At 65.1% G+C, this 114,704-nt stretch carries 109 protein-coding genes, 1 tRNA gene and 1 riboswitch (1 of these 111 only partly in view); of the genes, 54 read left to right on the top strand and 56 right to left on the bottom strand.

Annotated elements, in window-relative coordinates:
• Positions 1-112: 112 nt before the first annotated feature.
• Together K414_RS0106870 and K414_RS26220 are read left to right on the top strand one after the other, a co-directional pair.
• On the top strand, positions 113-877 hold the full coding sequence (locus K414_RS0106870; RefSeq protein WP_027495280.1) for a pirin-like bicupin family protein: 765 nt from the start codon (positions 113-115) through the stop codon (positions 875-877).
• A gap of 111 nt (positions 878-988) precedes the next feature.
• Complete coding sequence (locus K414_RS26220) at positions 989-1,462, top strand: DUF4190 domain-containing protein (protein WP_228139326.1); 474 nt, start codon at positions 989-991, stop codon at positions 1,460-1,462.
• A 16-nt stretch (positions 1,463-1,478) separates the two neighbouring features.
• On the opposite strand, the gene K414_RS0106860 is transcribed toward K414_RS26220, so the two are convergent.
• From K414_RS0106860 to K414_RS0106850, 3 genes are read right to left on the bottom strand one after another with little or no spacing between them, the layout of a single operon-like run.
• Positions 1,479-3,062 carry an ABC transporter permease gene (locus K414_RS0106860; RefSeq protein WP_237606147.1) on the bottom strand — a complete coding sequence of 528 codons (1,584 nt, stop codon included), beginning with the start codon at positions 3,060-3,062 and terminating at the stop codon, positions 1,479-1,481.
• A complete protein-coding gene (locus K414_RS0106855; RefSeq protein ID WP_027495277.1) occupies positions 3,059-3,937 on the bottom strand; it encodes an ABC transporter ATP-binding protein in 879 nt (292 codons plus the stop codon). The genes K414_RS0106860 and K414_RS0106855 overlap by 4 nt, the downstream gene beginning before the upstream one ends.
• The gene (locus K414_RS0106850) at positions 3,934-4,548 is read right to left on the bottom strand and encodes a TetR family transcriptional regulator (protein ID WP_027495276.1); all 615 of its coding nucleotides are present in this window, start codon (positions 4,546-4,548) and stop codon (positions 3,934-3,936) included. The genes K414_RS0106855 and K414_RS0106850 overlap by 4 nt, the downstream gene beginning before the upstream one ends.
• Before the next feature lie 54 nt (positions 4,549-4,602).
• Between K414_RS0106850 and K414_RS0106845 the strand changes: the two genes are divergently transcribed.
• Positions 4,603-6,561 carry a M13 family metallopeptidase gene (locus K414_RS0106845; protein WP_027495275.1) on the top strand — a complete coding sequence of 653 codons (1,959 nt, stop codon included), beginning with the start codon at positions 4,603-4,605 and terminating at the stop codon, positions 6,559-6,561.
• Between the two features lie 73 nt (positions 6,562-6,634).
• Positions 6,635-7,945, top strand: coding sequence for a cytochrome P450 (locus K414_RS0106840; RefSeq protein WP_027495274.1), 1,311 nt, complete (start codon positions 6,635-6,637; stop codon positions 7,943-7,945).
• On the opposite strand, the gene ugpC is transcribed toward K414_RS0106840, so the two are convergent.
• The 5 genes from ugpC to K414_RS0106815 form a co-directional block, all read right to left on the bottom strand.
• Positions 7,923-9,005 (bottom strand): sn-glycerol-3-phosphate ABC transporter ATP-binding protein UgpC, encoded by a 1,083-nt coding sequence (gene ugpC / locus K414_RS0106835; RefSeq protein WP_027495273.1) that lies wholly within the window; start codon positions 9,003-9,005, stop codon positions 7,923-7,925. The two genes, K414_RS0106840 and ugpC, sit on opposite strands and share 23 nt — an antisense overlap.
• A complete protein-coding gene (locus K414_RS0106830) occupies positions 9,005-10,330 on the bottom strand; it encodes an ABC transporter substrate-binding protein (protein WP_027495272.1) in 1,326 nt (441 codons plus the stop codon). Before K414_RS0106830 ends, ugpC begins: the two co-directional genes overlap by 1 nt.
• A 28-nt stretch (positions 10,331-10,358) precedes the next feature.
• Complete coding sequence (locus tag K414_RS0106825; protein ID WP_027495271.1) at positions 10,359-11,249, bottom strand: carbohydrate ABC transporter permease; 891 nt, start codon at positions 11,247-11,249, stop codon at positions 10,359-10,361.
• Entirely contained in the window at positions 11,246-12,178 is a 933-nt protein-coding gene (locus K414_RS0106820) for a sugar ABC transporter permease (RefSeq protein ID WP_027495270.1), read from the bottom strand. The genes K414_RS0106825 and K414_RS0106820 overlap by 4 nt, the downstream gene beginning before the upstream one ends.
• Before the next feature lie 135 nt (positions 12,179-12,313).
• Positions 12,314-13,228, bottom strand: coding sequence for a L,D-transpeptidase (locus K414_RS0106815; protein ID WP_027495269.1), 915 nt, complete (start codon positions 13,226-13,228; stop codon positions 12,314-12,316).
• 278 nt (positions 13,229-13,506) lie between these two features.
• On the opposite strand from K414_RS0106815, the gene K414_RS0106810 reads away from it, so the two are divergent.
• From K414_RS0106810 to K414_RS0106795, 4 genes are read left to right on the top strand one after another with little or no spacing between them, the layout of a single operon-like run.
• Positions 13,507-14,226, top strand: coding sequence for a glycosyltransferase family 2 protein (locus K414_RS0106810; RefSeq protein ID WP_027495268.1), 720 nt, complete (start codon positions 13,507-13,509; stop codon positions 14,224-14,226).
• Positions 14,223-15,221 carry an acyl-CoA dehydrogenase family protein gene (locus tag K414_RS0106805; RefSeq protein WP_027495267.1) on the top strand — a complete coding sequence of 333 codons (999 nt, stop codon included), beginning with the start codon at positions 14,223-14,225 and terminating at the stop codon, positions 15,219-15,221. Before K414_RS0106810 ends, K414_RS0106805 begins: the two co-directional genes overlap by 4 nt.
• The gene (locus K414_RS0106800; protein ID WP_027495266.1) at positions 15,215-15,964 is read left to right on the top strand and encodes a PIG-L family deacetylase; all 750 of its coding nucleotides are present in this window, start codon (positions 15,215-15,217) and stop codon (positions 15,962-15,964) included. Before K414_RS0106805 ends, K414_RS0106800 begins: the two co-directional genes overlap by 7 nt.
• 13 nt (positions 15,965-15,977) lie before the next feature.
• On the top strand, positions 15,978-16,607 hold the full coding sequence (locus tag K414_RS0106795) for an SAM-dependent methyltransferase (protein WP_027495265.1): 630 nt from the start codon (positions 15,978-15,980) through the stop codon (positions 16,605-16,607).
• Between the two features lie 18 nt (positions 16,608-16,625).
• On the opposite strand, the gene K414_RS0106790 is transcribed toward K414_RS0106795, so the two are convergent.
• Both K414_RS0106790 and K414_RS0106785 read right to left on the bottom strand, forming a co-directional pair.
• Positions 16,626-17,366 (bottom strand): GAF and ANTAR domain-containing protein, encoded by a 741-nt coding sequence (locus K414_RS0106790; RefSeq protein WP_081701547.1) that lies wholly within the window; start codon positions 17,364-17,366, stop codon positions 16,626-16,628.
• 134 nt (positions 17,367-17,500) lie between these two features.
• Positions 17,501-18,523 (bottom strand): putative zinc-binding metallopeptidase, encoded by a 1,023-nt coding sequence (locus K414_RS0106785; protein ID WP_027495263.1) that lies wholly within the window; start codon positions 18,521-18,523, stop codon positions 17,501-17,503.
• Between the two features lie 212 nt (positions 18,524-18,735).
• On the opposite strand from K414_RS0106785, the gene nhaA reads away from it, so the two are divergent.
• Positions 18,736-20,592, top strand: coding sequence for a Na+/H+ antiporter NhaA (nhaA, locus tag K414_RS0106780; RefSeq protein WP_027495262.1), 1,857 nt, complete (start codon positions 18,736-18,738; stop codon positions 20,590-20,592).
• A 91-nt stretch (positions 20,593-20,683) separates the two neighbouring features.
• Here nhaA and K414_RS0106775 read toward each other — a convergent pair whose 3' ends face one another.
• Together K414_RS0106775 and K414_RS0106770 are read right to left on the bottom strand one after the other, a co-directional pair.
• Positions 20,684-21,769, bottom strand: a complete 1,086-nt coding sequence (locus tag K414_RS0106775; RefSeq protein WP_027495261.1) for a DNA polymerase domain-containing protein — start codon at positions 21,767-21,769, stop codon at positions 20,684-20,686.
• Positions 21,770-21,771: 2 nt separating this feature from the next.
• Positions 21,772-22,821, bottom strand: coding sequence for an ATP-dependent DNA ligase (locus K414_RS0106770; protein WP_027495260.1), 1,050 nt, complete (start codon positions 22,819-22,821; stop codon positions 21,772-21,774).
• Positions 22,822-22,925: 104 nt separating this feature from the next.
• On the opposite strand from K414_RS0106770, the gene K414_RS0106765 reads away from it, so the two are divergent.
• Together K414_RS0106765 and K414_RS0106760 are read left to right on the top strand one after the other, a co-directional pair.
• The gene (locus tag K414_RS0106765; RefSeq protein ID WP_027495259.1) at positions 22,926-23,531 is read left to right on the top strand and encodes a hypothetical protein; all 606 of its coding nucleotides are present in this window, start codon (positions 22,926-22,928) and stop codon (positions 23,529-23,531) included.
• Positions 23,528-24,982, top strand: coding sequence for an MFS transporter (locus tag K414_RS0106760; RefSeq protein ID WP_051364977.1), 1,455 nt, complete (start codon positions 23,528-23,530; stop codon positions 24,980-24,982). The genes K414_RS0106765 and K414_RS0106760 overlap by 4 nt, the downstream gene beginning before the upstream one ends.
• A 4-nt stretch (positions 24,983-24,986) precedes the next feature.
• Here K414_RS0106760 and K414_RS0106755 read toward each other — a convergent pair whose 3' ends face one another.
• From K414_RS0106755 to K414_RS26215, 6 genes are all read right to left on the bottom strand, one after another.
• Complete coding sequence (locus K414_RS0106755; RefSeq protein WP_027495257.1) at positions 24,987-25,865, bottom strand: universal stress protein; 879 nt, start codon at positions 25,863-25,865, stop codon at positions 24,987-24,989.
• 96 nt (positions 25,866-25,961) lie between these two features.
• Positions 25,962-26,327, bottom strand: coding sequence for a hypothetical protein (locus K414_RS0106750; protein ID WP_152530373.1), 366 nt, complete (start codon positions 26,325-26,327; stop codon positions 25,962-25,964).
• Positions 26,328-26,374: 47 nt separating this feature from the next.
• Positions 26,375-26,647, bottom strand: a complete 273-nt coding sequence (locus K414_RS0106745) for a hypothetical protein (protein ID WP_152530372.1) — start codon at positions 26,645-26,647, stop codon at positions 26,375-26,377.
• Between the two features lie 105 nt (positions 26,648-26,752).
• The gene (locus K414_RS0106740) at positions 26,753-27,220 is read right to left on the bottom strand and encodes a pyridoxamine 5'-phosphate oxidase family protein (RefSeq protein ID WP_027495254.1); all 468 of its coding nucleotides are present in this window, start codon (positions 27,218-27,220) and stop codon (positions 26,753-26,755) included.
• Complete coding sequence (locus K414_RS0106735) at positions 27,217-28,098, bottom strand: universal stress protein (protein WP_027495253.1); 882 nt, start codon at positions 28,096-28,098, stop codon at positions 27,217-27,219. Before K414_RS0106735 ends, K414_RS0106740 begins: the two co-directional genes overlap by 4 nt.
• The gene (locus tag K414_RS26215; RefSeq protein WP_051364975.1) at positions 28,095-29,096 is read right to left on the bottom strand and encodes a nitroreductase family protein; all 1,002 of its coding nucleotides are present in this window, start codon (positions 29,094-29,096) and stop codon (positions 28,095-28,097) included. The genes K414_RS0106735 and K414_RS26215 overlap by 4 nt, the downstream gene beginning before the upstream one ends.
• 220 nt (positions 29,097-29,316) lie before the next feature.
• Between K414_RS26215 and ilvD the strand changes: the two genes are divergently transcribed.
• Positions 29,317-31,029, top strand: coding sequence for a dihydroxy-acid dehydratase (gene ilvD, locus K414_RS0106725; RefSeq protein ID WP_027495252.1), 1,713 nt, complete (start codon positions 29,317-29,319; stop codon positions 31,027-31,029).
• A gap of 147 nt (positions 31,030-31,176) precedes the next feature.
• Here ilvD and K414_RS0106720 read toward each other — a convergent pair whose 3' ends face one another.
• Positions 31,177-33,135 carry an MFS transporter gene (locus tag K414_RS0106720; protein ID WP_237606146.1) on the bottom strand — a complete coding sequence of 653 codons (1,959 nt, stop codon included), beginning with the start codon at positions 33,133-33,135 and terminating at the stop codon, positions 31,177-31,179.
• Positions 33,136-33,333: 198 nt separating this feature from the next.
• On the opposite strand from K414_RS0106720, the gene K414_RS0106715 reads away from it, so the two are divergent.
• Positions 33,334-33,954: a TetR/AcrR family transcriptional regulator gene (locus tag K414_RS0106715; RefSeq protein ID WP_027495250.1), complete on the top strand. Its 621-nt coding sequence runs from the start codon at positions 33,334-33,336 to the stop codon at positions 33,952-33,954.
• 64 nt (positions 33,955-34,018) lie between these two features.
• Here K414_RS0106715 and K414_RS0106710 read toward each other — a convergent pair whose 3' ends face one another.
• Positions 34,019-34,675, bottom strand: coding sequence for a hypothetical protein (locus K414_RS0106710; RefSeq protein WP_027495249.1), 657 nt, complete (start codon positions 34,673-34,675; stop codon positions 34,019-34,021).
• Between the two features lie 66 nt (positions 34,676-34,741).
• On the bottom strand, positions 34,742-35,509 hold the full coding sequence (locus K414_RS0106705) for a DUF6319 family protein (RefSeq protein WP_027495248.1): 768 nt from the start codon (positions 35,507-35,509) through the stop codon (positions 34,742-34,744).
• A 326-nt stretch (positions 35,510-35,835) separates the two neighbouring features.
• On the opposite strand from K414_RS0106705, the gene K414_RS0106700 reads away from it, so the two are divergent.
• Genes K414_RS0106700 through K414_RS0106690 form a run of 3 tightly spaced genes read left to right on the top strand, consistent with a single transcriptional unit; the run spans position 35,836 to position 40,581 of the window.
• On the top strand, positions 35,836-38,133 hold the full coding sequence (locus K414_RS0106700; RefSeq protein WP_027495247.1) for a glycerol-3-phosphate 1-O-acyltransferase: 2,298 nt from the start codon (positions 35,836-35,838) through the stop codon (positions 38,131-38,133).
• Positions 38,130-39,557, top strand: coding sequence for an HAD-IB family hydrolase (locus K414_RS0106695; RefSeq protein WP_027495246.1), 1,428 nt, complete (start codon positions 38,130-38,132; stop codon positions 39,555-39,557). The genes K414_RS0106700 and K414_RS0106695 overlap by 4 nt, the downstream gene beginning before the upstream one ends.
• Positions 39,550-40,581 carry an adenylate/guanylate cyclase domain-containing protein gene (locus K414_RS0106690; RefSeq protein ID WP_027495245.1) on the top strand — a complete coding sequence of 344 codons (1,032 nt, stop codon included), beginning with the start codon at positions 39,550-39,552 and terminating at the stop codon, positions 40,579-40,581. The genes K414_RS0106695 and K414_RS0106690 overlap by 8 nt, the downstream gene beginning before the upstream one ends.
• On the opposite strand, the gene K414_RS0106685 is transcribed toward K414_RS0106690, so the two are convergent.
• From K414_RS0106685 to K414_RS0106650, 8 genes are read right to left on the bottom strand one after another with little or no spacing between them, the layout of a single operon-like run.
• Positions 40,563-41,624 (bottom strand): MSMEG_0565 family glycosyltransferase, encoded by a 1,062-nt coding sequence (locus K414_RS0106685; protein ID WP_027495244.1) that lies wholly within the window; start codon positions 41,622-41,624, stop codon positions 40,563-40,565. The two genes, K414_RS0106690 and K414_RS0106685, sit on opposite strands and share 19 nt — an antisense overlap.
• On the bottom strand, positions 41,621-42,472 hold the full coding sequence (locus tag K414_RS0106680; RefSeq protein ID WP_027495243.1) for a carbon-nitrogen hydrolase family protein: 852 nt from the start codon (positions 42,470-42,472) through the stop codon (positions 41,621-41,623). Before K414_RS0106680 ends, K414_RS0106685 begins: the two co-directional genes overlap by 4 nt.
• Before the next feature lie 7 nt (positions 42,473-42,479).
• Positions 42,480-43,790: an MSMEG_0569 family flavin-dependent oxidoreductase gene (locus K414_RS26210; RefSeq protein WP_051364973.1), complete on the bottom strand. Its 1,311-nt coding sequence runs from the start codon at positions 43,788-43,790 to the stop codon at positions 42,480-42,482.
• Positions 43,787-44,077, bottom strand: a complete 291-nt coding sequence (locus tag K414_RS0106670; RefSeq protein WP_027495242.1) for an MSMEG_0570 family nitrogen starvation response protein — start codon at positions 44,075-44,077, stop codon at positions 43,787-43,789. Before K414_RS0106670 ends, K414_RS26210 begins: the two co-directional genes overlap by 4 nt.
• A complete protein-coding gene (locus K414_RS0106665) occupies positions 44,070-44,951 on the bottom strand; it encodes a carbon-nitrogen hydrolase family protein (protein WP_027495241.1) in 882 nt (293 codons plus the stop codon). Before K414_RS0106665 ends, K414_RS0106670 begins: the two co-directional genes overlap by 8 nt.
• Complete coding sequence (locus tag K414_RS0106660) at positions 44,948-46,363, bottom strand: MSMEG_0567/sll0787 family protein (RefSeq protein ID WP_027495240.1); 1,416 nt, start codon at positions 46,361-46,363, stop codon at positions 44,948-44,950. Before K414_RS0106660 ends, K414_RS0106665 begins: the two co-directional genes overlap by 4 nt.
• A 1-nt stretch (position 46,364) precedes the next feature.
• Positions 46,365-47,420 (bottom strand): MSMEG_0568 family radical SAM protein, encoded by a 1,056-nt coding sequence (locus K414_RS0106655; RefSeq protein ID WP_027495239.1) that lies wholly within the window; start codon positions 47,418-47,420, stop codon positions 46,365-46,367.
• 9 nt (positions 47,421-47,429) lie between these two features.
• Positions 47,430-47,954, bottom strand: coding sequence for an MSMEG_0572/Sll0783 family nitrogen starvation response protein (locus K414_RS0106650; RefSeq protein WP_027495238.1), 525 nt, complete (start codon positions 47,952-47,954; stop codon positions 47,430-47,432).
• A gap of 232 nt (positions 47,955-48,186) precedes the next feature.
• On the opposite strand from K414_RS0106650, the gene K414_RS0106645 reads away from it, so the two are divergent.
• From K414_RS0106645 to K414_RS0106635, 3 genes are all read left to right on the top strand, one after another.
• Positions 48,187-48,582 (top strand): hypothetical protein, encoded by a 396-nt coding sequence (locus K414_RS0106645; RefSeq protein WP_230074147.1) that lies wholly within the window; start codon positions 48,187-48,189, stop codon positions 48,580-48,582.
• On the top strand, positions 48,575-48,979 hold the full coding sequence (locus K414_RS0106640; protein WP_027495236.1) for a hypothetical protein: 405 nt from the start codon (positions 48,575-48,577) through the stop codon (positions 48,977-48,979). Before K414_RS0106645 ends, K414_RS0106640 begins: the two co-directional genes overlap by 8 nt.
• 291 nt (positions 48,980-49,270) lie before the next feature.
• Positions 49,271-50,638, top strand: a complete 1,368-nt coding sequence (locus K414_RS0106635) for an HNH endonuclease signature motif containing protein (protein WP_051364972.1) — start codon at positions 49,271-49,273, stop codon at positions 50,636-50,638.
• A gap of 92 nt (positions 50,639-50,730) precedes the next feature.
• Here the strand turns inward: K414_RS0106635 and K414_RS0106630 are convergent, their stop codons facing one another.
• Entirely contained in the window at positions 50,731-51,159 is a 429-nt protein-coding gene (locus K414_RS0106630; RefSeq protein ID WP_027495234.1) for an SRPBCC family protein, read from the bottom strand.
• Positions 51,160-51,218: 59 nt separating this feature from the next.
• On the opposite strand from K414_RS0106630, the gene K414_RS0106625 reads away from it, so the two are divergent.
• From K414_RS0106625 to K414_RS0106615, 3 genes are all read left to right on the top strand, one after another.
• On the top strand, positions 51,219-53,525 hold the full coding sequence (locus K414_RS0106625; RefSeq protein WP_027495233.1) for an ATP-dependent DNA ligase: 2,307 nt from the start codon (positions 51,219-51,221) through the stop codon (positions 53,523-53,525).
• 232 nt (positions 53,526-53,757) lie between these two features.
• Positions 53,758-54,972 (top strand): lipase family protein, encoded by a 1,215-nt coding sequence (locus K414_RS0106620; protein WP_027495232.1) that lies wholly within the window; start codon positions 53,758-53,760, stop codon positions 54,970-54,972.
• Positions 54,973-55,055: 83 nt separating this feature from the next.
• On the top strand, positions 55,056-56,051 hold the full coding sequence (locus K414_RS0106615) for an ABC transporter substrate-binding protein (protein ID WP_027495231.1): 996 nt from the start codon (positions 55,056-55,058) through the stop codon (positions 56,049-56,051).
• 137 nt (positions 56,052-56,188) lie between these two features.
• Here the strand turns inward: K414_RS0106615 and K414_RS0106610 are convergent, their stop codons facing one another.
• From K414_RS0106610 to K414_RS0106595, 4 genes are all read right to left on the bottom strand, one after another.
• The gene (locus K414_RS0106610; RefSeq protein WP_027495230.1) at positions 56,189-58,063 is read right to left on the bottom strand and encodes an ABC transporter ATP-binding protein; all 1,875 of its coding nucleotides are present in this window, start codon (positions 58,061-58,063) and stop codon (positions 56,189-56,191) included.
• Positions 58,064-58,128: 65 nt separating this feature from the next.
• Positions 58,129-60,384: an endopeptidase La gene (gene lon, locus K414_RS0106605; protein ID WP_230074161.1), complete on the bottom strand. Its 2,256-nt coding sequence runs from the start codon at positions 60,382-60,384 to the stop codon at positions 58,129-58,131.
• Between the two features lie 168 nt (positions 60,385-60,552).
• Positions 60,553-61,254, bottom strand: a complete 702-nt coding sequence (locus K414_RS0106600; RefSeq protein ID WP_027495228.1) for a type 1 glutamine amidotransferase domain-containing protein — start codon at positions 61,252-61,254, stop codon at positions 60,553-60,555.
• Between the two features lie 103 nt (positions 61,255-61,357).
• Positions 61,358-62,119, bottom strand: a complete 762-nt coding sequence (locus K414_RS0106595) for a putative protein N(5)-glutamine methyltransferase (protein WP_027495227.1) — start codon at positions 62,117-62,119, stop codon at positions 61,358-61,360.
• Positions 62,120-62,200: 81 nt separating this feature from the next.
• Here K414_RS0106595 and K414_RS0106590 point away from each other — a divergent pair, with 81 nt between their 5' ends.
• Positions 62,201-62,584 (top strand): MmcQ/YjbR family DNA-binding protein, encoded by a 384-nt coding sequence (locus K414_RS0106590; RefSeq protein WP_027495226.1) that lies wholly within the window; start codon positions 62,201-62,203, stop codon positions 62,582-62,584.
• A 46-nt stretch (positions 62,585-62,630) separates the two neighbouring features.
• Positions 62,631-63,437, top strand: a complete 807-nt coding sequence (locus K414_RS0106585) for a pentapeptide repeat-containing protein (RefSeq protein WP_027495225.1) — start codon at positions 62,631-62,633, stop codon at positions 63,435-63,437.
• A gap of 4 nt (positions 63,438-63,441) precedes the next feature.
• On the opposite strand, the gene K414_RS28840 is transcribed toward K414_RS0106585, so the two are convergent.
• Entirely contained in the window at positions 63,442-63,591 is a 150-nt protein-coding gene (locus K414_RS28840; RefSeq protein WP_152530490.1) for a DNA-binding protein, read from the bottom strand.
• A gap of 83 nt (positions 63,592-63,674) precedes the next feature.
• Between K414_RS28840 and K414_RS0106575 the strand changes: the two genes are divergently transcribed.
• On the top strand, positions 63,675-64,562 hold the full coding sequence (locus K414_RS0106575; protein ID WP_027495223.1) for an oxidoreductase: 888 nt from the start codon (positions 63,675-63,677) through the stop codon (positions 64,560-64,562).
• On the opposite strand, the gene K414_RS0106570 is transcribed toward K414_RS0106575, so the two are convergent.
• Complete coding sequence (locus K414_RS0106570; RefSeq protein WP_027495222.1) at positions 64,550-65,083, bottom strand: TetR family transcriptional regulator; 534 nt, start codon at positions 65,081-65,083, stop codon at positions 64,550-64,552. The genes K414_RS0106575 and K414_RS0106570 overlap by 13 nt on opposite strands.
• 60 nt (positions 65,084-65,143) lie before the next feature.
• Here K414_RS0106570 and zapE point away from each other — a divergent pair, with 60 nt between their 5' ends.
• The 5 genes from zapE (at position 65,144) to K414_RS0106545 (ending at position 69,104) form a co-directional block, all read left to right on the top strand.
• Positions 65,144-66,100, top strand: coding sequence for a cell division protein ZapE (zapE, locus tag K414_RS26205; RefSeq protein WP_081701544.1), 957 nt, complete (start codon positions 65,144-65,146; stop codon positions 66,098-66,100).
• A 102-nt stretch (positions 66,101-66,202) separates the two neighbouring features.
• Positions 66,203-66,577, top strand: coding sequence for a hypothetical protein (locus K414_RS0106560; RefSeq protein WP_152530370.1), 375 nt, complete (start codon positions 66,203-66,205; stop codon positions 66,575-66,577).
• Between the two features lie 88 nt (positions 66,578-66,665).
• A complete protein-coding gene (locus K414_RS0106555) occupies positions 66,666-67,775 on the top strand; it encodes an LLM class flavin-dependent oxidoreductase (protein WP_027495220.1) in 1,110 nt (369 codons plus the stop codon).
• Entirely contained in the window at positions 67,765-68,220 is a 456-nt protein-coding gene (locus K414_RS0106550; protein ID WP_027495219.1) for a MarR family winged helix-turn-helix transcriptional regulator, read from the top strand. The genes K414_RS0106555 and K414_RS0106550 overlap by 11 nt, the downstream gene beginning before the upstream one ends.
• Positions 68,220-69,104, top strand: coding sequence for a pirin family protein (locus tag K414_RS0106545; protein ID WP_152530369.1), 885 nt, complete (start codon positions 68,220-68,222; stop codon positions 69,102-69,104). The genes K414_RS0106550 and K414_RS0106545 overlap by 1 nt, the downstream gene beginning before the upstream one ends.
• 26 nt (positions 69,105-69,130) lie before the next feature.
• Here the strand turns inward: K414_RS0106545 and K414_RS0106540 are convergent, their stop codons facing one another.
• From K414_RS0106540 to K414_RS0106525, 4 genes are all read right to left on the bottom strand, one after another.
• On the bottom strand, positions 69,131-69,676 hold the full coding sequence (locus tag K414_RS0106540; RefSeq protein ID WP_027495217.1) for a ribonuclease H: 546 nt from the start codon (positions 69,674-69,676) through the stop codon (positions 69,131-69,133).
• 113 nt (positions 69,677-69,789) lie between these two features.
• Positions 69,790-70,422, bottom strand: coding sequence for an MBL fold metallo-hydrolase (locus K414_RS0106535; RefSeq protein ID WP_027495216.1), 633 nt, complete (start codon positions 70,420-70,422; stop codon positions 69,790-69,792).
• Entirely contained in the window at positions 70,419-71,504 is a 1,086-nt protein-coding gene (locus K414_RS0106530; protein ID WP_027495215.1) for an S-(hydroxymethyl)mycothiol dehydrogenase, read from the bottom strand. The genes K414_RS0106535 and K414_RS0106530 overlap by 4 nt, the downstream gene beginning before the upstream one ends.
• Positions 71,505-71,541: 37 nt before the next feature.
• The gene (locus K414_RS0106525; protein WP_237606145.1) at positions 71,542-71,802 is read right to left on the bottom strand and encodes a DUF3263 domain-containing protein; all 261 of its coding nucleotides are present in this window, start codon (positions 71,800-71,802) and stop codon (positions 71,542-71,544) included.
• Positions 71,803-71,935: 133 nt separating this feature from the next.
• On the opposite strand from K414_RS0106525, the gene K414_RS0106520 reads away from it, so the two are divergent.
• The 3 genes from K414_RS0106520 to K414_RS0106510 all read left to right on the top strand — a co-directional run bounded on the left by K414_RS0106520 (position 71,936) and on the right by K414_RS0106510 (position 74,893).
• Positions 71,936-73,228 (top strand): LuxR C-terminal-related transcriptional regulator, encoded by a 1,293-nt coding sequence (locus K414_RS0106520; protein ID WP_037218954.1) that lies wholly within the window; start codon positions 71,936-71,938, stop codon positions 73,226-73,228.
• Positions 73,225-74,238 carry a DJ-1/PfpI family protein gene (locus K414_RS0106515; protein ID WP_272913800.1) on the top strand — a complete coding sequence of 338 codons (1,014 nt, stop codon included), beginning with the start codon at positions 73,225-73,227 and terminating at the stop codon, positions 74,236-74,238. The genes K414_RS0106520 and K414_RS0106515 overlap by 4 nt, the downstream gene beginning before the upstream one ends.
• 109 nt (positions 74,239-74,347) lie before the next feature.
• Complete coding sequence (locus K414_RS0106510; protein ID WP_027495211.1) at positions 74,348-74,893, top strand: hypothetical protein; 546 nt, start codon at positions 74,348-74,350, stop codon at positions 74,891-74,893.
• On the opposite strand, the gene K414_RS26200 is transcribed toward K414_RS0106510, so the two are convergent.
• The 3 genes from K414_RS26200 to K414_RS0106495 all read right to left on the bottom strand — a co-directional run bounded on the left by K414_RS26200 (position 74,839) and on the right by K414_RS0106495 (position 79,573).
• A complete protein-coding gene (locus K414_RS26200) occupies positions 74,839-75,714 on the bottom strand; it encodes a helix-turn-helix transcriptional regulator (RefSeq protein ID WP_051364970.1) in 876 nt (291 codons plus the stop codon). The two genes, K414_RS0106510 and K414_RS26200, sit on opposite strands and share 55 nt — an antisense overlap.
• An 81-nt stretch (positions 75,715-75,795) precedes the next feature.
• The gene (locus K414_RS0106500) at positions 75,796-77,019 is read right to left on the bottom strand and encodes an MFS transporter (RefSeq protein ID WP_230592068.1); all 1,224 of its coding nucleotides are present in this window, start codon (positions 77,017-77,019) and stop codon (positions 75,796-75,798) included.
• An 82-nt stretch (positions 77,020-77,101) separates the two neighbouring features.
• Positions 77,102-79,573, bottom strand: coding sequence for a LuxR C-terminal-related transcriptional regulator (locus tag K414_RS0106495; RefSeq protein ID WP_081701543.1), 2,472 nt, complete (start codon positions 79,571-79,573; stop codon positions 77,102-77,104).
• A gap of 180 nt (positions 79,574-79,753) precedes the next feature.
• Here K414_RS0106495 and K414_RS0106490 point away from each other — a divergent pair, with 180 nt between their 5' ends.
• The 5 genes from K414_RS0106490 to K414_RS0106470 all read left to right on the top strand — a co-directional run bounded on the left by K414_RS0106490 (position 79,754) and on the right by K414_RS0106470 (position 84,272).
• Positions 79,754-80,623: a DNA-3-methyladenine glycosylase gene (locus K414_RS0106490; protein WP_152530489.1), complete on the top strand. Its 870-nt coding sequence runs from the start codon at positions 79,754-79,756 to the stop codon at positions 80,621-80,623.
• Between the two features lie 50 nt (positions 80,624-80,673).
• A complete protein-coding gene (locus K414_RS0106485; protein ID WP_027495207.1) occupies positions 80,674-81,618 on the top strand; it encodes an aldo/keto reductase in 945 nt (314 codons plus the stop codon).
• Positions 81,619-81,786: 168 nt separating this feature from the next.
• The gene (locus K414_RS0106480; protein WP_228139385.1) at positions 81,787-82,950 is read left to right on the top strand and encodes a multidrug effflux MFS transporter; all 1,164 of its coding nucleotides are present in this window, start codon (positions 81,787-81,789) and stop codon (positions 82,948-82,950) included.
• 54 nt (positions 82,951-83,004) lie between these two features.
• Positions 83,005-83,529 carry a DUF309 domain-containing protein gene (locus tag K414_RS26195; protein ID WP_045841731.1) on the top strand — a complete coding sequence of 175 codons (525 nt, stop codon included), beginning with the start codon at positions 83,005-83,007 and terminating at the stop codon, positions 83,527-83,529.
• A 56-nt stretch (positions 83,530-83,585) separates the two neighbouring features.
• Complete coding sequence (locus tag K414_RS0106470) at positions 83,586-84,272, top strand: hypothetical protein (protein ID WP_152530368.1); 687 nt, start codon at positions 83,586-83,588, stop codon at positions 84,270-84,272.
• A gap of 12 nt (positions 84,273-84,284) precedes the next feature.
• Here the strand turns inward: K414_RS0106470 and K414_RS0106465 are convergent, their stop codons facing one another.
• Positions 84,285-85,049 carry a deoxyribonuclease IV gene (locus K414_RS0106465; RefSeq protein WP_027495204.1) on the bottom strand — a complete coding sequence of 255 codons (765 nt, stop codon included), beginning with the start codon at positions 85,047-85,049 and terminating at the stop codon, positions 84,285-84,287.
• 75 nt (positions 85,050-85,124) lie between these two features.
• On the opposite strand from K414_RS0106465, the gene K414_RS0106460 reads away from it, so the two are divergent.
• The 5 genes from K414_RS0106460 (at position 85,125) to K414_RS0106440 (ending at position 92,894) form a co-directional block, all read left to right on the top strand.
• Complete coding sequence (locus K414_RS0106460) at positions 85,125-85,859, top strand: ABC transporter ATP-binding protein (protein ID WP_027495203.1); 735 nt, start codon at positions 85,125-85,127, stop codon at positions 85,857-85,859.
• Positions 85,860-85,927: 68 nt separating this feature from the next.
• On the top strand, positions 85,928-88,450 hold the full coding sequence (locus K414_RS0106455; protein WP_027495202.1) for an FtsX-like permease family protein: 2,523 nt from the start codon (positions 85,928-85,930) through the stop codon (positions 88,448-88,450).
• Between the two features lie 182 nt (positions 88,451-88,632).
• On the top strand, positions 88,633-91,218 hold the full coding sequence (locus K414_RS0106450; RefSeq protein WP_081701542.1) for an alpha/beta fold hydrolase: 2,586 nt from the start codon (positions 88,633-88,635) through the stop codon (positions 91,216-91,218).
• A gap of 111 nt (positions 91,219-91,329) precedes the next feature.
• Positions 91,330-92,259, top strand: a complete 930-nt coding sequence (locus tag K414_RS0106445; RefSeq protein ID WP_027495200.1) for an alpha/beta fold hydrolase — start codon at positions 91,330-91,332, stop codon at positions 92,257-92,259.
• Positions 92,256-92,894 (top strand): LON peptidase substrate-binding domain-containing protein, encoded by a 639-nt coding sequence (locus K414_RS0106440; protein WP_027495199.1) that lies wholly within the window; start codon positions 92,256-92,258, stop codon positions 92,892-92,894. The genes K414_RS0106445 and K414_RS0106440 overlap by 4 nt, the downstream gene beginning before the upstream one ends.
• A gap of 72 nt (positions 92,895-92,966) precedes the next feature.
• Here the strand turns inward: K414_RS0106440 and K414_RS0106435 are convergent.
• A tRNA-Met gene (locus K414_RS0106435) sits at positions 92,967-93,040 on the bottom strand.
• 72 nt (positions 93,041-93,112) lie between these two features.
• Between K414_RS0106435 and K414_RS0106430 the strand changes: the two genes are divergently transcribed.
• Positions 93,113-93,892 (top strand): enoyl-CoA hydratase-related protein, encoded by a 780-nt coding sequence (locus K414_RS0106430; RefSeq protein WP_027495198.1) that lies wholly within the window; start codon positions 93,113-93,115, stop codon positions 93,890-93,892.
• Here K414_RS0106430 and K414_RS0106425 read toward each other — a convergent pair.
• The gene (locus K414_RS0106425; protein WP_027495197.1) at positions 93,875-94,492 is read right to left on the bottom strand and encodes a DUF998 domain-containing protein; all 618 of its coding nucleotides are present in this window, start codon (positions 94,490-94,492) and stop codon (positions 93,875-93,877) included. The two genes, K414_RS0106430 and K414_RS0106425, sit on opposite strands and share 18 nt — an antisense overlap.
• Before the next feature lie 103 nt (positions 94,493-94,595).
• Between K414_RS0106425 and K414_RS0106420 the strand changes: the two genes are divergently transcribed.
• Positions 94,596-95,159, top strand: coding sequence for a TetR/AcrR family transcriptional regulator (locus K414_RS0106420; protein WP_045841613.1), 564 nt, complete (start codon positions 94,596-94,598; stop codon positions 95,157-95,159).
• The gene (locus K414_RS0106415) at positions 95,156-96,511 is read left to right on the top strand and encodes an AarF/UbiB family protein (protein ID WP_027495195.1); all 1,356 of its coding nucleotides are present in this window, start codon (positions 95,156-95,158) and stop codon (positions 96,509-96,511) included. The genes K414_RS0106420 and K414_RS0106415 overlap by 4 nt, the downstream gene beginning before the upstream one ends.
• Positions 96,512-96,532: 21 nt before the next feature.
• On the opposite strand, the gene K414_RS0106410 is transcribed toward K414_RS0106415, so the two are convergent.
• Complete coding sequence (locus K414_RS0106410) at positions 96,533-97,510, bottom strand: NADPH:quinone oxidoreductase family protein (RefSeq protein ID WP_027495194.1); 978 nt, start codon at positions 97,508-97,510, stop codon at positions 96,533-96,535.
• 106 nt (positions 97,511-97,616) lie between these two features.
• Between K414_RS0106410 and K414_RS0106405 the strand changes: the two genes are divergently transcribed.
• Together K414_RS0106405 and K414_RS0106400 are read left to right on the top strand one after the other, a co-directional pair.
• Positions 97,617-98,303 (top strand): dienelactone hydrolase family protein, encoded by a 687-nt coding sequence (locus K414_RS0106405; protein WP_237606144.1) that lies wholly within the window; start codon positions 97,617-97,619, stop codon positions 98,301-98,303.
• Positions 98,290-99,198, top strand: coding sequence for an amidohydrolase family protein (locus K414_RS0106400; RefSeq protein ID WP_202595050.1), 909 nt, complete (start codon positions 98,290-98,292; stop codon positions 99,196-99,198). The genes K414_RS0106405 and K414_RS0106400 overlap by 14 nt, the downstream gene beginning before the upstream one ends.
• A gap of 16 nt (positions 99,199-99,214) precedes the next feature.
• Here K414_RS0106400 and K414_RS0106395 read toward each other — a convergent pair whose 3' ends face one another.
• Positions 99,215-100,063: a patatin-like phospholipase family protein gene (locus K414_RS0106395; RefSeq protein WP_027495191.1), complete on the bottom strand. Its 849-nt coding sequence runs from the start codon at positions 100,061-100,063 to the stop codon at positions 99,215-99,217.
• Positions 100,064-100,093: 30 nt separating this feature from the next.
• Complete coding sequence (locus K414_RS0106390) at positions 100,094-100,960, bottom strand: alpha/beta hydrolase (protein ID WP_027495190.1); 867 nt, start codon at positions 100,958-100,960, stop codon at positions 100,094-100,096.
• A 167-nt stretch (positions 100,961-101,127) separates the two neighbouring features.
• Here K414_RS0106390 and K414_RS26190 point away from each other — a divergent pair, with 167 nt between their 5' ends.
• Entirely contained in the window at positions 101,128-102,309 is a 1,182-nt protein-coding gene (locus tag K414_RS26190) for an alkane 1-monooxygenase (RefSeq protein ID WP_051364966.1), read from the top strand.
• Between the two features lie 10 nt (positions 102,310-102,319).
• Here K414_RS26190 and K414_RS0106380 read toward each other — a convergent pair whose 3' ends face one another.
• Complete coding sequence (locus K414_RS0106380) at positions 102,320-103,522, bottom strand: ATP-binding protein (RefSeq protein WP_027495189.1); 1,203 nt, start codon at positions 103,520-103,522, stop codon at positions 102,320-102,322.
• Positions 103,523-103,751: 229 nt separating this feature from the next.
• Here K414_RS0106380 and K414_RS0106375 point away from each other — a divergent pair, with 229 nt between their 5' ends.
• The gene (locus K414_RS0106375) at positions 103,752-104,219 is read left to right on the top strand and encodes a 2-isopropylmalate synthase (protein WP_027495188.1); all 468 of its coding nucleotides are present in this window, start codon (positions 103,752-103,754) and stop codon (positions 104,217-104,219) included.
• A gap of 140 nt (positions 104,220-104,359) precedes the next feature.
• Here the strand turns inward: K414_RS0106375 and K414_RS0106370 are convergent, their stop codons facing one another.
• The gene (locus K414_RS0106370) at positions 104,360-104,875 is read right to left on the bottom strand and encodes a hypothetical protein (protein ID WP_051364965.1); all 516 of its coding nucleotides are present in this window, start codon (positions 104,873-104,875) and stop codon (positions 104,360-104,362) included.
• Between the two features lie 114 nt (positions 104,876-104,989).
• Between K414_RS0106370 and K414_RS0106365 the strand changes: the two genes are divergently transcribed.
• From K414_RS0106365 to K414_RS0106355, 3 genes are all read left to right on the top strand, one after another.
• Positions 104,990-105,889 (top strand): metal-dependent hydrolase, encoded by a 900-nt coding sequence (locus tag K414_RS0106365; RefSeq protein WP_027495186.1) that lies wholly within the window; start codon positions 104,990-104,992, stop codon positions 105,887-105,889.
• A gap of 83 nt (positions 105,890-105,972) precedes the next feature.
• Positions 105,973-106,992, top strand: a complete 1,020-nt coding sequence (locus tag K414_RS0106360) for a PDR/VanB family oxidoreductase (protein WP_237606445.1) — start codon at positions 105,973-105,975, stop codon at positions 106,990-106,992.
• 12 nt (positions 106,993-107,004) lie between these two features.
• Positions 107,005-107,895, top strand: coding sequence for an alpha/beta fold hydrolase (locus tag K414_RS0106355; RefSeq protein ID WP_027495184.1), 891 nt, complete (start codon positions 107,005-107,007; stop codon positions 107,893-107,895).
• 9 nt (positions 107,896-107,904) lie between these two features.
• Here the strand turns inward: K414_RS0106355 and K414_RS0106350 are convergent, their stop codons facing one another.
• The 5 genes from K414_RS0106350 to K414_RS0106325 form a co-directional block, all read right to left on the bottom strand.
• On the bottom strand, positions 107,905-109,173 hold the full coding sequence (locus K414_RS0106350; RefSeq protein WP_037218949.1) for an LLM class flavin-dependent oxidoreductase: 1,269 nt from the start codon (positions 109,171-109,173) through the stop codon (positions 107,905-107,907).
• 1 nt (position 109,174) lies between these two features.
• Positions 109,175-109,936: a 3-oxoacyl-ACP reductase gene (locus K414_RS0106345; protein WP_027495182.1), complete on the bottom strand. Its 762-nt coding sequence runs from the start codon at positions 109,934-109,936 to the stop codon at positions 109,175-109,177.
• 49 nt (positions 109,937-109,985) lie between these two features.
• Positions 109,986-110,078, bottom strand: a riboswitch (TPP riboswitch).
• A gap of 73 nt (positions 110,079-110,151) precedes the next feature.
• Positions 110,152-111,447: an alpha-amylase family glycosyl hydrolase gene (locus tag K414_RS0106335; RefSeq protein ID WP_027495181.1), complete on the bottom strand. Its 1,296-nt coding sequence runs from the start codon at positions 111,445-111,447 to the stop codon at positions 110,152-110,154.
• On the bottom strand, positions 111,447-112,625 hold the full coding sequence (locus K414_RS0106330; protein ID WP_027495180.1) for an alpha-hydroxy-acid oxidizing protein: 1,179 nt from the start codon (positions 112,623-112,625) through the stop codon (positions 111,447-111,449). Before K414_RS0106330 ends, K414_RS0106335 begins: the two co-directional genes overlap by 1 nt.
• A gap of 9 nt (positions 112,626-112,634) precedes the next feature.
• Entirely contained in the window at positions 112,635-113,348 is a 714-nt protein-coding gene (locus tag K414_RS0106325) for a type 1 glutamine amidotransferase (RefSeq protein WP_027495179.1), read from the bottom strand.
• A 48-nt stretch (positions 113,349-113,396) separates the two neighbouring features.
• Between K414_RS0106325 and K414_RS0106320 the strand changes: the two genes are divergently transcribed.
• A protein-coding gene (locus K414_RS0106320; protein ID WP_027495178.1) for a DEAD/DEAH box helicase crosses the window boundary here: on the top strand, positions 113,397-114,704 show its 5' portion. It continues 642 nt past the right edge of the window; only the first 1,308 of its 1,950 coding nucleotides appear in the window; the start codon lies at positions 113,397-113,399; its stop codon lies off the right edge, out of view.

Genomic DNA, 114,704 nt, shown 5'->3' with positions numbered 1-114,704 from the left:
TACCGTGTCCGAACCTACCCACTCGGGGCCGCCGCCACACCCCGGCAGCAAAGACACCCGAACGTTATGCAGGTCGTACGCCGGTGCATCGACATGCTCGTACAGTGGGGACATGTCCGCTCCACTGACCGCCCACATCGACGTGCATCGTGCCGGTGATCGACTGAAAACCCGTGTGTCCTGGCTCGACTCGAAGCACTCGTTCTCTTTCGGTCAGCACTACGACCCCGAGAACACCCACCACGGCCTGTTGTTGGTGAACAACGACGACATCGTCACCGCCGGGCAGGGATTCGAGACGCATCCGCACCGCGACACGGAGATCATCACGTGGGTGGTGCAGGGCTCTCTGGTGCATCAGGATTCGATCGGGCACTCCGGCATCATCTATCCCGGACTGGCGCAACGGATGAGTGCGGGCAAAGGCATCATGCACTCGGAGAAGAACGACTCCTGGAGTATCGACGGCAATCGGCACACCGAACCCGTCCGCTTCGTACAGATGTGGGTGATGCCCGACAGCCCCGGCACCGCACCGGGCTACGAGCAACTCGAGATCGACGACGAACTGCTGCGCGGCGGACTCGTCACCGTCGCGTCGGGAATGAACCGACACCGTGGTCAGGCGGCCATCGGCATCGGCCAGAAATCTGCCGCGTTGCACGCTGCGCGATTGACACCGGATTCGACCGTGACCGTTCCCGACGCACCGTTCGTGCATGTGTTCGTGGTCCGCGGCACCGTCTCGATGGAGGGTATCGGAGAACTGTACGAGGGTGACGCGGTACGCATGAGTTCCACTGGCGGACAGCGAGTTACAGCCTCGGAACCAGCCGAGATCCTGATCTGGGAGATGCACTCGCGACTGGGCGGCTGACAGGGACGCTCGATGACAAGTTGATCACGGGGGCACGTGGCGTCTGCGCGCACGACAGTGACCTGCATACACTCCGAGCGTTCACGATCGCCGATCACGGAGGTATCAGACGTGTCGAATGACTATCCCCCGCCCGGAAACTACCCTTCACCCGGCGAGTACCCCCAGCAGGGCGGATATCAGCAGGGTGGATACGAGCAACAGCCGGTAGCGCCGAAGAACACCATCGGCACAGTGGCGCTGGTTCTCGCGATTCTCGGTGTGCTGTTCTCCTGGACCATCGTCGGCGGCATTGTTCTCGGCCTGATCGCGATCGTCCTCGGCTTCATCGGTCGGTCGAGGTACAAGAAGCGCGTCGCCACCAACGGCACCGTGTCTCTCATCGCGATCATTCTCGGTTTCGTGGCGGCGGCTTTGTCGATCGTTCTCGTCGTCGTCGGCGTCGGCCTGTTCAACGCAGTCGGTGGACAGGACTTCACCGACTGCATGACCAACGCAGGCAGCGATACTGCAGCGCAACAACAATGCGCCGACGAATTCCAGCAGAACGTCGAGAACCAGTACGGCGACTCGACACCGAACTGAGTCGCGGCCGATTCACTCAGCCGCGGACGTCCCGTCGACGCAGCGCGGTGCTTCCGGCACCGCCTGCGGCGGCGGCGATAACGACGAGCCACAGCGAGGGCGTCACCGAGAACTCTCCGCCTGGCAGTTTGGGCAGGTGGGTGAACGGCGAGATGTCCTGTACCCACTGCGGCAGCCCCACCACCGCCCCGATCTGCCCCAGGGCAACGAAGCCGCCCAGGACCGCCCACAGGACGGTCGCGAACCCAGGTACCGCGCCGAACAGAGCCACGCCGATGGCCGTCACCACCCACACGGCCGGGAGCTGACTCAGTGCACCGCCCACGACGGACGGCAATTCGCCCGATACATCGCCGGTCGCCGACCCGTACGTCAGCCCGATGGTGAGGCCGACGACCAGCAGTAGCCACACCGGGCCGAGGACGGCGAAGAGTAGATACCCCGCCGCCCACCGACGGCGCGAGATACCGGTGGCCAGCACGATCTCGGCCAGACCCGACTCTTCCTCGCTGTGCAGACGTAGCACGGCCGACGCGGAATAAGCCGCCACCATGATGCCGACCATGCTCAGCACGACGGCGATGAACGACTGTTCGATCGTGGTGCCGCCGAACTTGCCCAGTGCGTCGCTGATGGCGGCGCTGCTGCCGAGTTGATCGCCGATGCCGTCCGTGGACGACCCGATCGCGATACCGAACAGGGCGAGGCCGAGGGTCCAGACGACGGTGGTTCCGCGGGACAGTCGCCACGCGAGGGCGACGGGACCGGACAGTGACGGAACGGCAGCCACCCGGCCGCGGCGTTCGGCCCGCAGGCCACTGCCGAGATCGCGTCGATTCGCTGCCACGAACGCTGCGGCGACGAACGCCGTAGCGGTCGCCAGCGACAGCAACAGCGGCCACCACCGTTCGTCGGCGAACGGCCGCACCTGCGCCGACCACCCGATCGGCGAGAACCACGACAGGGTTCCCGAACCGATGTCGCCGATCGCTCTGAGAACGAACGCTGCGGCCAACACGCCGAGGGCATAGCCGCGAGCCGCGCGAGCCCCGGACGCCACCTGTGCTGCCAGCCCCGCGCAGCCGACGAACACCGCACCGACGACGACGATCGAGGCACCGAACGCGACGCTCCCGGCCACCGGCAGACCGAACGCCCACAGCGAGACGAACGTCAGCATTCCCGTCGCCACCACGCCGCCGCCCGCCAGGAGCACGGCCGCCGTCAGTCCTGCAAATCTGCCCACTGCAGTCGACCCGACCAGTTCGACACGACCCGCGTCCTCCTCACCGCGGGTATGCCGAACGCCAGTGAGGATCGCCGCCAACGGAACGAGGGTCAGCATCAGTCCAGCGCGCCACGACACCAGGGCACCGAGGTCGCTACCGAAGATCGGCCCTACGAGAGCCGCTTGCGCCGGCACTGCCTCGGTGCCGAGATAGAATGCTCGACGGTCTGCCGCCGTCGGATACAGCCCCTGGAAGCTGACCGCGTACAGCAGCGGGAGCGCTCCGAGCAGAACGACCCAGATCGGCAACACGAGTCGGTCGCGGCGTAGATACAACCGCAGCAATGCCGCCGTTCCGCTCAGGCTGTTCATGCGTAGTACCTCAGGAACAGCTCTTCGAGAGTCGGCGCGGAGCTGATCATGCTCTGCACGCCTGCGTCGGCCAGGACGTGCATCACCGCAGCGAGCGCCTCGTTCTCCACCGTGCAGGTAATCGTGGACCCGTCCACGGTCACCCCACTGACCCCGGAGAGCCTGTCGAGATCGCCGGGTACTCGATCCACAGTGATAATCATCGTCGTGCGGGTGAGGTGCCGCATCGACGCCAGGGTCCCGGTGTCCACCGTGCGCCCGTCCCGGACGATGGTGACCGAACTGCACAACGCATCCACCTCGGACAGGATGTGCGAGGACAGCAGCACCGTGACTCCGCGTCGCGCAGCATCTTTCACGCATTCGGCGAACTGCTGCTCCATCAGGGGATCTAGACCGGAAGTGGGCTCGTCGAGGAGCAGCAGCTCCACGTTCGATGCCAGGGCCGAGATCAGAGCGACCTTCTGGCGATTGCCCTTCGAATAGGTGCGACTCCGCTTTCCTGGGTCGAGGGAGAACCGTTCGATCAGCTCGGCCCGGCGGCCGGAATCGATACCGCCGCGCATCCTGGCGAGCAGATCGATCACCTCCCCGCCGGTCAACGACGGCCACAGCGTCACATCTCCGGGAACGTAGGCCAGCCGTCGATGCAGTGCGACGCCGTCTGCCCACGGATCACCGCCGAGCAACCGGACCGTCCCCGACGTCGCGCGCACGAGACCGAGCAGGACGCGGATCGTGGTCGATTTACCCGACCCGTTGGGGCCGAGAAAGCCGTGCACATCACCGGTCTCGACGTGAAGGTTCAGGCCGTCGAGGGCCCGGACCGAACCGAACGTCTTCACCAGATCGTCGACTGCGATGGCGTCGGTCATTGCTCGGCCTCCAGATAGGTGTCCAAGATTCGAGAATCGGTGAACAATCCATCGGTGTACAGCTCGAGTGCCGGCAACATGACCTCGTCACCGAGCGCGCTGAGAGCCGCACGGAAATCGACGTCCGGGCCGGCCATCTGCACGTACAACAGCAGACCGCCCACGTTCTGGCGCGTCAGGAACCGGGCGCGCGCCGCGGGGTCGCGGCTGGGTGTGAATCGGCCGTCGCGCACTCCGTCGTCGAGGTACCGGACCGCGTCGTCGACCATGTGCTCGAACAACTCTCGGGCCAGCGCTCCGCCCGAGGAGAAGCTCCGCACGATGTAGGCGACGAGCGGTGCGTACTCGTCGATGCGAGCAAGCTGTTCCATCACCCCGGTAGGACCGGCCGAGGCGGCCTTCGATTCGCGGATCGTACGCAGGACGTACTCGTCGCACGCCGCGCGAAGTCCGTCCTTGGACCCGAAGTGGTGGTTGAGCAGCCCGGGTGAGACGCCGGCGGCGCTGGCGATGGACCGCACACCGGCGGTGAAACCCTGCACGCCGAAGACGTCGATCGCGGTGTCGCGGATCCGCGCGCGAGTGGTCAGATCCTCGGATGCTGAACGCATGTACAGCACATTAAACACCCGTTCAATCGAGCGCAAGAGTGTAAAGATGGATACATGACTTCAGTAGTGAACTCGGGCATCGATCTCAGCTACCAGGACGAGAACACACGCGCGCAGGACGACCTCTTCGTGCACGTCAACGGCAAATGGCTGGAGGACTACAGCATTCCCGCCGACCGCGCCGTCGACGGTGCGTTCCGGACGTTGTACGACCGCGCCGAGGTCGATGTACAGACCATCATCGAAGAATCGGCGGCCGCGAATCCGCCCGCCGGTAGCGACGCACAGAAGATCGGCGACCTGTTCTCGAGCTTCATGGACGCCGACCGGGCCGAACAGCTCGGCACCACCCCGATCGCCGACGAGCTCGCCGCCGTTGCCGATGCGACCGACTTGGTCACGCTCGCAGGCGTTCTCGGCTCTCTGCAACGCACCGGAGTCGGCGGCGGTATCGCTCACTACGTCGACACCGACGCCAAGCGATCCGACCGCTACCTGGTGCACTTCAGCCAGTCCGGAATCGGCTTGCCCGACGAGTCGTACTACCGCCAGGACGAATACGCCGACATCCGCACGAGCTACATCGCGCACATCGCGAAGATGTTCGCGCTCAGCGGCGTCGAGTACGACGCGCAGACGGTGTTCGATCTCGAGCGAAAGATCGCCGCGGGCCACTGGGACGTCGTCGCCCGGCGCGACGCCGAGAAGAGCTACAACCTCGTCCAGTTCGACACTCTGGTGCAGAACGAGCCCGGATTCAATTGGACCGCATGGATTTCCGGCCTCAGCGGCACCACCGAACAGTTCGCCGAGATCGTCGTGCGCCAGCCACCGTTCGTCAACACGTTCGTGTCCCTGTGGACGTCGGAGGACATCGAGACGTGGAAGGCGTGGCTCGCGTGGCGCGTCGTCCATGCCCGGGCTCCGTTCCTGACCAGCGCACTCGTCGACGAGAACTTCGCGTTCTACGGAACGACGCTGACCGGAACCGAGGAGAACCGCGAGCGCTGGAAGCGCGGCGTCTCGCTCGTACAGGACGTCCTCGGCGAGGCCGTCGGCAAGCTCTACGTCGAACGCCACTTCCCGGCGGACTCGAAGGCACGCATGCAGGTGCTCGTCGACAACCTCACCGAGGCCTACCGCCGCAACATCTCCGAGCTCGAATGGATGAGCCCGGAGACGCGCCGCAAGGCCTTGGACAAGCTGGACAAGTTCACTCCCAAGATCGGCTACCCCGACCGCTGGCGCGACTACTCGAGCGTCGACATCACCGCCGACGATCTGCTCGGCAACTACCGCCGCGGTTACGAGGCCGACTATCAGCGTGATCTCGACAAGCTCGGCGGTCCGGTCGATCGCGACGAATGGTTCATGACGCCGCAGACCGTCAACGCGTACTACAACCCCGGGATGAACGAAATCGTCTTTCCCGCAGCAATTCTGCAGCCGCCGTTCTTCGACGCCGAGGCCGACGACGCAGCCAACTACGGCGGGATCGGAGCCGTCATCGGGCACGAGATCGGGCACGGATTCGACGACCAGGGTGCCAAGTACGACGGCGACGGCAACATGGTGGATTGGTGGACCGACAGCGACCGCACCGAATTCGGCAAGCGCACCACAGCCCTGATCGAGCAGTACAACGAATTCGAGCCGAAGGCACTGCCCGGCCACAAGGTCAACGGCGAATTCACCATCGGTGAGAACATCGGCGATCTGGGTGGCCTGTCCATCGCCGTCGCCGCCTACGAGATCTCGCTCGAGGGCAAGGACGCACCGGTGCTCGACGGCCTGACCGGGTTGCAGCGCGTGTTCTTCGGCTGGTCGCAGGTGTGGCGCACCAAGGCACGAGACGCCGAGGCAATTCGCCGTCTCGCCGTCGATCCGCACTCGCCGCCGGAGTTCCGGTGCAACGGAGTCGTGCGCAATCTGGACAGTTTTCACGAAGCGTTCGACGTTCAGCCCGGTGATGCGCTGTACTTGGACCCGGGGAAGCGCGTCAAGATCTGGTAGCACGTGAGTGGAACTTCGTAGTCTGCTACGAGAAACCACTCACATAGGGCGGGACAACGGGGAGGACAGTCGGATGAGGGAATTCGTACGGTGGATCGCGGCACACGGGGTCATCAGGTTCGGGGCCAAGCGTGCCGCGGCCGCCGGTGACCGGCAGGCCATGCTGGTCGCCGATCCGGCGACGCGGGCAAATCCGACGCCGGTGTACGAGGAACTTCGGGCGACGGCACCGCTGGTGAAGACTCGGATCTCCAACATCACCGTGCATCACCGGGTGGCGTTCGCGCTGCTGCGCTCCGACGATTTTCGGGTCACCCAGCTGGGCGGCACGCTGCCGGCACCGCTGAAGTGGGTGGAACGACACACCCGCTCCGGTGCCCTGCATCCGATCCTCCCACCGTCCCTGCTGTCGGTCGAGCCGCCCGATCACACCCGCTACCGCAAGCTGGTGTCCTCGGTCTTCACCGCTCGGGCGGTCGCGCAGATGCGAGATCAGGTGCAGGAAACCGCGGACGCGCTACTCGACGAATTGTCCGACGGCAGCCCTGTCGTCGACATCGTCGACAGGTACTGCGCTCGCCTTCCCGTCGCAGTCATCGGCCGCATCCTCGGCGTTCCGGAGAAGGACAATCAGCGCGTCCTCGAATTCGGCGAAATGGCGGCACCCAGCCTCGACATCGGTATCTCGTGGAGCCAGTTCAAGCAGGTGGAGCGTGGCCTCATCGGTTTCGACGCGTGGCTCTCGCAGCACATCGCCGAACTTCGCCTCAACCCCGGCGACGACCTGATGAGCCAACTGATCGCCGCCGAGGACGAGGGCATCGGCCTGAACGACGAAGAGCTCAGGGCCACAGCAGGATTGGTATTGGCGGCCGGGTTCGAGACAACCGTCAATCTGCTCGGCAGCGGCATCCAACTCCTGCTCGATCATCCGGATCAACTGGCTGTGCTGCAACAGGATCCATCGCACTGGCCCACCGCGATCGACGAGATGTTGCGGATGGAATCTCCGGTTCAGCTGACGGCTCGCGCGGCCAAGCACGACGTCGTCGTCGAGGGCGTGCCGATCACGAAGGACTCACTGGTCGTCCTCGTGCTCGCCGGTGCCAACCGCGATCCGCTGGTCTTCGAGGACCCCGACCGGTTCGACGTCACCCGCGACAACGCGGGTAAGCACCTGTCGTTCTCCGGCGGACGCCACTACTGCCTGGGCGCAGCGCTGGCGAAGGCAGAGTCGGAGGTGGGTCTGAAGACGTTGTTCGACAGGTTCCCCCACCTACGTTCTGCAGGCGAGGGAACCCGTCGCGACACGCGCGTATTGCACGGGTGGGCAACACTTCCGGTGGATCTGGGCGAACCCGTCAGGACAACCGCAGGCCGGTAGCGGCGTCGAAGAAGAACAGTTCGTCGAGCACCGGCTTCAACCGGACGGTCTCGGCGAGGGCGACCGACAGCTTGCGATCCACCCTCACCGAGATACGTCCCGAGGACGTCGTCCACTGACCGTCGGCGTTGGGTGCCGAGGCGTACACGAACGACTCCGCACCCAATTCCTCGATCAATTCGACGGTGCGCCGGAGTCCACCCGCATGTTCGCCGACGAGCTCCCACGATTCCGGCCGAACTCCGACGACGACGCGTTGGCCCGCCGACGACGGAACAGGGATCCGAACGTCTCCGAGGACCGCAGCGCCCTCGTGCACGGGAGCGTCGACGAGGTTCATGCCGGGAGACCCGATGAACCCGGCGACGAAGGTGTTGACGGGGTTGTCGTACAGCTCCCGCGGTGCGGCGATCTGCTGTAACTTGCCGTCCCGCAACACCGCAACCCGGTCACCCATTGTCATCGCCTCGACCTGATCATGGGTGACGTACACGGTCGTGGTACCCAATCGCTTCTGCAGTCCGGCGATCTGGGCCCTCGTCGACACTCGCAATTTGGCGTCGAGGTTGGACAGCGGCTCGTCCATGCAGAACACCTTGGGTTGACGAACGATGGCTCGCCCCATGGCCACTCGCTGCCGCTGCCCACCGGAGAGCTTGCCGGGCTTGCGATCCAGCAGCGGCTCGAGTTCGAGCATCCTCGCGGCGTCCAGTACGCGAGCCGCTGTGTCGGCCTTGCTCATTCCCGCGTTTCGCAGTGCGAAGCCCATGTTGTCGCCGACGGTCATGTTGGGGTACAGCGCGTAGTTCTGGAACACCATCGCGACGTCCCTCGCCCGTGGGGCGAGCGAGGTGACGTCCACTCCGCCGATGTCGATGTGGCCGCTTTCGACGGATTCGAGGCCGGCCAACATCCGCAGACTCGTCGACTTTCCACATCCGGACGGCCCCACCAGCACGATGAACTCGCCGTCCGCTATGTCGAGTTCGAGCGTGTCGACGGCGAGAGAGTCCGCGCCCGGGTACCTGTGCGAGACACCCGCATAGTGAACGGTCGCCATTACTTCGGCAGCTTCGGGGTGATCTGGCGGTCGATGATCTGTTGCAATTGATCCGAGACGGACGCGAATGTCGTTGCGACATCGGCATTCTGCAGAGCGATCTGCTCGAGACCGCTACCGATGATCTTGTCGCCGCCGGGCACGAACACGCGGGCAGCGTCCTGGGATCGGGTGCGCGCCAACTGGTCGACGGCTGTCTTCGCGTTCGGGTTGGCCTCGAGGAACGCGATTTCCGACGGGTCCTGCTGCGCCGACTTGCGGACCGGCATGTACCCGGTGTTCTGCGAGAAGTACGCAGTGTTGGCGCCGTTGGTCACGAAATCGATGAACCTGAGCGCGTTCACCTTTCGCTCGTCGGAGATCTTGGCCGGGATGGCCAGACCCGCGCCGCCGGTGGGGCATCCGGGCGCGCCGTCGGTGGCCGGCAGGAAGGCCGTACCGAACTCGAACGCGGCACCCTTGGTGATGGTGGACAGGTCTCCGGTGGAGGCGATCGTGGATGCGAGGATGCCCGCGGCGAAGTCGTTGGCGATGTCGTTGGAGACCGCCGCGTACTTCTTGGTGTGGATCATGTCCTGCAGGAACTTGCCTGCCGCAATGGTATTGGGGTCGTCGAACTTCAGCTCGAACTGATCGGAGTACGATCCGCCGAAGGTCCAGATCGGTCCCTCGAACGTCCACCCGAGATAGTCGACGGCATTGCCCCAGCCGTGGGCGAGCTTGCCGTTTCCGACGACGGCCTGGATGCGCGGGCCCCACTCGTCGAATTCCTGCCACGTGGCCGGTCCGCGATCGGGCAGGCCGGCTGCCGACCAGACGGCCTTGTTGTAGTAGAACAGCGGAGTGGAGCGAGCGTACGGCAGAGCCCAGTGGCTCCCGTTCCAGTTGTAGTCGGCCAGCAGCGAATCCACGTAATCGGACTGGTCGACCCCGGCCGCAGAGAAGTGCTTGTCGAGGGGCTCGATCGCACCGGTCAGTGTGTAGTTGAACCACCAGACATCCGAGAGTACGACTACGTCGGGCACATCGTTGCCGGACAATGCCGCATTGAACTTCTGCGACACCTCCTCGTAGTTCTTGCCGCCGTCGATGAGATTGACCGTCAGTCCGGGGGTCTGCGCCTGGAACCGCGAGATCAGCTCCTTCTCGAATTCCTGGGACTTGCCCGGGTGGTTCGACCAGAAGTTGATGGTGTTCGCATCGCCTTCGACGCCGCCGCCGCCGGACGATCCCGATCCGGGACCGCTGCACGCCGCGAGGGCTGCAGCGGCCGCAGCCGCACCGGTGAGCGTGAGGAAGCCACGCCGATTGATGATGTGTGCCATGGTGTTCGACTCCTGATAGTGAGGTGGATCAGCCCTTGACCGCACCGGAGGTGAGGCCCTTGATCATGTGGCGCTGCAGGACGAGGAAGACGAGAAGAATCGGCAGAATGGTGAGCACTGTCGCGGCCATGACCGCTCCCCAGTTGGTGTAGCCCTCGCTGTTCTGGAGCAGCGTCAGGCCGACCGGGAGCGGAGCAACCGACGAGTCGTCGGACATCAGGAACGGCCAGAGGTATTCGTTCCATTCGGTGACGATGGTGATGATCGCGAACGCCACCATCGTCGGACCCGACAGCGGCAGGATGACGCGGAACATCAACCGCACCGGGCCCGCGCCGTCCATGCGCGCGGCCTCGATGATCTCCGGTGGCAGCGACAGGAAGTGGTTACGCATCAGGAAGGTACCGAATGCAACGCCTGCCAGCGGAATGATGATGCCCTGAAACGAATTTCGCCAACCGAGCTCGGAGATGAGCGAGTAGTTGGAGATGACGGTGATCTGGTTGGGCACCATCAGCGCGGCAATGATGACGAGGAAGACGATGTTCTTGCCCGGAAAGCGCAGGAACACCAGGCCGTACGCACTGAGCACACCGAGGACGAACTTGATCGACGCGACCGCCGTGGTGATGACGATCGAGTTGCGCAGGTACGTGAAGAACGGCACCTCCGTCGTCGCCTCGTTGTAGTTCTGCGGATGAAAACTGCTGGGCCACCACGTGACCGGCTGAACATAGATGTCCGGGCGGTCCTTGAACGAGGTGACCAGAATCCAGAACAGCGGCAGGCCGATCATCAGCAGGACGGCAACCATCGCCGCGTAGCCGAGGACATTCGCGCTGCGACGCGTGCGCTGCGGGTCCCGACCGAGCGAAGGCTTTTCCGGGACTGCAGCATCGGGCTTGCTCACCAAGGTCATCGCTGATCGTCCCGATCCATGATTCGTACCTGTACGAGAGTGACGATCAACAGCACGAGGAACAGGATGGTCGCGACGGTCGCCCCGTAGCCGGCCCGGAAGTTGCGGAACGTTTCCTCGTAGACCTGGTAGACCATCGTGGTGGTTCCGGTGCCCAGTGGGCCACCGCGCGTCATGACATTGATGATGTCGAAGACCTGAAGGGAGTTGAGCAACACCGTGATCGAGAGGAAGAACGTCGTCGGACGAAGTTGCGGCAGAAGCACTTTGCGGAACGTGGTCCAGCGGCCGGCCTGGTCGATCTCGGCCGCTTCCATCAATTCCTTGCGCACACCCTGCAGCGCCGCGAGATAGATGACGAAGGTGTAGCCCAGGTTCTTCCACAAGTAGGTGACGGTGATCATGACCATCGCCCATTTCGGATTCTGATAGAAATCCGGGACCGCACCGAGGCCGAATCTGCGCATCAGGTCCTGGACGAGTCCGAAGTTGGGATCGAAGACGAACTGGAATGCGATACCGATCGCGGCACCGGAGATCACGTACGGCGCGAACACTGCGGAGCGAACGAAGTTGCGGCCCCGCAGTTTACGATCGAGCAGCAGCGCAAGTATCAGACCGAGCACCAGCGAGCCGACGACGGCGGCCACGGTGAACACGACGGTGTTGCCGACGATCTGCCACGTATCGTCGCGGGCGGCCCATTCGCGGTAGTTCTCGAATCCGACGAACGTGGACGTGGGCGAGGACAGGTTCCAGTCGAAGAACGAGAACTGGAAGTTCTCCACCAACGGGCGGTACGTGAAGACCGCCAACAGAACCAGGTTGGGTCCCACGAGAATCAGGAACAGTGCGTAATCGGTCCACGGCCGCGAGAAGAAGCTCTTCTTGCCTGCCGTGGGCAGCACTCGTTCGGTTGTTGCACTCACCGCGAGGACTGTGCTCAGTCGCGGCTAACGAATGGTGAACGCGGCCCCAACTGGTGCCGTCACACAGACCAAATGCTGCGCAGTGGTGTGGTTATGTGCCGCGGAGGGCACATAACCACACCACTGCCACAGGCACTAGCGGTTCCAGTCTCCGAGGCCGTCGGATCCGCTGAGGGTGCCGCCGTCGGTGTTGACGACGATGACGGGGTCACCCTTCTGGGCGTTCTCGAAGAACCACTTGCCGTCTTCGGTGCTGACGTTGAGGCAGCCGTGCGAGGAGTTGGAGTAGCCCTGCTGCGACTCGGACCACGGTGCCGCGTGGACGAAGATGCCGCTGTAGGAGATGCGCGTGGCGTACTCGACGTACGTGCGGTAGCCCTCTTCGGAATCCACCGGCACCCCGTAGGTGGAGGAGTCCATGTACATGTCGCGGAAGCGCTCGCCGACGATGTAGGTGCCGTTCGGGGTTTCGTGGCCGACCTTGCCCATGGAGGTGGGCATCGTGCGAACGACCTCGCCGTTGCGGGTGACGGTGATCTGCTTGGTGTTGTCGTCGGCCGTGGTGATGATCGAGTCGCCGGTGGAGAACTCGGCTTTCGCTCCGCCTGCTTCGACCGTCACCTGGGTGTGCGCCGGGTAGAACTCGTTGGGCAGCCACCGCACCTGCGTGTCGTTGATCCAGTAGAAGTGGCCGTCCACGGACGGGTTCGTGGTAACGCGGATGGCGCGCAGTGCGGCGTCGCGATCTCCGATGGCCTCGTCGAAGCGGATCGCGATGGGTTGCGCCACTCCGACGACCTCGCCGCCGGACGGGCTGATGCTGGGGTCGGCGAAGTTCGCCGGGGCCAGCGGTGCCACCCGTTGCTGTGGGGCGGGTGCGGGTGCCGCCGGGTCCGAGGATCCGGGCAGGCCGGGGATCGACACGTCGGGGCCGCCCGGCCACAGCGGAGCTGCCTGGGCAGATCCGAATGCTGCAGAGGCGGCGAGCGCCGTACCTGCGACAATTGCCCCGATACGGGCGAACCTGCGAGTGCGAACCTGAGTTGCCATGTGACCCGACCATCCTTCGTACTGCGTCGTGATGCCCAGTAGCAGTGCTGCCGCGGGGCAACGCCCATTAACACATACCACCCGGACTTTTGCTAATCGGATATTGCCGAAAACGACGACGGAATCCACGACGAGGAGTAGCTTCCCGCCACCCGAGCTCCTTCCTTGAGCCGTAGGTGTCGATCGTCCGCGAACGGGTATGTCGCATGCAACGTACTCCGTCCAGCCACCGGCGGTTCCGCAACGGGCTCGAGGTCCGGTGTCCGAAAGGGTGGCTCGTGACTGTCGATACCAGCACTCCAGTCCGTCGCATCGTCGTCGTCGTGCCCGCACACGACGAACAGGATCTGCTCGACGCCTGCTTGAATGCCCTGGCGAAGGCCGCACGTCGCGTCGCCGACGTCGCCCCGGTGACGGTATCCACGACGCTCGTTCTCGACTCGTGCACCGACGGTTCGGCGAGTATCGCGGCGCGTCACCCGTCCGTGTCGGTCGTGACGGTGGCCCATCGCAACGTGGGAGCCGCGCGGGCGGCCGGATTCGCAGCGGACCTGAACGGCGGTCTGGGCCGCGCCGACACGTGGTACGCCACCACCGACGCCGACTCGACGGTGGGCGAGCAGTGGCTGGTGGGGCATCTGCGGCACGCCGCCGAGGGTGCCCGGGCCGTGGTCGGGACGGTGTCGGTGCGATTCGAGGACCGCATCGTCGACGACGAAGCACTGCGCTCCTCCTATGACGCTCAGTACGTGAACGAGGTGGGCCATCCCCACGTCCACGGTGCCAACCTGGGTGTTCGGGCGACGGACTACTGGGCGGTCGGCGGGTTCGCGCCGCTCGCCACCGGCGAGGATCACGACCTGGTCCGTCGTCTGGAGCTCGGCGGCACCGTGTGCCGCCGAGTGTGTGACATTCCGGTCGATACTTCGGGCCGCCTGCGCGGCAGAGCACCCGACGGTATGGCCGGCTTCCTTCGTTCTCTGGAGCCTTCTGCATGACCGACACCGGATTCGTCGACACCCCCGATCGCATTACCGATCTCGAGTCGGCGTTACGCGCGCAGTTTCTCGCGTTCGAGGCGGACGGGCGGTTGGACCTGGCTCTCCCCGGCTCGGGAAACACAGACCACCGGTGGCAATCGCTGGCTGCGCTGGGTCGGCACGACACCGTCCTGGGCCGCTGGGCCGAGGCACATACCGATGCGCTCGCGATTCTGCACGAGCTCGACGGCCCGACGCCCGAGCGTGGCCAGATCTGGGGCGTGTGGGCTGCGGAACCCCCGGCTCCGATTCTCGAAGCGGTACGCGGCGATTCGGGCTGGCTCCTGTCCGGGACCAAGCCGTGGTGTTCGGGGGCGTCCGTCTGCACCCACGCTCTCGTGACCGCTCGCGTCGACGGCGAGCCGCGATTGTTCGCAGTGGACCTGACTCATCCGGGTGCTGCCCCGGTGCCGAACACGTGGCATGCCGTCGGAATGCGCGAGAGCGACTCGGGCTCGGTCGAATTCGATCGTGTCCCCGCTGTCGTGGTCGGTGGACCGACGGACTACCTGACCCGGCCGGGCTTCTGGCATGGCGCGATCGGAGTGTCGGCCGTCTGGTTCGGTAGCGCCTGCGCGGTGGCCGACACCCTGCATGCGGCCGTGCGCTCGCGTCCCGACCCACATCGCGCTGCTCACCTCGGTGCCATCGGTTCGGCTCTCGGAGCCGCGTCGAGTGCCCTGACCACCGCGGCGGCCGAGGTCGACGCAGATCCGTTCGACCGCTCCGGCCGCGCTCGGATCCGTGCTCGCATCGTGCGCGCCGTCGTCGAGGATGCCGCAACGCAGTGCATCGACCGCGTCGGGCGAGCGCTCGGTGCCGGCCCGCTGTGCGCAGACGCAGAGCATGCTCGACGCGTCGCCGACCTCACCGTCTATCTACGACAGAGCCACGCCGAACGCGACCTCGAAGCCCTCGGACACGACATCGCACAGGAAGACAACCCTTGGTAGAGAACGCATTCGATGCCGAAGTCGACCTCGGTACCGCCGAATCGGACTGGCTGTCCGCAGATTGGTCGATTCCCGGTCTGCACTGGAGCGACGTCGTCACCATGGTCGTCGTGGCACCCCATCCCGACGACGAAGTACTGGGCGTCGGCGGATTGCTGTCGATGGCCGCAGCTGCGGGCGTCGACGTGCGGGTCGTCGCGGTCACCGACGGCGACGGTTCGCATCCGGGATCTCCGACGGTGTCGGCCGAGGACCTCCGCGCCCTGCGGCCCGTCGAGTCCGAGCGTGCCCTCGCCGAACTGGGCATCGTTCAGTCGCCGACGCGGCTGCAGTTCACCGACGGCGAGGTCGAGCGGCACGAGGACGCTCTGGCCCGCGCGCTGGTACCGCTGCTCGACGCCACTCCGGGTACCTGGTGCCTGACGCCGTGGCGCGGGGACGGCCACCCCGATCACGAAGCCACGGCGCGTGCCTGCCTCACCGCGGCCGCCGTCGTGGGGATACCGGTGGTGGAATATCCGATCTGGATGTGGCACTGGGCAACTCCCGAACACCGTGCGGTGCCGTGGTCACGCAGTCGCCGCATCGACCTGCCCGCGCATGCCGTCGAGGCGAAACGAGCGTCGATCGAGCGTTTCGAATCTCAGATTCGACCGCTGTCCGATCACCCGGCAGATCGCGCAGTGTTGCCACCGCACATCCTGACGCGGTTCCGACGTCCGTTCGAAGTCGTCTTCGCATGAGTAGGCTGTCCGCATGAGCTTGAGTCCGGAATACTTCCGCGATGTGTATGCCGCGCACGAGGATCCGTTCATGCTCGACAGCAAGTGGTACGAGCGTCGCAAGTATGCCCTCACCCTGGCATCGCTGCCCAAGCCGCACTATCGACGCGGCCTCGAACCCGGTTGCTCGATCGGTGTGCTCACCGAACAGCTCGCTTCCCGCTGTGAGCATCTGGTGTCGACCGACGTGGTGCAGAGCGCGCTCGATACGGCTCGCTCGCGCGTAGGAGAGAGTGCTGCAGTCGATTTCGCACTGTGGTCCCTCTCCGACGACGTATCGGCGTTGCCGAACCCCCACGAGAAGTTCGATCTGATCGTCGTCAGCGAGGTGGGCTATTACCTCGACGCCGAGGACCTGGCGGCCGCCATGAGCCGCATCGTCGGGCGGCTGGAGGCCGGAGGCACACTGGTGGCCGCGCATTGGCGTCACGACGTGGACGACTATCCCATCTCGGGCGACCGGGTTCACGAGATCATCGCTGCCACAACCGGACTGGCTGCACTGAGCCGCTATCTGGACGAGGACGTACGGATCGAGGTGTTCATCGCCACCGATGCTCCCGCTGTATCGGTCGCCAGCACCGACGGACTCGACGTGCGATGAGGCCCGAGGCCCCGGTCGCTATTCGGTGGACTTCGCCGCGTCGTCGACCAACTGCACGGCGAGGTCGGCCAGCTTGACGTTGGTGTCCTGAGAGAGCTTGGCCAGCAACGCGAATGCCGCCTGCGAATTGAGGTTGTAGCGTTCCATCAGCATGCCCTTGGCCTGCCCGATCAGATCCCGGCTGGTCAGGGCGGCCCTGATCTGCTGTTCTTCCCGGGCACTGGAGAACGCGATGGCCGCGTGCGCAGCGAACAACGAACCGATGGATTCGGCCTCGGCCGAGAACGCGCCGGTTCGCGTCGAATGCAGGTTGAGTGCGCCGAAGTTGAACCCTTCGACGTAGAGCTGAAAGCAGATCATGCTCTTGACCCCGAGCGCAGACGCTGCATCGGTGAACTGTGGCCAGCGAGTCTCGCTGTCCATGTCGTCGATACGGATGGTCGTCTGTTCGATCGCCGACTCGAGGCACGGCCCCTCGCCCAGCTGCTCCTGAATCTTGTCGCAGTGCCCGGCAACTTCTCCGGACAGAGCGGCGCTGTGCACGAACTTGCCCTGCATGACCGTCGTGATGGATGCGTACTCGGCATTGGGGACCTGAGCGACCGCGGCCTCGGTGATCATGGCCAGGACGCGATCGGGATCGGAATGCTGACGCCGCAGCTTCTCGGCCACCTCGGCCAGCCGGCGACTCAGCTGAAAGTCGCTAACCCGCGGGAGGGCGCCCGACGCGTTCAGTGTCTGCTCGCTGATGGTGGTCACCTCGTCCTACTGCTGCACTCTGCCCGCGACTGCACTCTGCCCACTAATGCGCAGGGGGGCGTACCCGGTATCGGCGGATGCCGACAACACAGGATACGCCCCTGGGCGCTGAGCTCAACGACCGTGAGCGAGGCTCACAGAGCGCTGGGTGCCACCAGAGAGTGCACGAAGCCGATCTTCTTCACGACGGTCGCCGGCAGCACGAACGGGTACAGGTCCTGGTGACCCATCGATCGGTTGATCTGGTTGAGTGCCCACGACAACGGCAGCCACCAGTCGATGATCTGATCGAAGCCGACCTCGCCGGGCAGCGGGCTTTCGAGGGTGGATCCGGCCGGTGCCATCCCGAAGGCCGCGGCCGTGTCGAGGGTGTCGCGGATGTGCAGGTAGTGGGCGAAGGTCTCGGCCCAGTCCTCGGCGGGGTGCATAGTGGCGTAGGACGAGACATAGGTGTCCTCCCAGCCCTCCGGTGCACCTTCGCTGTAGTGGCGATCGAGCGCATCCTGGTAGCTCGAATCCGGATCGCCGAACAGTTCCTCGAACGCCGCGCGGTGTTCACCGTCTCCGACCAGCACCATCTGGTAGTAATGGCCGATCTCGTGACGGAAGTGCCCGACCAGCGTGCGGTAGGGCTCCGACATCTCCACGCGGAGCTGCTCGCGGTGTACGTCGTCGCCCTCGGCGAGGTCGAGGGTGATCAGACCGTTGTTGTGCCCGGTCATCACCTGCTGGTTGGCGCTGGAGAGCAGATCGAACATCAGACCCGTGGACGCGTCCTCGTCCCGGCCGACGATCGGCAGACCCAGCTCGGTGAGCTCGAGGATGACGCGACGCTTGTTGGTCTCCGCGTCCGCGTAGGCGGCCATGGCGTCCAGGTCGTCGTCGGCCGGGCGAGTCCGCGTCAGCCGGCAGGACAGGCAGAGGTCGTCGGAATCGGATGCGTCGACCAGCCAGTTGCAGCGTGCGGTGTTGAGATTGGCGCACGTCTTCCAGATGGCACCGTCCACCTCGGCCTCGGAGATGCCGTCTTCCTTGTCCGGGAGCACCAGGAGGGCTCTGCTCGGCAGATGGAAGCCGAGTGCGCTCGAGCAGCTCAGACACAGTGAGTTCTCGAACGACAGCTTCTGTCCGCACTTGCGGCAGATGAAATCACGCATGGATGTTCCTTAGTGGCAGGGGTGAGTCGGGCTCGTATTCCCGATTCTCGGCGGACTAATGCCGTTCGCCGAATATGTCGTGCACATCTCTTCGACAACGCTTCCCGGCAAGAGAACCATCCAGGGTACTGACCTGCGTGGAAGTAAAGCGTCGACCGCCGTGTTGGTACAGACTGCTTCACAACACCTCCGAGGAAGGACCCGGGCTGCAGATGGCAGATCAGATCACGCCGACGGACCGGCCGATGGCACGATTCGTCGAACGGATCTCGCGGGCTCGCGGCGAGAAGAACAGTGAAACCTTGGCCGCGGGCTTCCTGCTGGCGGCCACGTTGATCGCCCTGATCTGGGCGAACTCACCACTCGGTGACACCTATCAGTCGTTCTGGCACACCGAGCTGTCCATCACCGTGGGTGAGCACGGCATCTCCCTCGACCTCGCCCACTGGGTCAACGACGGGCTGATGGCGCTGTTCTTCTTCGTCGTCGGTCTCGAGGTCAAACGCGAGTTCGCGATGGGTGAGCTCACCGACAGATCGCGCGCAGCGATTCCCATCGTGGCTGCCCTCGCCGGTCTGGCCGCACCCGCGCTGCTGTTCCTCGCCTTCAACCCCTCCGGCCCCGCCGCCCAGGCCTGGGGCGTGGTCATCTCCACCGATACCGCGTTCCTGCTCGGTGCCCTGGCGGTACTCGGCCCGAAAAAGGCCGCGCGGCTGCGGATCTTCTTGTTGACGCTGGCCGTGGCCGACGACGTGGGCGCGCTGGCGATCATCGCGTTCTTCTACACCGACGATCTCGACGTGGTTCCGCTGGTGTTGGCGTTCATCGGGCTCGGACTGATCTTCCTACTGCGTCGACTCGAGGTGTGGCGCGGTGTCGGGTACTTCGTCGTCGCGCTGTTCACGTGGGTCGCGATGTACGAGTCGGGCGTTCACCCCACCCTCGCCGGCGTGATGATCGCGCTGATTCTTCCGGTGTACCCGCCGCGTCGCTCCGAGGTGGAACGAGCATCGGACCTCACCCGCGCCTTCCGTCAATCGCCGAATCCCGAATACGCCCGAGCCGCGAGACTCGGCCTGGATCAAGCCGTCTCGGTCAACGAGAGACTGATGCGCCTGTATCAGCCGTACACCGCGTTCATCATCGTGCCGATCTTCGCGCTCGCCAATGCCGGAGTGGTGCTCAGCTCGGACACCCTGAAGGCTGCCTCCACGTCGACGCTCACCTGGGGCATCATCGCCGGCCTGGTGCTCGGCAAGCTCGTCGGAATCACCGGGGCCTCGGCCATTTTCGCGAAGTTGCGACCCTCGGCTCTGGCTCCCGGACTGACCATGTCGCACATCGCGGGTGGTGCGGCGATGTCCGGAATCGGGTTCACGATCTCGCTGTTCATCATCGACCTAGCGCTCGACGATCCGCTGCTGGCCGACGAGGCCCGCGTCGGCGTGCTGGCGGCCTCGGTCATCGCTGCCCTGCTCGGCTGGATCCTCTTCCGCATCGACGCGAAGATCCACCCGCCGAAAGCCGAGGCGTCGCTGCGTATTCTGCGTCCGGTCAGCGCCAAGCGCGATCACATCCGCGGTCCCGTCGACGCTCCGCTGACGATCGTGGAGTACGCGGACTTCGAATGCCCGTTCTGCAGCAAGGCAACCGGCAGCGTCGCCGAGGTACGCAAGCACTTCGGTGACGACCTCCGGTACGTCTACCGACACCTGCCGCTGGACGACTACCACCCCCATGCCCGCTACGCCGCGTATGCCAGCGAGGCTGCCGCGGCGCAGGGCAAGTTCTGGGAGATGGCCGACGTGTTGTTCCGCAACAGCGACGCCCTCGAACCCGACGACATCGACGGGTACGCACGCGAACTCGGCCTCGACATGGACAGATTCGAGGACGACATCCGCACCGGCGACTACGTGGTGCGCGTCGAGGACGACGAACTCGACGCCACGTCCTCCGATGTGGGCGGCACTCCGACGTTCTACCTGGGTCGCGGCGACAAGAACCTCACCCGCCACGTCGGACCATATGATGCGGCGACGTTGATCCGGGAACTCGAATCCATGTGAGGGTGGGCCGGGTTGCACAGAACACGGCTCGATCGACCGGATCCCGTCGACAACGCTACGTAGTGTGCAACCCTGCCCAGGCCGAGCGGAACTAGCTGTCGGTGCGATTTCCTTCCGCATCCCAATGCTCGGCGACTTTCTTCGACGGCTGCACTCGGGGCGGTTCGCCCGGCATCTTGGGGTAGTCGGGCGGGAAGTTCAGCTCACCACCCGGCAGTGTTTCCCACAGGTGCAGAAGCGGTTCCAGCGAATACGCCTTCGTGTCCATGTCGGCCCACGGGTCGCCGTCCTGCACCAGTTCCGGCACGGTGACGAGGTTGAAGTCACGCGGATCGGTGACGTCCGCCAACTGCGACCACGTCATCGGCGTACTCACCGTCGCTCCGGGACGGGCTCGCAGACTCCACGCGCTGGCTATGGTGCGGTCACGGTTGTTCTGGTTGTAATCGATGAAGATGCGTTCTCCGCGTTCTTCTTTCCACCAGTTGGTGGTCACCCCGTCGTCGCGACGTTCGAGTTCTCGGCCCAGGCCGATGGCCGCATGACGCACCTGCTCGAACGTGTACTCGGGCTCGATGCGCACGTAGATGTGAATGCCACGATTGCCGCTGGTCTTGGGGTAGCCGCGTAAGCCCAATTCCTCCAACAGCTCTCGCGTCACATCGGCGACCCGAAGCGCGTCGGCGAACGTCGTCCCGGGCTGCGGATCGAGATCGAGACGCAGCTCGTCGGGATGGTCGACGTCCGGTCGTCGCACCGGCCACGGATGGAAGGTCAGCGTGCCCATCTGGGCTGCCCACACCAGAGACGCAGTTTCGGAGGGACACAGTTCCTCGGCAGTGCGCTTGCTCGGGAACGCGATCTTCACGGTCTCGATCCACTCGGGCGCACCCTTGGGCAACCGCTTCTGATAGAAACCGTCGCCCTCCTTGTCCTGCGGGCCGAGCGCCAATCGCATGCCCTCCCGGTAGCCGTCGGGCCACCGCTCCATCGCGGTCGGGCGGTCGCCGATCGCCCGCATCAGCGGTTCGCCCACCGCGGCGAAGTATTCGCACACCTGGAGTTTGGTGATCTCCGGGGTGCGTTCGGTCGCCTCGTAGATCACGCGGTCGGGACTCGACACTCGCACTTCGCGCTCCCCCGCCTGCACGAACGCCGGTGGTGTTTTCGCGGCCATGTCTATCGCCCTCCAGCAATCACATCGGCGACGTCGTAGCGCACCGGCACTTCGAGCTGGTCGTAGGCGCACGAGCGCGGATCGCGATCCGGGCGCCAGCGCAGGAACCTGGCCACGTGCCGCAGCCGCGCGCCTTCCATCTGGTCGTAGGCGACTTCGATGACCCGCTCGATGCGCACCGGAATCCAATTGCGATCGTTGGACGAATTCCAACGGGTCGCCTCGCCGTCGTAGGTGACGTCGTCACCGAGCCGGAGCGGTTCGAGTTCTTCGAGCAACTCCAGCCGCCGCTTGTCGGTGAACGCCGACGCTCCGCCGATCATGCGCAGATCCTCGCCGTCGTACAGGCCGAGCAGCAGTGATCCGATGCCGTTGCCGGACTTGTGAATTCGATAGCCGATCAACACGCAGTCGGCGGTACGGGCATGCTTGATCTTGATCATCTCGCGCTTGTTGGGCAGGTACGGCCCGTCGAGCTTCTTCGCTACGACGCCGTCGAGGCCTGCTCCCTCGAACCGCTCGAACCAATCCTCGGCCACGGCCGCGTCGTCGGTGGCCGAGGTGACGAAGCAACTCGGCCCGCCCGTGCCCACCGCGTCGAGCAATCGCGCCCGCCGCGTCGAGAACGGCTCACCCGTCAGATCCTCGTCGCCGACGGCCAACAGATCGAAGCCGATGAACTGCGCCGGTGTCTTCTCCGCCAGCATCGTCACTCGGCTCGCCGCGGGATGGATGCGCTCGGACAACGACTCCCAGTCCAGGCGCGTGGAACCGTTCTTCTCGCGCGGCACCACGATCTCTCCGTCGATCACGATCTTCTCGGGTAGTTCGGCCTTGACGGCCTCGACGAGCTCGGGAAAGTACCGAGCCAGGTCCTTGCCGCCGCGCGATCCCAGCACCACCTCGTCGCCGTCGCGGAACACGATGGCGCGAAAACCGTCCCATTTGGGCTCGTACGACCACACCGGCGGCCCGTCCTCGGGCTGAGGAGGCACCACTTTCGCGGCTTTGGCGAGCATCGGCGCAACCGGAACGGCGAGAGGAAGATCCACGCACTTCATCCTGCCTCATGCGGCCGACAACCGAGTCCGATATTTTCTACACACATACGGTCGATGCACCCAGCACGCTTCTTTCGTCGAGAGCAGGACTCACCATGGCGTCACCCACTCGTTCGGTCCGCGCTTTCGTCGCCGCTCTGTCCGCCTGCGCGGCGGTGCTACTGAGCGGATGCGCCTCGGAGGTATCCGGGACCGCCGTCGCCATCTCCGGTGCCAGCATTCCCACCACCACCACGACGCCGCCACGCACCACCACCGGTTCCCCGACCCCCGACATCGACGAGGGCGGCAGCGTCGACATCGACGTCGAGATCGGCCAATGCGTCGAACTCGGTGGGACGGTCGAGAACGCAACCGTCGCCAATGCGACCTGCGGATCCCCACAGTCCAACTACGTCGTGTTCGCCAAGACTCCGACCTCGGCCGAATGCCCGCCCGACGCCGATCAGTACTACTACGAGACGTACTTCGACATCGAGCAAGGGGCCCTGTGCCTCGACATCGACTGGATCGTCGGTGGCTGCATGGACTTGGTGGGCGAGTTCGCGCAACGCGTCGACTGCGCCACCCCGGGTGCCGACACCCGCCGGGTGGTGACCATCCTGCAGGGCACCACGTCGGTCGACGACTGCCCCGACCCCGCGCTGTACGGATTCGAGAAGGACTCCCGCAACTTCGTCGTCTGCGTCGAGAAGTTGTGACCGAGCAGCCTGCAGAGCGGCCCGATGTAGCCATTTCCCTGTCCAGTGCGCGGGGCCGATGGATCGTCGCGGCCACCGTGCTCGGGTCGTCTCTGGCGATGCTCGACGCCACCGTGGTCAACATCGCGCTGCCGGCGATCGGTCGGGATCTGGGATCGGGTGTCACCGGGCTGCAGTGGACGCTCAGCGGTTACACGTTGGCGCTGGCCTCGCTGATCCTGCTCGGCGGCTCGCTCGGTGACCGGCTCGGACGCAGGCGGGTGTTCGTCTGGGGCACCGTCTGGTTCACGGCGGCATCGGTCCTGTGCGGTCTTGCCCCCAGCATCGAGGTGTTGATCGCCGCGCGGCTGCTCCAAGGCATCGGCGCGGCATTGCTGACCCCGGGTTCGCTCGCGCTGATCTCGGCGTCCATCAGGTCCGACGATCGCGGGGCTGCGATCGGGCTGTGGTCGGGGCTGGGCGGAGTGGCGTCGGCGATCGGTCCGCTGCTCGGTGGCTGGCTCGTCGACGCCGTCGGCTGGCGCGCGGTGTTCCTGATCAATGTTCCACTGGCCGTGGTGGTCGTGTGGGTGGCGATGAAACATGTTCCGGAGAGCCGTGATCCGCACGCCGCCGGTCGCCTCGACGTCCCGGGCGCGGTGACGGTCGCCGCTGCCCTCGGGCTGCTGACGTACGGCCTGATCGAGTCCCACGTTCTTGCGCTCGCGTTGGGGATCGTCGCGGTCGGAATGTTCGTGGTGATCGAGCGCCGCACCCACGATCCGCTGGTACCGCCGTCACTGTTCGCCTCGCGCGTGTTCCTGGCAGCCAATCTCGTGACCTTCGCCGTGTACGCCGCCCTGGGCGGGGTGTTCTTCCTCCTGGTGTTGCAGCTGCAGTTCGCGGTCGGGTTCTCCCCTGTCGCAGCCGGATTGGCCACCATTCCGATCACCGTGCTGATGCTTCTGCTGTCGGCCCGTGCGGGCCGGCTCGCGGGGCGCATCGGCCCGCGCATCCCGATGACGGTCGGGCCGCTGCTGTCGGCGACGGGACTGCTGCTGATGCTGCGCATCGGGCCCGGATCCACCTATGTCGCCGATGTTCTCCCCGCCGTCGTCGTGTTCGGCCTCGGCCTGTCCGCTCTGGTGGCCCCGTTGACCGGAGCCGTCCTGAGCGCAGCACCGGACGACCGCGCCGGAATCGCATCGGGCGTCAACAATGCGGTCGCCAGAACCAGTCAACTACTCGCCGTTGCTGCGCTGCCCGCGTTGGCCGGCATTGCCGGGTCCGATTACTCTGCGCCGCAGGTGTTCTCGGCTGGGTTCCACTCGGCGATGCTGATGTGCGCCGGGCTCTTGGTACTCGGCGCAGTCATCGCGGCTGCGCTGATCAGGAGCACTGGCGACACCTCCGACTGCCCACCGCACTGCGATCTGGGTGCCCCACCGGTCGACAGACGCAGCGTCGACTGACTGCTCACCGCACGATCAAGACCGAGCATTCGGCATGGTGCACGAGGTTCTGACTGACCGACCCCAGGATCGCACTGCGGAGGGCACCTCTGCCTCGGCACCCGACCACGAGCATCGATGCCGACGCAGACAGCGCTCGCAAGCCTCGTGTCGGGCTCGATTGGGCACTGACGGTCGTGAGCTGCACAGCCGGATACTTCTCGTGCATCTTCTCCACATGCGTTTCCAGCCAACGCTTCTCGTCTTCCTGCACCGCCTGCCAGTCGATGTAGCCGGCGCTCATCCCGATGCCGGCCTGAGCCGCGAACCCCCAGTAGTTGACTGCGATCACGGGTGCGCCCAGGTTGTCGGCCATCTCGAGCGCGGCACCCAGCGCTCGATCGGACTGTTCGCTGCCGTCGATCCCGACCACGATCGGGCGGCCCACGTCGGCCTTGTCATTTTCGTTGCGGAGCAACAACACCGGACACTGCGCGTGCGTCATGACGCGCAGCGTGTTGCTACCGAGGGTGAGGTCGCGGATCGCGCTCGACTTCCTGGATCCCAGCACCACCATGTCTGCTCCCACGTCGGCCACGTACGACGCGATGGTGCCTTCCACACTGACGGTGTCCACGGATACCCCGGGTGCTGCGGCGTGTACCTCTCCCTCTGCTCGGACGAGGTGTTTGCGGCCCATGGCACGAAGATCCCTCTCCAGCGCGCCACCGTCGACGAATGCTGCCGACCCGTACCAATCCCCCACGGGGACTGCATGAACGAGACGTACGGTCGCGTGGACCTTGTCCGCGTAGGTGCCGGCCCATCGGGCTGCAGCCTCGGCCTCGGCCGATCCGTCGATACCCACGACGATGGGAAGTGTGCGGGCGGTGGAATTACTCATGTGATCTTCCTGTCTCGATGTCGACGGCCACGGCACAGTCGCCATGACATGATGAATTGCGTTGCAGTCGAATTGGCAGTCCGCGCTCGCGTCCGGTCAGCGGCCGAAGAGCGCGGACACCTCGTCGAGGTCGATGTCGGTTCGGCAACCGCTCGGCTCCAATTCGACGTAGAAACTCTCGTAGCCGCGCGGGTCCGCACCGCGCTCACCCGTGCTGCGCCGCTCGAACACTCGTGCGTCCGGCCACCGTTCGAGCACGGCTGTTCTGAGGATGTGCCCGTCGGGCGAGACCCCGCTGAGAGGCCCGTACTCGGCGATCACCACCGAATGGACGACACCGTCGATCGATGCAGTGGTCACCGGAAACACCATCGGTACCGATTGCGTCGGAATCTCGACGACCAAGGAGTCGGAATCGACTCGCATCGAGCCCGTCACCTGTGGCCTTTCACTGTCGGTCATCCTCGTCGTTCCTGCTCTCGCGGGCTCACGTCCGCCGGAAGTCGGCGTCACACCGACCCCGCGACAGAATCGGAACCCGAAGGCGCATGCGACCTTTGCGCGGCGTGCTGCCCTGCACGAAGGCTCACTGCGGCCATCACGAACATCGCTGCTGCCGCACCTCCGCAGACCGCAGCCCAGCCGGTCACACCGGACGCGAGCAACGTCAGGAAAAGGCCTACCGCGGCGACGGCACACACCAGTAGCACTTCGGCGAGGACATTTTCGGCCTCGGCCAACACGGCCTGCCCGTCGTGTCCGTCGTGTACTTGCTGCTTCATCTCGAACTCCTCGAAGTCGACGAATCGGTAGAACCGACATTGCCGAATTCTCGATGCCGACGGCAGGGTCGAAAGTCCCGATCCTGCCGCCATGAGGCCCGGCCTTCACCCTCGTGAATTCGTCTCGCCCGCAGTCGGTCCACGCATCAGCTCGACCCCCGACACCGACGTCGGGGTCACTTCGACGAGTCGGTGCATCGGTGGGCCGTCCGAATGAGGCCGGGGCAGTAGCTGTTCGAGGACTTCGAGTCGAGCATCCACGACCGCACGGGCGATTCCGTGAATCACGACAGTCGATACGGTCAGGTGAGCGTCGTCCTCGGCGTCCACTTCCAGGACGACCGAGGAATCGAGCGCGCTCCACCCCAACCGCGACCGCCCCTCGGCGTAGAAATACACCCGACTACCGCTCCACACGATGGAGACCGGGTCGATGGTGGGCCCGAAGTGGTCGTGGCCGATCAGCCGTGCGACGGTCGCCCGTCGCGCAAGCCGATGAGCGTTGTCGGAGTCCAGAACTCGTCGTCGATCATCACTCCCGCGCACACGATTCGGTACGGTGCGGTTGGTCATCGGTCTCTGCAGATCATCACCGGGCAGTGGGCGTGGCGGGTGAGGTTGCTACTGGTCGATCCGAACAGTGCTCGGGCAACCACTCCTCGCCCGTGACTGCCGACCACCACGAGGCCGGCTCGCTTGGACAGATCGACAAGGAGATGCGCCGGGTTACCCTGTCGCACCACATGTTCGACACTGACATCCGGATATTTCTCGGCCCACCCGGCCAGACATTCGGAGAGCAGCATCTGCTGCTCACGCTCGATCTCGATGCTGTCATGCGGCCCCGTCGGGGAGAGTGCCGCGCCGTGAGACCACGAGTTCCAGGCGAGCGCGGCGATCATCGGTACACCGAACAACGAGGCCAGATCGAAGGCCTGTTCGACGGCCGCCTCACTCGTTGCTTTGCCGTCGATACCGACGAGGACCGGCGCGTCGAAGCCGGCGTCGCCCTCCCGCCACACGATCACCGGGCACAGGGCCGCATTCGAGGTCTCCTGCGCCGTACTGCCGAACAATGCGGACACGATCGGACCGGAACCCGAATTGCCGACGACGAGCATCCGCGCGGTGGAGGAGAGTTCGACCATCATCGTGCACGCCGTCGCCTCCTCCACCAAGGTGGAGACGGCAAGGTCGGGATGACGGGCCAGCACTGCGGCAGCGACGTCGGTCACCATGTGTTCGGACGCTCGGCGCTGCTCGTCCCACACCTCCTTCGGCACGACCGCTGCGGGCTCGCCCATGTAGATCACAGGCTGCTGTACTGCAGTGGCGATGAGCAGGGGAGAGTCCACCCTTTCTGCCAGTGTCGCCGCCCAGAGCGCAGCGCCGATACTGCCGGCCGAACCATCCACCCCCACCACGATTTTCTGATGTGCTGCGAGAATCACGATCGTCTCCTGTTCGTTGCGCGTGCGGGAGCAGACAGCACCGAGGCCACCGCATGTCGTGGCGTTCGAGGCGCCGGGGCGCCGATCATCGGTGTACCGACTCGAATCAGCACCTGTGCCATGCCGATGTGCGGTGCCAACGACTGGACGAGTCGCCTGCTGCCGGCCTGTTCCGTCATGTGAGTCAGCGGGCACGTCGCCAAGCCGTCCGCGGTCGCTGCCAGCAGAAACGTCGACATGGCACGGCCACAGTTCAGCCAATCCAGTCGTTCGTCCGACGGTGTGCCGAGCAGCACCACCGTGGACTCGTCTTCGACCGGCTCGCGCGGAACCACCGTGCCGACGCGGTGCGGTTCGGGGAATGCTCGTCCCACCTGGACCCTCGACGCATCCGCGCGGTTCGTCAGCGCCTCGGGCGGAATTCCGCCGGAACGAAACGAGTGCCCGGCCCACCATCTGATCTCGGCCTGGTACGTCGCGTCGTACTTCCGGATGCCCGCGCTCAGCGTCGAGGCCCTCGCCAACGTCTGTTTCGACTCTGCCGACAAGACGGTCATCTCGGTGCCGTAGTGCTGACGACCGAGATACCGCGTCAGAACACGATCGGTCGGCACCGGTCCGAACGCCCGACGATCCGAGTGCCGACGATTGATCGCACTCAACATGTCGAACTCACGCGACCGAGGATGCGCGTCGTGCACGAGGCGGATACGCGCAAGATGATCCGGCGTGCCCGGGGCGGGCAACAGGTCGATCTCGGTCTTCCACCGAAACGCCGCGGCAGCCTTCTCGAGATGGTCCAACGCGGCCCCGCAGCTCATCACCATCTGCCGTTCGGTCGGGTCGATCACCCCCAGCACGCGGGAGGTGTCGGTGTACAGATCGAGTCCGTGTTCGGAGTAGGTCCACCTCCACGGCTGACTGTTGTGCACCGACGGCGCGCGGCACGCGAGCTCCACCAGCATTTCCACCACGGCCGTATCCGGCTGATCGCTCATCGTCTCTCCTCGACCTCCCACCGCGATGCGGTGGATCCGTCCCCACTGTCGCCCCGAGGTCGCGGTGCTCGACAGGGCCGTTCGTCACTCGATGGAGGGCATTCCGGTGCATGCCGAAAGAGCGCAGCGCCACAGGTTTAGTGTTGACGGTGAATGCGACTCGGGGCGGAACCTGAGGACGCGACCGAGGAGCCACCATCGCCGACCGTTCAGGAGTGTCATGACGACCCCGCACAATCCACCCGAAGTCGACGTCAAGCCACGTAGCCGGGACGTCACCGACGGGCTGGAGAAGACTGCCGCCCGCGGCATGCTCCGCGCCGTCGGGATGGGCGACGACGACTGGGTCAAGTCCCAGATCGGCGTCGCGTCGTCGTGGAACGAGATCACTCCCTGCAACCTCTCGCTCGAACGACTGGCGAAGGAAGTCAAGAAGGGCGTCCACGCGGCCGGCGGGTATCCGTTGGAATTCGGCACCATTTCGGTGTCCGACGGCATCTCGATGGGCCACGAGGGCATGCACTTCTCGTTGGTCTCGCGTGAGGTCATCGCCGACAGCGTCGAAACCGTCATCAGCGCCGAACGTCTCGACGGCTCCGTGCTGCTCGCCGGCTGCGACAAGTCGCTGCCCGGAATGTTGATGGCTGCCGCGCGTCTCGACCTCGCCAGCGTCTTCCTCTACGCCGGATCCACCCTGCCCGGATTCGCCACCCTGTCCGACGGCAGCGAGCACCAGGTGACGATCATCGACGCCTTCGAGGCCGTCGGTGCCTGCTCGCGTGGACTGATGTCGCGCGCCGACGTCGACACCATCGAACGCGCCATCTGCCCCGGCGAAGGCGCCTGCGGCGGCATGTACACCGCGAACACCATGGCCAGCGCCGCCGAGGCCATGGGAATGTCGTTGCCCGGCAGCGCTTCTCCGCCGGCACCGGATCGTCGCCGGGACGGCTTCGCACACGCCAGCGGCGAGGCCGTCGTCGAATTGCTGCGACGCGGCATCCGCACCAGCGACATCCTCACCAAGGAAGCCTTCGAGAACGCGATCGCCGTCGTCATGGCTTTCGGCGGATCAACCAACGCCGTGCTGCACCTGCTGGCCATCGCGCACGAAGCTCAGGTCGAACTGACCCTCGCCGACTTCACCCGCGTCGGAGCGAAGGTTCCACACCTCGCCGACGTCAAGCCCTTCGGCAAGCACGTCATGACCGACGTCGACGCCATCGGCGGTGTCCCCGTGGTCATGAAGGCGCTGCTCGACGCCGGCCTCATGCACGGCGACTGCATGACCGTCACCGGAAAGACCGTGGCGGAGAACCTCGCACACATCGCTCCCCCGGACCCCGACGGCAAAGTGCTGCGCGCACTGGACAAGCCGATCCACCCGACCGGCGGCATCACCATTCTCGAAGGATCACTCGCCCCGGGCGGAGCCGTCGTCAAGTCCGCCGGTTTCGATTCCGACGTATTCGTCGGTACCGCACGAGTTTTCGAGCGCGAACGCGCGGCCATGGATGCTCTCGAAGACGGCACCATCGCGGCAGGCGACGTCGTCGTCATCCGGTACGAGGGACCCAAGGGCGGACCCGGAATGCGCGAAATGCTCGCGATCACCGGAGCCATCAAGGGCGCGGGCCTGGGCAAGGACGTCCTGCTGCTCACCGACGGCCGATTCTCCGGCGGAACCACCGGCCTCTGCGTCGGACACGTGGCACCCGAGGCAGTCGACGGCGGACCCATCGCCTTCGTCCGCGACGGCGACCAGATCCGACTCGACGTCGGCAAGGGCACCCTCGACGTTCTCGTCGACGCAGCCGAAATGCAAGCACGCCAGGAGGGTTGGGCACCGCTTCCTCCGCGCTACACCCGCGGAGTGCTGGCCAAATACTCGAAACTGGTCGGTTCGGCATCGAACGGTGCGGTGCTGATCTAGCCGACCACCGCCTCACCCTGGCCCCCGGCCCTAGCCCCCCCCCCCCCGGTTGGGATCAATGTGGGTTTCAGTCAGTTGGACTGCAACAAAGGCGCATTGATCCCAACCCGGCGGCAGTGCAGTGGTCCATTCACGCGTTCGGGAGGTCTACAACGGCATGGCCCAGATAGGGCTCGAGCGTTCGTTCATCTCGGTGCACGTCGCGTGTTGTCGGCTGGCTCGTTGGTAGAACGTCTGCAACGGTTCGGTCGGCTCCACGTCCGGCGGAGTCGGTGTGACGGGCAGTTCGCCGAGTTCGAGCGCCAACTGATAGATGCTGGGGCGTTCGAGTTCGGCGTCGACCAGTGCCCGCGCGGCAGCGTTGTGCGGCTTCGCTGTTCGCGGTACACGCGGCGTACTCGGTTCGGGCTTGGCTGCCGACGGCCGTTCGAGTAGCTGCTCGAGCTCGGCGACCTCACGGACAGCCGCTGCGCGCGTGGCCGGCGGCGCAACGAAGGGCACGATCGGCTCGAACGCGATCATGTCCGACGACGACGCGAGCGCCTTGTTCTTGGCCGGGATGAGGAACGCCACGATCACGGTTCCGGTTCCGAACACCACGGCCGCAACGACACTGGTGTGCACAACGGCGCTGCCGAAGGCGGAGATGGCATTCGCTTCGAGATTGTCTGCGAAGCCGCTCAGAAATGCATTCTGCTCGCGAATGATGTCGGAGACGATCACCGCACCGGCCAGCGAATCCTGCGATGCTGCAAGCCCTTCTGCGGCCTGACCGGTGTACTGGCCGTTGGGTTGCTTTCCGGGGAAGGTCTGCAGAAACCCCTCGATTCCCTGTCGATACGACGCCGCCAGAACCGAACCCAATACTGCGATGCCGAGAGACCCGCCCAGTTCGAGTGCAGTGTCGTTCAGTCCGCCGCCGACACCGAGCTTGTCGTCCGGGAACTCACCCATGATGGCGTCGGTGCAGGGCGAGACGGACAGCCCGATGGCGAGTCCGAGCAGCGTCAGTACGGGTAGGAAGTCGACATACGTTGCCGTCGAATCGATTCCGACGAGGGATACGACCGACAGCGTGCCCACGATCATCCCTGCGGTGACGGTGACACGCGGCCCCATCTTGGGGGTCAGCCACATCGTGATTCCGGACCCGACGAACACTGCGCCGGCCAGCGGCAGCAGATGCACTCCGGTGGAGACCGGGCCGTACCCGAGAGCGAACTGGAGGTACTGCGCCACGAGGTAGATCGCCCCGAACGTCACCAGGAAGAACACCAGTACCGCAAGGGTGGCACCCCCGAGAACACGCGAGGAGAACATCCGCACGTCCAGCAACGGATTGGGGTGTCGTAGTTCCCAGCCCACGAAACCCAGCACCGACAGCAGTCCGACGAGGCCGAAGTACAGCGGCCCGACGGTCCAGCCGAAGTGCATGCCCTCGATGATGGAGTAGACGATGGTCGAGACGGCCAGAACCGACAGCAACCCGCCGATCCAATCGATCGCACCGGCATCGACGGCTCGCGACGGCGGGACGAGTACGACGGCTCCGGCTATGGCGGCCAGCGCAATCGGGACGTTGATCAGAAATGTCGAACTCCACGTGAAGCTCTCGAGAAGCCACCCGGCCAGCAACGGCCCGGCGGCGATGGCGAGGCCGGACGTGGCCGCCCACACGGTGACGGCTGTGGCCCGCTCACGCTTGGGGAACGTGGCCACCAGCAGAGACAACGTCGCAGGCATGACGATCGCAGCCGCGACACCCATGACGATTCGAGCCAGGATCACGCCGAGCGTGGCATCGGTCAGCGCCCCCGCCACCGACCCCGCCACGAAGATGATCAGTCCGATGATCAGCGCGCCGCGTCGGCTGTACCGGTCGCCGATCACTCCGCACAACAGCATCAACGACGCGTACGGGACGGTGTATCCGTCGATCACCCATTGAAGATCACTGCTGGTCAAGCCCAGATCCATCGTCATCGACGGCGCGGCGACGAGCAGGGACGTGTTTGCCATGACCACGATCAGCAGGCTCAGGCACAACACCACCAAGGCCGACCATCGTCGGGCATAGGGTTTGTGCATTTCTTGGACAGGTGTCATCGCAAGCAGTGTCATGTGTTCCCCCCGTTGGCAAAGTGCGACACACCTTGCACAGTGCTGTGCAGCTTAAGAAATTCGCGCTAGGATCGGCAATCTTTTGTGGCGGCAACCACACTGCGTCGACGCGATCGTGCTAGAAGTGGACGTGTGCCGAAGACGACGGAGTCGAGACCGAGCGCACGGACAGACCGATCGCCCGTGCAGCGAAGTGACGCCCGCTCGAACAGAGCGCGAATTCTCGATGTCGCGCAGGGGGTACTGGCGAACAATCCGGACGCGACCATCAACGACGTCGCGTCCGCGGCCGGGGTGGTCCGACGAACGGTGTACTCGCACTTCGCCTCTCGCGAAGCCCTGATCGACGGCATCGCACTCGAAGCCGCAGAACGCATCTCGGTCGCGCTCGAACGTGATCCGGCCGTCGACGAATCCGCCGTCACCGTGTTCGTGCGACAGACGCTGGCACTGGCACGCGTCGGAGATCAGTACCGGCTCCTACTTGCGGTTGCGCGTACCGACCTGGGACACAACGGTCTTCACGACCTGCTGGGACCGATGCGGGAGTCGGCTGCGGCTGTCATTCGACGTGGACAGCGCGAGGGTGTGTTCTCCACCTATCTGCCGGCCGAGGTGCTGATCCTCAACATCGAAGCCATCGCGCTGTCGATCCTCGAGGCCACCAATGCCGGGCTGCTCACCGACCCCACAGGTGCGGCCACCACGTCGAGTCTGGTCCTGCTCGGAATCGCACCGGACGAAGCCGAACGCATCGTGCTCGGTGTCCGTGCCGCGGACGCGCCAGCCGAAGCCCACCCCTGAAACGACGAATGCCCCGCCTGCGCAATGTGATTGCGCCGACGGGACATCGGTCTACGAGTGCGGGTCAGGGAGCGGGGACGAATCCTGCGCCGAGTCCGTTGCCCTGATCGACGTTGCGAAGGATCGCGTCGAAGTTGGTGCCGACCTCGGGGCCGAAGCACGCGACGCCCAGGTAGGCGTTGACCATGCCGACGAGGGTGTTGCCGACGACGACCGGGCTACCCGAGTCACCCTCGACGACGCACAGCTGCGCCCAGGTCTCCTGCGACTGCAGAACGTCTCCGTACGCGAGGCCGCAGGTGTTGCCGGTGGTGCGGCCTTCCTTGCAGACGATGTTCGGGAACGCCGTCGGCGGGCCGACCTGAGAGATGGTCACGTTGCCCACGCGGCTGATCGGGGCAACCTTGTCACGCTGAAATTCGATGAGGGCGTAGTCGTACTCCGGGTTGGAGAATGCGATGCGGCCCACCTCACCGAGGGAGGTGTCGTACTCCGGGACGATGGAGGCACCCGCTTGGCCACAGTGACCGGCGGTGAAGCCCACGAGATTTCCGTTGCGGTCGTTGCCGATCGTCGTCAGCGTGCACTCCGCCTGGCCTCCGACGATGATTCCGGACCCACCGCCGAGAGCTGCAGGAGCGGCCGCGGATGCGGTCCCCACGCCGACGCTGGCTACGATTGCAGCCGCCCCCACGACGACGAGCATGAATTTCTTGAACATGTACTCCCTCTCAGCGGTGTCGGCAGAACCCTAGCAACAGAACGTGTCGTAACACGAGCTAGTCGCTCATACGTCCTGCTCGAGGGCCGCAAGAGTCGTCCGAGCTTCGTCGAGTTGACGACTCAGTTCGGCCACGCGGCGTGCCGCCTCTTCACGTGCATGGGAGATGACAGCCTCGACGGCATCGCGTGCAGTGACATCGCCCAGTTCACGAACGGCCCGACCGACCGCTTCCGGACTCACCGGCTGCGCCTTGGTCGGCCTCTTCGCGCCCTGCGTGACGGTGACCGACCAATCGTTGTCGGCACCGGCATGAATGGTCACGCTCACTCCGCCCGGCGCCTTCTTCGGACGACGTGGGGCCGAGCCGGTCGACCCAGACCCCGCACCGGCGGGCTTGGCGGCAACGTCGGTCGCCGGTACCGCCTTCGGAGCAGCGCTCGATGTCGAAGCCGTGACCGATGTAGAAGAATGGCTCGTTTTCGAGACAGCGACCGGCTCGGAGGCAGCGACCGGCTTCGATACCGGCGCAGTCGATACCGTCTTCTTCGCGGGGATGCGCTTGGCAGGCGCGGGTGGGGTCGCCGGGTTGCGGGTGATGCGCAGTTCCTCGGCCTCGTAGGGCAGTTCGTCGTTGACGCCCTTCGGGCTGATGGTGACGGTGTTGCCGTCGATGGACACCACCTTGGCCGACGTACCGTCGGGCAGGCCGAGGCTCGGATTCGGCTCGCGGAGATACACGGTGGCGCGACGCCCCTCGGCGAGCGCTGCTGCCAGCGTCGTCAGGTTCTCGGGAGTCAGCGAATCGTTCACGGCGCGCCCACGGGGTGGCATCGACTACCGGCCTTTCTCGAAAGTGTTTGCGAATACTGTCGCACAGATTCACGTGCGCAGGCAGCACGGCATCGAGTATCGGTCGCGAGGATGACGTCGATCCCAAGTGTGTGTAACCCCGAGTAACCGTAACCAGAAGTAACAGTTACTACGATTAACACTAAAGAGGCTTGGCCAGAGAAGGCCGATGACACGACTCTAACCGACAGGCCGTTCGAGCGCCCGTCGAGTGCCGTCGACCACCTCGCCGAACCGCCCTCGCGCCGGGATTCTCCCGCGTAGCCTGACGGCGTACCTTCTTGCGCAGGTACGGAACAGGAGCTTCGATGTACCACCTCGACGCGGACCAGCAATCGCTCAGCGACGGTCCGCACGTGTACTTGCTCGATGCCAGAAGCACTCTCGAGGTTCAGGCCCTGAATCAGTGGATCGACGCCACCACCCCGGACGGAGAACGTCGGCCCCCATCGGTCGTTCTGTCCGGTGAGGCCAGGACATCACTGTCGGACACCGTCCGCGGGTACGCCGACGATCCGCTGCTCATTCCGCTGCGGGTCACGTTGACCGATCGCAGCACCGGCATTCTGCACCGCATCTTCGCCCCGAGAGGCCGCTCGAAGCCGACACGGGTGTGGCAGCGGTGGGTGGCCAACGACGATCCCGATCACTCCGCAGTGCTGGTCGGTGAACCCGCAACCCTGAGCGATCTGCAGGATCGGTTCGAGCGCGGCGGCGGCACGTCGTTGTCGTCGTTCATCCTGCGGCAGGCGAGTCTCGCACTGGACAAGGCCGAACGCGGAGTCATCGGCTCGGAGTACAAGATTCCGCGGTTCGTCGTCGAGGACATGACGGAGCAGAAGAAGTTCAGGGACGGCATCACCGAGCTCGCGGACCAGGTCGGCCAGGATCGCGACACCGTCGACAAGAGGGTTCAGGACATCCTCGGCGAGATGGTGGCGACCGAAACCAGGCGCGCCGTCGAGATGTGGGGCACCCTCGGCGCGTACTTCTCGCGGGCGTACAAGGTCGACGTCGATCGCGATCAGCTGCAGAAGGTTCGCGAACTCAACAAGAACTATCCGTTGGTGTTCCTGCCCAATCACCGTTCCTACCTCGACCCACTCGTGCTGCGTCCCGCGCTTCTCGCCGAGGGACTGCCGCTCAATCACGTCATGGGCGGCATCAATGTCGGCTTCTGGCCGTTGGGCCCGATAGCCAAACGCAGTGGCGTGGTGCTCATTCAGCGCAAATTCTCGGACGCGATCTACAAATGGACGCTGCGTCAGTACATGAGTTTTCTGCTCAGCAAGCGGTTCAACCTCGAGTGGTACATCGAGGGCGGACGCAGCCGCACCGGAAAGCTCCGCCCGCCGCGGTTCGGTCTGCTGACCTACCTCGTCGACGCCCTCGAGTCGAGCGACGCGGAGGACGTCTATCTGATTCCGACGTCCATCACCTACGACCGGCTGCACGAGGTCGGCGCGATGGCCGAAGAATCGCACGGGGCGAAGAAGCAAGCCGAAGGCATTCGCATGGCCATCGGGTACATCCGCGCTCAGGGCACGTTGCGCGGCAACGTCTATCTGAACTTCGGAGAGCCGATGTCGGTGGCGGCGATCGTCGCCGAGAACACCGACAAGCGCGTCGCGGTGCAGAAGATCGCGCTCGGTGTCTCCCATGCGATCAACGATGCGACGCCGGTGACCCCGGCAGCACTGGTCACGATGGCGCTGTTGGGTATCGAGGATCGCGCACTCAACGTCAACGAAATGTGGGCCATCATCTCGCCGTTGGCCGGCTACATCAAACGCAGAAACCTACCCACTGCGGGCGGGGTGGACATCGCCGACGTCGACGTCGTCCGCTCGGCCGTCATCGCACAGGTCAACGCCAACGTCGTCAAGCGTTTCGACGACGGCCCCGAACCGCTGTTCTACCTGGCGCAGGACAAGCATCTGGTGGCAGCGTTCTTCCGCAACAACGCCATTCACTTCTTCGTGATGCGCGCCATTGGCGAACTGGTGGTGCTACCGACCGAGGGTGACTCGACGCCGCTGACTCAGGAATCGTTGTGGACATCGGCCCTGCAATTGCGAGATCTACTCAAGTTCGAGTTCTTCTTCGGCGACAAGAAGGACTTCGGGGAGCGTCTCGAATCCGAGGTCGATCTCATCGACCCGGAATGGCGCACCAGCATCAGCGACCCCGATTATGCTGCGCGACAGCTTGAATCGCAGGATCTGCACCTGGCGCACCGCGTACTGCAGCCGATCTTCGAGGCCTACCAGGTAGTGGCCGACCAGCTGATGCTGCTGCCGCAGAGCGGAGAATTCGACAAACCGAAGTTCATCTCGGAATGCCTCGGCGCTGCCCAGGCCAGGCGGCTCCGCCAGCAGCTCGATCACAGTGAGTCCATCTCGGGCGAACTGTTCGACACTGCACTGCAACTGGCCGAAAACCGCGACCTGATCGATTCCAGCTCGGACGGCATTGCCCGCCGCCGCAGGGACTTCGCGCTGGAGATCGACGAATGGGCCCGCAAGGTACGTACCATCCGGGACATGGCGCACCGAATGCTCCGTGAGGTGGAACCGATCTCTGCCCCCGAGGAGAACAATCCATGACCGAGTTCGACGATCGACTGATAGCGATCGCCGCCGCCCCACCCGGCCGAGACACCATCGCCTTCTTCGATCTCGACGGCACCCTCATCAACGGATTCTCTGCTCGCGCAGTGTTTCTCGAACGCCTCAAGACCCTCGACGTCACGGTCAAGGAACTGTGGGAGATCTCCAGTGCCGTCGTCGAGATGCGGATGCGCAACTCCCCCGTCGACAATTTGATGGGCAAGGCCGTCCGCGGCCTCGAAGGCCGTCGCGAAGAGGACCTGATGGAACAGGCATACACCCTGTTCCGCAACGAGATCGCGCCGATGATCTACCCGCAGGCCCGGGCCCTCGTCGAGGCTCACCGGCACGCCGGGCATCGCCTCGTGATGGCTACCTCGGCCACGCCGTACCAGGCACTGCCGGTGCAACAGGACATGATGTTCGAGGAGTTGCTGTGCACGACTCCGGTGGTCACCGACGGAATTCTCACCGGCGAGCTCGTCGGCGATTCGCTCTGGGGACCCCGCAAAGCACAGGCGGCGATCGACTACGCCGAACGTGAAGGCATTGCTCTGGCAGGCTGTTTCGCATACTCGAACGGCGGTGAGGACGTGCCACTGCTCGAAGCCGTGGGCCGTCCCATCGCCCTCAACCCCGATCCTGATCTCGCGCGCTATGCCGCCAAGAAGAATTGGCCGGCCCTGACGCTGGAAAGCCCGAAGCGTGGCACGGATATCACGTCGGCCGTACGCAGCACGGCGGCGCTCGGATCGGTGCTTGCGAGTGCGTCGATCGGGCTCGGCCTGGGATTGCTCACCCGCAGTCGCCGCACCGGTGCCAATATCACCAGCACCATCGCCCCGGACATCGCGCTGACCCTCGCCGGGGTCAAGCTCGACGTCACCGGAACCGAAAATGCCTGGTCGGCCAGGCCCGCTGTCTTCATGTTCAACCATCAGAGCACCGCCGACTCGATCATCGTCACTTCCATCCTGCGACGCGACATCACCGCCGTCGCGAAGCGGGAACTCGAACGCGATCCGCGCTTCGCATTGCTGGGCAGAATTTTCGACGTCGCCTATGTCGATCGCGGAGATCCTGCGCAAGCGCGAGAGGCCATGCGGCCCGCGATCGAGAAGCTGCACAGCGGCATCTCCGTCGCCATCGCCCCCGAGGGCACTCGCATGCCGACGTCCCGTCTCGGCCGATTCAAGAAGGGCGGCTTTCACCTGGCGATGCAGGCCGGCGTGCCGATCGTTCCGATCGTCATTCACAACGCCGGTGACGTGATGTGGAAGAAGGACTTCACCGTTCACTCCGGTACGGTCAAGGTCACCGTCGGCGAGCCCATACCCACCACGGATTGGGATCCCGACAAGATCGACGAGTACGTGGACGCCGTCCGTTCCTATTTCGACAGAACGTTGGGATATGCCTGAGAATCAGATCAACTCGGTAGTACAGACGGAGATCGAGCGGAATCTACTGGGCGGCGAGCCCAAGTACAACCGCGCCGACATCGTCGAGAAGTCCGGGATTCCGCTCGAGCGGGTCATCGCCCTGTGGATCGGCATGGGCTTCCCCGTCCACACCGATACCGACGCACTCGTCTACACCGACGCCGATCTCGAAGCTCTGAAGCTGATCACCGCACTGACCGCGCAGAAGGTGATCAAGCCCGAGATGGAGGTTGCGATCGCACGCACCCTCGGGCAGTCGATGTCCCGGCTCGCGGAATGGCAAGTGGGCGTTGTGAACTCTCACATACTCGAACGCATCATCGACAGCCAAGAAGACACGAACGACATCGACGCGATTCGACGGAACGCCCGTGCCATCGCCGCCGAAACCGTCCCCACCCTCGAAGCGCTCCAGGGATACACCTGGCGACGCCACCTGGCAGCAGCAGCCGGTCGATCCATCGCCGCTCCCGACGACGCCGCCGACAGTCCCACGATGGCCGTCGGGTTCGCCGACATGGTCGGCTACACGAGCCTGACGCGTCGACTCGACATCGGCGAGTTGACGACGCTACTCGAGGAGTTCGAGTCATTGGCCACCAATATCATTGCGCGAGGGCGCGGTTCGGTGATCAAGAACGTCGGCGACGAGGTGATGTTCAGCGCACAGACCCCCGAGGATGCCGCCCACATCGCCCTCGACCTCCAGGACGCCTTCGACGAGCAGGAGGACATGCCGGACCTGCGGGTCGGGCTGGCGTGGGGCCCGGTACTGGCACGGTACGGCGACCTGTACGGGTCGGTGGTCAATATCGCTGCGCGCCTGACCAGTTCGGCCAATCCCGGAACGATCCTGGTCGATACCGTCATGACGGATGAACTGCGCCACGACTCCGAGTTCTACCTCAAATCGGTTCGCTCACTACGGGTCAAAGGGTTCCACAAGCTCAAGCCTCACCGGCTCAAACGCAACAAGCGAACCGGTCAGCGTAGCGAGGAGTAGAACTCCAGGTGTCGACGCGCAGCCTCGTCCCAGGTGAGGCTGTGCGCCAGCGCCAGCCCCGGTGACGGATCCTGCGGCTCGTGCAACGCACGGTCCAATTCGCTGGTCATGGTCTCCACCGACGATGCGTAGGTGACGCTGTCTCCGAACACCTCTCGTAGTACCGGCAGATCACGCGCCACCACCGGAGTCGATGCGGCAAGCGCCTCCATCGCGGCCAGGCCGAAGCCTTCCTTGGTGGAGAAGAACGGCAGCACCGCAGCCTGCGACACGAGATGCGGCAGCTCGTCGTCGTCGACGGTTCCGAGTATCACCGGCTCGATGCCCAGTTCTACTGCTCGACGGTCGAATTCGGCTCGATAGTCACGGTAGTCGAACAGTGTCTCGCCGCCGGCGAACACCAGTTGCACGGTGCGATCGGACAGCCCTGCGAAGGCGTCGAGTAGATCGAGACTGCCCTTGCGTGGCTCGATGCCGCCGACTGCGAGCACGTACCTGCCGAACTTCCCGCTCCAGTGCGATCGGCTCGATTCAGCTGCTGCCGAGAACCTTCCGGCATCGACTCCATTGGGAATGACGACCGGATCGAACCCCCAGCCGCGTCGGACGTCGTCGGCCACCGCAGTGGACACACAGATTCGCGCGTACGGCGCGGTGATCGCTCGTTCGTGACATGCCGCGAGCTCGGGAGTGGTGAACTCGTCGAGATGGTGGATGGTCCTGATGCACCGGCCGACGGCGTTGGCCGAGATGCAGTCCTGAGCATGGACGATGTCGTACTCGTCGGGCGTGAAGGCCTGCCGCAAAACGCCTATCGATCGCAGAATCCGCTCGCCGACGCTCTCGTTCTCGCGGTGGGAAAACGGGACCATCCGCACGGTGACAGCCTGGTCGACCTTGCGGAAGAACTCACTGTCGCCCCCGCGGCCCAGCGACCACACCGACACATCCTGGCCGGCGCGTGCCAGCGCTTCGGCCAGAGCCAACGTATGCACCACGCCTCCGCGCGGTTTGGACGAATAGGTCAACAGCGCGATCTTCATCGATCCGGCTTCTCCTGCAACAAGTTCGGATAGGCGTCGACGCGTCGCTCGGCCAGGTGATGCAGACCTCTCCGGGCCCGATCCACCTCGGCATCGACGTCGATCTCGTGCACGGCCAAACCGCCTTTGGACCACGTCTTGGCCAACACGTCTCCACCGGGACCGACGATCTTCGCCTGACCGAGGAAGCGCAGGGACCCCATCACCCCGGTCTGGTTGGACGAGACGAGCACCACCTGATTCTCGGCGGCGCGCGCAGCGTCGTACAGATCGAACAGTCGTGACTGCCGATCGTTCGGCAGCGACGACGCACGATCGGTGACGCTGGCCGGCCACGCCGACAGCGCCGCAATGATTCTCGCACCGTCCAGTGCGAGCGTGCGCGCCGACTCCGGGAACGTCTTGTCGTAATCGATCAGCATTCCCATCCGCCCGACAGGTGTATCGAAGGCCTCGAACCGATCTCCGGCGGCGTAGGCCAAGGATTCCCCGAGCGGCTGATGCACCTTACGGTGACTGCCGAGGATCCCGTCGCCCGTCAGGCACGCAGCCGCGTTGTACCGCAGCCCCTTCGACAACTCGGTGTACCCGATGCACACCGTCATCGCACCCGCCGCTGCGATGATCGCGGCCAACTCCGGACCGTCCGGATCGAGAGTGGGCGGCAACTCGGACGGGTCCGGGTTGCTCAGGCTGTTGATGTAACCCCCGAGGGATGCGTCGGGCAGCACCAAGAGATCGATGCCCTCGCGGGCCGCACTGGAGATGATCGTCGTGATCTTCAGTACGGCCCGATCGACATCTCTACCGAAATGTGCTGCCAATGCACCGATCTTGATGGGAGCCACGTCGATATCAGACCATCTGGCTCTGCGACTGCGCTGGGTTTCGGGACTGCGTCGAGTTTCGGGACTGCGCAGCACTGATTTCGAGGCCGATTTGATCGGCCAGGAATGCGGCGTCGCGGGCCACCGAGGCGAAGCGTCCCGAACCCCAGGTGTGCTGCCAGGGCAGGCCCAGGAAGTACAGGCCAGGAACCGATGTGACGCCGCGGTTGTGCGTCGGGTGGCCCTCGCCGTCGAACGCCCCGACCTTCAGCCAGCGGTAGTCGGTACGGAACCCGACCGACCAGACGACGGCCTTGATGTCCGCGGTAGCGAGATCGAGTTCGGTGGTCTCGGACTCCGGACGCCACACCGGCACGTAGCGGTCCTCGGTGGGCGCACTGATGCCCTCGCGCTCGATGTACGCGTCGATGTTGTCCTTGATGCTCTCGGCCACCCGATCCGCAGCGTCGAGGGACGCTTCGAGGGTCGGGGCGAACCGCAGGACGCCGTCCTCCACGCCCAGCAGACGGCCGTACAGCTGCATGCCCTCGGTGGCGAACGCGCGCAGGTCGATGTCTCGACCACCGTCACGGCCGGTGACGTAGTGGTTCGTGTTCTCGCGTTTGCCGACGCCACCGGGTTGATCTTCGATGGAGACATCGTAGACGCCCATGTCGTGCAGCCAGGCGACACAGTCTCGCCCCCGATAGAAGCGTGCGACGCGAGGTGCGGTGCCGGCGACGAGATGAACCCGGCGGCCGTCGAGATGCAGATCCTCGGCGATCTGCGCTCCGGACTGGCCGGTGCCGACGACCAGTACGTCGCCGTTCGGGAACTGGTGCGAGCCGCGGTATTCGGACGAGTGGATCTGGACGATGTCGCGGGGCAGCTTCTCGGCGAATCGCGGAATGGTCGGGATGTGGTAACCGCCGACGGCAACGACGATCTGATCGGCGTGCATGGGGCCGGCGGAGGTCTGTAGGTCGAAGCCGCCTGCCGCGGATTGCAAGGCCTGATTCACCGAAACATACTCTCGGACCGGTGCATCGAAGCTCTCGGCGTAGCGTCGGACAAAGGCGTAGACCTCGTCGCGCTGCATGAACCCGTCGGGATCGTCACCGTCGTAGGAGTATCCGGGGAGCGCACACTGCCAGTTGGGGGTGACGAGGGTGAAGTTGTCCCAGCGGGAGTCTTTCCATTCGTGTGCGATGGTGTCGCGTTCGAGGACGACGTGGTCGATGCCTCGCTGCGTCAGATGCCAACTGATGGACAGTCCGGCCTGCCCGCCGCCGATGACGATCACCGAGTAGTTTTCTGTTGCACTGTGGTTCTCTGTCATAGCAATTCAGCTCCCGACATGCTCAGTACGCGAACGGCACCGGCCTGATACGACGCGCTGACACCGTGAATCTCTTCCATCTGCTGTGCGGCCGACGTGCACCGCATCCCGAACTTGGCGAGAACTCGATCGCTCGCCACGGTCAGCGCCTCGGACGTTCGCTGAACGAACTCGGCCACCGGGTATTCCTGCCCGGGGCTCAGATAATCGTGCATCACCAAAGAGGGCGAGTAGCAGGACTGTTCGCGTCCGTCGGGCCACCGCACCACGAACGACATCTCAGGCATGAACGGTCTCCTTGGTGATGGTGCGATAGACCGACGGCCGTCGGTCGCGGAGGTTGTACATGCCACCGCCACGTGCCGCGCCGATGAGCGCCTCGACATCGACGGTGGCTGTGGCCAAACCTGGCTCGACGCCTGTGCCCGCGAGGATCTCACCGCCGGGCCCGACGATCTTGGCGCTGCAGACGAACCTCAGAGACCCGAACGTGCCGGCCTGATTCGCTGCGACCCAGATGATCTGATTCTCCAGTGCACGAGCGCGGTCATAGATGTCGAAGCGTTGCTTCCACCGATCTTCTTCCATGTTCGGGGTCGTCGCGGTACGTGCCGTCGGCCACGCGGAGATGGACGCGACGATCTCGGCTCCGTCGAGCGCGAGTTCGCGGGCCGCCTCGGGGAACCCCTTGTCGTAGCAGATCTGCATGCCCATCCGGCCGACCGGAGTGTCGAAGGCGGAGTAGCTCTCCCCCGCTGCGTAGCACAGGTTTTCGCCGAGTGGCTGGTGCACCTTGCGATACGAACCGAGGATGCCGCTGCCGTCGACCGTCACCGCGGCGTTGTAGCGGGTATCGCCGTCCTTCTCACAGAATCCGAACGTGACGACGGTATCGCCCGCCATGTCGATGACCCGCCTGATCTCGGGGCCGTCGAGTTCCAGAGCAGGTGGAAGTGCCTTCAGTCGACGCTGTCTCGATTCTTCGGTCTCGTCACCGCCACCGAGGCTGGGCAGGTACCCACCCAGGCACGCTTCCGGTAGCACCAGCAGTTGGCTACCGCGATTACGCGATTCCTCGAGCAGGGCGGCGATGGTGGCGTAACCCTGTTCCATGTCGCGGCCGAACTCGGCTGCGGCCACGGAGATCGTGATGTCGTTCATGCTTCTCCCAATCCGGTCACCGTCGAAGTGACCGCGCGCGTGGTGATTCCGTCGGGCCATCGCAAGGCGACGCCCGGAATGTCGGTGAGCTCTCCGCATTCTGCGGACAGTGCAGGTCCGGACGGTGCAGTCGGTGCACCGGGACGGTCCGCGGTGATCATCGCGAACCCGGGAAAACACGTGATCCATTCGCCCATCGACGCCGAGTCGGGCTTCGGAATCGAGGAGATGTCCAATACCGCACCGGTTCCGCTTGCCTCGGCCAGCATCCCGGTGGTCCCGGCCAGTCCCGCCATCGAGACGTCCTTGGCGGCCTTGGGCGCGGTACGGGCGACGAACGATGCCATGGTCGTCAGTTCGGCGGAGTTGCGCCGTGACGTCGAATCCCATTGCTGGCCCTGATACCCACGACGCCAGCCACCCTCGACGTCCGCCGTCAGCGTCAACCGATCGCCGACGCTTCCCCCGCCGGCCCGTACCGGGTTCGTCGTGCGGCCCAGCGCTGTGACCGACAGTGACGACGGCACCCCGGCCTGGGTGTGGCCACCGAGTACCGGAACCTGCCAGGCCGCAGACGCATTGGCGAGGCCGCGGATGATGCGGGTCAGTCGAGATTGCGTGGGTGCACCGACGGAGTCGAGCATGCCGACTGCGTAGGCACCCATCGCCGAAAGGTCGTTGAGGTTGACCAGGGCCGCGCACCAGCCGGCCCACTCCGGGTCGCGGTCGACCATCGAGGGAATGATCGCATCGCAGGCGGCGATCATGTCGCTCCCCGGAACCGGGACACCATCGTCACCTCGAAATCCTTTGGCACCGAGCCCGAGTGGCTGCGCCTTCAGCGGCGCGAGGACGCCGGCGAGCATCGCCTTGGTCGACGACACCAGCCGTTCGATCCTGTCGATCGGCCAGTACATCGCCACGTGTGGAGTATTCGCCACCTCGACGTCTCCACGCCTGATCCAGCCGAGACGGGTGAACAGTGTCTCGTTGCGCTTCTGCACCGTCGCGCCGAAGCGCAGCACGCCGCGACTTTCGGCATGAGCACAGGCCGCACGCACCAGCGCCGGGCCCACACCGGAAGTGCGTGCAGAGGTGGTGACCACCAGGCGACTGCCGGCCCACCACCCCAGATCCGTTGCCGTGCAGGGTGCCAGGCGCACCCCACCGAGCACGCTGCCGTCTCGGTCGGTGGCCACGAGAACGACGCAGCGAGGATCGTCGTCGACGTCGTCGTGATCGGTACCGGCGAACAAGCCCTGTTCGGCGACGAACGTCTCTCTCCGCAGTGCCCGATACGCGTTCAGTTCTGCTGTACCGGTGCACGGCTGAACGATGAACTCCGGTTGCACGACAGTGATTGCACTACCGGACAATCCGGCGAGATCGTTACCCTCCACGACGCCGTACATGTCACCCTCCCGCGTTCTGCAGAACGCTGCACGCACCGCAGGCCGCGCAGCCTGCTTTCTGATCGGACCCGAGCATCGCCGCTGCCTGAAGTTCCTTGGCGACGCGTCGGGTGACGCTTTCGAGGACGTCGGCAGTGGGAGCCGTCGCCCGGTCGACATCCACCGCCAACGTGCCTGCGAGCGGCCGGAACGGGACGACGAAGGGATACACACCCATCTCGATCAGTTCCGCTGCACCCGAGACCAATTCGTCGGGATCCTCGCCGAGACCGACCAGTATGTACGTCGAGACCTGGTTGCGCCCGAAAACCCGGACCGCTTCTTTCCATGCCGCGCGGTACTCGTCCATCGAGACCGATGCCTTGCCCGGCATCCATCTGCGGCGCACGTCGTCGTCGAGCGATTCGACGTGAATACCGATGGACTCGGCTCCGGCGTCGTACAGATCCTGGATGGTCTGCAGGTCACCCGGAGGTTCGCACTGCACCTGGATCGGCAGTTCCGGGACCACGGCCTTGATGGCACGTACGCACCGGGCCAGATGACGGGCACCGCGATCCTTCGCGGCCGAAGTGCCCGTCGTCATGACCATCTGCGTCACCCCGTCCAGCCGGACCGCAGCCTCCGCCACCTCCGCAAGTTGCGCGGGCGTCTTGACAGCGATGGTGTCGCCCGCGTCCAGAGACGCTTCGATGGAACAGAAGCGGCACCGTTGATCGGCGTCGTAGCGAATGCACGTCTGGACCACGGTCGTGGCCAGAACACTGGTGCCGTGCAGCTTGGCGATCTTCTCGTAGGCGACGCCGTCGGCGGTGGAGAGGTCGTAGAACTTCGGGCGATCGACGGCCTGAACATCGAGGCCGATGTCGTTGCCGTCGAACAGAACTCGCCCTTCTTCGAGTACGTACGGACTGAGCGGGTTGCGCGGGATTGCTGCGCCGAGACCATCGATGCGGACATGTCCATCGTCACTCGGGCCGGCACCGGCAGTTCTGGACACCGGCGTTGCTCCCCGAATCCCGAGCAACGCCAGATCCACACGTGTAGAGATGGACATAACCGTCCCCTAGACCATGTAGGTCGAATTGATGATGGCACCCTTGCGCGCGTAATGAATCAATGCGTCCTGCACGTCCAGGGGGTGGGCCGGGATGACGCCCTCGATGAGGTCTTCTTCACGACCCCCGTGCAGGGCCAGTCCGAAGCGGCAGCAGAACACGGTGCCGCCCTCGGCGATGAACGTCGCGAGGGAGTCGTTGATGTTCTGTTCACCCGGGAAGCCCGAGTCTCCGGTGGTCGGGAAACCGCGTGTGGCAAGGCAATTGATAGCACCGGGTCCGTAGAAGTACATCGCCGACTCGAAGCCTTTGCGCAGAGCGCGGGTGGCCTGCAGCACCGCGACGAACGATACCGACGACTCGTGGGCGATGCCGTGCACCAGCGTGAAGTAGCTTTCGCCGTTCTCCGCCTTGTAGTCGGGGAAGATCTTGGTGGACCCGTAGATGTTGCTGCCCTTGGGAAGTGAGGGATGCGGAATCTCCTCGAGGGACTTCTTGATGTTCTCGGCGATGGACTGGTCGAGATCTGACACGTGCGTCTCCTGAGGTTCGCAGAGCGGGCTGGATGCGGTGGACACCGATGTCCACCCGAGAAAACCGTCATGTCCGACGAGAGGGCGGATCCTCTGCGGCCATGGAACAAGTACAGGCCTCGTCGATTTCCGATTGGTCACGCTCGGAACAACGTCGTGTTTCAAGGGCCTCACAGTGTTGACGTGGTGTTACGCGGTTACTGTGAAGGGAAGTCCATCCACCCACCGCAGCATGACGAGGAACTCGATGATCGGCGCCGTCACCGGCTTGTTGTACGTGTTGTCCCTGGTAGTGGGGATCTGGGTGCTCGTGAAGCTCGCCACGAACAGGCCCGTTCTATTGAAGAACAAGGCCGACCGCGCGCTGTTCTGGACGATCGCGGCTACCGAAGGCGTCGTAGCACTGCAGGCCGTGATCGGGTTCGTGATGATGTTCGCCTCCGATCGCGACATTCACCGGCTCACGTTCGGGTCGTACCTCGTCGGACTGCTGTTCCTGCTCCCACTCGGAACCTGGTGGTCTCTGGGCGACCGTTCCCGCGGCGGTACCGCGGTGCTCCTCGTAGCCGTCCTCACCCTCGCAGCCATGGTGTTGCGACTGAGCCAGATTTGGGCCGGATATGCCTGACAAACTTCAGCAAGCCACGCGCACCGGATTCGGACGCTTCCTCATCGCCGTCTACGCCGTGTTCGCCGTTGCCGCGACATCGCGATCGATCGTGCAACTCACCACCCGATTCGACAACGCCCCGGTCGCGTACCTGCTGTCGGCATTCGCAGCCGTGGTCTACATCATCGCGACGGTCGGCCTGGCACGAGCAACCGAGGCATCACGACGAGTGGTGACGGTCTCCTGCATCATCGAACTCGTCGGGGTCCTCGGCATCGGCACCCTCAGCTACATCCAGCCCCAGGACTTCCCGGAGCCGACGGTGTGGTCGCACTTCGGATCCGGTTACGTCTTCATCCCGGTAGTGCTACCCATCGCAGGACTGTGGTGGTTGCGAAAGACACGCCAGCAGTAGAGGTCTGCTCTACATCTCGCGCAACTGTGTCAGGTGTCGACGCACCTCTGTGGCGGCGACGCAGCATCTGCTTAATCGATGTTCACCTGCACTGCCGGCCGGCCCCTACATCGAGGCCACTGCGCGCCGCCACGTTCGAGTTCAGCGGTCCCGGGCGATCCTCACTCGACTGACGTTGCGGCCTTATCACGGGCCACCGACAGGTTCCGTATTCCGAATCCTTGTGCACAGCAATAGTTTTCGATTGCACCATCATTGCGTATCGAACACCCGTTCGATACACTTCTTCCTATGACCACGGAGATCTGGCAACTGAGCGAAGCAGAACTCCTCGCCGACGCTGCTGATGTCTCCCACCGAATCCAACTGCTCGAAGCCCGGCGCATCGCCCTAGTCGCCGACATCGACACCCGCGTGAGCCGAGAGAAGCTCGGCTTCCCCGGACCCGCAGGCTGGCTCACCTCCACCACCCTCCTCACCCCCAGCAAAGCCACCAAGATCGTGGCCCTCGCCCGCGGACTGAAGAACTTCCCCGACATCGCCGACGCCGTCAACACCGGCAGCATGACCGTCGACCACGCCGCCCTGATCCTCGCCTTCGCCGAAACACCACCGAAGAACCTCCCGGAAGAGGGTCGCGATATCGCCCGCAAAGCCATGATCACCGCCGCCACCGGGCCCGGGGCACGCACCGACAAGATCCGTGAAGCGATCACCAAACTCGAAGACACCTACGGCAGCGACAAGCCACCACCGGAAGACACCGACCGCAACGAACTCTTCGCCTCGAAAACCCTCAACGGACGTCTCGTGGCGAAGATGGATTTCGATGCGATCACCGGAGAAAAGCTGCTCACCGCACTCTCACCGCTGACCGAACCCCGCCCCGCCGCCGACGGCACCCCCGACGAACGCAGTCCCGCACGGCGACGCGCCGACGCATTCGGACACATCCTCGACCGCTACCTCGCCTCCAGTGACCGCCCCACCGAGGGCGGAGAAAAACCGCACGTCAACCTGCACATCCGGTTGCAGGACCTCCAGAGCCTGAGCGGTCAGAACAGCGACGACATCACCGACGACGAAACCACACGCGCTGCAACAGAATCCGACTCAGACCTGGTCGACCCGGTCGACATCGACACCACAACAGAAACCAACAACGAGGCCGGTTCAGTGACTGCGGATCGTGGCGCATACCGGGACCTGTTCGGCGACGGCACCACCGTCGGCTGGCTGCCGTGGATGGGACCCCTCTCCCGCAACACCTCTCGCCAACTCGCCTGCGATTGCCTCCTCACCGCCATCGTCATGGACGAGAACGGCAACCCACTCAACCTCGCCCGCACCGCCCGCACCGTCACCGCGAAACAGAAACGCGCATTGACTGCCCGCGATCACGGCTGCGCATTCCCCGGCTGCGGCAAACCCGCCGCCTGGACCGAAGGTCACCACATCTGGCACTGGACCGACGGCGGCCCCACCGACATGAACAACCTCGTCCTCCTCTGCGGATTCCACCACCGACTCATCCACCACAGTGACTGGGAAGTGTTCATCGGCACCGATCAGCACCCCTGGTTCGTACCCCCGGCCACCGTCGACCCCTACCGACAACCCAGACCATCCCACGCCCGAGCAGGCCCCCACATCGCATAGGCCCCTCGAACGCACACCAGCCCCGCACCGAGAACACGGTGCGGGGCTGGAAGAGATTGTCCGACAGCTACTTCAGGATTCCCGAGATGCCGTCACTTCAATGCAGCCAGGTTCGCCACCGACTGCTTCACATCGGTATCGAGTGCACGGGCGACCACCGAACCCACCGGACCGAACAGCACGCCCCCACCGAATTTCGCGTCGAGTGTCAGCTCCGAACCGCCCTCGGCCTCACGCACGTGGACGGTCAGCGAGATCCTCACTCCACCTTTGCCGCGGCCCGACATCTCGATCAGCTTCGGCTCCTCGTACTCGGTGAACTCCCAGTTGATCGTGTTCTTGAAACCCTTCACCTTTACCAGCGACTCGACCTTCGTGCCCTTGCCGACCTTGTTCGGCGGCGGACTGCACCAACCACCGTGGATGGTCATCCACTCGTCGAACCGGTCGAGCGCGGAAGCCTTGTCCCACGCGCCCTGCGGGTTCTCGGGCATCTGTACCGAGACACTGATCGTTGCCATGCATTCGAGCCTGTCACAACTTGCTCGCAGGTTCAGACGGCGAGCACTAACCTGAGACGATGGCCACGCTCGAGATCGAAGGCCGAAAGGTCTCCGTCACCAACCTCGACAAGGTGCTGTTCCCAGAAACCAGCACCACCAAAAGCGACATCATCGAGTACTACGCTGCCATCGCCCCGGCGATGCTGCCGCACGTCGCAGGACGCGCAGTGACCCGCAAGCGGTGGCCGAACGGCGTCGAACAATCCTCGTTCTTCGAGAAGAATCTCGCCGCATCCGCACCCGACTGGCTCAACCGCCGATCCATGCAGCACTCCGACCGAGTCGTCACCTACCCGTTGTTCTCCACCGCAGCGGATCTCGTGTGGCTCGGGCAGCAGGCGGCCATCGAAGCGCACGTGCCGCAATGGCGATTCGACGGCACCGAACCCGGCCCTGCCACCCGCATGGTCTTCGACCTCGATCCCGGCGACGACGTCGACCTCGCCCGATGCGCTGAGGTGGCCTGCGAAATACGTGACCTCATTGCAGACATAGGCATGACCGCGTACCCGGTCACCAGCGGCAGCAAGGGAATTCACCTGTACGTACCGCTGGACAAACCGCTGTCGACGTCCGGCGCATCCACCGTCGCCAAACGCGTCGCCACCCTGCTCGAAGAACGGTCACCGGATCGGGTGACCGCCACGATGGCGAAAGCGAAGCGCACGGGTCGAGTGTTCGTCGACTGGAGTCAGAACAACGGAAAGAAGACAACCGTTGCTCCGTACTCACTTCGGGGCCGTTCCCTACCCACCGTCGCGGCCCCCCGAACCTGGGAGGAGCTCGAATCGCCGGGGCTGCAACAACTTCGATTCGAGGAGGTTCTGGAACGATTCCACGAAACCGGCGACCTACTCGCCGATCTCGACCCGAAACCGACAGCGGAAGAACACGACACCTCCGGCACGGACAAGCTCGGCAAGTACCGCAGCATGCGTAGCTCGGACCGAACTCCGGAGCCCATCCCGAAAACCGCCGAGCCCCAGGGTGACGACGATACGTTCGTGATTCAGGAACATCATGCCCGACGCCTGCACTACGACTTCAGGCTCGAACACGACGGAGTCCTGGTGTCGTGGGCCGTCCCCAAGAACATCCCGGTCGAGACCGGGCAGAACCGTCTCGCAGTCCACACCGAGGACCACCCACTGGAATATGCAACGTTCGCCGGACGAATTCCCAAGGGCGAGTACGGCGGCGGTGACGTCTCGATCTGGGACAGCGGAACCTACGAACTCGAGAAGTGGAGAGACGACGAAGTCATCGTCGTTCTGCACGGAGCCAAAGCACGCGGCAGGTTCGCCCTCATCCGCACCAAGGGCAACCAATGGCTCATGCACCTGATGAAGGACCAACCCGGAGAGCACCCGATAAAAAAGGACAGCCCGCCGACGGACAAGCCGGTGCTGAAGAACATCTCACCGATGCTTGCAACCGCGGGCGACATACTCGAGCTACCCGAGGACGAATGGTCGTTCGAGGGTAAATGGGACGGCTTTCGTATCGTCGCCGAATTGACTCACGGTTCGATGACCCTGCGCACCCGAAGCGGAAACGACTACACCGAGAAGTTCGGAGCCATCGGGTCTCTCGCCGAGGACCTGGCCGATCACGACGCCGTCATCGACGGTGAAGTGGTCGTCTTCGACAGCAATGGCATCAGCAGCTTCGAGAAGCTGCAGAACGCCGCCCGCGACGACATTCGGTTCATCGCCTTCGATCTGCTCCATCTCGACGGCACTTCCCTCGTGCGCAAGAAGTACTCCGACCGGAGACGATTGTTGGAATTGCTCACCACCGGCCTCGACTCGGTTCTGGTGCCGCCGTTGCTGACGGGTTCGGCTGCCGACGCCATCGCCGAGAGCCGGGAACGGGGGTGGGAAGGAGTCGTCGCCAAGCGCACCGATTCGATCTACCAGCCGGGCAAGCGCGCCCACACCTGGATCAAGTACAAGAACTGGCGCACGCAAGAAGTCGTGATCGGCGGTTGGCGACGCGGCCAAGGACGTCGTTCCGGCGGATTCGGCTCGCTGTTGATGGGAATCCCCGACGGCGACGGCCTTCGCTACGTCGGTCGCGTCGGCACCGGTTTCGACGATCGCGCGCTCGATTCACTGGCCACAGCGCTGGCTCCGCTGGAAACGTCGGAGAGTCCTTTCTCCACGACGCTTCCCACTGCCGACAGACGCGGTGCCGTATGGGTGGAACCGGTTCTCGTCGGAGAAGTGCGGTACTACGAGGCGACAGAATCCGGCCATCTTCGCCACCCGAGCTGGCGCGGACTGCGCCCGGACAAGACGCCGGCGGACGTCGTTCCCGAGTAGCCGACGCCAACTGCCCAGCAGCGGATTTGGCCGAGTCACAGAAACCGGCAGAAAGACCGTTCTTCGGTTGCCATAGAATCGCCGGGTGCGTACCGTTGCGCTCATCGTCGCCCGGGGGGCGTAACGAGTCACAGATCAATACCTATATCGAGTTTGCGGGCCAGCTCTACGGGGGCTTGCCGAATCGTCGAGACGCGCGCCGTTTCGATTCAGGCATGGAGGGGTTTACCAGATGCGGGTTCTCAAATTGGCAGGCGCTGTCAGCATAACGGCGGTTGCCGTTCTCTGTTCGACGCTTGTCGGCCCAGGTCAGGCCGCTGCGGCGCCCTTGTTTCCGACGCCGATATCGGACGGTTTCTACGCTCCGCCCGCCGACCTCGCCGCTATGGCACCGGGGGACGTGATCTCCAGCCGACCGATGCCGCCACCTCCCGGCTTCTTCGACGTCGACGTGTGGCAGCTGAAGTTCCGCTCCACGAATTCGGCGGGTAATCCCATCGCGGCGATCAACACCGTGCTGGTCCCCCGCAACAAAGCCCCCAACGGGCCGGTGCTGTCTTACCAACACATCATCAACGCACTCGGTCTCGAATGTGCACCGTCACAAGCGCTCTGGTCCAACGATCCCAATCTGGCGATCCGCGAGGCTCCCGCGCTGAACGCCGTTCTGCAGCGTGGCTGGACGGTTGTCATCGCCGATCACCTCGGCCCCAACAGTGCCTACGGTGCAGCCAAGCTCGGCGGACAGATCGTGCTCGACAGCATCCGCGCCACCCAGCGTTTCGATCCGCTGCAGCTGCGGCAGAGCCCGGTTGCATTGGCCGGATACTCCGGTGGCGGCATGGCGACGGCGTGGGCAGCAGCGTTGCAGAACGACTACGCGCCCGAGCTGAACATCGTCGGCAGCGCCGCGGGCGGTGCTCCGATGAACCTCGAGCGCATGGCTCGCGATCTCGGTTTCGCACCCCACCCGGTGTTCGGTCTCGCCTTCGCCGCTGCGCTCGGCCTCGAGCGTGAGTACCCCACTCGCATTCCGATCAGCTCCCAGTTGAACCCGTTGGGCAAGCAGATCGAAAGCGAGATCCAGAACGGATGCACCAACGACATCATCGCCGCCGGAGCCGGTAAGAGCGCGATGGAGGTCGCGGGCACGTTGGACCTGATGAACAGCCCGGAGATGATCGCGGCCGTCAACGAGAACAGCGTCGAGATGTACCCCGGTGTGCCGAAAGCTCCGTACTTCGAGTGGCACAGTCCCACCGATGCGCTCATCCCGGTCAGCTCGATCGACAACACGATCGCACGCTACTGCCGGGCCGGGGTCAACGTCACCGAGGTCCAGGTACCCAGCAACGATCACCTGACCGCTGCCGTACTCGGCCTGCCGCAGGCTCTGGAATGGATCGATCAGCGGTTCGCCGGAGTGCCTGCCGTTTCCAACTGCTGACCGTATTGTCCGACCCGGTGCGTGCTGGACGAGCACATGGGTCGGTTAGGCTAACCTCGCAAATACACGCGCGAGGAGTCCCCATGAAGAAGACCGTCCACGTAGTCGCCGCCGGTGCCGCAGTCATGGCACTGGCGGTCGGCTGTTCGTCCAGCGACGAATCCACTGCCTCAGGTAACTCCGAGAACAGTGCCAACTTTCCCGTCACCATCGAGCACCACTTCGGTGAGACGGTCATCGACGCCGCACCCTCCCGCGTCGTGACCATCGGATTCAACGAGCAGGACTTCGCGCTGGCGCTCGGAGTCAAGCCCGTCGCCACCCGTGGAAATCTCAGTTACGACTACCGCCAGCGCCCGTGGGCCCAGGAAGCATTAGGCGGCACCGAGATCCCCGAGGTCGGCAGCACCGACCTGAACCTCGAGCAGATTGCAGCGCAGTCACCCGATCTGATCCTCGGACCGTACTCGTTCATCGATCAAGGCCAGTACGACCAACTTTCGGCGATGGCCCCGACGATCGCAGACATCGGTGGATACGACGACGTCCCAGCGGCCACGTGGCAGCAGGAATTCGCCGTGGTCGGCGAGGCACTGGGCAAGAAGCAGGAATCCGACGAGCGAACCGCCGAGCTCGAGAAGAAGTTCGAGACCACCCAGACCGACAACCCTCAGTTCGCCGGCAAGGCACTGACACTCGCGTTCGTCATGGACGACGGCAGCTACTTCGTCCTCGGCAAGGACGACATCCGAGCACTGTTCTTCACCGACCTCGGCTTCGAGATCCCCGACGCCAGCGAAACGGTCAGCCCCGAAAACCTCAGCCGACTCGACACCGACGTCCTCGTCATCGCCGGACAGAGCCGCGAACAACTGCAGGCAAACCCGCTGATCGCCGCACTCGACGTCGTGAAGCAGGACCGCACCGTCTACATCGGCTCGTTCAGCACCGACCTACCGTCGGCTCTCGGCTACTCGAGCCCACTGTCCCTCGACTACGCAATCGACGGATTCACCCCGATGCTGGCCGCCGCAACCGACAACGACCCGGCCACCGTGGTCCCAGATCCGGTTTCATAGGTCGCTCCGCAGGCTGCGCTCCCGGCCTTCCTAGGTCACTCCGCAGGCTGCGCTCCCGGCCTTCCTAGGTCACTCCGCAGGCTGCGCTCCCGGCCTTCCTAGGTCACTCCGCAGGCTGCGCTCCCGGCTTTCCTAGCTCACTCCGCTGGCACGGTGTGCGCGAACTGTGTTCGATGCAGCTCCTCGTAGCGGCCGCCCGCTGCGAGGAGCTCGTCGTGTGTTCCGCGCTCGATGACCTGTCCGTTCTCGATCACCAGGATGGCGTCCGCTGCTCGGATGGTCGAGAGCCGGTGCGCGATCACCACCGACGTCTTGCCCTCGAGCGCCTCGGCAAGCGCTGCCTGCACGGCGGCCTCGGACGTCGAATCCAGTGAGGCCGTGGCCTCGTCGAGAATCACCACCCGTGGCTGCGCGATCAGCAGCCGGGCGATCGTCAGGCGTTGACGCTCCCCGCCGGACAGGCGGTAGCCGCGCTCGCCGACGATTGTCTCGAGCCCGTCGGGCAGGGAACGCACGAGATCGGCGAGCCTGGCCCGCGACAGTGCGTCCCACAGTTCGTCCTCGGTGGCGTCGGGGCGCGGCAGCAGCAGATTCGAGCGAATGCTTTCGTGGAACAGATGACCGTCCTGAGTCACCATTCCCACTGTGTTGCGGACGGATTCGGCGGTCAGGTCCCGCACGTCGACGTCGCCGAGCCGCACTGCGCCGCTGTCGACGTCGTACAACCGAGCGATCAGTTGCGCGATCGTGGACTTGCCCGCACCCGAGGTACCCACCAGGGCGACCATCTGACCGGGTTCGGCCCGGAACGACACACCGTGCAGAACCTCTTCGCCGCCACGGGAATCCAGAGTTGCGACCTCCTCCAGGGACGCGAGCGACACCTTGTCGGCCGACGGGTACGCGAACCTGACGTCGTCGAGTTCGACGGCCACCGGCCCCGGGGGCAGCACCGTCGCGTCGGGCTTGTCGGCGATCAGAGGAACGAGATCGAGCACCTCGAACACGCGCTCGAAACTGACCAGCGCGCTCATGACCTCGACACGGGCACTCGCCAGTGCGGTCAGCGGCGCATAGAGCCTGGTCAGCAGAAGGGATAGTGCGACAACCGAACCCGGGTCCAGTCGACCACTGAGTGCGTAGAAGCCGCCGAGTCCGTAGACCACGGCGAGGGCCAGAGCAGACACCAGGGTGAGCGCCGTGACGAACACGGTCTGCACCATCGCGCTCCGAACCCCGATGTCGCGGACTCGGGCGGCTCGAACCGCGAACTCGACGGATTCCTGGTCGGGATGACCGAACAGCTTGACCAGTGTCGCTCCCGGGGCCGAGAAGCGCTCGGTCATCTGGGTGCTCATCGCCGAATTATGAGCTGCCGCTTCGCGTTGCAGACGTGCGAGGCGTCGACCCATGCGGCGTGCAGGCAGGACGAACACCGGCAACAGGATCAGCGCGAGCAGAGTGATCTGCCAGGAGATTCCGATCATCACCACGAGCGTCAGAGCCAGCGTCACCACGTTGCTGACGACTCCGGACAACGTGGTGCTGAATGCGCGTTGGGCACCGATGACGTCGTTGTTGAGGCGACTGACCAGAGCGCCGGTTCGGGTGCGAGTGAAGAAGGCGATCGGCATCCGCTGCACATGGTCGAACACTGCGGTGCGCAGATCCAGAATCAGACTCTCACCGATGTTGGACGAGAGCCACCGGTTGATCAGACCGAAGCCTGCGTCCACGATGGCGATCACCGCGATGGCCAGAGCCAACAGCACCACCACACGTAGCTCTCGCCCGTCGACGATCGCGTTGACCACCCGCCCGGCCAACACCGGAGTTGCCACCGCAAGTACCGCCAGCGCGACGCTGAGCACCAGGAAGCCGCCGAGGGCGCGTCGATGCGGTGCTGCGAACGACAGGATCCGACGCGCAGTCTCCTTGGAGAACGAAGACTGCGCGCCGGAGCTGTTCATCGTGCGATACATCTGGTTCCACGCGGTCATCTCCATGCTCATGACACCAACGTAGAACCTCGACCGAACTCGAGGTCAAGCAGAGCCCGAGAACGGTCGCCGTCACCTCACGCGGCCGCGGCAGCTTCCGCCGGTTCCAGCGCGAGCGCCAGGATGTCGGCCACGTCGGTCATCGGCCGAACGTCCAACGCCTCCAGGACCTCCGCAGGGACGTCGTCCAGATCGGGTTCGTTGCGTGCCGGAATGAACACCGTCTTCAGCCCGGCGCGCTGAGCCGCCAGCAGCTTCTGCTTGACTCCACCGATCGGCAGCACACGTCCGTTGAGCGTCACCTCTCCGGTCATTCCCACGTCCGACCGCACCGGACGCCCGGTGGCCATCGACACCAGGGCCGTCACCATCGTCACGCCCGCCGAAGGACCGTCCTTGGGCACTGCCCCGGCCGGAACGTGCACATGGATACTGCGATCCAGTGACTCGGCAGTGACGCCGAATCGAGCTGCGTGCGCTCGCACGTAGGACAGCGCGATCTGCGCAGACTCCTTCATCACGTCGCCGAGCTGGCCGGTGAGCGTGAGGCCCGCGTCGCCCTCGGTGGAGGCCGCCTCGATGAACAGCACGTCGCCGCCGAGCCCGGTCACTGCCAGACCCGTTGCGACGCCGGGCACTTCGGTTCGCTCGTGCGCCTCGGGGGTGAAGCGCGGACGACCGAGGTAGGTCACCAGATCCGGCTCGTCGATCTCGAGCACGTCCGTGGTGCCCGCGAGTTTCGTCGCCACCTTACGTAGAGCCTTGGCCAGCAAGCGTTCGAGTTGCCGCACCCCGGGCTCACGGGTGTAGTCGGCAGCGATCTTGCGCAGTGCGGCGTCGGTGACGGTCACCTCGTCGGATGTGACTGCCGCCCTCTCCATCTGACGCGGAAGCAGGTAGTTCCGAGCGATGACGACCTTGTCGTCCTCGGTGTATCCATCGATGGTCACCAGCTCCATACGATCGAGCAGTGGTCCGGGAATCTGATCGATCACGTTGGCGGTGGCAAGGAACACGACGTCGGACAGGTCGAGATCCAGATCGAGATAATGGTCGCGGAACGTGTGGTTCTGCGCCGGGTCCAGTACCTCGAGCAGTGCGGCGCTGGGATCACCACGGTAGTCCGAACCGACCTTGTCGATCTCGTCCAGCAGCACAACAGGATTCATCGATCCCGCCTCGCCGATCGCCCGCACGATGCGGCCCGGCAATGCGCCGACGTAGGTGCGACGGTGTCCGCGGATCTCAGCCTCGTCGCGGACCCCACCGAGGGCAACACGGACGAAGGTACGACCGAGAGCGCGCGCCACCGATTCGCCCAACGAGGTCTTACCGACACCGGGAGGTCCGGCGAGCACCATGACGGCACCGGAGCCGCGTCCGCCGACGGACTGCATACCCCGCTCGGAGCGCCGTGCACGAACGGCCAGATATTCGACGATGCGGTCCTTCACGTCGTCGAGGCCGTGGTGGTCGGCATCGAGAACGGCTCGCGCCGAATCGATGTCGGTGTTGTCGGTCGTGGTGTTGTTCCACGGCAGGTCCAGCACGGTGTCGAGCCAGGTGCGGATCCACCCCGACTCGGGGCTCTGATCACTTGCCCGCTCCAACTTGCCCACTTCACGGAGCGCCTGTTCGCGCACCTTCTCGGGCAGGTCCGCAGCCTCGACACGGCCGCGGTAATCATCCGCACCGTCGGGTTCGTCCTCGCCCAGTTCTTTTCGGATGGCAGCGAGCTGCTGGCGCAGGAGGAACTCCTTCTGCGTCTTCTCCATGCCCTCACGGACGTCGCCGGAAATCTTGTCGTTCACCTCGACCTCGGCCAAGTGAGCCTTGGTCCACTCGATCAGCGATGTCAGACGCGTTGCCACATCAGGTGTTTCGAGCAGGTCACGCTTCTGGACGTCGGTGAGGTAGGACGCGTAACCCGCGGTATCGGCGATCGCGCCGGGGTCGGTGAGCTTGTTGACCGAATCGATCACCTGCCACGCGTCGCGGCGCTGCAGCATCGCGACGACGAGTTGCTTGTATTCGGCTGCACGCGCTTTGAGGTCGTCGTTCGGGGTTGTATCGGCGACGGGCTCGGCCTCGACCCAGAGGGCCGCCCCGGGGCCACTGACCCCGTGGCCGATGTGCGCACGACGAGTTGCCTTGATGACGGCGGCCGGGCGACCGTCGGCCAACCGTCCCATCTGCACGATGGTGGCGAGAACGCCGTAAGCGGCGTACCGATCTTCGAGTCGGGGAGCGACGAGCAGCGTGCCGTCGTTGCTAGCCTTCGCTGCGTCGACGGCGGCGCGTGCGGCCTCGTCGAGTTCGACGGGCACCACCATTCCGGGCAGGACGATCGGGTCGGTCAGGAACAGTACTGGGACACGAACGGTTTCGGTCACTTCTCCTCCAAAGGATTGAGCTATAGGGGCTCAACTTCGAAAGGAGTAGTGATGTTCCCCGAGCGGTCGATGTTCTCCGTGGGCAGAACACCGACCGTCCACGGCGTTTTACTTCAGGGCGCTGACCAGCTTCTCCGCGAGAGGACGCGTCGATGCGGGGTTCTGGCCCGTGTAGAGGTTGCGGTCGACGACCACATGCGGCGACCAGGCGTCGGCGTTCTCGAACTTGGCACCGTTCTCACGCAGCCGGGTCTCGAGGAGCCATGGGGCCTTGTCGGCCAGCCCGGCCTGGGTCTCTTCCTCGTCGGTGAAGCCGGTGAGCTCGTACCCGTCGAATGCCCAGGAGCCGTCGGTACGGACGGCAGGCAGCAGGGCCGCCGGTGCGTGGCACACCGCCGAGACCACCTTGTTCGCATCGAGGAAGTCGACCACGAGCGCACCGAAGCTCGTCGAGACGGCGAGATCCTCCATGGGCCCGTGGCCACCGGGGACGAACACGACGTCGAAGTCGGAGGCCTTCTGGTCTTCCAGCTTCGCGGGCGAGGACAGGATCGACTCGATCGAGGCCAGGTAGCTCTTCTGGTCCGCCACCTTCTGCTCGTCACCGCCGTTCGCGTCGACGGCCAGGCTGCCCTCGTCGACGACCGGAGCCTTGCCACCCGGCGTCGCCACCGTGATGTCCCACCCGGCCTCGACGAATGTGCGATGGGACTCGACGAGTTCCTCGGCCCAGTACCCGGTGGGGTGCTTGCTTCCGTCGTTCAGGGTCCAATGGTCGGCAGCGGTTACCGCGAACAGCAAAGTAGTCATGGTCGAACAGCCTCTTTTCTCTATCGGGATCCGTTCGGGAATGCCACGAAACGCCTCGGTCGAAACGCGCCTCCGAAACCGGCCGTGTATGGCACTCGTCTCGTCACGTACGCGAAGCGATCACGACCACCGCGTCGAATTCGTCCGATGCGTTCACCCGCGCGTGGAATCCGCAGTCGCGCACTGCCCGCAGAGTCGAATCAGCCAGTGCAGCACTGCTTTCGATCAGCAAGTGACCGCCGGGGGACAACCATGCAGGTGCCCCCTCGGCCACGAGACGGTGGAATCGGGCACCGTCTTCGCCGCCGTCGAGCGCGATCCGCGGCTCGTGCAATCGCGCTTCTCGCGGCATCAGTTCGATGTGGGCCGTCGGGACGTACGGCGCGTTGACCACTATCGCATCGAAGGATCCGAGCAACTCCGGCGGCAAGGCGTCGTACAGATCGCCGCGGTGCACCGTGCCCCCGACGGCAGCCAGGTTGCGCGTGGCGCATTCCACGGCCGCCGCGTCGAGATCGGCGGCATGTAATTCGGTGACGCCACCGACCGACAGTCCTACCGCACCTGATCCGCAGCACATGTCCAATAATCGCGACGGCTGCAGTGCTGCAGCGCAATTCACCAGGAATTCAGTTCTCCGACGGGGTACGAATACCCCCGGTTCGACGGCGACGCGTCGACCACAGAACCACACCCAGCCGACGATGTGTTCGAGCGGTTCCCCGGCGATACGGCGAGCGAGCAGGGCGGCGAGATCGTCGCTGTCCGATGCGGATTCGACCAGAATGTCGGCTTCTTCTTCCGCGAACACGCAGCCGGCCCCGCGCAGACCGGACACGACCTCGTCGTACTCGGGTCTCACCATGGATGGAGCCTCCTCCAAGTGCCTGCGCCCAACTGCCCCGCGCTGAAATACTGTAGCCCGGCATGTGTCACAGGGAGTCGAATGAACTGGGAACCCGAGGTCCGACAGATGTGTCTGGCGTTGCCCGAGACCTACGAGGAGCAGGCGTGGGTCGGTACCCGATGGCGGGTACGTGGCCGCACCTTCGCCCACGTCCTCGACATTGTCGACGGCACTCCTCCGGCATTCGCAACAGCAGCGGGGACCGACGGACCGGCTCACGTCCTCGTATTCCGTTCCCGAGGAATAGAACTCGACGCATTGTCGAGGCAGGACGGCTTCTTCGCCCCCGGCTGGGGACCCGAGATCATCGGCATGCTGCTCGACGAGTCGGTGGATCGAACGGAACTCGGCGAGCTGATCACGGAGAGCTACTGCACCCGGGCCCCGAAGAAGCTCGTCGCACTCCTCCGACGTCCGGAGTGACGATTCTCGTTTGACGCTGCGGCTGCCCGAAGGACAGAGTGAACACATGAGCCCACCCGAGAATCTGCTCGCCGATTGCGGCAGCTGCTTCGGACTCTGTTGCGTTGCTCTGCCCTTCGCCAAGTCGTCGGATTTCGCCGTCGACAAAGCCGCCGGGGAACCGTGCCGCAACCTTCAGAAGGACTCGCGCTGCGGCATCCACTCGTCGCTTCGGGAGAAGGGCTTTCCCGGATGCACGGTGTACGACTGTTTCGGTGCGGGGCAAAAAGTGTCGCAATCGACGTTCGCGGGACGGGACTGGCGAGAAACGCCGTCGAACTCGGCGGAGATGTTCGCGGTGTTCCCGATCATGCGGGATCTGCACGAGTTGCTCTGGTACTTGACAGACGCACGTGGCCGGACATCGACCGCATCCCTGCACGGTCGGCTTGCCCACGAGTACGAGGAGCTGGACGCTCTCACGTCGGAGACTCCCGAGGTCCTGTTGTCGGTCGACGTCTTCGCAGTGCGCTCGCGGGTCAACGAGGTGCTGCTCGATGCCAGCGATCTGGTGCGCGCAGAGGTGTCGGGCAAGAAGAAGAACTATCGCGGACGCGACATGATCGGAGCCAAGCTGGCCGGTGCGGATCTCCGCGGTGCGAGCTTGCGGGGTACGTATCTCATCGGGGCGAATCTGCGCGGTGCCGACTTGCGCTGGGCCGACCTGATCGGGACCGATTTTCGTGGTGCCGATCTCCGCGGCGCAGATCTGCGCGAAACGATCTTCGCCACTCAGTTTCAGATCAACGCGGCGCTCGGTGACCGATCGACACAGTTACCCGAGGCGTTGACCCGTCCCGGACATTGGACGTGACCGTTCAGCTCAGTGACCTGCCGGTGCGCTCGAGCGCTTCCTGAACGATCCTCACTGCCTTCGGTCCGACTCCGTGCAGTGACGCGAGCTCAGCTGCGGGCACCCCGGCCAGGTCGTCGAGACCGGTATACCCCGCAGCTCGCAATGCCCGCATCGCGGGGTTTCCGATCCCCGTCGGAAAAACGGGTTCTGTTGTACTCACCGGCGCATTCTAAAACAGACCGGTAGCCTGTTGCCGTGCCCGAAACCAAGCAGAAACGCGTTGTCATCACCGGAGCGAATACCGGTATCGGCTACTACACAGCTTTGGAGCTGGCCAAGCGCGGCGATCACGTGACGCTTGCCTGCCGCAACCAGGACAAGGCCGACGCCGCAGCGGCGAAGATCCGCGCGGAGGCCCCGAACGGAACTGTCGACACGGCCACCCTCGACCTGGCCGATCTCGGTTCGGTCCGCAAGTACGCCGAGTCGGCTCCCGAATCGATCGACATTCTGATCAACAATGCGGGCGTCATGATGCCGGCGAAGCGAACCGAAACGAAGGATGGTTTCGAGCTCCAGATCGGCACCAACCACCTCGGTCATTTCGCGCTGACCGGATTGCTGTTCCCCAAGCTCGCCGCCGACGCGAAGATCACGACCGTCGCCTCGGTCGCGCACCGTCAGCGCCCCAAGCTCGACTTCGACGACCTCCAGCTCGAGCGTGGCTACAACGCGCAACGTGGATACGCGAACTCCAAGCTCGCGAACATCCTGTTCGCGCTGGAACTGCAGCGTCGGATCGACAAGGCCGGATCCAAGGTCACCAGCAATGCGGCACACCCCGGCATCTCGTCGACCGAGCTCTACTCGAGCCCGGATGGTCTGGGCAGCAACAAGATCCTGGCGACCCTGGCACCCATCGGACTCAAGTTCATCTCTCAGTCTGCCCGCGCCGGAGCGCTTCCCACGCTCTATGCAGTCGACGTCGCAGGCGGCGGTACCTACAGCGGTCCCACATCGCTGTTCGAGTCCCGCGGCAAGCCTGGCCCGGCGAGCATGACCAAGATGGCTCAGGATCCCGCACTCGCAGCCCAGCTGTGGGACGCCAGCGAGAAACTCACTGGAGTCGGCTACCCGTTCTGAGACGGAATCCCGGCGAGATAGACCGATATCGGAAGCCGTAGTCCCGCAGCCCCTTTCGCGGTTCCACGGCCGAAAATCGCGTCGGCCATCAGCCCTTCGCACAGCGAGACCAAGCCGTCTCCGTGGGCTGGCTCGTCGAACAGTTCTCTGGCCCGTTCGAGTGAGAAGAACGAACGGGCCAAGTCGGCCCTGATGTCGGCCGGGACCGCAGGATCGAGCATCAGCGCGTAGCGGGCCCGTAGCTCGACCATGCGATGGGTGATCGCATGGTCGAGATAGCGTGCGATCACCGTCGCAACATCGGTTTCGGTTCCGACGATCCCCAGAAAGGATGCCCGCGAGAGCTCGATCAGGCGGGTAGCCACGGCGGCGAGCAGATCGGCCTTGGTGCGGAAGTAGTACGACGTGGAGCCTGCCGGAAAGTCCAGCGCCGAATCGATCGACCGGTGCGTCAACACGCGCAAGCCGTCTCGGGCGATGACACCCAGTGCGGCGTCGGCGATGGCGGTGCGGCGGTCCACAGCAGTGACCCTACACACGGACTCTACAAATGTAGAGTCACGGGGCGTACGGTTCGCGGCATGAGGCCGACCGCATCGCGACACGTCTTCGACGCTGCCTTCACGCTCGACGACGCCCAGGCCGCAGCGGCAGACATGCTGTCGACACCCGGCGACAGAGGTGTCTACCTGTGGGGTCCGGTCGGGCGTGGCAAGACCTGGCTGCTGGACAGCTACTTCGCCGCGGCCGACACCTCTGCGAAGAAGCGCGTGCACTTCCACAGCTTCTTCCGCGATCTCCACGCGGCGTACTTTCGCCACGGGTTTTCCATCGACGCAGCCATCGACGATGTCCTGTCGACAGGATCTGCTCCGGCGGCACTGCTGTGCTTCGACGAATTTCACGTCCACGACATCGGAGACGCCCGCCTCATCACGCGGATGCTCGACGCACTCTTTGCGCGTGGCGTCGTCCTGGTCGTCACCTCGAACTACGCGCCCGACGAATTGCTGCCGAATCCGCTGTTCCACCCGGCGTTCGTCCCGACCATCGAGAAGCTGAAGAAGTGCCTCGAGGTGGTCTGCGTCGACGGCCCCGTCGACTACCGCGCCGCCGGCGCCAGTGGATCGCGCTTCGCCTCGGGGACATGGACCGTGGAGCCCGTCTCGGGTGGTCGGACGTTTGCCGAGGTGTGTTGTGCTGCCCGCTCGACGGGCGATTACCTCGAGATGGTCCAGAAAGCACCGCAGCTGACGATCACCGACATTCCGGCTCTCGCGAGCGTGGATGACTTCGCGGCTCAGCGCTTCGCGAATCTCGTAGATGTCCTGTACGACCGCGATGTGCGTACCGAATTCCACAGCGCGGTGCCGCTGACCGAATTCGCCGTCGGATGCACCGGACTCGACACCGACAGATTGATCAGTCGACTGAGCGAACTGGGCTCTCGGTCACGCACGAGTGCGAACAACCGTCACCGGCCCGCAACACAAAGGGAGACACCCACTACTGACGGCGGTCGGGGGCGACAGCAGTAGCGGGTGTCTCATTGACCATTCGGGGCCCGTCGCCGGGTGGATGGGTAGCGGATGGGAAATTCTTTCGAGGTTTTTTCACCGACCGAGGCATAGCCTGTGACCATGCCTTTCACAGCAGCGAACCACTACGACTTCAGCGGTGACGACCTCACCGGAACCGTCGACGCCCATCGCTCCGCCGGAGTGTGGGCGGCGCAGCTCGTCCTCAGTGGAGAGACGCTGGAATCCACCGACGTCACCCGATCCGATCTGAGATTCGAGGTGCGGAGCGTCGTCGAAACCCTCTCGGACGGTAACCGGACCCACCTGCTCGTCGTTCTGCCCCGCGTCAACATCGATACGGACGACGGCCAGGACGTCACGTTCACCTCGTACGCAGTGCTGTACACCGTGCACGGCGGAACCACCGAGCAGCACGGCCCGACCGAGTCGTACGACGTGCGGTTGCTCACCGGAACCGCGTCGCTCGTGCAGTGACCGCCGCGGAAATAACCCGGACCGCACCCCGGTTGTACGGCATAGTCAATGCAAACGCATGAACTTGTCGTTCGGGTAGGAGCACGCCATGCAGTTCGGAATCTTCACCGTCGGAGATGTCACCACAGACCCCACCACCGGGACGACGCCCTCCGAGCACGAGCGCATTCGATCGATGGTCACCATCGCCAAGCATGCCGAGGACGTTGGTCTGGATGTTTTCGCGACCGGCGAGCATCACAATCCGCCGTTCGTACCCTCGTCACCGACGACCATGCTCGGCTACATCGCGGCCACCACCGAGAAGTTGATCCTGTCGACGTCGACGACGCTGATCACGACGAACGACCCGGTCAAGATCGCCGAGGACTACGCGATGCTCCAGCATCTGTCCGAGGGACGCGTCGACCTCATCATGGGTCGCGGCAACACCGGCCCGGTCTACCCGTGGTTCGGACAGGACATCCGTCAGGGCATCCCATTGGCTCTGGAGAACTACCAGCTGCTGCGACGCCTGTGGACCGAGGACGTCGTCACGTGGAAGGGAAACTTCCGGACGCCACTCGACCGGTTCACGTCCACTCCTCGTCCGCTCGACGACATCGCGCCGTTCGTCTGGCACGGGTCGATCCGCAGCCCGGAGATCGCAGAAATCGCCGCCTACCACGGTGACGGCTTCTTCGCGAACAACATCTTCTGGCCGAAAGAGCACTACATCCAGCTCATCGATCTCTACCGGGAGCGCTACGAGCACTACGGCCACGGGCGCGCCGACCAGGCCATCGTCGGTCTCGGCGGTCAGGTGTTCATGCGCAAGAACAGCCAGGACGCGGTGAACGAATTCCGGCCGTACTTCGACAACGCACCCGTCTACGGCCACGGCCCCACGATGGAGGAGTTCACCGAGCAGACTCCGCTGACCGTCGGATCTCCGCAGCAGGTCATCGAGAAGACGCTCGCATTCGCAGACTACTTCGGCGATTACCAGCGTCAGCTGTTCCTGATGGACCACGCCGGCCTGCCGCTGAAGACAGTGCTCGAGCAACTCGACATTCTCGGCGAGGACGTCGTACCGGTATTGCGCAAGGAATTCGCTGCCCGACGCCCGGCCGGCGTTCCGGAGAATCCTCCGACCCACGCCTCGATGCTGGCAGAGAAGGCCGCGGCCGCTGCGAAGGAACCAGCAGTTGCCGTCTGACACGGAGGTGGCGGTGAACGCCTGGGAGTCGCTGTTTCGCTCCCAGGTTTCCCTGATGCGCCGGTTCGCCGCCGACGACATCTGGGATCCGATCGGCATGCGCGAATACGACGTGCTGTTCACCCTGAGCACCAGCCCGGACCGCAGACTCCGACTGCGTCGACTCAACGACGAGATCCTGCTCAGCCAACCGTCGATGAGCCGGATGTGCGACCGACTCGAGGCGATGGGTTACGTTGTCCGAGAGCATGATCCGTCGGACAAACGCGGGACCGTGATCTGCCTGACGGACGCGGGATCAGACCTGCAGGCCTCGATCGGACGCAAACACGCCGCCCGCATCAGGCGCTACGTCGGCGATGCATTGGACACCGACGAACTCAGGACACTCGACAGTCTGTGCACCAAGCTCAGACTCGCCCAGACCGACATCCGGGAGCACTGATGATCCAGGTCCTCACCCCACGCGAGGTTCCACTCGGCGGCCCTCGTGCCATGAAGGTGCGCCGCACCCTGCCGCACAAGGACCGATCCCTCATCGGCGCATGGTGTTTCGCAGACCACTACGGGCCCGAGCACTCGCGCATGGACGTCGCACCGCACCCGCACACCGGCCTACAGACCGTCAGCTGGCTGTTCTCCGGTGAGATCGAGCATCGCGACAGCGTCGGATCTCATGCGATGGTGCGGCCCGGGGAGCTCAACCTGATGACGGCCGGGCAGGGCATCAGCCACTCCGAGGTGTCGACACCCGACACCGACATCCTGCACGGGATGCAGCTGTGGGTGGCGCTGCCCGCCGTATCCCGTTTCGTGGCACCGACTTTCGAGCACTACGTTCCCGATTCGATCTCCCGGCCCGGCCTGACCGCTCGGGTGTTTCTCGGATCGCTTCTGGGCGGGACCTCGCCGGTGTCGACGTACACGCCACTGCTCGGAGCGGAGATCGTGCTCGACGCCGGGGCGCGGGTCAGCGTCGAGATCGACGAGTCCTACGAACACGGAGTTGTCGTCGACCAAGGATCGGTGACGCTGAACGAGACCGATCTGGCCGCAGCCGAACTCGGCTACCTCGAACCCGGGCACCGGTCGATGCAGCTCCACAATCCCGCCCGCGAACCGGTTCGATTCCTCCTGTTGGGCGGTCCGCCGTTCGGTGAACAGATAGTCATGTGGTGGAACTTCGTCGGCCGCAGCCACGAGGACGTGGTGGAGTATCGGGCCGCGTACGAGGCCGAGAACGGTCAGTTCGGCACCGTGGAGGGCTACCCCGGGCCCAGGTTGCACGCACCGGAACTACCCAACGCGCGGCTGAGACCCCGCGGCTGATCCGGAACATGCGCTCGGCTCGGCCGTCAGAACAGGGTGGCGATCTCCGGCTCGGACGGTAGCGGCGCAGCGGGGACGGATGCCTTCTGTGAAACGGGACCGCTGCGAGCCTCGGGCGGTGCGGACACCGCGTTCGCTCCGGCGGCCGCGATGGCGCGGGCGGCTTCGCCCGCAAGCGCGTCGGCTGCTTCGTTGAAGTGATTGCCGACGTGGCCGCGAACCCACCGGAATCGCACCGGCCCTTCGCGTTCGGTGATGGCTCGCTCGATGCTCTGCACCAGATCGAGGTTGCGCACGGGAGTGCCGCCCGCGGTCTTCCACCCCTTGCGCTTCCAGCCTGCCAGCCACTCCGACGCGCACTTGATGGCGTACTGCGAGTCCGATTCGATCAGTAACGGCTCCGGGCCGGGGTGGGCCAGCACGGCCTCGAGCAGGGCGCGGAGCTCGGCTACCTGGTTGGTGCCCGAGGGCTCGCCGCCGGAGTTGCTCGGACCCGTGTGATTGACCCACGCCCACCCGATTGCTCCGCCGGGGTTACGCAGACAAGAGCCGTCCGTACTCACGATGATCACGGACAGGACCCTACTTCGGGCCACCGACAAACCCCGGCTGACTCGCCCCGGCAGCCGGGAGAGACTTCTCCCAAGCTGGGCATGGCTGACACTGTGCTGCGAAACATCGAACCTCAATTCCCGCGGGCGATCCATTCTTCGAGGTGCGGGGACTCGTCCCCGATACTCGTTCCGTCTCCGTGCCCGGTGTTGACCCGGGTCTCGGCGGGCAACGCGAACAACCGATCCCGGATCGAGCCGATGATCGTCGGGAAATCCGAATACGACCGCCCCGTCGCCCCGGGCCCACCGGAGAACAACGTGTCCCCCGAGAACAACTGACCCGCCTCGGGCAGATACAGACAACTCGACCCCGGCGAATGACCGGGAGTATGCAACGCCACGATCTCCGTCCCCGCGACGGTGATCCGCTGACCGTCCTCGAGCACCGAATGCCCGATGCCCGGATGCGTCTGCTCCCACAACACATCATCGGCCGGATGCAACAGAATCGGCGCATCCAACTCCCCCGACAACTGCGGCGCAACCGTCACATGATCGTTGTGACCATGCGTACACACGATCGCCCGCACAGCACGACCGGCGACCGCATCGACGATCGGACCGGCCGTATGCGCAGCATCGACGATCACCACCTCGTCGTCGTCACCGACCAACCAGATGTTGTTGTCGACCTCCCACTCGCCACCATCGAGCGCGAACGTCCCCGACGTGACCACCTTCTCGACTCGCAACTGCCCGCTCACAGGACCACCACCGAACGCAGCACCGTGCCCTGATGCATCTTCTCGAACGCCGCCTCGATATCACCGAGACCGATCCGTTCGGTCACGAACTTCTCGAGCGGCAACCGACCCTGCTCGTACAGATCGACCAACATCGGAAAATCCCGCTCCGGTAGGCAATCGCCGTACCACGACGACTTCAACGACCCACCCCGGGAGAAGAAATCGATCAACGGCATCTCGACGGTCATCTCCGGGGTCGGCACCCCGACGAGGACGACGGTCCCGGCGAGATCGCGGGCGTAGAACGCCTGCTTCCAGGTTTCCGGGCGGCCGACGGCATCGATGACCACATCGGCCCCGAACCCACCGGTGAGCTCCTGGATGGCCTCGACGGCATCGACCTGCGAGGCGTCGACAGTGTGGGTGGCCCCGAGATCGAGGGCCCAGTCGAGTTTTTTCTTGTCGCGGTCGACGGCGATGATCGTCGACGCCCCCGCCAGGCGGGCACCGGCGATCGCAGCATCCCCGACACCGCCGCACCCGATCACCGCCACCGAATCCCCGCGAGAGACGTGGCCGGTGTTCATCGCCGCACCGAGTCCGGCCATCACCCCGCAGCCGAGCAAACCGACGACCGCCGGATCGGAGTCCGGGTCGACTTTGGTGCACTGTCCTTCGTGGACGAGGGTCTTGTCGGCGAACGCCCCGATCCCCAACGCCGGGGACAGTTCGGTGCCGTCGGCGAGAGTCATCTTCTGCGACGCATTGTGGGTGTCGAAGCAGTACCAGGGGGTGCCTTTCTTGCAGGCTCGGCATTCCCCGCACACCGCACGCCAGTTCAACACCACGAAATCACCGACCTCGACATGAGTGACAGCGTCGCCGATGGTTTCGACGGTGCCTGCGGCTTCGTGGCCGAGCAGGAACGGGAACTCGTCGTTGATGCCGCCCTCGCGGTAATGCAGATCGGTATGACACACCCCGCACGCGGCGATGGTGACCACGACATCGTTCGGGCCGGGATCGGGAATGGTGATCGTCTCGATCGAGACGGGCTCGCCCTTCGCCTTCGCGACGACGGCATGAACGGTCTGTGACACAAGCACTCCTGGGGTCAGGTGATGTACGGAGGACGATTCACTCGCCGAGCCAGAGCCTGCGGCGGCACACCTCGAGCAACGCGGACATCGAGTCGCGGTCGAGAGTCGATTCTGTGTCGGGTTCGCGAAGCACTGCGGCGAGTCTGGTGAAGTATTCGGTCGGGCTGATTCCGAACCCGACCAGAATGTCCTCGGCCGGCCCGCCGCCGTAGGGCATCCACCGGGTCGCGAAGTCGATCATGCGCTTCGTTTCCGGGCAGCCGAGAGTCGACGCGAGGGTTTCGGTGGTCGTCCTCAACGGTGTTCCCTTCGTCGATGAATCCGATGTCCAGGTTGTCGTCCTACCGCGAGAAAAGAACCACGCACAACGGCTAGCAATCACTGGCCGAACGGACATCACACGACGCCGCTCCGAGTACTAGGATGCGCACGTGAGCAGCTCTGCCCCGTCGACCCCCGCCAGGTCCGAACCGACCGACTCGCTCGCCGCGCTTCGGGAGGTCCTGACCGGTCCGCTGGTCGAGATAGCTGCTCGTTTTTCGTGGTGGTCGTCGCAGCGGTATACGCACTCGGCGATGATCATTTTCACCAGGGAATGCACCGGCCGTCCGAGAAAAGTCAGTGGCGACGAGTCGATGACGAGCCGCGTGACGATCAAGGAGCTCGACGACCTCAAGCAGTCGGTGCAGCAGAGTGGGCGCCGAGCTCTGGACGGCCCGGGGCGCCTGGCCGGTGCACAGCGACGTCTCGCGACGCAACTCGACGACACCACCGACACCCTGCTGGTTCTGGTGCCCAAATCGACTGCGCCGCAGTTCGATCCGGACTCCGACGTCGGCGTTGCGTTCGGAATCGTAGCCACCTCCATACGCCATCAGGTGGTCCAGGCGAGTCCTGCGTATCTCGCCGAATCCCTGGCGGCCTCGAGCGAGCGTGCTCGGGTGATCTCCGAGATGGTCGACGCCCACGTCGATACCCTCACGTCCGTGCTGTCTACGCTGCGCTCGAAGGACCTCGATGACGCGCGAGCACGCGCAACCGCCAGCGATACCGCGTCGGCGGCACTGATCGAGCTTCGCTCCATCGAAGAAGCCAACCGTGAGCTGGGGCAGGAAGCAGTGACCACCGCCTTCGCCAGGCTGCAGGGGGAGCTCGCCACTGTGTTGGACCAGTCCTCGATCGACGTCGAATATGTCGCTCCCCCAGTCGACGGAAGACCGGTCCCCGGCGAAATCGCACGCGCGGCGCGAGCCGTGGTTCGGACCGTCGTACTCGCCTACGTGGCTCAGCCGGATGTTCGACGGGTACGTATCGCGTGGGATTGCGACGGAACCAACCTGCTGCTCGAAGTCCGCAACGACGGCCCGCACGCCTGCGACACCGAGACTCTGACCCAACAGCTCTCCGGGCGCGTGCACACCCTCCGGGGATCGATCTCGTTCGAATCCACCGCCGGGTGGGGATCGCGCGTGAGCATCGCGATTCCTCTCGACCCGCCTCCCGCACGAGCCGACGAACAACTTCTCGCCGGCCTCAACCGTCGCGAGAGAGAAGTTCTCGGCTACCTCGCATACGGCAAGCGCAACAAGGACATTGCCGCGAGCCTCAACATCGGCGAGAGCACGGTGAAGTTCCACGTCGCAAGCATCCTGAGGAAGCTCGAGGTCAAGACCCGCGGTGAAGCGGGTGCCGTGGGCATGAAGGCCGGAATCCGAGCATCGTGACGCGTTCGACCACTCGGGTGAACGACGACCCGTCTCGGCGTGGTCCGACCCAGCGTCGGCGCATCGGCATTCTGCTCTTCGACCAGGTCAAGATGCTCGACTTCGTCGGCCCGGCCGAGGTCTTCCTCGAAGCGAACCAGCGAGTCGACGGCTACGACATCGTCTTCCTCTCGATCGACGGCGGTGACGTGGTGACCTCGATGGGAATGACGGTGTCGGTGAACGCCGCCGTTGCCGACAGCGGCGACTTCGACACCCTCATCGTTCCCGGTAGCGAATCGGCTCCGGCCGTCTTCGAGGACCCGGCGTTGCTCGACGCGGTGGCGCTGCTCGCCCCCCGAGCGCGGCGGGTGGCGTCTATCTGCAGTGGGGCGTTCGCGCTGGCGGGATCCGGCCTGCTCGACGGCCGGAGTGCGACCACTCACTGGAAGTTCACGTCGGCTCTGGCGGAACGCTTTCCCGACACGCGTGTCCAACCCGATTCGATCTTCGTTCGCGACGGCGACATCTACACCTCGGCCGGGGTCGCTGCCGGAATCGATCTGGCGTTGGCGTTGGTCGAAAGTGATCACGGTGCCCCGATAGCCAGAACGGTCGCGCAACTACTGCTGGTGTACATGCAGCGCTCCGGCGGCCAGTCGCAGTATTCGGTGTCGCTGAAGGGTCCGCCGCCGCGGACCCAGGTCTCTCGCGCTATCACCGACTACATCCATGCCGACCCGACACGACCCGCGAACCTGCGCGCTCTCGCGGCACACGCCAATGTCAGTGTGCGGCATCTCAATCGCATCGTGCGCGAGGAACTGGGCACGACGCCTCTCGACTACGTGACCGCGATGCGTCTCGATATCGCGGTAGCCGCACTCGAGTCCGGCTACTCGGTGGCCCGGGCCGCTGCCGACGCAGGATTCGGCACGCCCGCTGCTTTTCGGCGTGCGTTCGTCACCAAGTTCGGTGTGACACCGTCGGATTACCAGAGAAAGTTCCGCACGACCGATCCAGCCCAGTGATACTCGGCCCCAACGCTTTCATTCACCTCGGGAGGATCGAACACCGCCGGTCGAAGGTGGCCCTGGCAGGGTTACCGGACCGGCAACTGCCTGCATCTATGGTCGAATCATGCACAACGTGGAGGCGCTCGAGTCCTGGGCGTATTCGCCTGCAGTACTGCTGGATCGGCATCTGACCGTCGAATCGTCCACGATGCTCGCTCGCGCGGTGTCGCCGAGCTTCGCCGAGGGGGTCAATCTGGCCGTGTTCACATTCGTCGACGCCGGTTCGCTGTGCAGCGATCGAGACGTTCCCGCCTACGACCCGCCTACTGGGTGGGAATCGTCGGCGGATCAGGTGGTCGCCATGCTTCGTGAGTCGTTGGATCGGCACGAGCCAGACGACTCCTTTCGCCGCATCGTCGGCGAACTATCCACCCGTAGTTCGGCATTCGCGCAGAAGTGGGCCGGTGAGACCAGCGCGAGAAGAACCGGAACCGTGACGATCGAACATGCCGTCGTCGGTCCGTTGATGCTCGACTACCTGTTGATGCCTGCCGCCGAGGACCACGTACTGATGGTGCTGCGGCCCCGAACAGCACAGTCGAGGGCAGCTCTACGTCAACTGGCCGACGCGGTCCGATCGTCCGAATCGGACCGTGGAACAACGAACTGAGTGTCGCGGCCGGGGACTCCGGCAACCAGATGCTGGATCGCCGATGCCGACCGACTACCGGGATCGGCGAAGTAGGTGGTGATGAACTGCCCACCCTCGCCGACGATCTCCAAAGTCTGCGAACGGAATTCGACCAGACCGAACGGCTCCACCGGGACGACGGAGATGCTCGACGACAACGGCCGTACGTCGTGCTTGGCCCACATCCTGCGAAAAGCGCGGCTCTCCACCGACAATCGGCCCACCAACTCCGTCAGTCGCGGGTGACCCGGTGCCGCGTGGAATCGCAGCGCCGACACCATTCGCTGCGCCGTGACGGCCCAGTCCTCCGGCGAGGCAGCACTGTGCTCGTGCGCGAACACATCGAGCATCAGGTTGGTACCCACTTTCAGGCCCGGCGTCATCAGCGCAGCCGGACCGTTGAGCGCAAGCAGATCGTGATGGCGGTCGGTGATGTACGCCGGCGTGTGGACCCACTGCTCCAACACCCGGGCCGACGCCTCGGTCACTCGCGGCGGAAGCGCCTCGACCACGGCCGGGCCGGACTGCGCGCGCGCCACCCGGTGGAAGTACGCCCGCTCGTCCTCGTCCAAACGCAGAGCCCGACTCAGTGCAGCCAGAACCTGTTCGGAGGGTTGATGATTGCGCCCCTGCTCGAGCCTCAGGTAGTAGTCGGCGCTGATATCGGCGAGCCGGGCGATCTCTTCTCGTCGCAGTCCGCGCACTCGGCGGTTGCCGTCGCGCACCAGACCCACCTGCTCGGGTTGCAGCGATTCCCGGCGCACCCGAAGAAAGTCCGCAAGCAACGAGCGTTCGGCCATCGTCAGGACCTCCTGTCGACAACCATCATCTCCTACCCGCCGTCCCGAATCGAGTACGAATCCGGCCCACTGTCGACCGTTTCAGGACACGACAGCCCGAGACTTGCGCAGATCGATGGTCAACAGCACGAACGCCACCGCCGCGAGCACCGCAATCACGACGGCGAACACCACTCCCGCCGTCACCAGGCCCCATCCGGTCGCCACGGCTCCGGCCCCGATCACCGGTACCGAGATCGCGATGTACAACACGACGAAGAAAGTCGAGGTGACCTCTGCCCGACGGTGCGGAGGAAGCTCGGCACCGATCGTGGACATGCCGTTGGCGAATGTCATGCCCTGACCGACGCCGCAGAGCAGCGCCGCTACCACCAGAATGACCAACGAGGTCAGCAGCAGCGACGCGGCCAGGAACACCAGACCGAGCAGCAGCAGCGCGCATCCCCACCGCTGCGCCGACGCGGGATCGGCAGCGCGCAAAGCAATCTGGGCTGTCGCCGACGCAGCGAAGACCGTGAACACCACCACCCCGGTGACGGCGTGATTGTCGACTCCCAACACACTGCCGATGAATCCCGGCGAGACGGCAGTGAACAGGCCAAGTACGGCGAACCCCGCGAATCCTCCGATCGAGGCGCGCACGAAGGTGCCGCGCACCTCCGGTGGAACGGACAGCCGCTGCATGTGCGGGCGTGCTCCGCCGTCCACCCGCACCGTCTCGGGTGCGAGGAACACCGCCACTGCTGCCGCCGCGAGCAGAACCATGTCGACGACGAACGTCAGACGCAACGGTTGCGGTAGGTACTCCGCGAGCACTCCGGCCACCAACGGTCCGAGGCCGAGGCCCCCGATGTTCGCTGCGGTAGCGATCGCGGATGCACGGTCACGCCATCGTTCGGGTACCAACTCGATCAACGTCACCGTCGCGGTACCGACGAAGATGCCGGCCGAGATTCCCGACAACACGCGGCCGATCACCAGGGCCGTCAGCGAGCCGGCGGTGACGAACACCACGGCGCTGATCAATCCGAATGCTATGGCCGCCAACAGCATCGGGCGTCGTCCCAACGAGTCGGACCAGCGGCCGAACGCCAACAGAGCTGCGAGTACACCGACGGCATACGCCGCGAACACGAGGGTGACGACGAAGACGGAGAAGTGGAACTCGACCTCGTAGAGCGCATAGAGCGGCGTCGGCATGGTGGTGCCCATCATCGCCACCACGAACGCGAAGGCAACTCCGACGAATGCCGTCGCACTCGACACCGACATGCGGGGCGACGACTTTTCGTCCGATCGGGTCACGCTGATCTCCTTTTCTGCAAGGGCCGTTCGTCCTGTGCCGTCGACAAGGAGATCGAACCAGAGCCGGCGAGTACGTGCTCACTCACCGTCCGCCGCCCTCGTAACGAAGGAGTGCGTCCCGCAGCGCGGACCGCGTGGTGATCTGCAATTTGGGAAACACTCGGTACAGATGACCGCCGACAGTACGAGCCGAGAGATACAGCTGTTCGCCGATCTCCTTGTTGGTCAAACCGGCAGCAGCAAGCGACGCGATGCGCAGTTCCTGCCCGGTCAACCCCGAGCCCGCATCACCCTCACGCGGGTGCGGGCCGGCTCCTGCAGCCCGTAGTTCGGCCTCGGCTCGGCGCAGCCACGTGCGTGCGCCCAGTTCTGCGAACAGATCTGCGGCGTACCTCAACCGACCGCGGCTTTCGATCACCCGGTGGTGGCGGCGCAGCCACTCGCCGTAGACCAGCGCAACCCGCGGCGCATCGAAACACCATCCAGCGGTGCGTAGTTCATGCAGACTCGCCTCGAAGAGCGCCTCGGCTCCGGCCTCCGCCAGCATCGCTTCGGCTGCAGTCAGCAGCGCACTGTGGCGGGCTCCCCAGAAATCGGGCCCGGTTCGGCGCAGTCGGTCGAGATACGTGCGCGCCTCGTCCGACCGCCGCAGCCGTACACAGGATTCGACGTAGTCCAGTATTTCGAGTGGTCCGTACGGAGTGATCGAACAGCGCTCCGCCGACAGATCGCGGCGGCGCATCCGCTCGTAGGCGACGTCGAAGCGGCCCAGTGCCACCGATTCGGCTGCGGTACAGCTCTTCGCGCCACCAGCGACAGCTGCCACCGAGGATTTCAGCAGGCACTCCTGCGCGTCGAAGAGGCCATCCGGCAGTCCCGAGGAGACGGCCTCGGCGAACGCAGAGAACTGTCCGCGAGCGGCGAGTGCGGCGAGGTGCCGCAGCCGGGTCAGAGACTCGGCGGCCGGAAACCCAGCTGCGACAGGGTCCAGCACGTCCGACAGCCGAGAACTGTCGTTCGGATCCCACAGCAGGGTGGGCAACGCCAGCTGCAGCAGTACCGGTTTCCACGGGTCTCCGGTGCGCAGCGAGGCTCGTACCGCGTCCAGCAGCGCCGGGCTGTCGAATGCCCTCACGTGCACTCTCGAACCCGAGACGTCGAGAGACCGCGCGACGAGCACGTTGACCGGATCGAGATGCTGTTCGTATTTGACCGCCCATTGCAGGGCCTGCGCAACCAGTTCGCTGTCACCCGTCAGTGCGCTGTACGCCAGAACCGAACCGATCAACTGGTCGACGACGTCCGGGGCGACCGCATCCGGCAATCGATCGAGAGCCTGCACGACGACGCCGAACGCAGCACGGGGGTCGCCTCCCCGGGCCACGGCGGCAAAGGCCCGGGCCGGAACGGTCTCGGACAGGGCCGCATCGGGATGTCCCGACCGCATACGGTCCAAGATCGCTCCCGCGAGATCCAAAAAGCCGGCGAATGCCGCCATGGACGCCGCCCGCACCTCGAGGGCCTGGGCGCGTCCACGATCGGATTCGAGCGCTACTGCACGGCAGAGCAACGCCACCGCCCGGCGGTAGCGATGCTGCGACGCCAGGTCGTGCGCCCGCTCGTCGAGCGCAGCGACGAGGCGCGCGTCGGGCGCTCGGGCTGCGAGTGCCCGATGCACCAGACGCTCGTCGGGCGTCAGCCGTGTGTCGACAGCCGATTCGAGGTGAACGGCGGTGCGCTCCTCGGCGGTCGAGGAGGCAAGAATCCACAGTTGTGCGACAGTGTCGCCATGTGGGTGGGCGGCCACGGAGTCGCCACCGTGCTCGCGAGAGACGATGTGTCGCAACGCATCGCCGAGAATTTGACGCCTGGACTCCTCGTCGAGCCCGGCGACCTCGAACGCGCCGATGTCGGCGAGAGTATCGGTGAGGTGGGCGCGGTCGAGCATCGCACCGCCGACGGATGGATCCCGGCCCCAGATCGGCGCAGCGCGAGCGAGTTCGGTCGCGACGAGAGGGTTTCCCTGGGACAGCTCGACGATCGATTGCTGTTGCGACACAGTGTTTTCGGTGCCGGTCAACAGATCGCGCACCGCGTCGTCGGGCAGGGGTCGCACACGGTGGAAGGCGAATTCCCGCCACAATGACGGCGGGACGGTGTCGACGGTCGTGGCGATACACCGGACATGCGGGCTACGTACCGCCGTCTTCACCGCACGAGCGAGTCGGTCACGCGAGCCCGCGGGCAACAGATGCAGGTCGTCGATCACCAGCAGCGTCGGCTTCACATCTACGTCGGCCGCCACAAGATCACCCAACAGCCCCTCGTCGAGTAGTCCCTCGCCACGCGCCCCCGCGGGTGAGTACGCGAGGCACGGCAGATCCACCACCTGGAAACCCAGCGCTGTCGCCTCGCCCGCGATGGTGTTGGCAACCGTGGACTTGCCGATGCCTCGCGCACCCGAGATCACCAGGATCCGCCGGTTCTCCGGCGAAGCGGACAAACACGAGCGGCCCTCACGCAGCACTGCGTCGCGATCCGGTGATGTGGGCATTCGTCCAATATATTTTCACCCGTGTCTGCGCAAGGGTGTTGAATATGGCCCTGGCAGGGACACACTGGACCGGCCGACCACGACTGCGACGGAGGTGACCGAGCGTTGACCGAGAACGCCTCCTCCGGCCCTACCGATCACGGCGTCACCCGCCTCGTCGACTTCGAGCAGCGCGTCGACATCCGAATGTCCCTGTCACCGCTGCGTCGGGGCCGCGGCGACCCCACCTACGAGTCCACGCCGGACGGCGCCGTGTGGCGGACGTCGCGCATGATTTCCGGCCCGGTCACGTACCGATTGGTGCAGGCCTCACCGAGCAGCGTCATGGTGCGAGCCTGGGGACCCGGTGCCGACGAACTGCTCGACGCTGCCCCGGCTCTGCTCGGCCGAGACGACGACGCCTCGAGCTTCGCTCCCGAGCATCCGATTCTGCGCGAGGCACACAGACAACTTCCGCACCTACGCCTCGGCCGAACCGGTCTGGTGCTCGAGGCCCTGATACCGGCGATCATCGAGCAACGCGTACACGGCATTTCGGCGTTCGGCTCGTGGCGGTACCTGGTGAGCAAGTTCGGCGACCCCGCACCGGGCCCGGCCCCGAAGACGATGTTCGTGTTTCCCACGGCCGACGTGTGGCGACGCATCCCGTCGTGGGACTACCACCGCGCCAACGTCGACCCGGCCCGGTCGAAGACCATCGTCCGTGCCGCGCGCGCAGCCGGACGGCTGGAGGAGGCGTCGACGATGACGCCCGAGGATGCGCAACGCAGGCTGCGCGCGATCCCGGGCGTCGGCATCTGGACCGCGGCCGAGACCGCTCAGCGCGCCCTGGGGGATCCCGACGCGTTGTCGGTGGGCGATTACCACCTGGCCGCGGTGGTGGGCTGGTCGCTGTTGGGTAGACCGATCGACGACGCGGAGATGGTCGAGTATCTGCAGCCCTTGGCACCACATCGACATCGCGCGATTCGGCTCCTGTATCTCAGCGGCAAGGCGACCAAGCCGAAATTCGGGCCACGGACCGCGCTGGTGGACCACACCTGGCACTGATCCCGGCCTGCTCGTACAGTCGAGTTGTTCGCCGACCTAAGGAGTAGTTCGTGGTTGCTATCGGCACGTCCGATCTGGACATCTTTCCGCTTGCCCTGGGCGGGAACACCTTCGGCTGGACCAGCGACGAGGACACGTCCTTCGACATCCTGGACGCGTTCACCGCAGGAGGTGGCAATTTCGTCGACACGGCCGATTCGTACTCGGCGTTCGCCGACGGCAACTCCGGCGGCGAATCCGAAATGATCATCGGCAAGTGGATGACGGCCCGCGGCAACCGCGACCACGTCGTTCTCGCGACCAAGGTGAGCCAGCATCCCGAGTTCCGCGGTCTGGCACCCGACAACATTCGGGCCGCAGCCGACGCATCCCTGGCCAGGCTGCAGACCGATCACATCGACGTCTACTACGCGCACTACGACGACGACAAGACGCCGTTGGTCGAGTCCCTGGCCGCGTTCGACGACTTGGTCCGGGCAGGCAAAGTTCGGCACGTCGCCATCTCGAACTACTCCCCCGCGCGGGTCCGCGAGTGGCTGGGCCTGGCGAAAGAGAACGGTTTCGCGGCACCGATCGCACTGCAACCGCACTACAACCTCGTTGCCCGTCGCGACTACGAGGGTGAACTGCAAGCCCTCGCCGTCGACAACGGCCTCGGGGTGTTTCCGTACTTCTCTCTCGCCGCCGGCTTCCTGACGGGTAAGTACCGCACCCGGGAGGATCTGGCCGGTACCCAGCGCGAGCGACTGACGACGGGCTACTTCTCCGATGCAGGCCTGGCTGTGGTGCAGGGCCTGCAGGAGATCGCCGACTCCCGCTCGGCCGAGCTGTCGAGTGTGGCTCTCGCCTGGTTGCTCGCTCGACCGGGCATCACCGCACCGATCGCGAGCGCGAGCTCACTCGCTCAGGTACCGGCTCTGCTCGACGCGCCGACACTGCGTCTGACCAGCCACGAGGTGGACACACTCACCGGACTGTCCGACGCGGTGGCATAGAACACGAAAGTTGTAGTCAGCAACGGGAACAGAATCAGCTCCTGCGCTGCTGACCTTCGGGTGGCCCCAGCATCGAACACATCCGTAACCAGCGCGCAGGTGACCGACACGCGCGAGAGCAGCACGTCGGCTCCCACAACCGAGCCGACGTCACGCGAGCGCCTCCGGGTGATCCTCGTACTCGGCGCGCTCATCGCCCTCGGTCCACTGACCATCGACATGTACCTGCCGGCACTTCCTGCCATCGCCGAGGATCTGAACACCCCGTCGTCTGCAGTGCAGCTCACGCTCGCGGGTACGTTGGTCGGCCTGGCGCTCGGCCAGCTGGTCATCGGACCGCTGTCGGACATCGTCGGCCGACGATTGCCCCTCATCGTGGGCACCGGAGTGCACATCCTGGCGTCGCTCGCCTGCATCGTTGCTCCCAACATCGCCGTACTCGGCGGCCTGCGTGTGATTCAGGGTCTCGGTGCCGCAGCTGCTGCCGTGGTCGCCATGGCCATCGTCCGAGATCTGTTCAGCGGGCGCGCCGCCGCGACGGTCCTGTCTCGCCTGATGCTCGTCATGGGCGTCGCTCCGGTGCTGGCGCCGTCGCTCGGCGGTGCGGTACTTCTCGTCGGTTCCTGGCGGCTCGTGTTCGCCGCGTTGGCGATCATGGGCGTGGCGTTGATGACGCTGGCAATCGTGTCGCTGCGCGAGTCCCTGCCGCCCGAGCGTCGTCGGGCCAGTGGCGTCATGCCCGTTCTACGAACCTACCGATCGCTGCTGCGTGACACGCAGTTCGTCGTCCTCGTCATGGTCGCTGCCCTGGCCATGTCGGCACTCTTCGCGTACGTCGCCGGTTCGTCGTTCGTCCTGCAGGAGGAGTTCGGCCTCGACGAGCAGCAATTCGCCATCGTTTTCGCGGCCGGTGCGATCTCTCTGATCGGCGCATCCCAGCTCAACGTCCTGCTGTTGGGACGCTTCGCACCGGTGCAGATCGTCCTGTCGGCGCTGTCCTTCGGCGTCGTCGCCGGCGCGATCATGGTCGTCCTGGCGGTCACCGAGGTCGGCGGCATGGCTGGGTTCGTCGTCCCGCTGTGGTTCGTACTCGGGGCCGTCGGGTTCGTCATGCCCAACGCGCCCGCGCTGGCGCTGTCCCGCCACGGTGAAGCGGCAGGCGGCGCAGCTGCACTACTCGGTGCCGCACAGTTCGGACTCGGGGCGATCGTCGCACCGATCGTCGGTGCACTGGGCAACGACGCGATCGCCGTCTCGACGACGATGGTCGCCACCTCGGCGGCAGCGCTGATCGCACTCGGGTCGGTGACCGTCCTGTCCGCACGTCGGTGACCTCACTCGCGTCATCGTGTGGGCCATGGCGGTCACCCCACTAGGGTGACCGCCATGGCCGAACGCGAGCGCGACCCGCAGGGCAAGCCCCTCAACGCCCGGCCGCGCGACGGCCTCGGCCGCCCGCTGGCCCGCGGCGGCACCGGAACACCCCGGGTTCCCGACGATCTCCGTCTTCCACCGGACGCCGCGCTCACCGAAGCGCAACGATTCTTGGACGCACGTATGCCGTTTCACGCCCACGAGGTACTCGAGGGCACGTGGAAGAGCTGCGTCCCGGACGAACGCGAGCTGTGGCAGGGCCTTGCACAACTGGCCGTCGGATTGACGCACCTGATGCGAGGAAACCGCGTAGGTGCCGCTTCGTTGCTTCGCCAAGGACACGACCGCCTGATCGGTTACGAGGTCGAGCCCCCACACCGGATCGACGTGACGGGTCTGCTCGGCTGGTCCGAGGACCTGCTCGAGGACCTGGAGACGGGAACGCTACCGACCTCACCAGGCGTTCCCGCACTGCGCCGGGCGGTGGAATCGGGATCGGACGGGGGCGTCCTGGCACACCGGCCGGACTCGAGCTAGCCTGAGGGAATTAGGTAAGGCTAGGACAATCTTCACCGGAAGTGGGGTTCCTCGGCGTGACCGTGTTCGCACCGCTGAAACTCGCCCATCGCGAGACGATCAGCCCAGCTCAGCTCGGACGTACCTTCTGCACCGAGGTCGCCGAACAGGTTCCCTATTGGGTCGCTGTCCTGACCCCGGCCGAACGTCCGCTGCAGGTCACGCCGTCTCCACTCCGTGAGCGCACCATGGTCACGCTGTCCGTTCCCACGAACACGCACCGGCTCGACGCTCTGCTGCTCGCCGCGCTCGGATCTGCGGTGTCCACGTGGCAGCGAGACAACCGCCGCGGCTCGTCGTCGGGCGTCCTGGTCGATATCGACGTCGACGACACCGGATTCGTCCATCCCGTCCGGCTCCCCGCCGTTCCGGTCGACGCCCTCACCGAATCCGCCCGCGCCTCGTACCTCGTCGACGACGTCTGCAGACGGCTGGACTCGGCACCTCACGGTGGCCGCGACTACCCGCTGACCCGGAACTACCCGGCGCTGGCCTGCCGCCCGGGAGCGCAGATTCTGTTCCGCCACGATATATCCGAAGCCGACGCCGGCCATGACGAGTACGCCATCGACATCGCGATCGGCGAGACGGAATCAGGGCTGGTGTCGGCCCGAATCACCTGGTCCACCGGCATCGAGGGAATGGACGAACTGGTCCGCCTGTGGGCCGCAGCGACCACCGAGCTGACGGCAGCGCCCTCGTAACCGCCGGATTCGCTACAGGCTTTTCAGCAGCCTCACGTCGTCGTCGATTCCCTCTGCCGGGGTTTCGAGGATCACCGGTGCATCGGCGGCGAGCGCGACGGCCGTCAGAATGTCCGCGTCGATCGTTCCGGTGCCCAGGTTCGCGTGCCGGTCGCGGGCAGAGTCGAACTCGTCGCGCGAATTGTTCAGATGCACCAGGTCGATTCGTCCGGTGATGGCCTTGATGCGATCGACCACGTCGATCAGGTCTTCGCCGCCGGCCCACGCATGGCAGGTGTCGAGACAGAAACCGGCACCGAACTCCCCGATGGCGTCCCACAACCGCGCGATGTCGTCGAAGCGCCTCGCCATCGCCGAGTCGCCGCCGGCAGTGTTCTCGACGAAGATCGGTACGCCGAAACCACCCTGCTCGGCCTGACGCTCGAACAGCTTGCGCCAGTTGTCGATTCCCTTGGCGGTGTCCTCGCCCTCCCGGACGTGACCGCCGTGCACCACCAAACCGATGGCACCGATCTCGGCAGCTGCTGCGGCCTGTTCGACGACCGCCTTGCGGGACGGGATTCGAATGCGATTGTTCAGGCTCGCCACGTTCAGAACATAGGACGAGTGCACCACCACATCGACGTCTCCGGTCAACAGAGCCTCACCTTGGGGGTGCGGGGTGAGCTTGTTCCACTTCTGCGGATCCGTCAGAAACATCTGGACGAGGTCGACGCCGAGCGTCTCGGCCGTGCCCAGAGGGTCGCTGCTGTCGCGGACATGTGCTCCGATGCGCATGACGCCCATCATAGGGGTCGAGTTCAGGGTCTCCCCTGATAGCGACGGGGCCCGAACACTGAAACACTGGCACCCATGAGCGACATTGCCGCACGTGCGGTCGACGTATCGAAGGTCTACGGTTCTGGCGACACCCAGGTGCACGCACTGTCCGGGGTGAACGTCGAGTTCGCCCGCGGAGAATTCACCGCCATCATGGGCCCGTCCGGCTCGGGCAAATCCACACTGATGCATTGCCTGGCCGGGTTGGACACCGCGTCCTCGGGCACGGTCACGATCGGTGACACCGAGCTGACGGCGCTGTCCGACAAGGAGATGACCGGGTTACGAAGGGACCGAATCGGTTTCGTGTTCCAGGCCTTCAATTTGGTGCCCACCCTGACCGCGCTCGAGAACATCACTCTGCCGCTCGACATCGCCGGACGTACTCCGGACAAGCAGTGGCTCGACACTGTCGTCGACCGACTGGGCCTGCGCGACCGCCTGGGCCATCGCCCGAGCGAACTCTCGGGTGGGCAGCAACAGCGCGTGGCGTGCGCTCGCGCACTGGCCGGTCGACCCGACATCGTGTTCGGCGACGAGCCGACGGGCAACCTGGACTCCCGCTCGTCCGGTGAGGTGCTGTCGATTCTGCGCACGGCCGCAGACGAATTCGATCAGACCGTCGTCATCGTCACCCATGACCCACGAGCGGCCAGTTACGCCGACCGCGTCGTGTTCCTGGCCGACGGAGCTGTCATCGATCAACTGGCGTCGCCCACCGCCGACGCCGTCCTCGAGCGCATGAAGAAGCTGGAAACGGTCCACTGATGTCGCACTCGGTCGCCAAGAAATCGAATCCCGACAAGGCCCCGACGCGGGCCGCGTCGGGCAACCCCATGCGTAAGGTGTCGCTGCGAAACCTTGCCGCCCACAAGGTTCGGCTGGCACTGACGGTTCTGTCCGTCGTACTCGGAACCGCTTTCGTCGCAGGCTCGTTCGTCTTCACCGACACGCTGCAGCGCACGTTCTCGTCACTGTTCGCCGACACCGCACAGGGAGCCGACGTTCGAGTCGCCCCCGAGGATGCGCGATCGAGCGGAGTACCCAACGAGGACATCGCCGCCATCTCGGCGCTTCCCGGCGTGCGTGCTGTCTCCCCGTACGTGGGAGGACAACTCGTTCTGCTGGGTAAAGACGGTGCCGCAGTGCAATCCGGCGGTGCACCGACGATCGGTGAGTCCTACCTGCCGGACGAGCAGCGGCTCGGCGATCCGGCGACATTCGTCTCCGGCTCGGCCCCCACCGCACCCGGCCAGGTCGCGATCAACGCAGGTGGCGCCGATCGAGCGGGCCTGCAGGTGGGCGACGCGACCCAGGTACTCGTGCCGTCCAAGGGGATCACCGACATCACGATCTCCGGAATCTATTCCACTGCAACAGAATCCGGTGGTTTCATCGGGATTCAGTTTGTGCAGAGCCAGGCGAACGAGTTGTTCACCGACGGTGCGCACGTGCAGTACATCGACGTCGCGGGCAACGATCTCGCCGCACAGGGTAAGACGCAGAGCGACCTCAGGGACGAGATCGCCGCCGCGTTTCCGGATCTGAAAGTGCAGACCGCTGCCGACGTCCAGGCCGAAACCAAGGCCGAGGTCGAGTCGGCACTGTCGTTCATCACGTACTTCCTGCTCGCGTTCGGTGCCATTGCACTGCTCGTCGGCACGTTCATCATCTACAACACGTTCTCGATGATCGTCGCTCAGCGGGTACGCGAACTGGCGCTGCTTCGCGCCATCGGAGCCAGCCGCGGGCAGGTCAGTCGCTCGGTCGTACTCGAAGCGGTCGTCGTCGGCGTCATCGGAAGTGTGCTGGGCTTCGCCGGCGGTGTGGGACTTGCGTACGGATTGCGCGCTCTGCTCAATGCCTTCGACCTCGGGTTGCCGTCGGGCCCACTCGCCCTCGAACCACGCACCGTCGTCGTCGCCTTCGCGGTGGGCATCATCGTCACCGTCCTCAGCGCCTACGCACCGGCGCGGCGAGCAGCCAAGATTCCACCGGTGGCCGCAATGCGCGAGGAATTCGCGTCCGCCGGCGACACCCTGCGAACCCGGACGTTCGTCGGCGTCGGACTGGGAATCGCCGGAGCGGCAGCGATAGTCATCGGCGCTCAGTCGACCGGCGGCGCTGCCGCAGCAACCGTCGGCGTCGGCGCGGTGGCGGCGATCGTGGCCACGGCCCTGGCCGCACCGTCGTTGTCACGGCCCGTCGTGGGAGCCCTGGGGGCCGTCCTCACCCGGCCGTTCGGTGCCATCGGTCGCTTGGCCAGAACCAACTCGGTGCGCAATCCGCGCCGCACGGCAGCCACCGCATTCGCGTTGATGCTCGGCCTCATGCTCGTCACCGTCATCGGGGTACTCGGGTCGACGGCGAAGGCGAGTGTCGATTCACTCGTCGACACCGGCGTCGAAGCCGACTACATCCTGTCCGGTCCACAGTCGATCGGTGTCCCGGCCGGAGCCACGGCGGCCGCACAACAGGTCGACGGGGTGGAACGAACCGCTGTGCTGCATCCGGTGTTCGTCACGATCGCCGGAGAAGAAGAATTCGGCGCTGCCATCGACGGCTCCCCGGAAGGGCTGCTCGACCTGTCCATGGTTCGGGGCACCGCAGACCTCGAGAGCAACGGCTTCTCGGTGTCCGAGACCGAAGCGTCCACCAAGGGCTGGGACATCGGCACCCAGGTCGTGTTCGACTCCGTCGACGGAGCTTCGGTTCCCGTCACCGTCACCGGTGTGTTCACCGACAACCCACTGATCGGCAGTTGGATCGTCTCGGGCGACATCTACGAGAAGGTGACGCCATCCATTACGCGGTCGGATCTGCTGGTCCTCGTCAAAGCCGCGCCCGGAACCGACCTCGGTACGCTGCGCACCGACCTCGAGGCTGCGACCAAACCGTCCGTGGTGGTGCAGGTACAGGACGTCGAAGAATTCAAGGGCAGCCAAGGCCAGCAGATCGACACACTGCTCGCGGTGCTGTACGGACTTCTCGCCCTGGCCGTGGTCATCGCAGTGCTGGGCATCGTCAACACCCTCGCCCTGTCGGTCGTCGAACGCCGACGCGAGATCGGCATGCTCAGGGCGATAGGAATGCAGCGACCGCAGGTGCGTCGCATCATCTACCTCGAGTCGCTGCTCATCGCCCTGTTCGGTGCCATCGTCGGCGTCGCCCTCGGCATCGCCTTCGGGTGGGGCTTCGTCCAGACCCTGCGCGACGAGGGCCTGGGTGCCATGACGGTGCCCTGGGGGCAGGTCGTCGCAATGCTTCTCGGGTCCGCGGTGGTCGGAGTGCTGGCCGCTCTGTGGCCTGCCGTTCGGGCCGCGCGCACCAAACCGCTGGAGGCGATAGCCGACCTCTGAACAGGGTCGCCCCGACACCGGGCATTTCGTAACGACACCCGTTCGTTACGAAATGTCCGGTTTTCGGCTTGCGCGGAAAGACGGCCCGCGTCTACTTTAGGGGTGGTAAAACAGTCTTCTAGTAGGTTTGTGTACCGCAAACGAACCTTTACCTCGCGGGTCGGGCTCGTGCAAGGAGAATCATGACGATTCAGGACGCCTACGCGCCGACCCGATCTGTGCCGACGGTATCCGTGTCGAGCCGAGCTGTGTCGACGGGTCCTGTACCGGCACGATCCGCGCTCGCCCCGCTGTGTCGTCCCGACGGCCGCGACACGCTGATGGCGCGCTACCGCGAGGTAGCGCACGCCATGCCGGACGCGGCCGCGTTGCACGCGGCGGGGACGTCCTTGACCTTCGACGAGTTGCTGCATCGCGTGTACTCGCAGGCACGCAAGATCGCTGCCCTGCGCCCGTCCGATCACCGGCCCCTCGCCGTCGAGGCGGACGCGTCGGTCGACTCGATCGTGCTGATGCTGGCCGTCATCGCCGCAGGCCATCCATTGGTTCCGCTGGATCCGCAACTCCCCCATGAGCGCCGCGACCGCATCGTCGAACAGGCCAAGGCCTCGATCCTCGATTCGGCGACCGTAGACACAGCGGTCGATTCCTGCGTTCCGCTGCCGACGGTCTCGGGCGGCCACACCGCGGTGATCAACTACACGTCCGGATCCACCGGTACGCCCAAAGGCGTCGTACTCAGTCATCGCATGTGCCTGACCAAGGCGTACGAGGTGTCCACCGCGCTGGGGTTGGGCTCCCACGATCGCGTCGGCGATGCCCTTCCCGTCAGTTTCGGCGCGGGCCTGAACACCCTGTTCGCCGGGCTGCTCAGCGGTGCCACCGTTCATTGCCGTGACCCTCGATCCGGCACGGTCGGCAGCATCGCAGAGTGGGTAGCGGACCACTCGCTGACCACGTTGCACTGCTCGTCGTCGCTGCTGCGCGCCGTCGCGGGCCAGGTCACCGTACCCACGCTGCGCGTCGTCACCACCTACGGAGAATCACTGCACGCCGACGACGCGCGCCGCTTCCGCCTGGCTTCCGCCAACCGCGCCACACTCGTCAATTGGTACGCGACCACCGAGGCCGGGGCCGTCGCGTTCAGCGAGTACCCCCTCGACCGTGCGTTGCCGTCCGGCTTTCTACCCGCGGGCACTCCCGTCGCAGGAAAGCTCGTCGAGGTCGTTGCTGCCGACGGCTCCCCGTGCGAACCCGACGTCATCGGCGAGGTGCGCGTCACGTCGGCGTGCCTGGCCGACGGCTATCTCGAGGATGTCGGCGTGGACTCGGAGAAATTCGCTGCCCTCGGCGACGGCCTGTTCCGGTATCGCACCGGCGACCTGGGCCGGTTCGATGAGGACGGAACATTGCAGCTCGCCGGGCGTATCGACGACGCAGTCAAGGTACGCGGCTACCTCGTCGAACCGGCCGAGGTGGAGGCGGCACTGCGCGCGCTGCCGAACATCGATGATGCCGTGGTGATCGGCAGGAGATCCGGCGCCGATACCGACCTCGTCGCGTACATCTGCTCCGACCGGGCCGTCCGGGCGAGCCAGGCCGACATCAGGGCCGCCCTGCGCCGAACCCTGCCGGAATGGATGGTGCCCACCCACATCGTTGCGCTCGACGCCATGCCCCGCAACGAACGCGGCAAGATCGACCGCAGAGCACTGCCCGAGCCGTCCGACCGACGCGTCGAACGCACCGCGGTCGGCCCCACCGAATACATCGTCGCGGAGGCCGCTCGCACTGCACTCGGACTGGACGCCATCGGGCGGGACGAGGATTTCCTCGAACTCGGTGGCAACTCGCTGACCATGACGGCGATGCTCGCCCACTTGCGCGAGAACCTGAAGATCGAACTCGATCCGCAGGACGTGTTCGCGTCGACCACCGTGCGAACGCTGGCGTCCACCGTCGACGCTCGGCTTCGCGACACCGCCGCCGCACGTCGGCGCTCGTCCGGTGTCCACGACGTTCTGGTCCCGCTGCGCACCGGGGGTACCGGAGCTCCGATCTTCCTGATCGGTGGTGCCGGCGTGGGCGCGATGGCGTTTCTCGATCTGGTCAAGCACCTCGACGCCGACCGTCCCGTCTATGCCCTGCAGGCACACGGCCGAGGCACACGCGGGCGACCGGACCGGACCATCAGAGCCACCGCGGCACGGTATGTCGACGCGATCCGCACGGTGGCCCCCGACGGCCCGTTCCATCTTGTCGGCCACTCGCTCGGCGGCTGGATCGCCATCGCGATGGCAGAGAAGATCAGAGATTCCGGCGTCGGTACCCCGCATCTGCTACTTCTCGACACCCGGCTGTTCCGTCATCTCCTGGACCGGCTTCCCGGGGGTACGTCTGTCCCGGCAGCGCCGCCTGCACCGACCAGAGAAGACGCCGGCTTCCATCTGGGCCGTGTCGGTACGGCCGCGCTGTGGCTGCGTATGCAATTCGCTGGGCTGCTGCGGTATCCGACGACCATGGAATGGTTGGTGTTCGCCAGCATCGGGTACGTGGCGTTGAACAAGCATGTGCCGACTCCGTGGTCGGGGTCGATGACTGTGGTTCGCACCACCGAGAACGTCAAGGACCTCCGGTCGTGGCGAGCAGTCGCTCACGGCGAGCTGACATTCGTCGATATCACCGGCCACCACGCGAACATGTTGCGCGGACCGATGGCGAAGGAACTGGCCGACATCATCGACGACACCGTCGACAACGCGCGCTGACTGGGAATATCACCCGCGACGGCCTGTCGCGGTGGCGGCACAGCTTGTACGTTTGTGCCGGACGGCTAATTAGCCGAGCCACCGGCCCGAACCGAGACAGGGAGGTCGACCATGAGCGCATCGTACGAACTGCAGTCGGTGGAACTACACAAGGACGTCTTGCGGTACGTCGATATCGGCGACGGGCCGCCCGTGATTCTCGTCCACGGGCTGCTCGGATCGCACAAGTCCTGGGGCCCGCAGATCGAGCGACTGTCGGACCGGTATCGGGTGATCGCACCCGACCTGTTCGGGCACGGTGACTCCGACAAACCGTCCGGCGACTATTCGCTCAGTTCGCACGCGGCCACCATCCGCGACCTGATGGAGTACCTGAACATCGACTCGGCACCACTGGTCGGCCACTCGCTCGGCGGCGGCATCGTCATGCAGATGACGTACCTCTTTCCCGAACGGGTCGATCGCCTCGTGCTGGTCAGCAGCGGTGGACTCGGCCCGGAGGTGAGCCTGCTACTCAAGGCCGCGACGCTACCCGGCAGCGAACTGGTGCTTCCGATGTTGGCCTCGGATTGGTTCCGCAGGAACACCGAAGGAGTGCTGGCTCGACTGGGCAAGTGGGGGGTTCCGGTAGAGCCCGGCCCCAGCATGGCCGAGACCTGGCGCTCGTTCCGATCGGTCGCAGACCGGTCGACGCGGGAGGCATTTCTGGCGTCGACGCGGGCCGTCGTGGGTCCTCGCGGCCAAACCGTCAGCGCCAAGCAGCATTTCGAGAAGTTCGAGTCCATTCCCTCGCTGCTGATCTGGGGCGGCAAGGACCGCATGATTCCCGCCAAGCACGCGGACAACATCCGACGCGAGGTACCCAACAGTCGCGTCGAGATCTTTCCCGACGCCGGCCACTTCCCGCAGCTCGACGAGCCGGACTTCTTCTTCCGGCTGCTGGACGAGTTCTTGGCCGCCAACCACACCGACTCGAGCGACGCGGACCACAGCGCGCCGACGGAGATCACCCCGGCAGCCATGCCGCTCCAGCGCCCGTGAGCGTCATCCCGATGTTCCCGCTCGGCAGCGTGTTGCTACCGGGCGAACGTCTCCCGTTGCACATCTTCGAGCCGCGATACCAGGCACTGGTACAGGACTGTCTGAAGATGGACGATCCCCGTTTCGGCGTCGTTCTCATTGCCCGGGGGCACGAGGCAGGCGGCGGCGACGTACGACACGACGTGGCGACGATCGCCCACATCATCGGTCACGAGGCCATCGGAGACGGCAGGTATCTGCTCGAATGCGTCGGCGGCGAACGGATCCGCATCGACGCGTGGCTCCCGGACGACCCCTACCCACTGGCCGACGTTCGCGCATGGCCCGACGCAGACGTCGATGCCGTCATCGCCGACACGCAATTCGCCGCCACCTGGGCCAAGGTCGAGGATCTGTACGAGCTGATCGGTCGGCTCGAATCCTCCGGGGACATCGTGACGCCGGGCGTTCCGGATTTTCTGAGCCTCCCGATTTCGGCCGCCGAGAAGATCTGGTCACTGGCCTCGTTGATCCCGATGGGCCAGTCCGACCGACTCGACATCCTGTCGGCACCGGACGCCCCGTCGCGCTTGAAGGCACTCGACGACGCGATCGAAAACGTCACGGCCGTCGTGCAATTCAGACTTCAGCCCTGACCGGAGCCAGTCCGGCGAACCCAGAAAAGAAATCAGGCCCGGCACCATCGGTGCCGGACCTGATCTTCGTAGTAGCGGGGACAGGATTTGAACCTGCGACCTCTGGGTTATGAGCCCAGCGAGCTACCGAGCTGCTCCACCCCGCGTCGGGTGATACCCACGGTACATGCCGTCGTGGCAGACTCCCAATCGCCAGGTCAACGCTCTACGGTTCTTTCATGCCCACCGAGTCGTCACCCGTCCTGTCTTTTCCACACCAGGCGGTCGCACAGATCACGCTGAGCAACCCTCCGGTGAACGCCTTGACCCAGCCTGCGACGCGACGTCTGCGGGCGATGCTTCGCGAGCTGGCCGACAACTCCTCCGTCCGGGCCGTCGTGCTCACCGGCGACCGGGTGTTCAGTGCCGGTTCGGACATCTCCGAAATGCCCGCGATGCAGGCGGCAGGCGACGTCCTCGAACGCAAGAGCAATGTCGAGAACGCGACCCTCGAATTACTGGCCGACCTACCGCTCCCGACGGTCGCAGCGATCGACGGCTTCGCCCTGGGCGGTGGGCTCGAGATGGCGCTGTGCTGCGATCTCGTCGTCGCCGACGCGGGTGCCCGCCTCGGCTTGCCCGAGATCGATCTGGGGCTCGTCCCCAGCAGTGGCGGGACCATGCGTGCGTTGCGGCGGGTGGGTCAGTCGCGCGCAGCCGAACTGGTGTTGCTCGGCGAGCCCATCTCTGCCGAGACCGCTCTGGAATGGGGTCTGATCAACAGGGTGGCTCCACGCGGTGGGTCCTTGTCGATGGCACTGGACCTGGCACACGTGCTGGCCGCGAAGTCCCGCTCGGCCGTGCACGCGAACAAACGAGCTCTCGCGCTCACGTTCGGGCAGTCACCACACGAACCGGCACGACGCGCACTGCCGGTGTTCGAGGAAGCCTTCGAGTCGGCCGACGGCCGAGAGGGCGTACGGGCCTTCCTCGCCAAGGAATCACCGAACTTTCGATAGCCGGGCCCGCGCGAGAAGTGCTGCACCGGTGACGATCTCCCATCCGATGATGGTGTAGACGGAAATCCGCTCGAACGCTCCACCGCCGAGGATGCCGGTATCGGCGAGAAACAATGCGAAACCGGCCAGCCCCGCGACACCGGCGACGGCGCTGGCCGCCGTGTACCACCGAGGTGCGCCGACGCGTCCGCCGTACCGGCCTGCAGCCAGGAGCACCAGGTTTCCACCGATGATCGCCATACCCGCGCCCGCTGCATGCGGAGTCGATGCTCCGTCGACCGAAGCATGCGCGAGCCCGACCACGATGCTGCCGATGCCGTGCACGAGCGACGTGCCCAGCACGATCCAGCGCGCTCGACCCTCGAACAACACCGACAATCCGAGGCCGGCAAGAACGAACAGCGTGCCGTCGACCACAAAGCCGGTGTTCATCACCGGGTGCCACGGTGAGATGTCCGGAATCCCGAGGTCACTGATGTTGTTGCGCGCGTAGCTGTACGGTCGGTCGGTCCAGCCGCGCGCCGAAATCGCTTCGGCAGCGAGGTAGGTACACCCACCGACCAGAAACGCCGCGGCGGCCAGAACTGTGGATCGCTTCACCACTGCAGTATTCACTGCCCGATACCCGATGGGTCATTCCGCAGGCTCCACTCCCGGCGACCCCGATGCACCGGGCTTGTACCGATTGGTACAGTACCGGCTCATGAGCGATCGCCACGACGTGGTGCCGATACTCGCAGGAGTGTTCCGCGACCACGGGTTCGACGGGTCGTCCCTCGCGGTCATCAGCAGATGCACCGGACTCGGCAAAGGCAGTCTCTACCACTACTTTCCGCGGGGAAAGCAGGAAATGGCCGAGGCAGTCCTCGACGACGTCGAGCTGTGGTTCCACCACAACGTCTTCGAGCCGCTGCGGCACGGAGACGACGCGGCGTCGACGACCCACGACATGTTCGAGCAGACCGCCCGCTATTTTCGATCCAATCGCCTGGTGTGCCTGTTCGGCGCGTTCACGCTCGGGCTCGAGCGTGCCACCTTCTCCAGCCGTGTCGCCGCGCATTTCACCCAGTGGATCGAGGCACTCACTCCGGTGCTGCAGCGGCTCGGACACGGAGACTCGGCGGCCGAGCTGGCCGAAGAGATCGTCGCCGGAATTCAGGGGGCGTTGGTGCTGGCGAGGGCTTTCGACGATGCCACACGATTCGACCGGGTGCTGGCCCGACTCGAAGCCTCGGCCGCACGCGTGTCGGCGGGAGTGCACGCATGACACCTGACGACACGACGCCCAAGCCGGCACCCGAGCTGAAGACCTTCGGGATACGAGAGTTGTTGCGACTCATCGTGATCGGGTCGGTGCTGACGTACTTTCAGTTCATCGCCATCGGCCGCTGGGTTCGTGCGCCGCGGCGCGGCTGGCCGGTTCACGCCTCCAAGGCCGTCGTCGACGCGTTCTTCGTGCTCGGCCCCACCTTCGTCAAGGTGGGGCAACTGATGGGTTCGTCGCCCGGACTGTTTCCCAAGGTCCTCGCCGACACCTGTCTGCGATGCCTGGACGAGGTGCCGCCGTTTCCCGGGTCGCAGGCTCGCGCGGTGATCGAGGCAGACCTGGGCCGGAGCGTCGACGAGTTGTTCTCCTCGTTCGACGACGTACCGCTCTCGTCGGCGTCGGTCGCCCAGGTGCACCTGTGTGTGCGCCGCGACGACGGCCGCGAAGTGGTCATGAAGGTGCAGCGGCGAGGCATCTACCACCGCATGAAAATCGACCTGCGAATCGCGTATCTCATCGCGCGCGGTCTCGAGAAGTTCATTCCGTTCTTCGCCACGGCCAATGCGTCGGCCATCATCGTCGACCTGCACGCCGCGACGTTCGCAGAACTCGACAGCGCAGTGGAAGCCAAGCGCCAGCACAGCTTTCGCAGTGCAATCGGGGCATTCGGCGACAACAAGCACGTCACCGCACCCGAGGTGTTTCTCGACTACTGCGGTGGACGCGTGATCTGCATGGAACGCATGCACGGCTCGCCGCTGGACCGGTACCGGCCCGGTGAGCAATCGGAGCTGATCGTTCGCCGTGCCGCCAAGGTCTGGATGGAGGCCCTGGTACTGCACGGCCTGTTCCACGGCGACGTGCACGCGGGAAACGTCTGGGTGCTCGACGATGGCAGAGTGGCCTTTCTCGACTTCGGCGTCATGGGCGAGGTGGACGAGCAGTGGCGCGCGTTGTTGCTCGACCTCTTCCACGCCACGGTGATCGACGGCGACTTCACCCGCCTCGCCGGTACCGTCAAACGTCTGGGAATCGTTGCCCCGCAGATGGGTTCGGACGCCGAAGTCGGCGCGATTCTGCAGTCGGTGTTCGCGCCGATGCTCTCGGCCACCCTCGCCCACTTCAGCCTGGCGGACTTCATCCGGGCGTTGGTGGGCATGGGCAAGCAGTACAAGACGTCGAGCCCCGAGGAGCTGATCCTGGTGGCCAAGCAGCTCGGCTACTTCGAGAGGTATGCCATCGAACTCGCACCGAACTGGGCGTTGGGCACCGACCCGTTCGTGTTCAAGAACGTCTTTCCCGCCGAGATCGCGGCGCTGTCCGAGGCACGGGGCATCGAGCTGCCGGAGTGATCCGACAGCCCGCGCACCCGATCACAGACTGAAGTCGAGAACCACTTTCCCTGCTGCCGTTCGGTTTTCGAGCGAGGCGATCGCTGCTGCCGCGTCGGAGACGGGGAAGACGGACGGCTCGGGAGCCACGAGCGAACCGTCCGCGAGCAGCGGCTCGATCTCGGCCCACTGAGTGGCCAGGTAGCCGGGGCGCGTCATCCACCACGCACCCCACCCGACGCCGACGACATCGACGTTGTTCAGCAGCAACCGGTTGACCTTGACGGTCGGGATCTCGCCACCGGTGAAGCCCAGCACCAGGATTCGGCCCGACGGCGCGAGCGAACGGATGCTGTCGGTGAATCGGTCCCCGCCCACCGGATCGACGACCACGTCGACGCCACGGCCGCCGGTCAGCTCCTTGACCGCGTCCTTCCAGCCGTCGACCAGTACGACGTCGGTGGCTCCGGCGGCTCGCGCGATGTCTGCCTTTGCTTCCGAGCTCACCACTGCGATCACCCGTGCTGCCCCGAGCACCGGAGCCATTCGCAGAGCGGAGGTTCCGATCCCGCCCGCCGCGCCGTGCACCAACACCGTCTCGCCCTGCGCCAAGCGGCCGCGCTCGCGCAACGCGAAGTGCACCGTCAGATCGTTGAACAGCAAGCCTGCGCCCGCAGTGAGCGACACGGACTCGGGCAACGCGAACACTGTGTCGGGCGAGACGACGGCGACTTCTGCCATACCGTCGCTGAGCCCCGTCAACGCTGCCACGCGATCTCCGGCCGAGAAGCCGGAATCCGCCGGAGCCGACCGCACGATGCCGGCGATTTCGCTGCCCGGAACGAACGGCAACTCGGGCTTGTACTGGTACAGCCCACGGGTGAGCAACGCGTCGGGAAACGCGACGCCCGCGGCCCTGACCTCGATGACCACCGACCCGTCACGCGCGGTGGGTTCGTCGATATCGGCAACGGTCACCGAATCGGGTCCGTCGAGACTGGAGATCTGTACCGCGCGCATGAAGTGTCCTCTCGGTCGGGATCGTTCCCTGCCTGCCACGGTACAAAACTGCTGTACTCACCGCCGCTACCGGCATCCACTCCTGGTGATGTGCTCCAATCGAGGGGTGAACACCACTCCCCTCACCGTCGTCTCGCCCGACGGCACCGCCCGCGGCGGCGTCATCGTCATCCAAGAAGCCTTCGGGGTCACCGACCACATCGTCGACGTCTGCAATCGGGTCGCGGCCGCAGGCTGGGTAGCCGTGGCTCCGCATCTGTTCCACCGGCAGGAGGGGGTGAGCGTGCTCGACTACTCGGACATGGATTCCGCCATGGCGGCCGTCGGGAAACTCGAGGCGGACGAGGTGGACTCCGACGTGGACGCGGCGGCGAGTGCGCTGGCCGAACTGGGGTTCGAGCCCTCGTCCATCGCGATCGTCGGCTTCTGCATGGGCGGGACCGTGGCCTTCCACACCGCGGTTCGACGGCAACTCGGTGCGGCCGCCACGTTCTACGGTGGCGGAATCACGAAGGGCCGCTTCGGTTATCCCGCGATGGCCTCGGTGGGCGACGCCCTCCAGACACCGTGGCACGGCTTCTTCGGAGATCTGGATGAGGGCATTCCGTTCCAGGACGTCGAGACACTGCGGGAGATCACCGCCACGGCACCCGTCGGCACCGAGATCACCCGATACCCCCACGGCAAGCACGGCTTTCACTGCGACGACCGCCCTGCCGTGTTCGATGCCGCAGCCGCAGGCGACGCGTGGACCAAGACCCTCGAGTGGTTCGACGCGCATGTCGCACGCTGAGCACCCTCGCTCCGACGCCGAACTGGCGGCGGAGACCGAACGCATCGTCGCGTTCTGGACCGAGCTGGCGCTGCCCGGCCTGTTCGACGTCCACACGCACTTCATGCCGAAGAACGTAATGGACAAAGTATGGAGCTACTTCGACAGCGCAGGCCCGCTGACGGGCAGCGTCTGGCCCATCTCGTACCGCTTCGCCGAAGACCGGCGGCTGCAGGTGATTCGAGGGTTCGGCGTGCGGCGATTCACGTCGATGATCTACCCGCACAAACCTGCCATGGCGGCCTGGCTGAACTCCTGGGGTGCCGACTTCGCGGCTCGCACCCCCGATTGCCTGCAGACTGCCACGTTCTATCCCGAGGACGGAGCCACGCAGTACGTCGAGCAGGCGGTGACGAACGGAACCCGAATCTTCAAGTCGCACATCCAGGTCGGGAACTACTCGCCCAACGACCCGCTGCTCGACGGCGTCTGGGGCACCATTTCGGATGCGCAGATTCCGGTGGTCATCCACTGCGGCTCCGGACCGGCACCCGGCTCGTATACCGGCCCCGAGCCGATCGCCGCTCTGCTGCAGCGGTTTCCGACGCTACCGCTGATCGTCGCGCACATGGGCATGCCCGAGTACATCGATTTTCTCGATCTGGCCGATCGATACGAGAACGTACGCCTGGACACCACCATGGCCTTCACGGATTTCTCCGAAGCCGCTGCGCCGTTTCCCCGGCACGAGATGCCGCGGCTGCTGGACCTGCAGGATCGCATTCTGTTCGGGAGCGACTTCCCGAACATCCCGTACCCCTACCTGGACGCGCTGCAGGCGGTGAGCCGTCTCGGACTCGGCGACGAGTGGGTTCGCGCCGTGTGCTGGAGCAACGGCGCGGCCCTGTTCGGCTGAGTCCCGTTCGCGGGTCTCAGCCCACCCAGAATTCCGCGATACGCTCGGCGATGGCGGTGCCCTGCGCCCGGCCCGCTGTTGCCGCCGCTGCGCGTACGGCGATGTCGGTGGGGTCGGGTCCGATCGCAGCCGACGAAGCCGCGTCGGGAACGATCACTTCCACCTTCGAGCCGCCCTTGACCAATTTTCCCCGTTCGACCTCGAAGGGGTCGCCTTCCAGGTCGAGTGCACCGACCTTGAGCACCAGCACCTTCTCGAAACCCACCGCCAGATCGGCGTTCTCGCTCGCACGGATACCGCCGTCGACGTAGCGGTGATCGCCGATCGTCACCGGCGGCCACATGCCCGGGATAGCGCAACTCGCGGCCACGGCGTCGATGAGCTCGACGCCCGATCCCCGGTCCAGTACTCGATGGCGTCCCGTCAGGGCGTCCACGGTGACGATCCGCAGATCGCGGTCGGGCCACGAGTGCGTCGTCAGTCGACGGGCGATGATGGCTCGTCGTTCCCGTTCGCTGATCGTTGCTGTCGCCAAAGCTTCGGCACCGATACGTCTGCGGGTGTCCAGCGCACTGCCGTCCGAGTTCTGGGCTGCTCGGGCCAACATGGTGACGAGCTCGTCGATGGTGGCCTCGGCGTGCGGCTCGTTGTCCTGCTTGGACTCGTCCGCCTGACGCTCGAAGAACTCCGATACCGGGGTGCCGCTCGAGATCTGAGCGGCCACCGAAGAACCGGCCGACGTTCCGAGCAACATCTCGGCGTCGCTGACATCGGCCCCGGCCTCGGCCAGTCCCAGAAGGACGCCTGTCTGCCACGCAATGCCCGCTACACCGCCGCCGCCCAATACGAGCGCTCGTCTGGCCATGGTCGTAACCCCGTTCTTCCGCTGGACCCGTCAGGAACTTACAGCCCCGCCGCCGACCCGCGGCCGTAACCACGTGATCAGGTCGTCGAGCACGCGTTCCTGCTCCGGCTCGTTGAAGACTTCGTGGAACAGCCCGTCGTAGGTTTTCAAGGTCAGGTCCTCGGATCCCGCCAGTTCGGCGATCAGCTCGCTGCCCGAGACGTCGGCCAACCGGTCCGCGGTTCCGTGCTGCAGCAACACCGGAATGGTCAGCGACGGCAATCTGGCGGGATACGTACGACTCTCCTGCAACAACGCTGCAGCGAGCCCGGCCGTGACGCTGCCGTGATAGCCCAGCGGATCGGCGACATAGGCGTCGACGACGGCCTTGTCGCGGGAGACGTCGTTGGGGTCGAGTTTCAGCACCGGCAGCGACGGCAGGAACCTGCCGAGTACTGCACCCACCGCGACCAACGCTTTCGGCTGGCCCACGGACGGGTTGACCGCAGGCCCGGACAGCATCAGTGCGTCCAGATCACCCTGATGGTCGAGGGCGTAGGACAGTGCGATGGCACCGCCCATGCTGTGTCCGAGGAGGAAGGTGCGGCTGCCGGGGTGCTCCTCAGCCGCGATCGAGAACAGTGTGTGCAGGTCGTCGGTGAAGTCCGACCATTTCGCCAAGGAGACTCGCTTGCCGCCGGATCGCCCGTGCCCGCGGTGGTCGGGTGCGTAGACGACGAGGCCGAGCGAGCCGAGCCGCTCGATCACGTGTCGGTACCGTCCTGCGTGCTCGGCCAGGCCATGGGCCAGCACCAGAACGCCGGTAGGGGAATTATCGGCGGCGGCGTCCGGGGTCCAGACGTCGTAGACGATACGAGTTCCGTGTACCCCGGCGAACGACGACTCGACATGCTGCATTCGGTCACCGTACAAGGACCGCGACGCCTTCGACGGCCCATCGCTCGAACCCCACAGATTCGTCTAGGTAACTATCCTCAGAGGCGTGGCGATGTACTTGTGACAGACCACCACCGCACCCCCTCGTACCGCGTGGGCAGCCTCGAAGATCAGGAGTGAGTTCACGCATGCCCGACAAGGACGCCGCAGGGGCCTCGCCGACGTGGCGCGATCCCAAGCGTTATCTCTGGCCGCTCGGCCTGACGATTCCGCTGAGCCCGTTCCTGGCGTGGGGCTTGGTGTCACTCCTCGGACCCGGCGCATTCTGGGCACTCGGGCTGATGATCATGGGCATCGCGCTGCCCCTGGTCGACAAGTTCGCGGGCGTCGATCGCAGCAATCCACCCGACGAGGCTCTCGCAGCACTCGACAAAGACAAGTACTACCGGTGGTGCGTCTACCTCTTCCTGCCGCTGCAATACGCCGGCCTGGTGGCCGCGTGTTACCTGTGGGCCCACGGCCCACTCGGCACACCGGAGAGGATCGGCCTGGCCGTCACCGTGGGAGTCGTCGGCGGCGTCGGCATCAATGCCGCGCACGAACTGGGGCACAAGCGCGAGAACGTCGAGCGGTGGCTCTCCAAAGTCACTCTGGCGCAGACGCTGTACGGCCACTTCTACGTCGAGCACAACCACGGCCACCATCTGCGCGTCGCCACCCCCGAGGATCCGGCGTCGGCGAAATTCGGTGAATCGTTCTGGAAGTTTCTGCCACGCACGATGTTCCACGGTCTGCATTCGGCCTGGGATCTCGAAACCCGTCGACTCGCGCGGTCGGGCTCGTCACCGTGGACGCTGCGAAACAACCTTTTCAACGCGGCCGCGATGAGCATCGTTCTGTTCGGGGCACTGATCGCAGTGTTCGGTTGGATCGTGTTGCCGTACCTACTGATTCAGGCCGCCATCGCCATCGTCCTGTACGAGGCGGCCAACTACCTCGAGCACTACGGCCTGATGCGCACCAGGCGTCCGGACGGTCGCTACGCCAAGCCCTCGCACCGCGACAGCTGGAACAGCGATCACCTGTGGAGCAACCTGTTTCTATACCACCTGCAACGCCACAGCGACCATCACGCGAATCCGGTACGCCGCTACCAAGCACTACGAACCGTCGACGAGTCTCCGCAACTCCCGGCCGGATACGCGGTGATGATCTTCTGCGCGATGGTTCCGCCCTTGTGGCGCAAGGTGATGGATCAGCGCCTGATGGACTTCTACGACGGCAACCCGAGCCTCGTCAACGTCGACCGCACCGATCGCACCGCGGTCCGTCGCCTCGAGAAGCTGACCGGGGCGCGAGCGCAGTCGTAGCGTCGACGCCTCAGACCGCGGCGGGCTCGTCGGTTTGTGCTCTCAGGTAGCGCCCGAAATGCGGCACCGTGAACGCGATCGTGCCGCGCTCGGCCGAGTAGATCAGGCCCTTCTTGATCAAGCCGTCCCGGGCAGGCGACAGTGATGCCGGCTTGCGTTTGAGCTCGGTGGCGACGGCCGAAGTCGGCACCGAACCGTCGTCCACCGACAGTTCGGCCATCGCTCGCATGTATTCACGTTCGGCGGGTGTCGCGCGTTCGTAGCGCGAACCGAAGAATCCGACGGCCAGTTCCTCCTCAGCCGTCGGAGCGGCAACACGCACGTCCTCGGAGGAAATCGGGCTGTCGGCGGCGAGATCCCACGTCGCTTTGCCGTAGGCCTGCACGAAGTAGGGGTAACCGTCGGCGGCTGCGTAGAGCGCGTCGAGTGCCTCGGGGGTGAATTCGACGTCCTCGCGGTCGGCCGGCGCGATCAACGCGAGATCTGCTGCGGCTCGCTCGAGCCTGCCGATTCGGTGGTAGCTGAACAGGCGCTCGGAGTAACTCTTGGATGCCGACAACACAGCCGGTAGGTGCGGTAGTCCGGCCCCGACGATGATCAGCGGCGCGGTGTCCTGACTGAGTTCGTGGCAGGCCGCGCACAGTGCGGAGATGTCTGCGGGACCGAGGTCCTGCATCTCGTCGATGAAGATGGCGATACCCACACCTACGTCCCCGGCCAGCGCGGAGGCGTCGAGCAGCAGTTCGACGAGGTCGATCTCGATGTCACCGGAGTCGGCGCGGCCGGTCTTCGCCGGGACGTCGATGCCCGGTTGCCACCGCTCGCGCATCCCCTTGTCCGCGGTGGCGCGCAGCGCGAAGGCCTTGAGGACGCCGAGAAACTCGTCGACGCGTTCGGGGTCTCGATGCGAGGCCGCAATGCCGCGTACCGCCATGTGCAGCGCCGACGACAGGGGCCGGCGCAGTTCCTGGTCGGGGCGAGCTTCGATCTTGCCGGTGCCCCAGCCGCGCGCGATGGCCGCGGATCGGAGGTGGTTGAGCAGCACCGTCTTGCCGACGCCGCGCAGCCCAGTGAGCACGACGCTGCGTTCCGGTCTGCCGCGGGTGATGCGTTCGAGGACGACGTCGAAGGCGTCGAGCTGCTTCTTTCGACCGGCGAGCTCGGGTGGGCGCTGGCCTGCGCCGGGAGCGTAAGGGTTACGCACGGGGTCCATGGGGCCAAAGTTACAACGAATCGTGCGATATATGCGGACATCTAGCTCGTGTCCTAGAGATCCGTATTCGTTCGATACTTGCGGGACGCCCGAGGCCGGGGCTACTGTCGGCTCCGTGAAGCGCATTCTCGTAGTACGCCGCCGTAGCGGGGTCTGATTCGGACCGACCCCTCGCTGCGGGTCGTCGTGCTCTCTCGGTCCTCCCTTCACATTCGCCAGGACCACCCTCATGAATTCACTTGCTTCCACCTACGCCACCGATCCGTTCCATGCCCGTTTCGGCTGCGCCCTGCCGCGCACGATGCGCGACGAGATCTCCGGGCAACACATGTCGTGGGCGGCCTTCGTCGACCGCTTCTCGCCCACCACCGGCCCTCTTCGGCTGGGCTCCTGGTCCGGCACTGGGGCCACCGGGGGCAAGATGTCGTTCGACGCCACCTTCGGTATCGGTGACACCATTTTCGCTTGTGCCGCAACAACATACGGACCGATCGAGGCGTTGACATCGATGCTCCACGACGCCGGATTCCGCATCGAGATCCTCTCGTTCCACCAACAGCGCATCGGCGACGAGACCGCCACCTTCGTCCTGGCCGAGCACGACGGTCGCCGCGAATGGTCGATGTCCATCGAGCCCGACGCAACCCTGTCGTCGATCCGGGCCATCGTCGCCGGGGCCAATCTGCTGCATCGATAGCCCCAACCCAGTGCCGAGTTCGCAGTTGTGTAGGCCAAAACGCCCTCATTGCCTGCACAACTGCGAGCTCGACACACCCCTCGCGTTGGTAGGGCTTTCTTCGCCTCTCTAGCGTCCAAGCAATACAGGCGAAGATCTCACTAGGGCATCTCCACCGTCTGCGCGCGGTGGATTTCGGCCAGTGCGCGGCGCACATACGTCTCGGCGCGGCTTCGACGAACTGCGAGCAGATCCGCCACCACCAACAGGGCATGTGCGGGCCGCGGCCGCGAACGTGACTGTTCGTCGACGTCCGTCACACCCAGCGCGCCGGTGAGCACTTCGACGAATCCGGCGATGTCCACGCTCGGAAGCCACTCGGCTCCGCGGACGGTTCGGCCGAGTACTTCCTGGACGTTCTCCCCGGTCAAGCCATCGCTGTATACCTCTTCGAGCAAACTCCGTACCATCTCCGCATGCACGTTCCCGGCCTTGGCCGCGTCCGAGCGGTCCAACAGTTCGACGGCCTCGTCGAACGCGATCGGATCCTGCGCCACGACAGCAGCAAGGGCATCGACTGTGGCGTCCGCGATTCGACGCACATCGACGGGCCACTCGGTGGGCCAGGCCACGGGCACGCTGCTCGGGGGAACAGCCGCTGGGGAGGGGTCGGTCATCACAGGAGTCTCTCACTGTCCACCGACACGGTTCCTTTTACCTGTAACCGGTGTTTATACTAAGTCGCGCACTGTGGCAGCGGCCACATCGCGGACGTGGAGGAGGTCGACTCGATGAACGAGCGCAACGCCGTCGCATCGGACCCGGGCGAAGTGATGCTTCAGGCCAGGAACGTCAAGTTCGACTGGAGCGATCTGCCGATGCACTGGGTGCCCGGCGATCCGTACACCACGCACGTCCTCAACGTGCTGCATCTACTACTCCCGGCCGGCGAGCACTGGTTCGTCGACACGTTCAAAGAGGCCCTGCCCTACATCGACGACGAGAAGCTGCGCGACGACGTCATCGGCTTCATCGGGCAGGAAGCCGTGCACGCCGAGGCTCATACCGGCGTCCTCGTGCATCTGCAGAACAACGGACTCGACCCCACTCCGTTCACCGATCAGATGGAATGGGCCTTCGGCAAGGTCCTCGGATCGGATTCGGTGACGAGTCTGCGATCGAAGAACAACCTCGTCGAGCGGCTGGCCCTCATCGCGGCCATCGAGCACGTGACGGCGTTCCTCGGTGATTGGGTACTCAATGCCGACGGTCTCGACCGCGCCGGAATCCATCCGACGATGCTCGATCTGCTGCGGTGGCACGGTGCCGAGGAAGTGGAACACCGCTCGGTCGCGTACGACACCCTTCGTTACTTCGACAAGCGCGAGGTACGTCGCCTGCGCACGTTCGTCGTGGTCGTTCCGTTGATGGGCTACATCTGGATGCGCGGCATCATCTTCCTGATGAAGAACGACCCCGAGCTGCAGAGTGCCCCGAAGTCGGTCCGCAAGCCCCGTTCTGCCTTGTGGCGCAAGTCGGTTCGCCGCGGCACTCTGCCGGCGCTGACGCACGTCGGCCGCAGTATGTCTCGCTACCTGAAGAAGTCGTATCACCCGAGCCAGGAAGGCTCGACAGCTCAGGCCGTGCGCTACCTGGCATCGTCCCCGGCCGCGCAGGCTGCGGCGCGGTGAAGCTCTCGACGCGTCGCGTTCCGCGGCTGTTACCCAAGGACGCGCCACCGGATCTGCGCGGACGCCCCCGCGCCGATCGCTCGATGCAGATGCTCGGAACGTTCCTCAACGGCTACATGCATGCGACTGCCGGCAAGGAGTACGACGACGCGGTAGCCGGCCACAATCCCGATTCCGCGCTGCGGTTGGTGGTCGTCGACCGCGAGATCATCGCCGAGGACGAGAACGTCGCCGCTCTGACCCTCGCCTCGCCGACGGGGGAGCAGCTGCCGACCTGGCATCCCGGCTGCCACCTCGATCTACATCTGCCGTCGGGTCGCCGTCGGCAGTACTCGCTGTGCGGCGATCCGTCCGACCGCAGTTGCTACCGGATCGCCGTGCGCCGAATCCCCACCGGCGCAGGTGGATCCATCGAGATGCATGCACTCGAGCCCGGCACCGAGGTCACCGTCCGCGGCCCACGGAACGGTTTTCCCTTCGTCGCCGAGGGCAGTGCGCTGTTCGTGGCGGGCGGGATCGGCATCACCCCCATCATCGCGATGGTGCGTGCCGCACGGATTCTCGGGATGGACTGGCAATTCGTCTACTGTGGTCGCTCCCGGGACACGATGCCTTTTCTCGACGAGATCGAGAGCTGGGAATCGGACCGCGTGTTGATCCGTACCGACGACGCGCACGGGTACCCCACCGAGGGTGAATTGCTCGAGCGCGCACCCGCAGGCGGTGCCGTCTACTGCTGCGGTCCTACCCCCATGCTCGACGCCGTCCGCCGCGACTTCCGCCAATGCGCCGCCACCGCATTGCATTTCGAACGCTTCGGCCCGCCGCCGATCCTCGACGGCACACCGTTCGAGGTGCAGCTGATCAGCACGGGCGCTGTACTCGACGTGGCTGCCGATGCCTCCGTGTTGACCGCAGTCAAGGAACAGAAGCCCAATATCGCGTACTCGTGCCAGCAGGGCTTCTGCGGTACCTGCAAGGTGCGTGTGCTGTCCGGCGAGCCCGAACACCTCGAATCGCGATTGACCCCGGAAGAGCAGCGCGACCACATGCTCATCTGCGTCTCGCGTGCTCGAAGCGCCCGCCTCGTACTCGATCTATAGAACGGAAAGACATTGAGCAGCAACGCAGTTCGTACGACGGTCGTCAACGAAGGCATCCGGTTGGCGGTGTTCGAGAGCGGAAACCCCGACGGGGACCCCATCGTCCTCGTGCACGGGTGGCCCGATACTCACGAACTGTGGAGCCACATCGTGCCGCAACTCGAAGACCGTTTTCGGGTGATCAGCTACGACTCGCGTGGAGCCGGCGAGAGCTCGGTCCCCGTCGAGCAGTCGGCGTACAAGTTGGCCCGGTTGGCGGCGGACTTCTATGCCGTTGCCGATGCGGTGAGCCCCGACGCTCCCGTTCACGTGCTCGCTCACGACTGGGGTGCCGTGGAGGTATGGGAGGCGGCAGCTCAACCGCAGGCGAAGGACCGAATTCGTTCCTACACATCGATTTCGGGACCCAACCTCGATCACCTCGGTAAGTGGTCGCAGTCGCGCCTGCGTCGTCCCACCCTCACCGGCATCAAGCAGGTCCTTGCCCAGACGCGAGCGTCCTGGTACACCGTCACCTTCCACATCCCCGGCCTGTCGACGCTGCGGATCAAGCGACAGTTCGCCAAGGGCTGGCCGGCATTCCTCCAGGAGTTCTCGGGCGTCGATCCGAAGCTTGTCACCCAGAACCCCACGCTGTGGTCGGACGCAACCAACGGCACCAACCTGTACCGCGCCAACATCATTCCGCTGCTGACCAATCCGCGGGATCGATACATCGACATCCCGGTGCACCTCATCGTCAACACCGAGGACGTCGCGGTGCGGCCGTACCACTACGACGACACCGGCAAGTGGGTGAAGAACCTCACGCGCAACGACATTCCGGCCGGACACTGGTCGCCGATCTCCCATGCAGACGACATTGCCCGATTGACGAGGGAATTCATCGACTCGCTGGACTGAACCTTCAGGTCAACCGGTCAGATGCCCGCGCAGCGTTGACGACGTGTATTCGGATCGAAAGAGGCCGCGCTGCTGCAGGATCGGGACCACGTGTTCGACGAAGTCGGCGAGTGAGTCGGGGTAGCGCGGGCACATCAGGTTGAATCCATCGGCACCGCGGCCGATCCACGATTCCATCTCGTCGACGATGGAATCCGGTGTGCCGATCATCGTGGCGTGCCCGCCACCGGCCGCGAGGGTGCCCAGCAACTGACGCACGGTGGGCCGGTCCTTCTCGACGATGCGCAGGATGGTCTCGTACCGACCCTGCGGTCCCGTGAACTCGGCCGCAGGTGGCAGCGGCGGTACGGGTTCATCGAGTTCCCAGGCAGCACAATCCTGTCCGGTGAACGTCGAGAGCATCGCCAGGGATTGTTCCGTCGGCAGCAAGACGTCCAGTTCGGCCTTCTTCCGGTGAGCCTCCTCCATCGTCGATCCGATGTACGTCACCAAACCCGGCATGATGCCCACTGCCGCACTGTCACGACCGGCTCCATCGATTCTCGCCTTCACGTCGTCGTAATAACTTTGCGCGGCAACGAGATCGTAGGCGACGGCGTAGATCGCCTCGGCGTACTTCGCCGCCAGGTCGCGGCCCGGGCCCGACGCCCCGGCTTGGAACAACACAGGCCTGCCCTGCGGCGACCGCGGTACCGTCAGCGGGCCGTCGACTCGGAAGTGCTTGCCGTCGTGGTCGATCGAGTGCACCTTGGCCGGGTCGGCGTACATCCCCGTTCGATCGAGCGTCAACGCATCGGCATCCCACGAATCCCACAGCGCCAGAGCAGTATCGACGAATTCTTCTGCGCGTGCGTAGCGCTCCTCGCGAGCCGGGATGGCGTCCATTCCGTGATTACGCGCCTCGGCGTCGAACATGGAGGTGACGACGTTCCAGCCGGCCCGGCCGCCGCTGATGTGATCCAACGACGCCAGCATGCGCGCGGCATGGAACGGGGTGTAGAACGTCGACGACACAGTCGTGACCAGACCGATGTGGGTGGTCGCTCTGGCCATGGCCGACAGCGCCGTGATCGGTTCGAGAAACCAGGTTCCGGCGCCGGCCGGATCCCGAACGGAATGCCCGTCGGCAAAGAACACCGCGTCGAACTTGCCCCGTTCGGCCAGCTGCGCAAGTTCCTCGTGGTACGCGATGTTGCCCAGGTCCTCCACTCGCGAATCGGGATGCCGCCACGCTGCGCTGTGATGTCCGCAGCCGTACAGAAACGCGTTGAGGTGCATGTCAGTTCTTGACCAAACCGCCGTCGACAACGAGGTTTTGACCGGTCACCGACCGCGCCCACGGGGAGGCGAAGAACAGCAGAGCATCGGCGAACTCCTCGGGCGTGGTGACGCGTTGCAGCGGGGTCGAGGCCGCGATGAAGTCGAACACCTCGGCCGGGGTCGCGGCACTGGCGTCGGTGGTGCGCAGCAGTCCGCCCGAGACCATGTTGACGGTGATGTTGTCCGCGCCCAGGTCCACCGACAACGTGCGCGTCAGTGAGAGCAGGGCGGCCTTGGAGGCGGTGTAGTCGTGGTACGGCACCACCGGATTCTGGAACAAGTTGGTGCCCACGTTGATGATTCGACCGAAGCCCGCCTCACGCATTCCCGGCAAGGCCGCCTGCGTGGTGAGCAGTGCCGCGCGAACGCTGCCTCGCAGCTGAGCGTCGAACCGCTCCCAGGTGATGGTGTCGGCCTTCGGTCGAGCATCCCCGTCGAACGAGAAATCGGCCAGTGCGTTGTTGACGACGGTGGTGATCGGGGTGCCGAAATGCGCACGGGCCGAGTCGAACACCGAGGCCACCGCGCTCTCGTCGGTCACGTCGCCCTGAACCGCGAATGCACGGTCGCCGAGCCTGTCCGCCAACGCCTCCGCTGCCTCTTTGCTGGTGCGGTAGTCGATCACCACACGTGCGCCCTCACCGGCGAACGCCGCGGCAATCGCTGCTCCCAGCCCGCGTCCACCCCCGGTGACCAACACTGTCTGCTCGTCGAGTCTCATGCGCTCCGCCTCTCGTTCGAGGTCGGGACCGTCGCGAGGGACAGGAAATACCGAAACATCACGACATTCCCTTCGCTGGTCCTAACCAGATCAGGTTCGACGGGTGTGATCTCAGCCCTGACGGGCACCCCGTGTCGCGGTCGACTGTACCTGTAGGTCTCTCTACCGCTTTCTTACGCTCGACGTAGACAGCCGAATACAACCGTATGCAGCGATCAGCCGATGACAGCCCAGCCGTGCGCTGGAACGCTTACCCGTCCGTCGTTCAGGCTCGCTTCTCCGGCCAGTACTTCACTGCCCTGGGCCGGGTAGTCGATCGTGTCGTCGCCGAGATTGAGCGCCACCGTCATCGAATTGCCGTCCGCGTACACGCGGTAGAGCAGCGCGGTGTTGGTGAGCTCGAGCGTCTCGGTGCGCGCGGAGTACAACCACGGATTGCGACGCCGAACTGCGATCAGCTCCTGATGCACTCGGTAGACGGGCCAGCCGTACGGGGCGAGATCCTCGGGGGTGTCGGGGTATTCGGGACGGACCTCGTCGTCACCGCCGACCCGATCTTCCTTGATACCGCGGAACGCCTGCTCGTCGCCGTAGTAGATCATCGGCATACCGCCCACGGTGAACAGAACCACCAACGCGTGCAGCAGATGTCGCTCGTCCTCGATGACGCTGGCGATGCGATTGACGTCATGGTTTCCCACGAACGTGGCGGGCACGAAGGCGTCGAGCCAACCGTTGTGGCGCTCGAGGGCATGCGAGAGCTCGAAGAAATTCTTCTCGCTCAGCCCACTCCAGATCGCCTTCCACAGTTCGTACTGCGTCACCGAGTCCAACGTGGAGGCCGAGACGATCCGGTCGTAGTCACCGTGGATGACTTCGCCCAGAAAGTGTGCGTCCGAATGCTTCTCGCGAACCTTCGGCAGCACCGCGGCCCAGAAACGCGGCGGTACCGCGTAGGCCGCGTCGAGTCGCCAGGCGTCGACGCCGCGGTCCAGCCAATGCGACAGTACGTCCACGACGTACTGCTGCACGTGCGGGCTCTCGTGGTTGAGTGCGACCAATTCGTCGTGGCCCTCGAAGTTGCGGTGCGTCGGCTCGTCCCCGGACCAGTCGAGGTGAAACCACCCCGCGGCCTCGGAGTCCGGGCCCTCGGCCAGAGCCTCACGGAACTTCGGAAAGCTCTGCGCCACATGGTTGAAGACGCCGTCGAACATCACCTTCAGACCGCGGGAATGCGCCGCAGCGATCAGCGAATCGATATCCTCGTCGGTGCCGAGCCGACCGTCGACGTGGTAGTAGTCGACAGTGTCGTAGCCGTGCTTCTCCGACTCGAAGATCGGACCGAGGGCGATGCCCGACGCGCCGAGTTCGAGGGCGTAGTCGAGCCACTTCTCGATTCTGTTCAGCCGGTGCAGATCCGATTGGGATTCACCGTCCCATCCGTGCACCGGCGCACCGGTGAAGCCGAGCGGGTACAGGTGCCACCAGATCGCGTGCTTCGTCCACTCCATCAGGACGCCTCGATCGAGTCGCGACCGAGCTCGCCCGCGCCGGTATGACCGGACAGGCTGGTCACCAAGTCGAATTCGGCCAGTAGGCAACGTAGTACGTGTGCAACACCCTCCTGCCCGCCGAGGGCGAGACCGTACAGGAACGGGCGGCCGAGAAGAACCGCATCGGCACCGAGCGCAAGCGCCTTGGCCATGTCCGCGCCGGTCCGTACACCCGAATCGAACAGGACCGTCAGTTCGTCACCGACCGCATCCACGATGGACGGCAATGCGTCGAGAGACGGCCTGGCACCGTCGATCTGACGACCGCCGTGGTTGGAGACGACGATGCCGTCGACTCCGTGGGCGGCCGCTTCTCGGGCGTCGCCGACGGTGCAGATGCCCTTGAGCACGATCGGGCCGTCCCAATGCTCGCGCAGGAACGCCAGGTTCTTCCACGACAGCCCCGGGTTGGGGAACATCTGCGCCCAATGCATCGCGGCTGCAACGGGATTCTCCTCGACGGGCTGAGCGAGTCCGGCTTGGAACGCCGGATCGCTCAGATAGTTCTCGATGCCGAGGTTCGCCAAGAACGGGAGGTACCCGCGGTCGAGATCGGCGGGCCGCCAGCCCAGCAACGTCGTGTCGAGCGTCAGCACCAACGTGGTGAATCCGGTGTCCTTCGCACGCTGCAGGAAGCTCAGCAGTACCGATTCGTCCGTCGGCCAGTACAACTGATACCAGCGCGGCGCATCTCCGCCCGCCTCGGCGATCTGTTCGAACGAATGCGAGGCCTGCGTCGAATGTATGTACGGCACACCGAGTTCCGCAGCCGCGCGAACCGTCGCGAGTTCACCGTCGGGATGGGCGAGAGTCTGAATGCCCACCGGCGCGATCAGCAGCGGTGCAGGCATGTCGGTGCCGAGCACGGTGCACGCATGATCACGCGAGGCCGAGCTGCGCAGCATCCGCGGCGTGATGGCCCACCTGTCGAAGGCGGCCCGGTTCGCCCGCGCCGTCGAGCCACTGCCCGCGCTGGCGACGATGTAGCCGAGCGCCTCGGGCGAGAGCTTCTCGGCAGCCTGGTCCTCCAGCCTCGCCAGGTTGGTGGTGATCGACGGTGTCTGCTGGGCGAACATTCCGGCGGCGTAGATGCCGAGCTGGTGATCGCTGAAGTTGCTGGGCCTGGCCTCGGTCATCGTTCGACCCTACCGGGGCACCGCCGAGGATCGGGCGAGAAATGCGTCCAGCAGCGCCGAGCACCGCTCACGAGCTGCAGCTTCGGAGTCGGCAATGTCCTGCCTGATCTCGTGCACGTCCACCGCGTGTTCGACGCCGTCGCGGTCCCACGCGGCCGCCCATGCATCGTAGGTGTCGAGGTCGATCTCGGGGTGGAACTGCAACCCGAGGTGCGGGCCGCAGACGAAGGCCTGCTGCGCAGCCGCGTTGCGGGCGATGACCGTGGCCTCCGGCGGCGCGACGAACGTGTCGCCGTGGAATTCCATCCACGGGCCCGAGGCGACGAGCTCGGGATCGGACGTCTCGACGTCGACGAATCCGTACTCGGGGTACTCAGACTTGCGGACGGATCCGCCGAGCACGAGAGCAAGCAACTGGCCGCCGAAGCACACACCCAGAACCGGGACCTGCGCATCGATCGCCTGCTGCACGTACGCGATCTCCGGCGCGAGCCAGGTCAGCGTGTCGTCGTACGCGGCGTCGGGTGAGCCCATGACCACGACCACCTGCGCGTCGGACAGCGTCGGTGGTGCGACATCGGGACTGTGGTCGAAGGAGTGCACGTCCAACAGGAAACCCCTGGTGCGCAATTCGGCGGCGAGGGTGCCGATATCGCGACGCGCCAGGGACGGGTCCCGGTCGTGGACGAGAACTACGGCGCGCGGGTCGTTCGGGTATGTCACAGGGCTCCTTTACGGTGTTCGTGCACACCGTACGACAGACTGGATCCGATGCCACCTCGTAAACGCACTGCCCGATCCACCACTGCCCGCACCGTCAAGGCCGGGCAGAGCAGCGCTGCGCGAAAGTTCGCGGCTGCGAAGAACGGTGAGCCTGCGGCGAAAAAAGCTGCCCCGAAGAAGGCCGCACCTCGCAAGAGAGCAGCCCCGCGCAAGTCGTCGCCCCGCAAGTCCGCCGCCCCCGATCTTCGGGTGCCCGATCCCGGCGAGCGCGTCTGGGTGTTGGACGTGCCGTTCGAGGATCGGTCCGCGGCGGGCGCAGCGGGGGCGCGCTGGTACGCCGGACCGCGCGTGTTCGCGTATTACGGAACCGAACTGCCCGAGTACCTGCAGCCGTACGAATCGATGCCGTACAGCCTGCAGCGGTGGCTCGAGGACGACGCGAACGACAGTTGGCGCGACGAAGAGGTGCGCGAACGGGCGATGCAGCCTCGCGACACCCAACTCGAATCGGTCCGACGCCATCTGGCCGCGCTCGACGCCGGCTTCCCATACTTCGCGCAGATGGATTCGACAGGTCTGGGTAAGACGTTGGCCGTGTGCGAGGCCGTGCGGCAGATGTCGGCCGCCGAGATCGGCACGGTTCTGGTGGTGGCACCCAAGGGTGCGCTGCCGGGGTGGCGTCGCACCATTGCAGACAGCGAGGCCGATATCGAACCGTCCGACCGCAAGCGTTGGTTGCTGATCACCTATCAGTCCACCAAGAAACTGCTGTCGGTTCCCCCCGAGACCGATCTGGGCAAACGTAAACGGACGCAGAACAAGCGGACCATCTCGCTGGGAGAGCTGCGGTTCGACATCGACGTGGTGATCGCCGACGAGTCGCATGCGTTGATGAACATCGAGTCGCAGCAGTCGCAGATCCTCTGGCGGTATCAGGAGGCGGCTCGATCCGTGGTGTGGATGTCTGCTACTCCCGGCTATCAGCCGCTGCATTTCGCGTACATGGCCCGCGCCGTCGAACGCAGCCGCGGCGTCGAGATCCTCGGCGACGACGAGTATCTCGGGTATGCCGTGACGATGAAGTGGGCGGAGTTCCTCATCGAGTCCGGGTTCGCCGTCAAGGCAGGGAAGGCGACGACGGGGTTGACCACGTGGCGGTGGGAGCCCGAGGACGCGACGACGCGAGCCCGCGACATCGCGTCGGTGCACGGCTGGTTGTCGGGAGGCGCTGTGCCGTGGTCTATTTCGCGGCCGTCCCCACCGACTCCGAGGGAGCCCCTCGGCCAGGAACTCACGGCCGCGCAGAAGCGGCTGTACAACTCGGCGTGGGTGGACTACCGCAAGGAAGTCGGCCTG

The sequence above is a fragment of the Rhodococcus sp. JG-3 genome, from assembly GCF_000482405.1.
Classification (GTDB): domain Bacteria; phylum Actinomycetota; class Actinomycetes; order Mycobacteriales; family Mycobacteriaceae; genus Rhodococcoides; species Rhodococcoides fascians.
Note: the sequence above shows the minus strand (reverse complement) of the source record. Positions and strands in the feature narration are given on the sequence as shown.

Coding starts and splice junctions, on each gene's coding strand:
- K414_RS0106555 (WP_027495220.1), top strand. CDS start 66,666: ATGCAGTTCGGAATCTTCACCGTCGGAGATGTCACCACAGACCCCACC.
- ugpC (WP_027495273.1), bottom strand. CDS start 9,005: ATGGCGACCGTTCACTATGCGGGTGTCTCGCACAGGTACCCGGGCGCG.
- K414_RS0106610 (WP_027495230.1), bottom strand. CDS start 58,063: ATGAGCATGGAGATGACCGCGTGGAACCAGATGTATCGCACGATGAAC.
- K414_RS0106400 (WP_202595050.1), top strand. CDS start 98,290: ATGTCGCACGCTGAGCACCCTCGCTCCGACGCCGAACTGGCGGCGGAG.
- K414_RS0106665 (WP_027495241.1), bottom strand. CDS start 44,951: ATGAACGACATCACGATCTCCGTGGCCGCAGCCGAGTTCGGCCGCGAC.
- K414_RS0106460 (WP_027495203.1), top strand. CDS start 85,125: ATGAGCGACATTGCCGCACGTGCGGTCGACGTATCGAAGGTCTACGGT.
- K414_RS0106765 (WP_027495259.1), top strand. CDS start 22,926: ATGGCGTCACCCACTCGTTCGGTCCGCGCTTTCGTCGCCGCTCTGTCC.
- K414_RS0106590 (WP_027495226.1), top strand. CDS start 62,201: ATGAACTGGGAACCCGAGGTCCGACAGATGTGTCTGGCGTTGCCCGAG.
- K414_RS0106815 (WP_027495269.1), bottom strand. CDS start 13,228: ATGGCAACTCAGGTTCGCACTCGCAGGTTCGCCCGTATCGGGGCAATT.
- K414_RS0106495 (WP_081701543.1), bottom strand. CDS start 79,573: ATGCCCACATCACCGGATCGCGACGCAGTGCTGCGTGAGGGCCGCTCG.
- K414_RS0106805 (WP_027495267.1), top strand. CDS start 14,223: ATGACCGACACCGGATTCGTCGACACCCCCGATCGCATTACCGATCTC.
- K414_RS0106660 (WP_027495240.1), bottom strand. CDS start 46,363: ATGTACGGCGTCGTGGAGGGTAACGATCTCGCCGGATTGTCCGGTAGT.
- K414_RS0106390 (WP_027495190.1), bottom strand. CDS start 100,960: ATGCAGCATGTCGAGTCGTCGTTCGCCGGGGTACACGGAACTCGTATC.
- K414_RS0106645 (WP_230074147.1), top strand. CDS start 48,187: ATGACGAGGAACTCGATGATCGGCGCCGTCACCGGCTTGTTGTACGTG.
- K414_RS0106415 (WP_027495195.1), top strand. CDS start 95,156: ATGACACCTGACGACACGACGCCCAAGCCGGCACCCGAGCTGAAGACC.
- K414_RS0106450 (WP_081701542.1), top strand. CDS start 88,633: ATGACGATTCAGGACGCCTACGCGCCGACCCGATCTGTGCCGACGGTA.
- K414_RS0106670 (WP_027495242.1), bottom strand. CDS start 44,077: ATGCCTGAGATGTCGTTCGTGGTGCGGTGGCCCGACGGACGCGAACAG.
- K414_RS0106640 (WP_027495236.1), top strand. CDS start 48,575: ATGCCTGACAAACTTCAGCAAGCCACGCGCACCGGATTCGGACGCTTC.
- K414_RS0106630 (WP_027495234.1), bottom strand. CDS start 51,159: ATGGCAACGATCAGTGTCTCGGTACAGATGCCCGAGAACCCGCAGGGC.
- K414_RS0106560 (WP_152530370.1), top strand. CDS start 66,203: ATGCCTTTCACAGCAGCGAACCACTACGACTTCAGCGGTGACGACCTC.
- zapE (WP_081701544.1), top strand. CDS start 65,144: ATGAGGCCGACCGCATCGCGACACGTCTTCGACGCTGCCTTCACGCTC.
- K414_RS26195 (WP_045841731.1), top strand. CDS start 83,005: ATGGCCGAACGCGAGCGCGACCCGCAGGGCAAGCCCCTCAACGCCCGG.
- K414_RS0106740 (WP_027495254.1), bottom strand. CDS start 27,220: ATGACCAACCGCACCGTACCGAATCGTGTGCGCGGGAGTGATGATCGA.
- K414_RS0106860 (WP_237606147.1), bottom strand. CDS start 3,062: ATGAACAGCCTGAGCGGAACGGCGGCATTGCTGCGGTTGTATCTACGC.
- K414_RS0106705 (WP_027495248.1), bottom strand. CDS start 35,509: ATGCCACCCCGTGGGCGCGCCGTGAACGATTCGCTGACTCCCGAGAAC.
- K414_RS0106350 (WP_037218949.1), bottom strand. CDS start 109,173: ATGCACCTCAACGCGTTTCTGTACGGCTGCGGACATCACAGCGCAGCG.
- K414_RS0106430 (WP_027495198.1), top strand. CDS start 93,113: ATGCCCACCGAGTCGTCACCCGTCCTGTCTTTTCCACACCAGGCGGTC.
- K414_RS0106545 (WP_152530369.1), top strand. CDS start 68,220: ATGATCCAGGTCCTCACCCCACGCGAGGTTCCACTCGGCGGCCCTCGT.
- K414_RS0106825 (WP_027495271.1), bottom strand. CDS start 11,249: ATGACCTTGGTGAGCAAGCCCGATGCTGCAGTCCCGGAAAAGCCTTCG.
- K414_RS0106445 (WP_027495200.1), top strand. CDS start 91,330: ATGAGCGCATCGTACGAACTGCAGTCGGTGGAACTACACAAGGACGTC.
- K414_RS0106710 (WP_027495249.1), bottom strand. CDS start 34,675: ATGTTCAAGAAATTCATGCTCGTCGTCGTGGGGGCGGCTGCAATCGTA.
- K414_RS26190 (WP_051364966.1), top strand. CDS start 101,128: ATGCCCGACAAGGACGCCGCAGGGGCCTCGCCGACGTGGCGCGATCCC.
- K414_RS26200 (WP_051364970.1), bottom strand. CDS start 75,714: ATGGCCGAACGCTCGTTGCTTGCGGACTTTCTTCGGGTGCGCCGGGAA.
- K414_RS0106465 (WP_027495204.1), bottom strand. CDS start 85,049: ATGCGCATCGGAGCACATGTCCGCGACAGCAGCGACCCTCTGGGCACG.
- K414_RS0106855 (WP_027495277.1), bottom strand. CDS start 3,937: ATGACCGACGCCATCGCAGTCGACGATCTGGTGAAGACGTTCGGTTCG.
- K414_RS0106830 (WP_027495272.1), bottom strand. CDS start 10,330: ATGGCACACATCATCAATCGGCGTGGCTTCCTCACGCTCACCGGTGCG.
- K414_RS0106700 (WP_027495247.1), top strand. CDS start 35,836: ATGTACCACCTCGACGCGGACCAGCAATCGCTCAGCGACGGTCCGCAC.
- K414_RS0106365 (WP_027495186.1), top strand. CDS start 104,990: ATGAACGAGCGCAACGCCGTCGCATCGGACCCGGGCGAAGTGATGCTT.
- K414_RS0106750 (WP_152530373.1), bottom strand. CDS start 26,327: ATGACCGACAGTGAAAGGCCACAGGTGACGGGCTCGATGCGAGTCGAT.
- K414_RS0106375 (WP_027495188.1), top strand. CDS start 103,752: ATGAATTCACTTGCTTCCACCTACGCCACCGATCCGTTCCATGCCCGT.
- K414_RS0106635 (WP_051364972.1), top strand. CDS start 49,271: ATGACCACGGAGATCTGGCAACTGAGCGAAGCAGAACTCCTCGCCGAC.
- K414_RS0106850 (WP_027495276.1), bottom strand. CDS start 4,548: ATGCGTTCAGCATCCGAGGATCTGACCACTCGCGCGCGGATCCGCGAC.
- K414_RS28840 (WP_152530490.1), bottom strand. CDS start 63,591: ATGCGGGCATTGCGAGCTGCGGGGTATACCGGTCTCGACGACCTGGCC.
- K414_RS0106510 (WP_027495211.1), top strand. CDS start 74,348: ATGCACAACGTGGAGGCGCTCGAGTCCTGGGCGTATTCGCCTGCAGTA.
- K414_RS0106720 (WP_237606146.1), bottom strand. CDS start 33,135: ATGACACCTGTCCAAGAAATGCACAAACCCTATGCCCGACGATGGTCG.
- K414_RS0106410 (WP_027495194.1), bottom strand. CDS start 97,510: ATGCGCGCGGTACAGATCTCCAGTCTCGACGGACCCGATTCGGTGACC.
- K414_RS0106785 (WP_027495263.1), bottom strand. CDS start 18,523: ATGCGTGATTTCATCTGCCGCAAGTGCGGACAGAAGCTGTCGTTCGAG.
- nhaA (WP_027495262.1), top strand. CDS start 18,736: ATGGCAGATCAGATCACGCCGACGGACCGGCCGATGGCACGATTCGTC.
- K414_RS0106755 (WP_027495257.1), bottom strand. CDS start 25,865: ATGAGTAATTCCACCGCCCGCACACTTCCCATCGTCGTGGGTATCGAC.
- K414_RS0106690 (WP_027495245.1), top strand. CDS start 39,550: ATGCCTGAGAATCAGATCAACTCGGTAGTACAGACGGAGATCGAGCGG.
- K414_RS0106775 (WP_027495261.1), bottom strand. CDS start 21,769: ATGGCCGCGAAAACACCACCGGCGTTCGTGCAGGCGGGGGAGCGCGAA.
- K414_RS0106600 (WP_027495228.1), bottom strand. CDS start 61,254: ATGACTACTTTGCTGTTCGCGGTAACCGCTGCCGACCATTGGACCCTG.
- K414_RS0106395 (WP_027495191.1), bottom strand. CDS start 100,063: ATGGCCAGACGAGCGCTCGTATTGGGCGGCGGCGGTGTAGCGGGCATT.
- K414_RS26215 (WP_051364975.1), bottom strand. CDS start 29,096: ATGAGCGATCAGCCGGATACGGCCGTGGTGGAAATGCTGGTGGAGCTC.
- ilvD (WP_027495252.1), top strand. CDS start 29,317: ATGACGACCCCGCACAATCCACCCGAAGTCGACGTCAAGCCACGTAGC.
- K414_RS0106620 (WP_027495232.1), top strand. CDS start 53,758: ATGCGGGTTCTCAAATTGGCAGGCGCTGTCAGCATAACGGCGGTTGCC.
- K414_RS0106420 (WP_045841613.1), top strand. CDS start 94,596: ATGAGCGATCGCCACGACGTGGTGCCGATACTCGCAGGAGTGTTCCGC.
- K414_RS0106345 (WP_027495182.1), bottom strand. CDS start 109,936: ATGAGACTCGACGAGCAGACAGTGTTGGTCACCGGGGGTGGACGCGGG.
- K414_RS0106625 (WP_027495233.1), top strand. CDS start 51,219: ATGGCCACGCTCGAGATCGAAGGCCGAAAGGTCTCCGTCACCAACCTC.
- K414_RS0106685 (WP_027495244.1), bottom strand. CDS start 41,624: ATGAAGATCGCGCTGTTGACCTATTCGTCCAAACCGCGCGGAGGCGTG.
- K414_RS0106840 (WP_027495274.1), top strand. CDS start 6,635: ATGAGGGAATTCGTACGGTGGATCGCGGCACACGGGGTCATCAGGTTC.
- K414_RS0106870 (WP_027495280.1), top strand. CDS start 113: ATGTCCGCTCCACTGACCGCCCACATCGACGTGCATCGTGCCGGTGAT.
- K414_RS0106335 (WP_027495181.1), bottom strand. CDS start 111,447: ATGGAGTGGACGAAGCACGCGATCTGGTGGCACCTGTACCCGCTCGGC.
- K414_RS0106695 (WP_027495246.1), top strand. CDS start 38,130: ATGACCGAGTTCGACGATCGACTGATAGCGATCGCCGCCGCCCCACCC.
- K414_RS0106795 (WP_027495265.1), top strand. CDS start 15,978: ATGAGCTTGAGTCCGGAATACTTCCGCGATGTGTATGCCGCGCACGAG.
- K414_RS0106455 (WP_027495202.1), top strand. CDS start 85,928: ATGCGTAAGGTGTCGCTGCGAAACCTTGCCGCCCACAAGGTTCGGCTG.
- lon (WP_230074161.1), bottom strand. CDS start 60,384: ATGGTGGTGCCCGTCGAACTCGACGAGGCCGCACGCGCCGCCGTCGAC.
- K414_RS0106370 (WP_051364965.1), bottom strand. CDS start 104,875: ATGACCGACCCCTCCCCAGCGGCTGTTCCCCCGAGCAGCGTGCCCGTG.
- K414_RS0106585 (WP_027495225.1), top strand. CDS start 62,631: ATGAGCCCACCCGAGAATCTGCTCGCCGATTGCGGCAGCTGCTTCGGA.
- K414_RS0106360 (WP_237606445.1), top strand. CDS start 105,973: ATGCAGATGCTCGGAACGTTCCTCAACGGCTACATGCATGCGACTGCC.
- K414_RS0106380 (WP_027495189.1), bottom strand. CDS start 103,522: ATGGACCCCGTGCGTAACCCTTACGCTCCCGGCGCAGGCCAGCGCCCA.
- K414_RS0106330 (WP_027495180.1), bottom strand. CDS start 112,625: ATGACCGAGGCCAGGCCCAGCAACTTCAGCGATCACCAGCTCGGCATC.
- K414_RS0106845 (WP_027495275.1), top strand. CDS start 4,603: ATGACTTCAGTAGTGAACTCGGGCATCGATCTCAGCTACCAGGACGAG.
- K414_RS0106745 (WP_152530372.1), bottom strand. CDS start 26,647: ATGAAGCAGCAAGTACACGACGGACACGACGGGCAGGCCGTGTTGGCC.
- K414_RS0106615 (WP_027495231.1), top strand. CDS start 55,056: ATGAAGAAGACCGTCCACGTAGTCGCCGCCGGTGCCGCAGTCATGGCA.
- K414_RS26210 (WP_051364973.1), bottom strand. CDS start 43,790: ATGACAGAGAACCACAGTGCAACAGAAAACTACTCGGTGATCGTCATC.
- K414_RS0106595 (WP_027495227.1), bottom strand. CDS start 62,119: ATGGTGAGACCCGAGTACGACGAGGTCGTGTCCGGTCTGCGCGGGGCC.
- K414_RS0106655 (WP_027495239.1), bottom strand. CDS start 47,420: ATGTCCATCTCTACACGTGTGGATCTGGCGTTGCTCGGGATTCGGGGA.